Source organism: Kitasatospora sp. GAS204B (genome assembly GCF_029892155.1).
Classification (GTDB): domain Bacteria; phylum Actinomycetota; class Actinomycetes; order Streptomycetales; family Streptomycetaceae; genus Kitasatospora.
In genome coordinates this window covers 396456-506686 of sequence record NZ_JARZAG010000001.1, presented here as the reverse complement: position 1 = coordinate 506686, position 110231 = coordinate 396456, and the positions used below count along the sequence as shown (strand labels likewise).

The 110231-nt window shown below is 72.5% G+C and carries 110 protein-coding genes and 1 pseudogene (2 of these 111 cut by a window edge); 61 read left to right on the top strand and 50 right to left on the bottom strand.

The annotated features are described in order from the left end of the window. The 5 genes from trxA to P3T41_RS02380 form a co-directional block, all read left to right on the top strand. Positions 1 to 196 carry the 3' portion of a thioredoxin gene (trxA, locus tag P3T41_RS02400; protein WP_280687242.1) on the top strand. It extends 176 nt beyond the left edge of the window, so only the last 196 of its 372 coding nucleotides appear in the window; its start codon lies beyond the left edge, outside the window; it ends in the stop codon at positions 194 to 196. Positions 197 to 296: 100 nt separating this feature from the next. Then, positions 297 to 725: a hypothetical protein gene (locus P3T41_RS02395; protein ID WP_280687241.1), complete on the top strand. Its 429-nt coding sequence runs from the start codon at positions 297 to 299 to the stop codon at positions 723 to 725. A gap of 254 nt (positions 726 to 979) precedes the next feature. Continuing rightward, a complete protein-coding gene (locus tag P3T41_RS02390; RefSeq protein WP_280687240.1) occupies positions 980 to 1996 on the top strand; it encodes a 2-oxoglutarate and iron-dependent oxygenase domain-containing protein in 1017 nt (338 codons plus the stop codon). A gap of 116 nt (positions 1997 to 2112) precedes the next feature. Next, positions 2113 to 2829, top strand: coding sequence for a MerR family transcriptional regulator (locus P3T41_RS02385; RefSeq protein WP_280687324.1), 717 nt, complete (start codon positions 2113 to 2115; stop codon positions 2827 to 2829). Between the two features lie 9 nt (positions 2830 to 2838). Further along, a complete protein-coding gene (locus tag P3T41_RS02380; RefSeq protein ID WP_280687239.1) occupies positions 2839 to 3381 on the top strand; it encodes a DUF1707 domain-containing protein in 543 nt (180 codons plus the stop codon). A gap of 40 nt (positions 3382 to 3421) precedes the next feature. On the opposite strand, the gene P3T41_RS02375 is transcribed toward P3T41_RS02380, so the two are convergent. Further along, complete coding sequence (locus P3T41_RS02375; RefSeq protein ID WP_280687238.1) at positions 3422 to 3955, bottom strand: GNAT family N-acetyltransferase; 534 nt, start codon at positions 3953 to 3955, stop codon at positions 3422 to 3424. A gap of 128 nt (positions 3956 to 4083) precedes the next feature. Further along, on the bottom strand, positions 4084 to 4245 hold the full coding sequence (locus tag P3T41_RS02370; protein WP_280687237.1) for a hypothetical protein: 162 nt from the start codon (positions 4243 to 4245) through the stop codon (positions 4084 to 4086). A gap of 25 nt (positions 4246 to 4270) precedes the next feature. Between P3T41_RS02370 and P3T41_RS02365 the strand changes: the two genes are divergently transcribed. Next, positions 4271 to 4828, top strand: coding sequence for a DUF4232 domain-containing protein (locus tag P3T41_RS02365; RefSeq protein WP_280687236.1), 558 nt, complete (start codon positions 4271 to 4273; stop codon positions 4826 to 4828). A 23-nt stretch (positions 4829 to 4851) separates the two neighbouring features. Here the strand turns inward: P3T41_RS02365 and P3T41_RS02360 are convergent, their stop codons facing one another. The 3 genes from P3T41_RS02360 to P3T41_RS02350 all read right to left on the bottom strand — a co-directional run bounded on the left by P3T41_RS02360 (position 4852) and on the right by P3T41_RS02350 (position 6290). Further along, on the bottom strand, positions 4852 to 5190 hold the full coding sequence (locus P3T41_RS02360; RefSeq protein ID WP_280687235.1) for a hypothetical protein: 339 nt from the start codon (positions 5188 to 5190) through the stop codon (positions 4852 to 4854). After that, positions 5187 to 5804: a sigma-70 family RNA polymerase sigma factor gene (locus tag P3T41_RS02355; protein WP_280687234.1), complete on the bottom strand. Its 618-nt coding sequence runs from the start codon at positions 5802 to 5804 to the stop codon at positions 5187 to 5189. Before P3T41_RS02355 ends, P3T41_RS02360 begins: the two co-directional genes overlap by 4 nt. An 84-nt stretch (positions 5805 to 5888) precedes the next feature. Next, entirely contained in the window at positions 5889 to 6290 is a 402-nt protein-coding gene (locus tag P3T41_RS02350) for a hypothetical protein (RefSeq protein ID WP_280687233.1), read from the bottom strand. Positions 6291 to 6593: 303 nt separating this feature from the next. Between P3T41_RS02350 and P3T41_RS02345 the strand changes: the two genes are divergently transcribed. Then, positions 6594 to 7706, top strand: coding sequence for a hypothetical protein (locus tag P3T41_RS02345; protein WP_280687232.1), 1113 nt, complete (start codon positions 6594 to 6596; stop codon positions 7704 to 7706). Between the two features lie 89 nt (positions 7707 to 7795). Here P3T41_RS02345 and P3T41_RS02340 read toward each other — a convergent pair whose 3' ends face one another. Together P3T41_RS02340 and murJ are read right to left on the bottom strand one after the other, a co-directional pair. Then, on the bottom strand, positions 7796 to 8803 hold the full coding sequence (locus P3T41_RS02340) for an ADP-ribosylglycohydrolase family protein (RefSeq protein WP_280687231.1): 1008 nt from the start codon (positions 8801 to 8803) through the stop codon (positions 7796 to 7798). A 60-nt stretch (positions 8804 to 8863) separates the two neighbouring features. Next, on the bottom strand, positions 8864 to 10432 hold the full coding sequence (gene murJ / locus P3T41_RS02335) for a murein biosynthesis integral membrane protein MurJ (RefSeq protein ID WP_280687323.1): 1569 nt from the start codon (positions 10430 to 10432) through the stop codon (positions 8864 to 8866). Between the two features lie 229 nt (positions 10433 to 10661). On the opposite strand from murJ, the gene P3T41_RS02330 reads away from it, so the two are divergent. After that, positions 10662 to 10940 carry a hypothetical protein gene (locus tag P3T41_RS02330; RefSeq protein ID WP_280687230.1) on the top strand — a complete coding sequence of 93 codons (279 nt, stop codon included), beginning with the start codon at positions 10662 to 10664 and terminating at the stop codon, positions 10938 to 10940. 151 nt (positions 10941 to 11091) lie between these two features. Here P3T41_RS02330 and P3T41_RS02325 read toward each other — a convergent pair whose 3' ends face one another. Beyond that, the gene (locus P3T41_RS02325; RefSeq protein WP_280687229.1) at positions 11092 to 11649 is read right to left on the bottom strand and encodes a DinB family protein; all 558 of its coding nucleotides are present in this window, start codon (positions 11647 to 11649) and stop codon (positions 11092 to 11094) included. 186 nt (positions 11650 to 11835) lie between these two features. Here P3T41_RS02325 and P3T41_RS02320 point away from each other — a divergent pair, with 186 nt between their 5' ends. Beyond that, the gene (locus P3T41_RS02320) at positions 11836 to 12150 is read left to right on the top strand and encodes a hypothetical protein (protein ID WP_280687228.1); all 315 of its coding nucleotides are present in this window, start codon (positions 11836 to 11838) and stop codon (positions 12148 to 12150) included. Between the two features lie 173 nt (positions 12151 to 12323). On the opposite strand, the gene P3T41_RS02315 is transcribed toward P3T41_RS02320, so the two are convergent. Beyond that, a complete protein-coding gene (locus P3T41_RS02315) occupies positions 12324 to 12515 on the bottom strand; it encodes a hypothetical protein (RefSeq protein ID WP_280687227.1) in 192 nt (63 codons plus the stop codon). A gap of 11 nt (positions 12516 to 12526) precedes the next feature. Beyond that, complete coding sequence (locus P3T41_RS02310) at positions 12527 to 13378, bottom strand: helix-turn-helix transcriptional regulator (RefSeq protein WP_280687226.1); 852 nt, start codon at positions 13376 to 13378, stop codon at positions 12527 to 12529. A gap of 245 nt (positions 13379 to 13623) precedes the next feature. Here P3T41_RS02310 and P3T41_RS02305 point away from each other — a divergent pair, with 245 nt between their 5' ends. From P3T41_RS02305 to pip, 5 genes are all read left to right on the top strand, one after another. Further along, positions 13624 to 14064 (top strand): ATP-binding protein, encoded by a 441-nt coding sequence (locus P3T41_RS02305; protein ID WP_280687225.1) that lies wholly within the window; start codon positions 13624 to 13626, stop codon positions 14062 to 14064. Positions 14065 to 14310: 246 nt separating this feature from the next. Continuing rightward, positions 14311 to 14904: a TetR/AcrR family transcriptional regulator gene (locus P3T41_RS02300; RefSeq protein ID WP_280687224.1), complete on the top strand. Its 594-nt coding sequence runs from the start codon at positions 14311 to 14313 to the stop codon at positions 14902 to 14904. After that, entirely contained in the window at positions 14901 to 15737 is an 837-nt protein-coding gene (locus tag P3T41_RS02295) for an alpha/beta hydrolase (RefSeq protein WP_280687223.1), read from the top strand. Before P3T41_RS02300 ends, P3T41_RS02295 begins: the two co-directional genes overlap by 4 nt. 151 nt (positions 15738 to 15888) lie before the next feature. Beyond that, positions 15889 to 16209 carry a DUF6087 family protein gene (locus tag P3T41_RS02290; RefSeq protein ID WP_280687222.1) on the top strand — a complete coding sequence of 107 codons (321 nt, stop codon included), beginning with the start codon at positions 15889 to 15891 and terminating at the stop codon, positions 16207 to 16209. A 98-nt stretch (positions 16210 to 16307) separates the two neighbouring features. Then, positions 16308 to 17267, top strand: coding sequence for a prolyl aminopeptidase (gene pip, locus P3T41_RS02285; RefSeq protein ID WP_280687221.1), 960 nt, complete (start codon positions 16308 to 16310; stop codon positions 17265 to 17267). Positions 17268 to 17357: 90 nt separating this feature from the next. Here pip and P3T41_RS02280 read toward each other — a convergent pair whose 3' ends face one another. From P3T41_RS02280 to P3T41_RS02265, 4 genes are all read right to left on the bottom strand, one after another. Continuing rightward, positions 17358 to 17636: a hypothetical protein gene (locus P3T41_RS02280; RefSeq protein ID WP_280687220.1), complete on the bottom strand. Its 279-nt coding sequence runs from the start codon at positions 17634 to 17636 to the stop codon at positions 17358 to 17360. 321 nt (positions 17637 to 17957) lie between these two features. Further along, positions 17958 to 20126: a 3-hydroxyacyl-CoA dehydrogenase NAD-binding domain-containing protein gene (locus P3T41_RS02275; protein WP_280687219.1), complete on the bottom strand. Its 2169-nt coding sequence runs from the start codon at positions 20124 to 20126 to the stop codon at positions 17958 to 17960. A gap of 23 nt (positions 20127 to 20149) precedes the next feature. Then, positions 20150 to 21361, bottom strand: a complete 1212-nt coding sequence (locus P3T41_RS02270) for an acetyl-CoA C-acetyltransferase (protein WP_280687218.1) — start codon at positions 21359 to 21361, stop codon at positions 20150 to 20152. Continuing rightward, positions 21358 to 22548 (bottom strand): CaiB/BaiF CoA-transferase family protein, encoded by a 1191-nt coding sequence (locus P3T41_RS02265; RefSeq protein WP_280687217.1) that lies wholly within the window; start codon positions 22546 to 22548, stop codon positions 21358 to 21360. Before P3T41_RS02265 ends, P3T41_RS02270 begins: the two co-directional genes overlap by 4 nt. 180 nt (positions 22549 to 22728) lie before the next feature. On the opposite strand from P3T41_RS02265, the gene P3T41_RS02260 reads away from it, so the two are divergent. Then, complete coding sequence (locus P3T41_RS02260) at positions 22729 to 23382, top strand: Pr6Pr family membrane protein (RefSeq protein WP_280687216.1); 654 nt, start codon at positions 22729 to 22731, stop codon at positions 23380 to 23382. Positions 23383 to 23419: 37 nt separating this feature from the next. Here the strand turns inward: P3T41_RS02260 and P3T41_RS02255 are convergent, their stop codons facing one another. Next, positions 23420 to 23791, bottom strand: coding sequence for a toxin Doc (locus tag P3T41_RS02255; protein WP_280687215.1), 372 nt, complete (start codon positions 23789 to 23791; stop codon positions 23420 to 23422). Then, positions 23791 to 24018: a hypothetical protein gene (locus P3T41_RS02250; RefSeq protein ID WP_184934788.1), complete on the bottom strand. Its 228-nt coding sequence runs from the start codon at positions 24016 to 24018 to the stop codon at positions 23791 to 23793. Before P3T41_RS02250 ends, P3T41_RS02255 begins: the two co-directional genes overlap by 1 nt. A gap of 99 nt (positions 24019 to 24117) precedes the next feature. On the opposite strand from P3T41_RS02250, the gene P3T41_RS02245 reads away from it, so the two are divergent. Then, positions 24118 to 24651, top strand: coding sequence for a SigE family RNA polymerase sigma factor (locus P3T41_RS02245; RefSeq protein ID WP_280687214.1), 534 nt, complete (start codon positions 24118 to 24120; stop codon positions 24649 to 24651). Positions 24652 to 24709: 58 nt separating this feature from the next. Beyond that, positions 24710 to 25579 carry a hypothetical protein gene (locus tag P3T41_RS02240; RefSeq protein WP_280687213.1) on the top strand — a complete coding sequence of 290 codons (870 nt, stop codon included), beginning with the start codon at positions 24710 to 24712 and terminating at the stop codon, positions 25577 to 25579. 82 nt (positions 25580 to 25661) lie between these two features. Here the strand turns inward: P3T41_RS02240 and P3T41_RS02235 are convergent, their stop codons facing one another. Next, the gene (locus tag P3T41_RS02235; protein ID WP_280687212.1) at positions 25662 to 27272 is read right to left on the bottom strand and encodes an ABC-F family ATP-binding cassette domain-containing protein; all 1611 of its coding nucleotides are present in this window, start codon (positions 27270 to 27272) and stop codon (positions 25662 to 25664) included. Between the two features lie 279 nt (positions 27273 to 27551). On the opposite strand from P3T41_RS02235, the gene P3T41_RS02230 reads away from it, so the two are divergent. Then, positions 27552 to 29189 carry an ABC-F family ATP-binding cassette domain-containing protein gene (locus P3T41_RS02230; RefSeq protein WP_280687211.1) on the top strand — a complete coding sequence of 546 codons (1638 nt, stop codon included), beginning with the start codon at positions 27552 to 27554 and terminating at the stop codon, positions 29187 to 29189. A gap of 49 nt (positions 29190 to 29238) precedes the next feature. Here the strand turns inward: P3T41_RS02230 and P3T41_RS02225 are convergent, their stop codons facing one another. Both P3T41_RS02225 and P3T41_RS02220 read right to left on the bottom strand, forming a co-directional pair. Next, positions 29239 to 29607: a helix-turn-helix transcriptional regulator gene (locus P3T41_RS02225; protein WP_280687210.1), complete on the bottom strand. Its 369-nt coding sequence runs from the start codon at positions 29605 to 29607 to the stop codon at positions 29239 to 29241. Beyond that, on the bottom strand, positions 29604 to 29846 hold the full coding sequence (locus tag P3T41_RS02220) for a hypothetical protein (protein WP_280687209.1): 243 nt from the start codon (positions 29844 to 29846) through the stop codon (positions 29604 to 29606). Before P3T41_RS02220 ends, P3T41_RS02225 begins: the two co-directional genes overlap by 4 nt. A gap of 106 nt (positions 29847 to 29952) precedes the next feature. On the opposite strand from P3T41_RS02220, the gene P3T41_RS02215 reads away from it, so the two are divergent. Together P3T41_RS02215 and P3T41_RS02210 are read left to right on the top strand one after the other, a co-directional pair. After that, positions 29953 to 30606 carry a nitroreductase family protein gene (locus P3T41_RS02215; RefSeq protein ID WP_280687208.1) on the top strand — a complete coding sequence of 218 codons (654 nt, stop codon included), beginning with the start codon at positions 29953 to 29955 and terminating at the stop codon, positions 30604 to 30606. Between the two features lie 72 nt (positions 30607 to 30678). Continuing rightward, the gene (locus P3T41_RS02210; protein WP_280687207.1) at positions 30679 to 31278 is read left to right on the top strand and encodes a GNAT family N-acetyltransferase; all 600 of its coding nucleotides are present in this window, start codon (positions 30679 to 30681) and stop codon (positions 31276 to 31278) included. Positions 31279 to 31297: 19 nt separating this feature from the next. Here the strand turns inward: P3T41_RS02210 and P3T41_RS02205 are convergent, their stop codons facing one another. From P3T41_RS02205 to P3T41_RS02195, 3 genes are all read right to left on the bottom strand, one after another. Further along, complete coding sequence (locus P3T41_RS02205; RefSeq protein ID WP_280687206.1) at positions 31298 to 32932, bottom strand: isovaleryl-CoA dehydrogenase; 1635 nt, start codon at positions 32930 to 32932, stop codon at positions 31298 to 31300. A gap of 80 nt (positions 32933 to 33012) precedes the next feature. Beyond that, a complete protein-coding gene (locus tag P3T41_RS02200) occupies positions 33013 to 34227 on the bottom strand; it encodes a cytochrome P450 (RefSeq protein WP_280687205.1) in 1215 nt (404 codons plus the stop codon). A gap of 29 nt (positions 34228 to 34256) precedes the next feature. Continuing rightward, a complete protein-coding gene (locus tag P3T41_RS02195) occupies positions 34257 to 35306 on the bottom strand; it encodes a type III polyketide synthase (protein WP_280687204.1) in 1050 nt (349 codons plus the stop codon). Between the two features lie 97 nt (positions 35307 to 35403). On the opposite strand from P3T41_RS02195, the gene P3T41_RS02190 reads away from it, so the two are divergent. Then, positions 35404 to 35955, top strand: a complete 552-nt coding sequence (locus P3T41_RS02190; protein WP_280687203.1) for an NUDIX domain-containing protein — start codon at positions 35404 to 35406, stop codon at positions 35953 to 35955. A gap of 52 nt (positions 35956 to 36007) precedes the next feature. On the opposite strand, the gene P3T41_RS02185 is transcribed toward P3T41_RS02190, so the two are convergent. Beyond that, the gene (locus P3T41_RS02185) at positions 36008 to 38365 is read right to left on the bottom strand and encodes a Tex family protein (protein ID WP_348533620.1); all 2358 of its coding nucleotides are present in this window, start codon (positions 38363 to 38365) and stop codon (positions 36008 to 36010) included. 136 nt (positions 38366 to 38501) lie between these two features. Between P3T41_RS02185 and P3T41_RS02180 the strand changes: the two genes are divergently transcribed. Then, positions 38502 to 38888 (top strand): PPOX class F420-dependent oxidoreductase, encoded by a 387-nt coding sequence (locus tag P3T41_RS02180; RefSeq protein WP_280687200.1) that lies wholly within the window; start codon positions 38502 to 38504, stop codon positions 38886 to 38888. 161 nt (positions 38889 to 39049) lie between these two features. Here P3T41_RS02180 and P3T41_RS02175 read toward each other — a convergent pair whose 3' ends face one another. Next, entirely contained in the window at positions 39050 to 40741 is a 1692-nt protein-coding gene (locus P3T41_RS02175) for an AMP-binding protein (RefSeq protein WP_280687199.1), read from the bottom strand. A gap of 119 nt (positions 40742 to 40860) precedes the next feature. Here P3T41_RS02175 and P3T41_RS02170 point away from each other — a divergent pair, with 119 nt between their 5' ends. Then, positions 40861 to 41751 (top strand): hypothetical protein, encoded by an 891-nt coding sequence (locus tag P3T41_RS02170; RefSeq protein ID WP_280687198.1) that lies wholly within the window; start codon positions 40861 to 40863, stop codon positions 41749 to 41751. Positions 41752 to 41838: 87 nt separating this feature from the next. Then, positions 41839 to 42282: a hypothetical protein gene (locus P3T41_RS02165; RefSeq protein ID WP_280687197.1), complete on the top strand. Its 444-nt coding sequence runs from the start codon at positions 41839 to 41841 to the stop codon at positions 42280 to 42282. Here the strand turns inward: P3T41_RS02165 and P3T41_RS02160 are convergent. Next, on the bottom strand, positions 42252 to 43076 hold the full coding sequence (locus P3T41_RS02160) for an SGNH/GDSL hydrolase family protein (RefSeq protein ID WP_280687196.1): 825 nt from the start codon (positions 43074 to 43076) through the stop codon (positions 42252 to 42254). The genes P3T41_RS02165 and P3T41_RS02160 overlap by 31 nt on opposite strands. A 103-nt stretch (positions 43077 to 43179) precedes the next feature. Here P3T41_RS02160 and P3T41_RS02155 point away from each other — a divergent pair, with 103 nt between their 5' ends. The 3 genes from P3T41_RS02155 to P3T41_RS02145 are packed head-to-tail and all read left to right on the top strand — an operon-like array spanning position 43180 to position 45860. Beyond that, positions 43180 to 44136: an alpha/beta hydrolase gene (locus tag P3T41_RS02155; RefSeq protein WP_280687195.1), complete on the top strand. Its 957-nt coding sequence runs from the start codon at positions 43180 to 43182 to the stop codon at positions 44134 to 44136. A 16-nt stretch (positions 44137 to 44152) separates the two neighbouring features. After that, on the top strand, positions 44153 to 44968 hold the full coding sequence (locus P3T41_RS02150) for a WYL domain-containing protein (protein ID WP_280687194.1): 816 nt from the start codon (positions 44153 to 44155) through the stop codon (positions 44966 to 44968). A gap of 4 nt (positions 44969 to 44972) precedes the next feature. Beyond that, a complete protein-coding gene (locus tag P3T41_RS02145) occupies positions 44973 to 45860 on the top strand; it encodes a MerR family transcriptional regulator (RefSeq protein WP_280687193.1) in 888 nt (295 codons plus the stop codon). A gap of 131 nt (positions 45861 to 45991) precedes the next feature. Here the strand turns inward: P3T41_RS02145 and P3T41_RS02140 are convergent. Then, positions 45992 to 46342: pseudogene (locus P3T41_RS02140) on the bottom strand (helix-turn-helix domain-containing protein); the annotation flags it as partial. Positions 46343 to 46427: 85 nt separating this feature from the next. Here P3T41_RS02140 and P3T41_RS02135 point away from each other — a divergent pair. From P3T41_RS02135 to P3T41_RS02120, 4 genes are all read left to right on the top strand, one after another. Then, positions 46428 to 47639, top strand: coding sequence for a pyridoxal phosphate-dependent aminotransferase (locus tag P3T41_RS02135; protein ID WP_280687192.1), 1212 nt, complete (start codon positions 46428 to 46430; stop codon positions 47637 to 47639). Positions 47640 to 47799: 160 nt separating this feature from the next. Continuing rightward, a complete protein-coding gene (locus tag P3T41_RS02130; protein WP_280687191.1) occupies positions 47800 to 50046 on the top strand; it encodes a terpene synthase family protein in 2247 nt (748 codons plus the stop codon). A 68-nt stretch (positions 50047 to 50114) separates the two neighbouring features. Beyond that, positions 50115 to 50879, top strand: a complete 765-nt coding sequence (locus P3T41_RS02125) for a maleylpyruvate isomerase family mycothiol-dependent enzyme (protein WP_280687190.1) — start codon at positions 50115 to 50117, stop codon at positions 50877 to 50879. 5 nt (positions 50880 to 50884) lie between these two features. After that, positions 50885 to 51217 (top strand): YnfA family protein, encoded by a 333-nt coding sequence (locus tag P3T41_RS02120; RefSeq protein WP_280687189.1) that lies wholly within the window; start codon positions 50885 to 50887, stop codon positions 51215 to 51217. On the opposite strand, the gene P3T41_RS02115 is transcribed toward P3T41_RS02120, so the two are convergent. Beyond that, positions 51195 to 51785 carry a TetR/AcrR family transcriptional regulator gene (locus tag P3T41_RS02115; RefSeq protein ID WP_280687188.1) on the bottom strand — a complete coding sequence of 197 codons (591 nt, stop codon included), beginning with the start codon at positions 51783 to 51785 and terminating at the stop codon, positions 51195 to 51197. The two genes, P3T41_RS02120 and P3T41_RS02115, sit on opposite strands and share 23 nt — an antisense overlap. Before the next feature lie 73 nt (positions 51786 to 51858). On the opposite strand from P3T41_RS02115, the gene P3T41_RS02110 reads away from it, so the two are divergent. Next, complete coding sequence (locus P3T41_RS02110) at positions 51859 to 52335, top strand: peroxiredoxin (RefSeq protein ID WP_280687187.1); 477 nt, start codon at positions 51859 to 51861, stop codon at positions 52333 to 52335. Between the two features lie 9 nt (positions 52336 to 52344). Here P3T41_RS02110 and P3T41_RS02105 read toward each other — a convergent pair whose 3' ends face one another. Next, the gene (locus P3T41_RS02105; protein ID WP_280687186.1) at positions 52345 to 52983 is read right to left on the bottom strand and encodes an MBL fold metallo-hydrolase; all 639 of its coding nucleotides are present in this window, start codon (positions 52981 to 52983) and stop codon (positions 52345 to 52347) included. Between the two features lie 5 nt (positions 52984 to 52988). After that, complete coding sequence (locus P3T41_RS02100) at positions 52989 to 54077, bottom strand: S-(hydroxymethyl)mycothiol dehydrogenase (RefSeq protein WP_280687185.1); 1089 nt, start codon at positions 54075 to 54077, stop codon at positions 52989 to 52991. A gap of 515 nt (positions 54078 to 54592) precedes the next feature. On the opposite strand from P3T41_RS02100, the gene P3T41_RS02095 reads away from it, so the two are divergent. Next, positions 54593 to 55738 carry a multicopper oxidase domain-containing protein gene (locus tag P3T41_RS02095; RefSeq protein ID WP_280687184.1) on the top strand — a complete coding sequence of 382 codons (1146 nt, stop codon included), beginning with the start codon at positions 54593 to 54595 and terminating at the stop codon, positions 55736 to 55738. Positions 55739 to 55760: 22 nt separating this feature from the next. Here P3T41_RS02095 and P3T41_RS02090 read toward each other — a convergent pair whose 3' ends face one another. Beyond that, positions 55761 to 57416 carry an FAD-binding dehydrogenase gene (locus tag P3T41_RS02090; protein WP_280687183.1) on the bottom strand — a complete coding sequence of 552 codons (1656 nt, stop codon included), beginning with the start codon at positions 57414 to 57416 and terminating at the stop codon, positions 55761 to 55763. Positions 57417 to 57784: 368 nt separating this feature from the next. Here P3T41_RS02090 and P3T41_RS02085 point away from each other — a divergent pair, with 368 nt between their 5' ends. Then, entirely contained in the window at positions 57785 to 58711 is a 927-nt protein-coding gene (locus P3T41_RS02085; protein ID WP_280687182.1) for an SGNH/GDSL hydrolase family protein, read from the top strand. Positions 58712 to 58780: 69 nt separating this feature from the next. Here the strand turns inward: P3T41_RS02085 and P3T41_RS02080 are convergent, their stop codons facing one another. Then, the gene (locus tag P3T41_RS02080; RefSeq protein WP_280687181.1) at positions 58781 to 59908 is read right to left on the bottom strand and encodes a HoxN/HupN/NixA family nickel/cobalt transporter; all 1128 of its coding nucleotides are present in this window, start codon (positions 59906 to 59908) and stop codon (positions 58781 to 58783) included. 159 nt (positions 59909 to 60067) lie between these two features. On the opposite strand from P3T41_RS02080, the gene P3T41_RS02075 reads away from it, so the two are divergent. Then, on the top strand, positions 60068 to 62074 hold the full coding sequence (locus P3T41_RS02075; RefSeq protein WP_280687180.1) for a CocE/NonD family hydrolase: 2007 nt from the start codon (positions 60068 to 60070) through the stop codon (positions 62072 to 62074). Positions 62075 to 62081: 7 nt separating this feature from the next. Here the strand turns inward: P3T41_RS02075 and P3T41_RS02070 are convergent, their stop codons facing one another. After that, positions 62082 to 63056, bottom strand: coding sequence for a hypothetical protein (locus tag P3T41_RS02070; RefSeq protein ID WP_280687179.1), 975 nt, complete (start codon positions 63054 to 63056; stop codon positions 62082 to 62084). Between the two features lie 90 nt (positions 63057 to 63146). On the opposite strand from P3T41_RS02070, the gene P3T41_RS02065 reads away from it, so the two are divergent. Continuing rightward, positions 63147 to 64361: an alpha/beta hydrolase-fold protein gene (locus P3T41_RS02065; RefSeq protein WP_280687178.1), complete on the top strand. Its 1215-nt coding sequence runs from the start codon at positions 63147 to 63149 to the stop codon at positions 64359 to 64361. 116 nt (positions 64362 to 64477) lie between these two features. After that, a complete protein-coding gene (locus tag P3T41_RS02060; RefSeq protein ID WP_280687177.1) occupies positions 64478 to 66748 on the top strand; it encodes a glycosyltransferase family 39 protein in 2271 nt (756 codons plus the stop codon). A 78-nt stretch (positions 66749 to 66826) separates the two neighbouring features. Here the strand turns inward: P3T41_RS02060 and P3T41_RS02055 are convergent, their stop codons facing one another. From P3T41_RS02055 to moaA, 3 genes are all read right to left on the bottom strand, one after another. Next, complete coding sequence (locus P3T41_RS02055; protein WP_280687176.1) at positions 66827 to 68446, bottom strand: alpha/beta hydrolase; 1620 nt, start codon at positions 68444 to 68446, stop codon at positions 66827 to 66829. Between the two features lie 48 nt (positions 68447 to 68494). Further along, positions 68495 to 69265 carry a hypothetical protein gene (locus tag P3T41_RS02050; RefSeq protein ID WP_280687175.1) on the bottom strand — a complete coding sequence of 257 codons (771 nt, stop codon included), beginning with the start codon at positions 69263 to 69265 and terminating at the stop codon, positions 68495 to 68497. A 130-nt stretch (positions 69266 to 69395) separates the two neighbouring features. Then, complete coding sequence (moaA, locus tag P3T41_RS02045) at positions 69396 to 70409, bottom strand: GTP 3',8-cyclase MoaA (RefSeq protein ID WP_280687174.1); 1014 nt, start codon at positions 70407 to 70409, stop codon at positions 69396 to 69398. A gap of 130 nt (positions 70410 to 70539) precedes the next feature. Here moaA and P3T41_RS02040 point away from each other — a divergent pair, with 130 nt between their 5' ends. From P3T41_RS02040 to P3T41_RS02020, 5 genes are all read left to right on the top strand, one after another. After that, positions 70540 to 71151, top strand: a complete 612-nt coding sequence (locus P3T41_RS02040) for a nucleotidyltransferase family protein (RefSeq protein WP_280687173.1) — start codon at positions 70540 to 70542, stop codon at positions 71149 to 71151. Between the two features lie 138 nt (positions 71152 to 71289). Continuing rightward, positions 71290 to 72276: a hypothetical protein gene (locus tag P3T41_RS02035; RefSeq protein WP_280687172.1), complete on the top strand. Its 987-nt coding sequence runs from the start codon at positions 71290 to 71292 to the stop codon at positions 72274 to 72276. A 384-nt stretch (positions 72277 to 72660) separates the two neighbouring features. Beyond that, a complete protein-coding gene (locus P3T41_RS02030; protein ID WP_280687322.1) occupies positions 72661 to 73518 on the top strand; it encodes a hypothetical protein in 858 nt (285 codons plus the stop codon). Positions 73519 to 73734: 216 nt separating this feature from the next. Further along, positions 73735 to 74610, top strand: coding sequence for a (2Fe-2S)-binding protein (locus P3T41_RS02025; RefSeq protein ID WP_280687171.1), 876 nt, complete (start codon positions 73735 to 73737; stop codon positions 74608 to 74610). Between the two features lie 183 nt (positions 74611 to 74793). Further along, on the top strand, positions 74794 to 75804 hold the full coding sequence (locus P3T41_RS02020; RefSeq protein ID WP_280687170.1) for a DUF2637 domain-containing protein: 1011 nt from the start codon (positions 74794 to 74796) through the stop codon (positions 75802 to 75804). A 36-nt stretch (positions 75805 to 75840) separates the two neighbouring features. On the opposite strand, the gene P3T41_RS02015 is transcribed toward P3T41_RS02020, so the two are convergent. From P3T41_RS02015 to P3T41_RS02005, 3 genes are all read right to left on the bottom strand, one after another. Further along, positions 75841 to 78066 carry a SpoIIE family protein phosphatase gene (locus P3T41_RS02015; RefSeq protein WP_280687169.1) on the bottom strand — a complete coding sequence of 742 codons (2226 nt, stop codon included), beginning with the start codon at positions 78064 to 78066 and terminating at the stop codon, positions 75841 to 75843. A 234-nt stretch (positions 78067 to 78300) separates the two neighbouring features. Next, positions 78301 to 78753 carry an ATP-binding protein gene (locus P3T41_RS02010; RefSeq protein WP_280687168.1) on the bottom strand — a complete coding sequence of 151 codons (453 nt, stop codon included), beginning with the start codon at positions 78751 to 78753 and terminating at the stop codon, positions 78301 to 78303. Between the two features lie 164 nt (positions 78754 to 78917). After that, on the bottom strand, positions 78918 to 79664 hold the full coding sequence (locus P3T41_RS02005; protein ID WP_280687167.1) for a carbonic anhydrase: 747 nt from the start codon (positions 79662 to 79664) through the stop codon (positions 78918 to 78920). A 220-nt stretch (positions 79665 to 79884) separates the two neighbouring features. Between P3T41_RS02005 and ureA the strand changes: the two genes are divergently transcribed. From ureA to P3T41_RS01990, 3 genes are read left to right on the top strand one after another with little or no spacing between them, the layout of a single operon-like run. After that, positions 79885 to 80595: an urease subunit gamma gene (gene ureA, locus P3T41_RS02000; RefSeq protein ID WP_280687166.1), complete on the top strand. Its 711-nt coding sequence runs from the start codon at positions 79885 to 79887 to the stop codon at positions 80593 to 80595. Positions 80596 to 80600: 5 nt separating this feature from the next. Continuing rightward, entirely contained in the window at positions 80601 to 82292 is a 1692-nt protein-coding gene (locus P3T41_RS01995; RefSeq protein WP_280687321.1) for an urease subunit alpha, read from the top strand. Between the two features lie 35 nt (positions 82293 to 82327). Continuing rightward, on the top strand, positions 82328 to 83365 hold the full coding sequence (locus P3T41_RS01990; RefSeq protein ID WP_280687165.1) for an agmatine deiminase family protein: 1038 nt from the start codon (positions 82328 to 82330) through the stop codon (positions 83363 to 83365). Positions 83366 to 83595: 230 nt separating this feature from the next. Here the strand turns inward: P3T41_RS01990 and P3T41_RS01985 are convergent, their stop codons facing one another. The 5 genes from P3T41_RS01985 to P3T41_RS01965 all read right to left on the bottom strand — a co-directional run bounded on the left by P3T41_RS01985 (position 83596) and on the right by P3T41_RS01965 (position 87789). After that, entirely contained in the window at positions 83596 to 84330 is a 735-nt protein-coding gene (locus tag P3T41_RS01985; RefSeq protein ID WP_280687164.1) for a Type 1 glutamine amidotransferase-like domain-containing protein, read from the bottom strand. Positions 84331 to 84508: 178 nt separating this feature from the next. Further along, positions 84509 to 85336, bottom strand: coding sequence for an ABC transporter permease (locus tag P3T41_RS01980; protein WP_280687163.1), 828 nt, complete (start codon positions 85334 to 85336; stop codon positions 84509 to 84511). A gap of 2 nt (positions 85337 to 85338) precedes the next feature. After that, positions 85339 to 86292, bottom strand: coding sequence for an ATP-binding cassette domain-containing protein (locus tag P3T41_RS01975; RefSeq protein WP_280687162.1), 954 nt, complete (start codon positions 86290 to 86292; stop codon positions 85339 to 85341). Between the two features lie 5 nt (positions 86293 to 86297). Next, the gene (locus P3T41_RS01970) at positions 86298 to 87191 is read right to left on the bottom strand and encodes a DUF4097 family beta strand repeat-containing protein (RefSeq protein ID WP_280687161.1); all 894 of its coding nucleotides are present in this window, start codon (positions 87189 to 87191) and stop codon (positions 86298 to 86300) included. 64 nt (positions 87192 to 87255) lie between these two features. Further along, on the bottom strand, positions 87256 to 87789 hold the full coding sequence (locus tag P3T41_RS01965; protein WP_280687160.1) for a hypothetical protein: 534 nt from the start codon (positions 87787 to 87789) through the stop codon (positions 87256 to 87258). A 252-nt stretch (positions 87790 to 88041) separates the two neighbouring features. Between P3T41_RS01965 and P3T41_RS01960 the strand changes: the two genes are divergently transcribed. Next, positions 88042 to 88677: a dihydrofolate reductase family protein gene (locus tag P3T41_RS01960; protein ID WP_280687159.1), complete on the top strand. Its 636-nt coding sequence runs from the start codon at positions 88042 to 88044 to the stop codon at positions 88675 to 88677. Between the two features lie 16 nt (positions 88678 to 88693). On the opposite strand, the gene P3T41_RS01955 is transcribed toward P3T41_RS01960, so the two are convergent. Further along, on the bottom strand, positions 88694 to 89581 hold the full coding sequence (locus P3T41_RS01955; protein ID WP_280687158.1) for an MBL fold metallo-hydrolase: 888 nt from the start codon (positions 89579 to 89581) through the stop codon (positions 88694 to 88696). A gap of 147 nt (positions 89582 to 89728) precedes the next feature. After that, complete coding sequence (locus P3T41_RS01950; protein WP_280687157.1) at positions 89729 to 90478, bottom strand: N-acetylmuramoyl-L-alanine amidase; 750 nt, start codon at positions 90476 to 90478, stop codon at positions 89729 to 89731. A gap of 187 nt (positions 90479 to 90665) precedes the next feature. Between P3T41_RS01950 and P3T41_RS01945 the strand changes: the two genes are divergently transcribed. Beyond that, positions 90666 to 91277, top strand: a complete 612-nt coding sequence (locus tag P3T41_RS01945; RefSeq protein WP_280687156.1) for a TetR/AcrR family transcriptional regulator — start codon at positions 90666 to 90668, stop codon at positions 91275 to 91277. A 31-nt stretch (positions 91278 to 91308) separates the two neighbouring features. On the opposite strand, the gene P3T41_RS01940 is transcribed toward P3T41_RS01945, so the two are convergent. Continuing rightward, entirely contained in the window at positions 91309 to 92607 is a 1299-nt protein-coding gene (locus P3T41_RS01940; RefSeq protein ID WP_280687155.1) for a protein phosphatase 2C domain-containing protein, read from the bottom strand. 265 nt (positions 92608 to 92872) lie between these two features. Between P3T41_RS01940 and P3T41_RS01935 the strand changes: the two genes are divergently transcribed. From P3T41_RS01935 to P3T41_RS01920, 4 genes are all read left to right on the top strand, one after another. After that, a complete protein-coding gene (locus tag P3T41_RS01935; RefSeq protein WP_280687154.1) occupies positions 92873 to 93394 on the top strand; it encodes a hypothetical protein in 522 nt (173 codons plus the stop codon). A gap of 139 nt (positions 93395 to 93533) precedes the next feature. Continuing rightward, positions 93534 to 94211: a DUF3105 domain-containing protein gene (locus P3T41_RS01930; protein ID WP_280687153.1), complete on the top strand. Its 678-nt coding sequence runs from the start codon at positions 93534 to 93536 to the stop codon at positions 94209 to 94211. Then, entirely contained in the window at positions 94211 to 94939 is a 729-nt protein-coding gene (locus tag P3T41_RS01925) for a DUF305 domain-containing protein (RefSeq protein WP_280687152.1), read from the top strand. Before P3T41_RS01930 ends, P3T41_RS01925 begins: the two co-directional genes overlap by 1 nt. Positions 94940 to 95087: 148 nt before the next feature. Continuing rightward, positions 95088 to 95615 carry a MarR family transcriptional regulator gene (locus P3T41_RS01920; RefSeq protein WP_280687151.1) on the top strand — a complete coding sequence of 176 codons (528 nt, stop codon included), beginning with the start codon at positions 95088 to 95090 and terminating at the stop codon, positions 95613 to 95615. 30 nt (positions 95616 to 95645) lie between these two features. Here the strand turns inward: P3T41_RS01920 and P3T41_RS01915 are convergent, their stop codons facing one another. The 3 genes from P3T41_RS01915 to rsgA all read right to left on the bottom strand — a co-directional run bounded on the left by P3T41_RS01915 (position 95646) and on the right by rsgA (position 98976). Continuing rightward, a complete protein-coding gene (locus P3T41_RS01915) occupies positions 95646 to 97136 on the bottom strand; it encodes an AlkA N-terminal domain-containing protein (RefSeq protein ID WP_280687150.1) in 1491 nt (496 codons plus the stop codon). A gap of 33 nt (positions 97137 to 97169) precedes the next feature. After that, positions 97170 to 97763 carry a hypothetical protein gene (locus P3T41_RS01910; protein ID WP_280687149.1) on the bottom strand — a complete coding sequence of 198 codons (594 nt, stop codon included), beginning with the start codon at positions 97761 to 97763 and terminating at the stop codon, positions 97170 to 97172. Between the two features lie 91 nt (positions 97764 to 97854). Continuing rightward, the gene (gene rsgA, locus P3T41_RS01905; RefSeq protein ID WP_280687148.1) at positions 97855 to 98976 is read right to left on the bottom strand and encodes a ribosome small subunit-dependent GTPase A; all 1122 of its coding nucleotides are present in this window, start codon (positions 98974 to 98976) and stop codon (positions 97855 to 97857) included. Between the two features lie 330 nt (positions 98977 to 99306). Here rsgA and P3T41_RS01900 point away from each other — a divergent pair, with 330 nt between their 5' ends. Next, on the top strand, positions 99307 to 100608 hold the full coding sequence (locus tag P3T41_RS01900; protein WP_280687147.1) for a nucleotide disphospho-sugar-binding domain-containing protein: 1302 nt from the start codon (positions 99307 to 99309) through the stop codon (positions 100606 to 100608). Between the two features lie 30 nt (positions 100609 to 100638). On the opposite strand, the gene P3T41_RS01895 is transcribed toward P3T41_RS01900, so the two are convergent. Continuing rightward, a complete protein-coding gene (locus P3T41_RS01895) occupies positions 100639 to 102000 on the bottom strand; it encodes a YihY/virulence factor BrkB family protein (RefSeq protein ID WP_280687146.1) in 1362 nt (453 codons plus the stop codon). 263 nt (positions 102001 to 102263) lie between these two features. On the opposite strand from P3T41_RS01895, the gene P3T41_RS36890 reads away from it, so the two are divergent. The 9 genes from P3T41_RS36890 to P3T41_RS01855 all read left to right on the top strand — a co-directional run. Further along, complete coding sequence (locus P3T41_RS36890) at positions 102264 to 102347, top strand: putative leader peptide (protein ID WP_317621159.1); 84 nt, start codon at positions 102264 to 102266, stop codon at positions 102345 to 102347. 209 nt (positions 102348 to 102556) lie between these two features. After that, on the top strand, positions 102557 to 104281 hold the full coding sequence (locus tag P3T41_RS01890; RefSeq protein ID WP_280687145.1) for a nitrite/sulfite reductase: 1725 nt from the start codon (positions 102557 to 102559) through the stop codon (positions 104279 to 104281). Beyond that, entirely contained in the window at positions 104278 to 104457 is a 180-nt protein-coding gene (locus tag P3T41_RS01885) for a hypothetical protein (protein WP_280687144.1), read from the top strand. Before P3T41_RS01890 ends, P3T41_RS01885 begins: the two co-directional genes overlap by 4 nt. Further along, positions 104441 to 105139, top strand: coding sequence for a phosphoadenylyl-sulfate reductase (locus tag P3T41_RS01880; RefSeq protein WP_280687143.1), 699 nt, complete (start codon positions 104441 to 104443; stop codon positions 105137 to 105139). Before P3T41_RS01885 ends, P3T41_RS01880 begins: the two co-directional genes overlap by 17 nt. 62 nt (positions 105140 to 105201) lie before the next feature. Further along, positions 105202 to 105804, top strand: a complete 603-nt coding sequence (cysC, locus tag P3T41_RS01875; RefSeq protein ID WP_280687142.1) for an adenylyl-sulfate kinase — start codon at positions 105202 to 105204, stop codon at positions 105802 to 105804. Continuing rightward, on the top strand, positions 105801 to 106739 hold the full coding sequence (gene cysD, locus P3T41_RS01870) for a sulfate adenylyltransferase subunit CysD (protein WP_280687141.1): 939 nt from the start codon (positions 105801 to 105803) through the stop codon (positions 106737 to 106739). The genes cysC and cysD overlap by 4 nt, the downstream gene beginning before the upstream one ends. Position 106740: 1 nt before the next feature. Then, positions 106741 to 108069: a GTP-binding protein gene (locus tag P3T41_RS01865; protein WP_280687140.1), complete on the top strand. Its 1329-nt coding sequence runs from the start codon at positions 106741 to 106743 to the stop codon at positions 108067 to 108069. Between the two features lie 208 nt (positions 108070 to 108277). Further along, complete coding sequence (locus P3T41_RS01860; RefSeq protein WP_280687139.1) at positions 108278 to 109432, top strand: aliphatic sulfonate ABC transporter substrate-binding protein; 1155 nt, start codon at positions 108278 to 108280, stop codon at positions 109430 to 109432. Between the two features lie 147 nt (positions 109433 to 109579). Then, positions 109580 to 110231, top strand: the 5' portion of a protein-coding gene (locus tag P3T41_RS01855; protein ID WP_280687138.1) for an ABC transporter ATP-binding protein. Its footprint extends 155 nt past the window's final position; the window shows 652 of its 807 coding nt (coding positions 1-652); the start codon lies at positions 109580 to 109582; its stop codon lies off the right edge, out of view.

The window sequence follows — 110231 nt, the reverse complement described above, 5'->3', positions numbered from 1 at the left end:
GCAGCAGGAGCTCGCGGCAGCCTTCGACATCACCTCGATCCCGACCCTGGCGATCATCCGGGAGAACGTGATGATCTTCGCCCAGGCGGGCGCGCTGCCGCCGGCCGCGCTGGAGGACCTGATCCAGCAGGCGAAGCAGCTGGACATGGACGAGGTGCGGGCCAAGATCGCCGCGGAGCAGGCGCCGCAGGCCTGACCGGCCTGGTGCGCGGTGTCGGAAGTCGGTTCAGCCGACTTCCGACACTGGTGAGCGCGGCATCCCACGGAGCGTGACCAGGCGGTAACAGAATGTCCGCATGCCACGCATCCGCACCGCGCTCGCCGCGGTCTCCTCCCTCGCACTCGCCGGTCTGCTGGCCGCCCCCGCGCACGCGGTGCCGCAGCGGACCCGGGCCGAAGACCAGGTAAACGCCTTTTTCGGCCAATACCGGGACGCCGTCCTGGGCCAGACCCCCAACCAGGACCCGCTCGAGGTGCGCCAGGAGTTCCTCACCACGGAGCTCAACAACGAGCTGAGCCAGTGGGCGACCTCGCACCAGGCGGATCCGATCTTCCGCGCCCAGAACGGACCGAACGACTGGTCGGTGAAGGACGAGGGCAGCGGCGCCGGCCACACCACCGTGATCCTCACCGAGGACTGGGCGGGCGGAAAGACCACCGTTGTCTGGTACCAGGTACGACTGGCCGATCTGCGTATCGACGGGCTGCAGGACCCGCCCGCATAATCGCCTGTCATGCAGGTCACAATCCACCCACCCCCCTGAGCCCTCTACCCTGGTGGACGTGCTCATTCTCGTCAGGCGTCGCCACGTGGACCTGCTCCGCGTCACGAGCATGTCCTGTCGCGGCCACCGCTGACCCCTCACCCTCACCTTTCAGGACCCCGGCACCGGGGGCGCCGCGCCATCATCCGCAGCGTCCCCGGTCCACCCGGCCACCGCCGGGACCGGCCGGGCCGAACCCAGCGGATGTCACCCTCATGTCGCAGCAGCAGCACATATCCACCGGCCTTCCGGTGATCGACCTCTCGGCCGCCTCCGGCACCCCCGAGCAGCGGGCCGCGTTCCAGGACGAACTGAACCGGGCGGCCACCGAGGTGGGCTTCTTCCACCTGATCGGCCACGGCGTCACCGAGCGCGAGACCGCCGAACTGACCGAGGCGATGCACGCCTTCTTCGCCCTCCCCGAGGCTGAGCGGCTGGCGATCAGCAACCTCAACTCCCCGCACTTCCGCGGCTACACGCGGATCGGCGACGAGCGCACCGGCGGTCGCAGCGACTGGCGCGACCAGCTCGACATCGGCGCCGAACTGCCCCCGCACCGCCCCGCGGCCGACGAGCCGGACTACTGGTGGCTGGAGGGCCCCAACCAGTGGCCGGCGGGCCTGCCCGAGCTGCGCAGGGCCTCGCTGCACTGGATCGAGCGCCTGAGCGCCGTCGCCGACCGCCTGCTGCACGAGCTGCTGACCGCGATCGGCGCCAAGCCCGACTTCTACGACGACGCCTTCGCCGGCCACCCGCACCTGCGCCTCAAGCTGGTCCGCTACCCCGGCAGCGCCCCCGACGGCGGCGGCCAGGGGGTCGGCGCGCACAAGGACTACGGCTTCCTCACCCTGCTGCTGACCGACGGCGTGCCCGGGCTGCAGGTGGAGATGCCCGACGGCGACTTCCTGGACGTGCCGTCCATGCCGGGCTCCTTCGTGGTCAACCTCGGCGAGCTGCTGGAGGTCGCCACGGACGGCTACCTGAAGGCCACCAACCACCGCGTGGTCAGCCCGCCCGGCGGCCGCGAGCGCTACTCGGTGCCGTTCTTCTACAACCCGCGGCTGGACGCCCACATCGAGCCGCTGGAGTTCCCGCACGCCCACCACGCCCCCGGCGCGACGGAGGACCCGGCCAACCCGCTCTACGCCGAGTTCGGGCGCAACGAGCTGAAAGGCTACCTGCGCGCTCACCCCGAGGTCGCCAAGCGCCACCACGCGGAGCTGGCGGGCTGACTTCGGGCTGCCTTCGGGCCTTGGTGGATGGCCTTGGTGGGATGGCCTTGGTGGGATGGTCACACTGCTACTGTCACAGCAGGACTGTCCCACCAGGAGCCCCCACCGTGCTGCGTATGACCGTCGACGAACTCGCCGCCCGCGCTGGGGTGACCGTGCGGACCCTGCGCTTCTACGGCAGCCGGGGCCTGCTGCCGCCACCACAGCTGGGGCCGCGCCGGGTCGGCCTGTACGGGGCCGAGCACCTGGACCGCCTGGAGCTGATCGAGGAGTTGCAGCGCCTGGGCCTCACGCTCGCCGCGATCGAGCGCTACCTGGACCAGCTCCCGCCCGACATCAGCGCCCTCGACCTGGCCATCCACCGCGCCCTGATCGCCGTCTGGGCCCCGGAGACCGCCGAGCAGGCCAGCACCGGCCAACTCTCCCGCCGGGTCGGCCGCGACCTCTCGGAGGCCGACCTGGACCAGCTGGTCGCCATGGGCGCCCTCCAACGCACCGACCGCGCTGACGAGTTCCTGGTCGACCCGGGCCTGCTCCCGCTGGGCGCACGGGTGTTGGACCTGCCGATCCCGCTGGAGACCATCGTCGCCACCCGCGCCGTTGTCCGCCTGCACAGCCAGGCCACCGCCCGCGAACTGCACCGCCTCTTCCGCGAGACCGTCTGGAAGCCGTTCCGCGAGAGCGGCGCCGACGACGCCGAGGTCGACCGGATGCGCGAGCAGGCCGGACAGATCGAACCCCTGCTGACCCAGGCGCTGGTGACCGCCTTTCACCGCTCACTGGCGGAACAGCTCGCCGCCGGCGGCGGGGATTCGGCGGAGGTCACGGCGTAGAGTGGCGAGGTGACCTCGCTGCCGGAAGACCCACCGCCACGGATCACCGAGGACGATCGCGACACGGCCGTGCGGCGCCTGCAAGAGGCGTACGCCGAAGGGCACCTCTCGCACGAGGACATGGACGCACTGCTCCAGCGGGTCCTCACCGCCCGGACGCGTGGTGACCTCGTGCCGGCCCTGGCCTCGCTCCCGGCCGAGAAGCCGGGAGCCGCCTCCACGATCGGCGCGATGAGCGGAGCGATCCGACGGCGCGGCGTCTGGCGGGTCCCCCGGGTCCTCAGAGTCGAGTCCGCCTTCGGCAGAGTGCACCTCGACCTGTCCCGGGCGGTCATCGAACACCCGGTGGTCGACATCGAGTTGCAGCTCGGCACCGGCCGGGCGAAGATCACGGTTCCGCGCGACGCGGTCGTCGACCTCGAGGATCTGCGCGGCGTGTGGAAGGCCCCGGACTACCGCGCCCCGCGAGGCGCTCACGGCGGCGGACCGACGGTCCGGATCACGGGAACCCTGCAGTTCGGCCGGGTGAAGATCCGCCACGCACGACGCTGAGGCAGCACCGGGCCGCACCGGGCTTCAGCGGTGCTCCGTCTCAGCCGTGCTCCGTCTCGAGGATCGCGAACACCTCGGAGTCCCGCCAGCCGTCCCGGATCAGCGCGGTGTGCCGATGCCGCCCCTCATGGCTCATCCCGAGCTTGCGCAGCACCCGGGCCGACGCGAGGTTGCGCGGGTCGCAGGTGGCGTAGATCCGGTGCAGCCCCAACTCCCCGAACCCGCGCGTGAGCAGCTCCCACCCGATCGCCGTGCCCACACCCCGTCCCCAGGCGCGCGGGGCCACGACGTAGCTGATCTCGCCCTGCCGCTGGGACCGGCTGCGGATGTGCAACTCCCCCATGCCGACGACCTCGTCCGCCAGGCAGGCGACGTAGCTGAACCGCCGCTGATCGTCCTGCGCCCAGCCTGCGGCAGCGACTTCCACGAACGCGCGGGTCTGCTCCTCGGTGTTCGGCCCCCAGGCCTGGTAGCGGCACGCCTCTTCGAGCCCGGCCCAGGAGTGCACGGCCGGCCAGTCGTCGAGCGTGATCTTGCGCAGGGTCACCACGGGTCGGTCCACAGGTCGGTCCATGAAACGATCCTGCCAGCCGTACCGGTCGTGTTCCAGGACGGTAACAGCTGAAACCGTCGGCGATCGCCCTGGCGTAAGGACAACGTAAGGCGTCAACTGGCTTGGACCCTGGGGGAACTGATGCGAATTCAACGGCTCGCGGTGACGCTGGCGGCCGGGGTGGCGCTCACGGCGTGCGGCGCCACGTCCTCGGGTACGGCAGCCGGTGCGCCAGCCACCACGGCCGCTGCGCCCTCGAGGACGGCCAGCGCGCCGGCCACCAGTGCACCGGCCACCAACCTGCCGGTCACTGACGCACCGGTGACCAGCGCGCCCGTGACCAACGCGCCCGTGACCTCGGGCGCAACTCCCGCCTCGGCCGGCACCGCCTGTCACTCGAGCGACCTCCTGCTCCAGGTCATCATGGGCCCGCAGGACGCCCCTTCGCCCAGCGGCGGCAAGGGCGACTTCTACATCCAGCTCATCAACACCTCCACCCACACCTGCACGCTGTACGGCTACCCAGGCGTGGAACTGCTCGATCAGAGCACCGGCCGGCCACTCGGCATGAAGGACGTGCGCAACGCAGCCTCGAGCGGCAGCGGCAAGCCCGTCCAGCAGACCCTCGCCCCCCGCAGCTCGAACAGCCCGCAGACCGCGAGCGCCGCCTACGTCCAGTTCGACACCAAGGCGCCGGGCGCCAGCGCGGGCTACCCGCGCGCGGTCAAGGTCCAGGTCATCCCGCCGAACGAGACCCAGCCGCTGGTCGCCGACATCGACAACCTGTACGCCAAGTCCCCGGCCGACGACGCGATCATGGTCAGCTCCACGACCCTCAGCGTCGGCCCGATGGGCGGCGACGGGGTACCGATGCCCTGTCCCGCCTGCCAATGACCTGCTGGCGGTCACACCCCCGGCTACGGCGTGCTGAGCACGCCAGGACTCACGACGGACGGGCCGACCGGGCTCGCGGGTGCGGACGGCGATGGTCCGCTGATGCCCGGGGTGCCGGCAGGCAGCAACGGCGCCGGGTCCGGCGGGTTGCCGGGCAGCAGCAGGCACCCGGCCGCCACGGCGGCAGCCGCCCCGAGCACGGCGAAGGCGACCCCGCGCACCCGGCGCACTCCCCAACTGCGGCCCTGCGGCGGCGCGTCGTGGCGCAGGTCGCGGTGCGTGACGAGCGCGGCGCGGGCGGCCAGCGCGGCGCGCAACCGGTCCTCGGTCGCGGACCGGCGGTCCTCGGCAGTCGGCTTCATCGCTCCTCCCCCAGCTTCTTCTCCAGGATGTCCAGCGCGCGGCTCGCGGTGGACTTCACCGTGCCGCGCGACAGCCCGAGTGTCTGGGCGATCTGCGCCTCGGTCAGCTCCGACCAGTAGCGCAGTACCAGCACCTCACGCTGACGGTCCGTCAGCTCTGCGAGCGCGACGAGAACTTCACGGTGCTCCTCGGCAAGCAGCAGCCCCTCGTCGACAGGCGGCCCGTAACCCTGGTGCGGCGGGGTGTAGGCACGGGCGGTGCGGCGCCTGCGCAGCACGGAGCGGGCCGCGTTGACGACGGCCGTGTGCAGGTAGGCCCCGGGATCCTGGAGGCCGTCCAGCGAGGTGCCGTAGGTGCGGCAGAGCGCGGCGAAGGCGTCGTGAACGACGTCCTCGGCGGTGTGCCGATCATCCACCAGGAAGATCGCGAGCCGCAGCATGTCGAGTCGCCGTGCCCAGTACAGCTCGGTCAGCGTGGGCGGCGGCTCGTCGTCGTAGGACGACGTACCGACGGCCCGCAGCTGACGTCCCCGGACCTGCGGGTCCCCGGCTTCGGTCATCCGGGAGAGCAACCGGGACCACCAGGGCGACGCTGCGGGAATGGCGTACTGCATGGGCCTCGATCCGTTGCGGGTGGAGCGGGAGGGGCGGGCCGACCTGCGCAGCGGCCGGCCCGCCCCTTGGTACTGGTACTGCTGCTACTTCTGGACGCCGCTGCCCGGCTGGATCACCCGCGGCGCGCCCTCGGCCGAGGCGGCCGCCGGGGCAGCCGCCGGAGCGGTCACGACGCCGGACTTGCCCGCGCTGGCCGGAGTGCCCGCACTGACGACCTTCGAAGCATCGGCCGACGTGCCCGGGCTCACGACCTTCGAACCGCCGCCCGGCGTCGAGACACCGGGCGTCGAGACGCCAGGCGTCGACGCGACCTGCGGGGTCGCGTCCCCGGTGGTGGTGACCGTCGGCGTGGCGTCGGTCACCTTCACGCCGGAGTCGGCGACGGCCTGCGCAGCGAAGCCGCCGCCCAGCAGCAGCGCGATACCGGTGACGGTACCCACGACGCGGGCGCGGGGACGGTAGTTCCGCTTGGCGTGCAAGGACATGTGACTCTCCCGAGGAAGTGACGGAAACAAGGTCTGGAACATCAGCTGAAGGGCGCCTTCAACCCACCAGACGCGCGACACCGGCCGAGGTTGCGAGCACGGCGAAGAAATCTCATCCCGCTCGGGAAGGTGACCGGCGGACGAACAGTGGGCCCGTGCCGGCTCGCGCCGGCCCGGATCGGTCCAGGTCGGAGGTTCGCGAGCGGACGGCCCCCGCCCAGGCCCCCTTCCACCTCGACCGGGCAGCGTCTAGCGTGCCCTGCGGCAGCGCGTCGTGCGGTGCCATGGGGAGGGAAGCTACACATGAAGTCTCCTGCACGGACTTTCCGTTGGGGCACCGCGGCGTTCGCTGTCGCGGCGCTGCTCGGCCCGGCCGCCGGCGTGGCCACCGCGGCCACGCCCGTCACATCGACCCCGCCGGTCTCCGGCAACGAGGCCACCATCGCGGTGGGCACCGAGGACGTCACGCCGGTGGTCAGCCCGGACGGCAGCAAGGCCTACGTCGTGGCGACCGACGCGAACAACAACGTCGTGGTGAAGGTGGTCGACACCCAGGCCGACACAGTGACCGGGCAGCTCGTCCTGGGCGCCGACCAGTGGCGACCGTACCTGGCACTCAGCGCGGACGGCTCGCTGCTCTACGTGCTGAACGGGCAGGCCCTCAGCGTGGTCGACACCGCCTCGCTGACCGCACTCGCCTCACTCACCCTGCCCGACCAACCCCGCCCGACCGGCTGGACCCCGGGCGTGACCGAGGGGCTGACGCTCAGCCCGGACGGGTCCACCCTCTACCTGGCCCAGGACGGGCCGGAGACCTACCGTCAGTACGGGCAGGGCCGGGTGCTGGAGTTCGCCACCGCGCAGCGGGCGTTCACCACGCAGGTCCAGGTGCCGGCCAGCGAACTGGGCGAGGTGGCGGTCCGACCAGGCAGCCACGACGTGTACGTCGGCAGCATCGCCGGCGTGCTGCACCTGAGCACGGCCGGCGCCGCACCGAGCCTGGTCGGCACCGTCCCGGGCACCGCCACCGCCTACGACTACGCGCTGGCGTTCACCCCGGACGGCAGCCGCCTGTTCGCGGTGAACGGCACCGGCAGCGGCGCCGGCGCACTGATCAACCCCGCCACCGACACCGTCACCACGAACCTCCGGCTGCTGAGTGGCACCGGCGAGCTGGACTACCCGCAGGTCAGCGCGGACGGCAGCCGGCTCTACGTGGTCGAGAACGACTACACCAACGGCCCCTCGGTGCTCGCCTTCAACGCCACCACGGGCGCGGCCCTCCCGGACGAGACGGTGAGCGGGCTGAACGAGGACTCGGTCAGCGGCCTCGCCGTCGGCCCCGACGACGGCACCCTGTACGTGGGCGGCACCGTGAACGGGAACACCGGCAATCTGCAGATCGTCAACTACTGACCCGGTAGCCGGGCGCAGCTCGCGGGGCTCTGGACTCAGAGCCCCGCGCAGCGGTGGTGCTGGCCACCCGGGCCGAGCGCAGCGGCCCCCTAACGATCCCAGGCCGCGCCGAGGGCCAGCAGACGCTCGCGGTACTCGATGACCGCCACCCACTCCGACGGCCAGGCCGCCGCCCCGTGGCACGCACCGGCGAAGGCTCCCGCCAGCGCGGCGATCGAGTCGGAGTCACCTGAGGAGTAGGCGCCACGGCGCACCGCGGTCACCGGATCGTCGGGATGCTGGAGGAAGCAGAAAAGGGCGGTGGCGAAGGCCTCTTCGGCGATCCAGCCGGCGCCGGTGGCCAGGCAGGGGTCGGCCTCCGGATCGGCGGCGGGCAGTGCGGCCGCCACCCGGTCCAGGACGGCCAGACACTCCGCCCAGCCCCGGGCGATGAAGGAGACCCGGTCCGGGTCCTGGGCGTGCTCGGCCAGGTCGCCCAACCAGTCGGCCCGGTAGACCTCCCGGCTCTCCTGCGCGTAGGCGCGCAGCAGCGGCAGCAGGTCGGTCGGCGCAGTGCCCTGGGCCAACAGGTGAACGGTGTGCGCGGTCAGGTCACTGGCAGCGAGCGCGGTGGGGTGGCCGTGGGTGAGGCCGGACTGCAACTGGGCCGCACCGGAGCGCTGTTCGGCGCTCAGACCCGGGATCAGGCCGAGCGGCGCGACCCGCATGTTCGCCCCACAGCCCTTGGAACCGACCTCACTGGCCGCCTGCCAGACGCCACCCCGGTCCAGCGCCTCACAGGCCCGCAGGCAGGTGCCGCCCGGGGCCCGGTTGTTCTCGGGCGAGTGGTACCAGGCCAGGAAGTGCTCGCGGACCGGCGGTTCCATCCGCTCGGCGGTGAGTGGGCCGCCGGACAGCGCCACCTGCAGCCCCTCGCCGAGCGCGAGCGTCATCTGGGTGTCGTCGGTGACATAGGCGGTACCCGAGGAGATCGGCAGCGGGAGCGTGCGCCACGACCCGAACTTCGCCTCGATCTGCGCGAGGGTGTTGAACTCGGTGGGAAAGCCCATCGCATCCCCGATCGCCAGCCCCAGCAGGGCCCCCGTCGCGCGCTTCATCTCATGCCCACCCGTTGGTTGTTCCGGTTCACCGATCCTAGGCCGACCCTGCTGAGCTGCTCACCGCAGGCCCGGCAGTATCCGCAGTTCGCCGATCCTGAGCACCCTGGCGAGCGCCAGGAACAGCACCAGCATCACCCCACCGCCTGCCACCAGTTCGAGCACCGGCCCCCAGAGCGCCACCGAACCCGCATGCGCCGCCGCCCAGCCGGCCGCGCCGGCCGCCCCGGCGGCGACCGTCAACTTCCCGTAGGTGCGGGTCAGCCGCTTGCCGTCCAGCCGGCCCGCGAGTCGGCGGCGCAGCCAGACCGCGGTGACCAGCACGCCGATCGCGTACGAGACGCTGTACGCGGCGGCCATGCCCGTGACCGCCCACGTTTCGGGGAGCAGCAGGTGGCAGGCGATGGCCAGCGCGATGTTGAAGGCCGAGATCCAGAGCGCCACCCAGAACGGCGTGCGGGTGTCCTCGAACGCGTAGAAGCCGCGCAGCAGCAACGACTGGGCGGAGCACGGGATCAACCCGAGCGCCAGCGCCTGCAGCATGTGCCCCATCGGCCGGGCGTCGGTCGAACCGTGCGAGAACAGCATCGCCGCGAGCTGGGGGCCGAAGGCGAGGAAGAAGAAGGCCGCGGGGACGATCACCACGCCGGTGGCCCGCAGCCCGCGCGAGAGGTCCGCGCGCACGTCGTCCAGGCGCCGCTCGGCCGCCGCGCGGCTCAACCGGGGCAGCAGCGCCGTGATCAGGGAGACGGTGACGATCGACTGGGGCAGGATCCAGATCGTCTGCGCGTAGGAGTAGGCGGTGTTCCCCACGCCGGCCTGAGGGAGTTGCAGGTCGGCCGCGTTGGCGTAGCGCGTCACCACGGTGATCGCGACCTGGTTCGCCAGCATCACCAGCAACGTCCACCGCGCGGCGCTCACGCTCTTGCGCAGCCCCGCACCGCGCCAGTCGAAGCGCAGCCGCCAGCGGAAGCCGGCCGCGCGCAGGTACGGCACCAGCGCTAGCGCCTGCACCACGATCCCCGCCGTGGTGCCGATACCGAGCAGCCGCACCTGAGCGGGCGTCACCTCCGTGACCGTGAGCGGGGAGGCCACCAACCAGAGGTACAGGCCGAACAGGCTGATCAAGATCACGTTGTTCAGCACCGGGGTCCACATCATCGCGCCGAACCTGCCCCGCGCGTTGAGCGCCTGTCCCAGCACGGCGTACAGGCCGTAGAAGAAGATCTGCGGCAGCAGAAACCGTGCGAGGACCACGGTCAGCTCGAAGGCCCCGTGGTCGTGCGGCGAGTCCGGCATGTAGAGGCTGACGATCTGGCGTGCCGCCAGCACCGCCAGCACCGTCCCCACGCCCAGCACGCAGAGCACCAGCGTGATCAGCCGCTGCTCATGCGCGCGTCCACCGTCCGCGTGCTCCGCCCGGGCCCGCACCAGTTGGGGCACCAGCACCGAGTTGAGCGCGCCGCCCACCAGCAGCACGGAGATGCTGGTCGGCACGGTGTTCGCCGTGTTGTAAGTACTGGCCACCAGCCCCGAACTGAGCGCCGCTCCCTGCAGCACCAGCCGCACCAGCCCGGTCACCCGCGACGCCACCGTGCCGAGCGCCATCACCGCCGACGACCGCACCAGGCTGCCGGGGTGTGGTCGCGGTCGCCTCGCCGCGTGGCGGCCCCGGCGGCGGCGCTGCTGTTGCCTGTTGACCGGCGTCTCGTCCGAAACCTGCGTCTCCTCGGCTATTCGCACAACGGAGTTGACGAAGATCAGCGTGGTGGCGGTTTCACAGTTCAGAGCCTGCGCTGAGGTAGCGCGGGCCGAGAAGTGGCACGCTCGAGAGAAGCGACACTCAGGGGAGGGCTCCATGGACGGTCACAGCGGAGGCGACTTCGGCGGTCACCACGGCGGCGGCTTCGGCGGCCATCACCACGGTGGCAACTTCGGCGGCCACCACCATCACCACCACCACGGCAAGAGCGGCCAGGACGCCGGCGCCGCCTACCTGTGGCTCGGTCAGACATACGGTCGGGGCATCGGCCGGCTGGACGGCCTCGACAGGCGGAGCCGCGCGAGCTCGCGGAAGTGGCTGCTGCTGGTGGCCGCGCTGGCCGCGGTCGCCCTGGCGATCCCACTGATGCACTGACCCACCGCAGCCCGGGTGGCCACCAGCACTCGCGGGCGGCTACTGGGCGGGCGGCGCTCGGTGTCACTGGGCCTGCCCGATCCGCGAACGTGCCGACGGCCAAACAGCGAGGTACCCGGGCCGGTGGGGCGGCTGTTGACCCCGGCCGCCCTCACTGGCCCACCCTGCCGTCGATGCACTCGCGCAACAGGTCGGCGTGCCCGCAGTGACGGGCATACTCGTCGATCCTGTGCACCATCAGCTCCCGAACCGCGATCCCGTCCTTCCCCACACGCTCGTTCAGGTCCGGGTGCTCGGCCAGCGCGGCGTCGGTCGCGGCCTGCTCGCGCTGAAGATCACAGAACGCGGTGTCAACCTCGGCCTGTACGGCGACAGTTCCGGCAAAGTCCGCGTTACGCTCGCCGTACAGCTTCGGCAGCGGGTCGCCATCGCTGATCCAGTTGCGCCAGTCCCGTTCCACCTCGGCGAGGTGCCGCACCAGGCCGAGCAGCGACATCGTCGACGGCGGAACCGACCGTCGGGCCAGTTGCTCCGCATACAGGCCCTCGCACTTCATCCGCAGGGTCATGCGGTAGTTCGTCAGGAAGTCATGCAGCGTCGCAAGCTCGCCGTCCGGACTGTTCTCGCTGTGTCGCGGGTCGTCGTCCGGATCAGCCCACATGTCGGGGTAGACGACTGCCTGGCTCCATCGCGCGGGTTGGTCACTCATGTGGTGCATGTTCGTCTGCAACGGCCCGAGCTCGCCACCGAGTTCTCGCTTCGAGGTGACGCCATGACCGCCCCCGTCGGGCGGTCTCAATGACAAGGAAGAAGGTTCACCGGATTGGCGTCGGCAGGCCACGTGCCGGTTGGATGTCGCGAGACGTTTCAACTCGAAGGAGCGAGGACCCGCCACATGACCTCTGACGACCTGTTCGGCGAGATCGCCACCGACCTCGCCCCACGCGGTGCCACCGCTGGAGCAATGTTCGGCAAACGTGCCCTCAAGGTCCACGGCAAAGCCTTCGCCTGCCTCAAGGGCGACCTGCTGGCCTTCCGGCTCGGCGCGGGCACCCACGCCCACACCGAGGCCCTTGCCCTGCCCGGAACCGAACTCTTCGACCCCTCCGGCAAGCACCGGCCGTTCAAGGACTGGGTCGCCATCCCCGTCACCCACGCCCATGCCTGGCCCCATTACGCCGAAACCGCACTCGACAGCCTCGACGGCTGAACCGCCGTCGTCCACATTCGGATGTCGCGAGGTTCCAACCCGAAGGAGCGAGGGCAGTGGCGGAGCCGGTCCGGGTCCGCAGCCGCGGGGTGGGCTGAACGCAGAACGCGCCCCCGTCCGGCCATGCCTTGACACGGGGGCGCGTTCGCGTGGAGCGGACGGGTCGTAGGGCGTTAGAGGAGGTGGTCGGCCTTGCCCGCCTTGATGTCGAGAATGAGGGTGCGCAGGGCGTCTATGGAGTCGGTGAGGGGATGATCCTCCTGACCGGCGACGGCGATGTAGGCATTGCCGGCGGCGTCGGTGCCCAGGCGGAAGCAATTTCCGGAGTCCTGGCAGAAGGGAGCTTCCCAGGTAATTTCAGACATAGCGACCTCTCCTATAGCTCGCGTGCGATGGCGTGGATCAGGTCACGGGTCTGCTCCGGCGACAGGGCAACTCGCTGCATCTGGTCCAGCTGAAGTGAAAACTTGCGGAGTTGAGCTTCGACATGAAGAAACTCGGCAACGGTCGTCCGGTCAAGTTGCACCACATCCAGGCTCGGTACATCACCCTCGGCATAGAGGATGGACTGGCCTGACCCCGGAAAAGCTCCGGCCGAGAACGGGATGACCTGGACAGTGACGTTGTCGCGGTCCGCCATCTCCAGGGTGGAGTGCAGCTGTTCGCGCAGCGTCTCCCGGCCACCGACCTCGATACGCAGCGCGGCTTCGTGAATTATGGCCACATATGGAGGTGCGTCAGGCCTATCGAGCGCCCGCCGCCGCTGGAGCCGATGAGCGAGCCGAGCATCGAACTCATCAGCCGGCAACGCCGGGATCGCTGCGGCGAACAACGCGCGAGCGAAGGCCTCGGTCTGGAACGGGCCAGGGATGTGGGTCATGGTGCTCATTCGGAGCCGCTTGGCGAACCATTCCAGCTCAGAGATGTCCAAGAACGTCGGCGGGAGAATCCCCCGAAAGTCCTCCCACCATCCCCTGGTTCGTTCAGCAGCCATCCGCATCAGCGCCTCGACCAACGCCGAATCCGCACAGTCGTAGTTGCAGGCCAACCGACGCACCCGCTCGGGGCTGATGCCGTGACGTCCAGCCTCAGTGCTCGTGATCACGGTGCGGTTCGTAGCAAGAACGGCAGCCGCCTGCTCTGTGGTCAGGCCTGAGGCTTCGCGGAGCTTGCGAAGCTCAGCACCAAGGCGTTGCTGACGGGCTGTTGGGTTGCTCCTCGGCGGCATCTGCTCCCTCTCCGTACGTGCGGCCCAGTGTGCCTCGCTTCAGGATCCTTGGTCCATTTCCCATGAGCAGGTGGCACATGTGCTCCCGATGCCCTACTTTGAGTAGCGCAGCAGATGCATACGGCAACGCCGGAAGTGCACCGCGCGAGCACGCCCACCTGCCCTGGACCAGGTGTGCCCGCGCCCAGGGAGGCAAGCCACCGGCCCCGCCGCGTCAACCACCCCACTCCCTCACGGAGTCAGCCATGCCTGCAGTCCCGCTCCCCTCCCCCACCCTCACCGTCCCCGCCGTCCCGACCCACTGGCGCTTCCCCGCCCGCCTCGCCTCGGTGCCCCGCGCCCGGCAGGTGGTCCGGGATACGCTGCCGCGTCACTGTCCGGCCCAACTCTCCTACGAGCTGCGCCTGCTGACCTCCGAGCTGGTCACCAACGCGATCCTGCACGGCACCGACCCTGAGGAGGACGAGGTGATCGAACTGGTCCTCTGGACCGCCGACGGCCACTACTGGCTCGCCGTCTCCGACCCCGGCCCCGGCCACCCGACCCGCGGCACGCCCGGCCCCCGCGCCTGCGGCGGCCGGGGCCTGCTCCTCGTGGACGCGCTCTGCGACGCCTGGGCCGTCCTGCCCCGTCCGACGCGCGGCAAGTCCGTCGTCGCCGGGATCCGCCTGGACAAGGCGGCCTGACGGCACATCAGCCCACCAGGGGACTGCCCTGCCGAGCAGCGGGGCGCGGCCTTCGTCCGGTGCGGCCGGGGTTGTAGACGCGCCTGACAGTCGACCGGCCAGGCGGGCAGCCGCACGCACAGGCGCTGGTGGCCAGTTCTGATTCCCCGTCATCCGCAACAGCGGTACCCGCGTGAACGCACTCCTGCTTGGCATTCCTAGGACTCCTAGGTATAACCTAGGGGCCCTAGGATCTTGGGAGGGTGCATGGTGCGGGCCGGACTGACGGCGGAGCGGGTGACGATCGCGGGCGCCGAGCTGGCGGACGAGGTCGGGCTCGACCAGGTGACCATGTCGCAGGTTGCGCGGCGGCTCGGCGTGAAGGACGCGAGCCTCTACACGCACGTCCGCAGCCTGGAGGATCTGCGCGGACGGATCGCGCTCCTTGCGGCGGACGAGAAGACCATCCGTATCGCGGAGGCGACCGCCGGGCGGGCGGGCAGGGACGCGCTGGTCGCGTTTGCCAACGCCTGGCGGGAGTACGCCCACCGGCATCCGGGCCGCTACATGGCGACGCAGACCCCGATCCAGATCGACCCCGAGCTGGCCGCAAAAGCGCCCGGACCCCGGCGCGCGGTCGAGCTGACCTACGGAATGCTGCGCGGCTACGGACTGACCGAGCCCGACCTGACCGACGCGGTCCGGCTACTGCGCAGCACGTTCCACGGGTTCGTCGCCCTGGAGGCCGCGGGCGGGTTCGCGCACAAGCGCTCGCCGCAGCACTCCTGGGTCCGCGCCCTCGACGCCCTGCACACCCTCCTGGAGCACTGGCCCCCGTCTCGAGAAGGAGACTCCTCATGACCGACCCGACCATCGGCCACCTGCGCGTGAACGGTGCGACCCTGCACTACGAAGTGCGCGGCCACGGCCCGCTCCTGCTGCTGATCCCCGGAGGAACGGGCGGCGCGGCCTCCTTCGACGCCATCGCCCACGACCTGGCCGCCGAATACACCGTCGCGACCTACGACCCGCGCGGCATGTCCCGAAGCACGCTGGACGACCCCGAGGCCGAGCAGCAAGTGGCCGAGCACGCCGACGACGCGTTCCGGATACTGGAACTGCTGTCGCCAGGTGAACCCGCCCGGGTGTTCGGCTCCAGCTCGGGCGCGATCACCGCCCTGCACCTGCTCACCACCCGTCCCCAACGCCTCGAACGCGTCGTGGCGCACGAGCCGCCGATCGTGGAGGTCCTGCCGGACGCCTCCGAACACCGAGCGCTCATCGCACGCGTGCAGGCAACGTTCCGCGCACAGGGGCTCATGCCGGCGATGGCCGTGTTCGCCGCAGGTCTGAAGAAGGACGGCGACACCACCGAGCCGAAGGCCGAAATCAAGCTTCCGCCGCAAGCAGCGGCGCGGGCCGAACAGACGATGGCCAACCTGCCGTACTTCGTCGGGCGCATCGTGCCCAGCTTCATGTCCTACGCCCCGGACATCCACCAGCTGCAGGCACTGTCGGACCGGCTCATGCTCGCCTGCGGCCAGGACTCACGCGGCGAGCTGCCCTACCGTCCCGCCGCTTTCCTGGCCGAGCGCCTCGGCACGGAACTCCAGCACTTCCCCGGCGGGCACACCGGCCTGACCACACACCCCGCCGAGTTCGGCGAACTCCTTCGGAGGGCCTTCCGCGCCTAGACCCGAATCCGACTCGCCCTGATCAACACCACCGAAGTGGCCATCCCAAGCCGGGCCCCGGACGGTTCGGGCTGACGGTAACCTCCGACGGTATCCATCGGGCATGGCTGGACGCCCCGGCCAACGCCTGGACGATCTGAGGGAGGACGTCGTGGACGAGTCCGAGGAGCCGCTGGAGCTGTGGGCGGCACGGCGTGATGCCCTTCGCCGCAAGGTCGGTGAACGGCGTGTCAGCCATGCCGACGGCGTCCTGCGCGCCTCCCACGTCGACCCCGCCGCGCCCCGGGTCGTCGAGGAGTGGGACGGGGTCCAGTGGGTGGTGGTCGGTGCGACGGATGGCTACGCGGCGGCTCAGCGTGCCTTTCACGGGATCACCGGTGACGGCGTGATGCGGGGGATGATGCCGCGCCCGGAGAGTACGGGCCTGCGCAATCCGACGGTGGCCGGCCGGGGACGCCACCGAAAGCCGTAACGCACCACGACCGTTGCTGCTTCAGTGAGATGACGGTCAATCAGCTCTTGTGAAAATCACCGCGCTCCATCACCGATCGCAGCCTAGGATCGATGGTTATGGTCGATCTCTACGCTCCCACCAGTCCGTACGACAGTGGATTCCTCGACACCGGAGACGGCAACCGCGTCTACTACGAGCAACTCGGCAACCCCGAAGGCAAGCCCGCCCTGTTCGTCCACGGCGGCCCGGGGGCGGGCGCGCCGCAGCGGCCGACCAGGGCCTGGGATCCCGAGTGCTATCGCGTCATCCGCTTCGACCAGCGCAACTGCGGTCGCAGCACCCCGCACGCCAGCGACCCGGCGGCGGACATGAGTCTGAACACCACGCAGCACCTGATCGACGACATGGAGCGGCTGCGCGAACTCCTCGGCATCGAGCGGTGGTTGCTGGACGGCGTGTCCTGGGGTGGGACGCTCGTCCTGGCCTACGCGCAGCAGCACCCCGAGCGGGTCAGCGAGATCGTCATTCAGGCGGCGATGTTCGCCGACCGTTCCGGGGTCGACTGGCTCTACCGGGGCGCCGGGCGGTTCCGTCCCGAGGCGTGGGACCGGTTCCGCGACGGCGTCCCCGAGGACGAGCGGGACGGCGACCTGCTCGCGGCCTACGCGCGGCTGATGGAGGACCCCGACCCGGCCGTCCGGGAGAAGGCCGCCGCCACCTGGCTCGCCTGGGAGGACGCGGTCATCGCGGACGAACCCAACGGCGTGCCCGGCCTGTACGGCAATCGCGAGGTCGACGCGCGGATCGCATTCGTGCGGATCTGCGCCCACTTCCTCAGCAACGACGCCTGGCTGGAGGACGGCCAACTGCTGCGCGACGCCCCCAAGCTGGCCGGGATCCCGGGGGTGGTGGTCCACGGCCGCCATGACATGAGCTGCCCGGTACAGGCGCCGTGGGAGCTGGCCAAGGCGTGGCCGGACGCGCAACTGCACATCATCGAGGACTCCGGGCACGCCGGAAGCGAAGCGATGCACCAGGCGAGCCGGACGGCCATCGAGGAGTTCAAGAACCGGTGATCCCCAGGGCACGTGCCGGAGCTCGCAGCTGCCCTGCCCGGCGCGTAGGGCCGGCCGACCCGCACTGCGGTGATCGCTGGAATTCGGCGGTCAGCCGGGGATGAGGCCGTCGTCGCTGAGCATGTCGCGGACCTCGTCGAGAGCGGCGTCGGGTGAGGGCAGGATCAGCTCGGAGGGCTCCAGGGCGTCGTCGGGAAGGGGGGTGCCCAGGCGGCGGACTGCGTCGAGGAGGGCGCCCAGGGACCTCCTGAAGCCTTCTTCGTCGCCGGACTCCATCTCTTCCAGCAGCTCGTCGTCGAGCTTGTTCAGCTCGGTGAAGTGGGCGTCGGCCAGCTTGACCTGGCCCTCGCCCATGATGCGAACGATCACGGTGCTCTCCCGTCCCTGCGTCGTGCTGCGGCCTCGGCGGCCGCAGTGCTGTCCCTCATCCCATCGCTTTTCCGGGGGCGGTGCTGGCGTGTACGCGCGGGGCGAATGCTCACCACCCAGATGGGCGAAGCCAGGGCGTGACCTGCATGGTGCCGGGTGCTGAGAGTGGTTGATGACCCACCCTGCCCCGCCGCCGCGTCGTGCAGCGGCCGACCCGCGCGGGCTCGATCGTCGATGCGACGGCCTGAGCCTGTTGAACAACCGGCCGGGGTGGCGGCCCCCGCTCTCCCGGGCCGCCACCCCTCCCCCGCCCCCGCCCGCTCAGTCCCTGAACGCCCCGCCCTCCGCCGCCACCCGTTCCAGCAGCGCCGGCGGCGTGAACCGCTCCCCGTACGTCGCCGCCAACTCCCGGGCCCGCGCGGCGAACCCGGCGGCCCCGCCCTGGTACCCGTTGATGTACTGCAGCACCCCGCCCGTCCACGCCGGGAACCCGATCCCCAGGATCGACCCGACGTTCGCGTCGGCGACCGAGGTCAGCACGCCCTCCTCCAGGCAGCGCACCGAGTCCAGTGCCTCCGCGAAGAGCATCCGCTCCTTCATGTCCTCGAACGGGACGTCAGCGTCCGCCCGCCCGAAGTGCTCGCGCAGCCCCGGCCAGAGAGCGCCGCGCCTGCCGTCCGCGTCGTAGTCGTAGAAGCCGGCGCCGCCGCTGCGTCCGGGGCGGTCGAACTCCTCGACCATGCGGTCGAAGACGACCTCGGCCGGGTGCGGCCGCAGGGGCTCGCCGGCCTCCTCGGCGGCTCGGACGGCCTCTGCGCGGATCTTGCGGGGCAGCGTCAGGGTCAGCTCGTCCAGCAGCGACAGCACCTTGGCCGGGTATCCGGCCTGGGCCGCCGCCTGCTCGATCGACGCCGGCTCGATGCCCTCGCCGACCATCGCGACGCCCTCGTTGATGAACTGCCCGATCACCCGTGAGGTGAAGAAGCCGCGCGAGTCGTTCACCACGATCGGGGTCTTGCCCAGGCGCCGCACCAGGTCGAAGGCACGGGCGACGGCCTCGTCCCCGGTGCGCTCGCCCTTGATGATCTCGACCAGCGGCATCTTGTCGACGGGCGAGAAGAAGTGCAGGCCGATGAAGTCGGCGTCCCGCTCGACTCCCTCCGCCAGCAGGCTGATCGGCAGCGTCGAGGTGTTGGAGCAGAGCAGCGCGTCGGCGTCCACCACGGACTGGATCTCCTGGAAGACCTTCTGCTTCAGCTCGACGTTCTCGAACACGGCCTCGATCACCGCGTCGCAGCCTGCCAGGTCGCCGGCCTCCCCGGTCGGGGTGATCCGGGCCAGCAACTCCTCGCGCTGCGCCTCGGTGCTGCGCCCGCGCGCCACCGCCTTGTCCAGCAGTGCGGCCGAGTAGGCCTTGCCGCGCTCCGCCGCCTCGACGCTCACGTCCTTCAGCAGCACCTCGAGACCGGCCCGGGCGCAGGAGTAGGCGATGCCCGCGCCCATCATCCCGGCGCCCAGCACGGCGACCTTCCGCACCTGCCGCTCGGCGACGCCGTCCGGCCGCGAGGCACCGGAGTTGACCGCCTGCATGTTGAAGAAGAGCGCCTGGATCATGTTCTTCGCGGTCTGCCCGCAGACCAGCTCGGTGAAGTACCGCGCCTCGATGACGAAGGCGTTGTCCACGTCCACCTGGCTGCTCTCGACCGCCGCCGCCAGGATGTTGCGCGGGGCCGGGTAGGGGGCGCCGTTCAGCTGCTTGCGCAGGTTGGCGGGGTAGGCGGGCAGTTGGGCGGCCAGCGCCGGGGTGGCCGGGGTGCCGCCGGGGATCTTGTAGCCCTTGACGTCCCACGGCTGCGCCGCCGTCTCGTGGGCGGCGATGAACTCCCGTGCCTTGGCCAGCAGTTCCTCCCGCGAGGCGGCGAGCTCGTGCACCAGGCCGGCCTCCACCGCGGCGGCGGGCCGGTACTGACGGCCCGTCAGCAGCCACTTCAGCAGCGCGTCGGCCAGCCCGAGCAGCCGCACGGTGCGCACCACGCCGCCGCCACCGGGCAGCAGGCCCAGCGTCACCTCGGGGAAGCCGAGCTTGCTGCCGGGGGCGGTGAGCGCGATCCGGTGGTGGCAGGCCAGCGCCAGTTCCAGGCCACCGCCCAGCGCGCTGCCGTTGATCGCGGCGACCACGGGCTTGCCGAGGGTCTCCAGGGTGCGCAGCGCGCGCTTGAGCCGCAACGAGCCCTCGAAGAACGCCTCGGCGCCGTCGGGGCCGACCGCCGAGAGCATGCGCAGGTCGCCGCCCGCGAAGAAGGTCTTCTTGGCGGAGGTGATGATCACGCCACGCAGACCCTCGAACGCCGCCAGCCGGGCCACCACGGCCTCGAAGTCGGCGGTGAACGCGGTGTTCATGGTGTTGACGGACTGGTTGGGGTCGTCCAGGACGAGGGTGACGATGCCCTCCTGGTCCTGCTCCCAGCGGATGACGGTGAACTCGGTCATGAGAGTGGTCTCCTGAAGGGGGATCAGATGCGCTCGACGATGGTGGCGATGCCCATACCGCCGCCCACGCAGAGGGTGGCCAGGCCGTAGCGCAGCTCGCGCCGCTCCAACTCGTCGATCAGGGTGCCGAGGATCATCGCGCCGGTGGCGCCCAGCGGGTGGCCGAGCGCGATGGCGCCGCCGTTGACGTTCACCTGCTCGTGCGAGAAGCCGAGTTCGCGCATGAAGCGCAGCGCGACCGCGGAGAAGGCCTCGTTGATCTCGACCAGGTCGATGTCGGCGGCAGTCAGCCCGGCCTTGGCGAGCGCCTTGCGGGTGGCGGGGGCCGGGCCGGTGAGCATGATGGTGGGCTCGGAGCCGGAGACCGCGGCGGAGACGATCCGGGCGCGGGGACGCAGCCCGTAGCGCTCGCCGATCGCGGGCGAGCCGATCGCCACCAGCGAGGCGCCGTCCACGATGCCGGAGGAGTTGCCGGCGGTGTGCACGTGGTCGATCCGCTCCACCCAGTGGTACTTCTGCAGCGCGACGGCGTCGAATCCGCCGGCCTCGCCGACGGCCGCGAAGGCGGGCTTCAGGCCGGCCAGCGTCTCCACCGTGGTGCCCGGGCGCAGGTACTCGTCGCGCTCCAGCACGAGCAGGCCGTTGCGGTCGCGCACCGGGACCACCGAGCGGTCGAAGAGGCCGTCGGCCTGTGCCTTGGCGGCGCGGGCCTGCGACTCGGCGGCGAAGGCGTCGACGTCGGCGCGGGTGAAGCCCTCGATGGTGGCGATCAGGTCGGCGCCGATGCCCTGCGGGACGAAGGAGACGTCGAAGTTGGTCATCGGGTCCATCGCCCAGGCGCCGCCGTCGGAGCCCATCGGCACCCGGGACATCGACTCCACGCCGCCCGCCAGCACCAGGTCCTCCCAGCCCGAACGGACCTTGGCGGCGGCCAGGTTGACCGACTCCAGGCCGGAGGCGCAGAAGCGGTTCTCCTGGACGCCGGCCACGGTGTCCGGCAGGCCGGCCGCGACGGCGGCGATCCGGGCGATGTCGGAGCCCTGGTCGCCGAGCGGGCTGACCACGCCGAGCACGATGTCGTCGATCGCGGCCGGGTCCAACTCGGGCAGCCGGGCGCGCATTTCACGGATCAGTCCGACCACCAGGTCGACCGGCTTGGTGGCGTGCAGCGAACCGTTCCTGCCACGGCCGCGCGGGGTGCGGATCGCCTCGTAGACGTACGCTTCGGTACTCACGGTTGCTGCCTCTCGGGGGAGTTGGTCGAATCAGCAGAGTCGGTCGGGTCAGCAGACTTGATCGGGTCAGCAGAGTCGGTCGGGTGGGCAAGCTCGGGCAGGTCCCAGTCGCGGGCCACTTCGGCGGTGTCGGCGCCGGGGCGGGCCGGCGGGCGGCGCAGCGCGGTGGGGGTGGCGGAGAACCGCGGGGCGGGGGCCGGCTGGGTCACGCCGTCCTGGGTCGGGTAGGTGCCGCGGGCCGTCAGGTGCGGATGGGCGGCAGCCTGGCGGAGCGTCAGCACTCGAGTGACGCAGGCGTCGGTGCCCGTGAAGACGGCGTCCCACTCGGCGCTGCCGCGGCTCGCGAAGCGGGTGGCGATCAGCGCGCGCAACTCGGGCCAGCGGGCGGTCTCGTACTGGCCGGGGGCGTCGGGGCCGAGGTCGAGCAGCCGGGCGAACTCGGCGTAGAACTGCGGCTCCAGCGCGCCGACCGCGAACTGGCCGCCGTCGCCGGCCTGGTAGACGGCGTAGCAAGGGGCGCTGCCGTCCAGGAAGTTGACGCCGCGGCGGTCCTGCCAGCGCCCCTCGGCGAGCAGGCCCCAGAAGAGGGTGGCCAGATGGGCGCTGCCGTCCACGATCGCGGCGTCCACCACCTGGCCCTGGCCGGTAGCGCGGGCGTGCTGGAGGCCGGCGAGCAGGCCGACCACCAGGTAGAGCGAGCCGCCCGCGTAGTCGCCGAGCAGGTTGGCCGGCACGGTCGGCGGCCCGTCGGCCGGACCGATCATCGAGAGCACTCCGCTGAGCGCGATGTAGTCGATGTCGTGCCCGGCGGCGGCGGCCAGCGGTCCGTCCTGTCCCCAGCCGGTCATCCGGCCGTAGACCAGAGCGGGGTTGCGGGCCAGGCAGGCCTCGGGGCCGACGCCGAGCCGCTCGGCCACCCCGGGGCGGTAGCCCTCGATCAGCAGGTCGGCGCGCTCGACCAGGTCGAGCAGGCGGTCGGGTCCGCCCGGCGCCTTGAGGTCGAGCAGGACCGAGCGCTTGTTGCGGTTGGTCAGGTCCAGCACGGGGTCGCCGGCCAGCGGCGATGCGCTCGGACGGTCCACCCGCACCACGTCCGCGCCCAGGTCGCCGAGCAGCATCGCGGCGAACGGCCCGGGGCCGATCCCGGCCAGTTCGACCACCCGCACCCCGGCCAACGGCCCAGTCACCCGGTCGCCTCCTCGCGAGCGTGACAGTAGAGCTGTAACACTCGGGATGGTATGCCGGTGACCGGCGAGTAACAAGAGCGGCTCCCGCGCGACTCCCATCGGCGGCTACCCGTGGGTAGAGTACGGCGATCAGCCCGCACGACGGACCCGTGCCCGACAGAACAGACCGGTGAGCGCCCCGTGAACATCTGGACCCGACCCGCGCTCTGGTGGCGCCTGGCCATCGTCCTCTCCAGCGGGCTGGGCCTGGCACTCGGCACCAGCTCGCTCGTCTACTTCACGGTGGAGAGCAACACGCTGGTCTTCGGCTACTTCGCCGGCGCGGTCTACTGGATGGTCAAGCGCGGCACGGTGGACGCCCCCGCACCCCGGCTGCGCGGCGCTGCCGCCCTCTACATCCTGATCACCGGCCTGGTCGCGCACATCCTGCTGAACCACGGCGCCAACCCGCTGCCCGGGCTGGTCTCCGGGCCGGACCGGCTGACCAACTGGTCGCTGTTCCTGCTGCACTACGCCACGCCGGTGCTGGTGCTGCTCGACTGGCTCTGCGCGCGCCCGCGCAACGCCTCGCGCTGGCAGGACATCCCGCTCTGGCTCTCCTTCCCGCTCGGCTACGCGGCGGTGACCATGGCCCGGGCGGCGCTCTTCCCGAGCTTCCCGAACAAGTACCCGTACTTCTTCTTCGACCCGAGCACCCACGGCTACGGCTACGTCTGGCTGCAGATCGCCCAGCTGACGGTGGAGTTCATCGTGCTGGCGACGGCCGTGGTCGGGCTCGACCGGCTCGGCACGGCGGTGCGCGGGCGACTGCGGCCCGCCGTGGTGCCGGCCTGACCGCAACATCCCTGACCCCAACATCCGAGGTCAGGGGTCAGATCCGCCACTCCCGGATCCGGTCGGCCGCCACGAAGATGTCCGCCTTCGCGTCGGCCACGTCCCGGGCCAGCTCCACCAGGGCGCCGTACGGCGGGTCGATGCCCTCCTTGGCCGCGTGCATGTACGCCGCGGTCGCCATGCAGGCGTAGAGGTTGTTGCGCACCGGCAGCGGGCGCAGCAGCACGATGGTGTGCATCAACGCGGCCGCGCACCAGGCCGGGTCGGCGTCGTGGCCGAGTTGGGCGGTGTTCACCCGGTGCCGGGCCACGGCGGCCTGCAGCGCGGAGTAGTCGCGCACGCTCAGGTCCTCGGGCGACGCCTGCTCCTGGACGTCGAGGAGCCAGCGGATGTCGACGTGCAGGATCATCACGCCGCACTGCGCCGAGCGGCGGGCGTGTCCTCCGGGAAGGCGGCGTCGAACTCTTCCAGGTGCGCGTTCCAGAACGCCACCGCGTGGTTGACGAAGGTTCGGCGCTGCTGCTCGCGCACGCTCAGGTCGTGTACGTACGCCTTGACGGTCTTTCCGTCGGCCGCCGCTGCCTCGCGAATCGCGGCCAATTCCGCCTCGGTGTACTCGATGTTGAGAGCCGGCATGCGCTTCAGGGTACCGGAGCGGTACCGGACCGGACAGGGGTCTGGGGATTTCCTGGGAACGGCTGCAACATCCCGGTCGACCCACTGCGTTAGGCAGGCATGGACCACTCACCGACGACCGAACCGGCGCTCCCAGGCCCGCTCGACTTCCTGGACTTCGCCGCGGCCCGAGGCGGGCAGCTCTACAGAACGGCCTACCTGCTGACCGGCGGTGACTCCCATCTGGCGGAGGACCTGGTGCAGGAGGCGCTCAGCCGGATGTACTCGCGCTGGAAGCGGCTGTCCCGGTTGGAGAATCCGGCCGGATACGCGCAGACCGTCCTGGTCAACACCTTCGTGAGCCTGCGTCGCCGGCGCAGCAGCGGCGAGCGGGTCACCGCCGAGTTCGCCGAGGTCGCCGTCACCGACCGGGACCCGACCCTGCGCCTGACCCTGCTGGACGCGCTGCGCGAACTCTCCGCGCCGGACCGCGCGGTGCTCGTGCTGCGCTTCTGGGAGGACCGCAGCGTCGAGGAGACCGCCGCGGCGCTGCGCCTGACCTCCACCGCCGTGCGCTCGCGCAGCCACCGCGCCCTGGGCCGGATGCGCGCGCTGCTGGGCGACGACTTCGCCGAGCGGGCCGACGCGCCCTGACTCCCGCACCTCTCCGTGTCTTCGTGTCTTCGCATCTTCGTGAAAGTGATGCCCCGCCATGTCATTCGATGACGAAACCCCGTTCGAGGACGCCTTCGGCCTCGCCCTGCGCGAGGCCGTCGACGCGGCCCCCGCCCCGCCGATCGAGTTGTTGGCGACCGGCGCCGCACAGCGCGGCCGGCACCGCAAGCGCCGGCGTGCCGTGGTGGCGAGCACCGCAACCGTGGCGATGCTCGCAGGCCTTGGTGTGCTGACCCTGCAGGGGCGCCCGTCCACCGAGGTGTCGACCCCGAGCGCGGCCGACCGTCCCGCCCCGGCGGTCACCGCGCCGCCGAGCGGTGCGCCGACGGCCACCACGCCACCGACCGCCACGACGCCGGTCACCGCCGCTCAACTGCTGGCGCTGTTCGAAGCGAAGCTGCCCGGCGATCTGCGGTTCAGCGACCCGATGACGCAGGACGACAACCCGCACGGGTTGTCGATGCGCTATGCCGCCATCACCGGGACGGACGGTCGAGGAGCCGGCAGCTTCGAGATCACCGTCCAGCGCGCACTACCGTGGCCGAACCCGACCGCGCCCCCGATCGGCAACTGCTCACCGGCCGGCCCCGACTGCACCGGCAGCGCAGAGCCCGGCGGCGCACATCTGCTGGTCCATCACCCCTCTCGCGCTGCCGGCGGCGAGCAGGACTGGAGCGCCACGCTCGACCGACCCGACGGGATCAGGGTGATCGTGAACGTGAGCAACATCCCGGGCCCGGGCACCGGCCGGACCGTGCCCTACACCAACACGCTGTTGCTGAGTTCTGAGCAGCTGTCCGCCCTCGCGCTCGATCCGCTCTGGTCGTCGCTGGCGGCCGCCCTGCCCACGCCTTCGATCGCCTCGCGGCCCCCCGTGACCTCTCCGTCCGGCCCGCAGCGGGCTTGACGCCCGACCGGCCCGACCGCCCGCGGTGCCCTCCCGCACCGGGGACGGGAGGGCACCGCGGACGCCTCGCACCACGCCCGCCTCACATCGGATCCACCCGCCGCAACCCGCCCTCGTCCAGCCGCAGCCACCGGGTCAGCCCGAGCCCGCGCAGGAACGGCAGGTCGTGGCTGACCACCACCAGCGCGCCCTGGTAGGACTCCAGCGCGTCGGTGAGCTGGCGCATGCTCGCCAGGTCGAGGTTGTTGCTCGGCTCGTCGAGCAGCAGCAGTTGCGGCGGCGGGTCGGCGAGCAGCAGCGCGGCCAGCGTGGCGCGGAACCGCTCGCCGCCGGAGAGGGTGCCGGCCCGCTGGTCGGCCCGGCCGCCACGGAACAGGAACCGGGCCAGCCTGGCCCGGATCTGGTTGTCCGAGACGGCCGGCGCCAACGCCTTGACGTTCTGCGCCACGCTCAGCGAGTCGTCCAGCAGGTCGAGCCGCTGCGGCAGGTACCTGATCGGCACCGGACAGGTGATCTCGCCCTCCAGCGGCGGCAGTTCGCCGGCGATGGTACGCAGCAGGGTGGACTTGCCGGCGCCGTTGGCCCCGACCAGGGCGATCCGCTCGGGGCCGCGCAGGTCCAGCTTGACCTGGTGGCCGTAGGCGAGCCGGACGTTCTCCATGGTCAGCACGGTGCGGCCGGCCGGGACCTCGGTGCGCGGCAGGTCGATCCGGATCTCGGCGTCGTCGCGCACCGCGTCCTCGGCGGCGTTGAGCCGCTCGGTGGCCTCGGCCAGCCGCTCGGTGTGCAGGCCGCGCACCCGCCCTGCGGTGACCTCGGCCTGTCGCTTGAGCGCACCGGCGATGATCTTCGGGTCGTTCCTGGTGATCGAGCGCTTCTTGCCGTAACTGGCGCTGCGGGCCAGGCGGACGTTGGCCTCCACCAGGTCCCGCTTCTGCCGGTGGACGTCGGCCTCGGCGACCCGGACCAGCCGCTCGGCGGCCTCCTGCTCGGCCGCCAGGGTCCGCTCGTACTCGTCGAAGTTGCCGCCGTACCAGGTGACTTCGCCGTCCCGCAGGTCGGCGATCTGGTCCACCCGGCGGAGCAGCTCGCGGTCGTGGCTGACCAGGACCAGCACGCCGGTCCAGCTCGCCACCGCCTCGTAGAGGCGCTCGCGGGCCGCGCGGTCCAGGTTGTTGGTCGGCTCGTCCAGCAGCAGCACGTCGGGGCGCTCGATCAGCAGCGCCGCCAGCCGCAGCAACACGGCCTCGCCGCCGGACAGTTCGCCGGTGGTGCGGTCCAGCTCGAGCCGGCCCAGGCCCAGCTTGTCCAGCGTGGCGCGGGCCCGCTCCTCGACGTCCCAGTCATCGCCGAGCACGGTGAAGTGCCGCTCGTCGACGTCCCCGGACTCGATCGCGTGCAGCGCCGCGCGGCGCTCGCGGATGCCCAGCGCCTCGTCCACCCGCAGCGCGGTGTCCAGCGCGAGGTCCTGCGGCAGGTAGCCGATCTCGCCACCGATCCGCACGGTGCCGCCGGACGGCGTGAGTTCGCCCGCCAGCAGTCGCAGCAGGGTGGACTTGCCGGCCCCGTTGAGGCCGATCAGACCGGTCCGGCCGGGGCCGACGGCGAGGTGGAAGCGCTCCAGGACGGGCTTGCCGTCCGGCCACTCGAAGCTGAGGTCGGTGCAGAGGATCGCGGTGGTCGTCGATGCCATGGGGGCCTCCTGCGGGTTGCTCGTGGGATGAAAGGGGCAACACGGAGACACCGCGGGAGGGCGACGGGGGAACGGATCACGGAAGGCGACTCCGGACCGAGGCCGAGCACGCTCGTCGACCGCGCGAGTACGCAGCGCGGGAGCGGTGTCTCATGACCTCAGTAGAGCAACGGCCTTCTCCTGTTCCGGTGAACCAACGGACCCAACGCTACGACGGCGGGGCAGCCCCGGCAAAGGATTTATCTGCGCGATTCGCGGCCGTTTAGGATCGGGCACATCATGAGTGCCACTCTCGTAACCAAGGACCTCGCCGCCGGCCACGGCGACCGCACCCTCTTCGCCGGGCTCGACCTGGTCGTCGCCCCCGGCGAGGTGACCGGCCTGGTCGGCGCCAACGGGGCCGGCAAGTCGACGCTGCTGCGGCTGCTGGCCGGCCTGGACCGTCCCGAGAGCGGCTCGATCACGCTCAGCCCGCGCTCCGCCAACATCGGCCACCTGCCGCAGGAGCCCGAGCGCCGCGCGGGCGAGTCGGTGCGCGCCTTCCTGGCCAGGCGCACCGGCGTCGCCGCCGCGCAGGCCGCGCTGGACGAGGCCACCGAGGGCCTGGTCGAGGGCCGGGCCGGCGCCGACGACGCCTACGCCGAGGCGCTGGACCGCTGGCTGGACCTGGGCGGCGCCGACCTGGAGGAGCGCGCCGAGCAGGTCGCCGACTCGCTGGGCCTGGCCGTCGGCCTGGACCAGGAGATGACCTCGCTCTCCGGCGGCCAGGCGGCCCGCGCGGGCCTGGCCTCGCTGCTGCTCTCCCGCTACGACGTCTTCCTGCTCGACGAGCCCACCAACGACCTGGACCTGGCGGGCCTGGCCCGGCTGGAGGAGTTCGTCACCGGCCTGCGCGCGGGCACCGTGCTGATCAGCCACGACCGCGAGTTCCTGGCCCGCACGGTGACCCGGGTGCTGGAGCTCGACCTGGCCCAGCAGCAGGTCAACCTCTACGGCGGCGGCTACGACTCCTACCTGGAGGAGCGGGCCCGGGCCCGCCGCCACGCCCGCGAGGAGTACGAGGAGTACGCGGACACCAAGGCCGGCCTGGAGGCCCGGGCCCGGATGCAGAAGGGCTGGGCGGACAAGGGCGTGCGCAACGCACTCAAGAAGAGCCCGGACAGCGACAAGCTCCGCAAGACCGCCTCGACCTCCTCCTCGGAGAAGCAGGCCGCCAAGGCCAAGCAGACCCAGCGGATGATCGAACGCCTGGACGTGGTCGAGGAGCCGCGCAAGGAGTGGGAGCTGCAGATGGAGATCGCCGTCGCCCCGCGCTCCGGCTCGGTGGTCGCGACGCTCCGTCAGGCCACCCTGAAGCGCGGTGAGTTCGGCTTCGGCCCAGTGGACCTGCAGGTCGACTGGGCGGACCGGGTGGCGATCACCGGCGCGAACGGCGCGGGCAAGTCCACCCTGCTGGCCGCCCTGTTGGGCCGGCTCGAACTCGACTCCGGTCAGGCCGCCCTGGGTTCGGGCGTGGTGGTCGGCGAGGTGGACCAGGCCCGCGGCCTCTTCTTCGGCACCGAGACCCTGCTGGCGGCCTTCGAGGCAGCCGTCCCCGAGCTCTCCCCCGCCGACGTGCGCACCCTGCTGGCCAAGTTCGGCCTCAAGGCCGTCCACGTCCTGCGCCCCGCCGACACCCTCTCCCCCGGCGAACGCACCCGCGCGGCGCTGGCCCTGCTCCAGGCCCGCGGCGTCAACCTGCTGGTCCTGGACGAGCCGACCAACCACCTGGACCTGCCCGCGATCGAACAGCTGGAGGCGGCGCTCGCCTCCTACACCGGCACCCTGCTGTTGGTCACGCACGACCGGCGGATGCTGGAGACGGTCTCGGTCAACCGGCGCCTTGCGGTGGCGGACGGGCGGGTCACGGAGCTGTAGGAGCTCGTTGAAGCCTCGTCAGGTTCCGCCTGCGCCGGCTGTCCGAAGGTCAAGCCACCGCCGGGTGCCCGCCCGGGGGTGCTTGGCCGGGCTCATGGCCGTCGTGCGGGGTGAAGACGAAAGCTGAGGTATCGCCGTCCAGGTCGATGGTCAGCGACGCGTCCAGGGCCTTGGCAAGGCGGGTGAGCAGCGGCAAGGTCGGCACCGCGTCACCGCCCTCGATGTTGGAGATCTGCGGCTGGGTCATGCCCGCGCGCCGCGCCAGTTCGGTCTGCGACAGGCCGAGCTCGGTACGACGGTCGTAGACGGCCTGGCCAAGTGCGAAGGCATACCCGGCTTCCAGGTAGGCCGGGGACTCCTCGACCGACTCTCCCAGGAGCTTCCTGGTCTGGCGGGTCTTCCACTGCGAGTGGTTCACGGACTCTCCTCCTTGATCCGGTCGTACCTGTGCTCCGCGAGACCATGGTCCGCCTCACACACCTTCACCTTCTGGGCCCACTGAGCGCGCTCGACCTCGGCCGCCTCGCGCTGCCTGGTCTTGCGAAACACAGTCAGTAGGTCGGCCGCCCGCTCAACCTTGTCGTACTGGGTGTCGGACAGGAGTTCCAGCCACCGCCGGACTTCCGGCTCGATCTCGATCTGCCAGGGGCCGCTCACGAGGACAACTATACAGAAATCTATATACGCCAGCAGTCCAGCCGAGCCTGCGCCGCGACATCACACGTTGGTTTAGACCACCCGCCGGCTTCCCATACATCGAGGTATGACGACCTACCCCACCGTCCCCCTGCACCCGATGCACGTACCGGCCCACGAAGCCGAGGCCCGCGCCCGGGACTTCCACGAGCTGATGGCCCGGCGCCGGACCGTCCGCGACTACGACCGCCGGCCGATCCCGGACGGCGTGCTCGACTTGGCGATCCGTACCGCCGCCACCGCGCCGAGCGGGGCGCACGTGCAGCCGTGGCGGTTCGTGGTGATCACCGATCCGGAGCGCAAGCGGCGGTTGCGGGCAGCCGCCGAGGCGGAGGAGCGCGAGTTCTACGGGCACCGGGCGTCGGCGGAGTGGTTGGCGGCGCTGGCGCCGATCGGGACCGACTGGCGCAAGCCGTTCCTGGAGGACGCGCCGGCCGTGATCGTGGTCTTCGAGGTGCACAAGGGGCCCGACTCGCCGCGGCCGTACTACACCAAGGAGTCGGTGGGGATCGCGGTCGGCCTGCTGCTCGCCTCATTGCACCAGGCGGGGCTGGCCACGCTGACGCACACGCCGAGCCCGATGAAGTTCCTCAACGAGATCTGCGAGCGCCCGGCCGAGGAGCGCGCCGCCTACGTGATTCCGGTCGGCTACCCGGCTGCCGGGGCCGCGGTGCCGGATCTGCGGCGCAAGGAGCTGGACGAGGTGCTGATCCGGCTCTGAGGCATGGCGGCACCACCGGGGGCGGGAGAAATCCCTGGTCGGCGACGCCGGCCGGCTGCCATCATGCCTAGCATGACCCACGCCACCGATGTCCCTGCCAGCACCGCACCGCCCGCCCCCAACCGGCCACCGGAGTGGCTCGACCTGCCCAACGGGTTCGCGCTGCGCCGCCGGACGGTGGCGGACGCGCCGGAGATCAACGACGCGGTCATCCGCAACCTCGAGCACCTGCGGCCGTGGATGCCCTGGGCGAGCGCCGCGCCGAGCCTGGCGCACAGCACCGAGATGACCCGGGTCGGCTCCGAACTCTGGGAGCAGGGCTCGGACTTCCTCTACGTGCTGGTGGCCGCCGAGCGGCCGGAGCGGATCGTGGGCATGTTCGGCCTGCACCGGCGGATCGGCCCCGACGGCATCGAGATCGGCTACTGGATCGACCAGGAGCACACCGGCCGCTCGCTGGCCACCAACGGCTCGGCGGCGCTGACCGGGGCCGCGCTGAACCTCGCCGACGTCGAGCGGGTGGAGATCCACTGCGACGAGGCGAACGCGGCCAGCGCCGCCGTGCCGCGCAAGCTCGGCTACCGGCTGGACCGGATCGTCGAGGTGCCGGGCGAGGCGCCGGCCGAGACCGGCCGCAAGCTGATCTGGATCCAGCAGCGGCCGGCCGGCTGAAGCCGCCGCCCTACAAGGGCTACGCCGGCACCATCCGGGCCCGGGCGATCACCGCCTCGGTGTCCACCCCGGCCGGCAGGGTGCCGAAGGCGTTGCCGTGGTCGCCGCCGAGCCGGGAGGCGCAGAAGGCGTCCGCCACCGCCGGGTCTCCGTGGCGCACCAGCAGCGCGCCCTGGAGGGTGAGGGCCATCGTCTCGACCAGGCGGCGGGTGCGGTACTCGATCTCGTCCAGATCGCCGAGTTCCTTGCGCAGCCCGGCGACCGCCGCATCCAGCCGGCGGTCGGCACCGGCCACCGCGTCGAGCTCGGCGAAGTAGGCCTCCAGGGACTGCGGGCTGCGGGCCATCGCGCGCAGCGCGTCCAGCGCCGCGACGTTGCCCGAGCCTTCCCAGATCGAGACCAGCGGCGCCTCCCGGTAGAGCCGGGGCATCCCGGACTCCTCGACGTAGCCGTTGCCGCCCAGGCACTCCAGCGCCTCGGCCGCGTGCGCCGGACCGCGCTTGCAGACCCAGTACTTGGTGACCGCGAGCGCCAGCCGCTTGAACAGCGCCTCGCCCTCCTCGCCGGCCGCCGCCCGGTCGGTGGCCTCGGCCAGCCGCAGCGCGACCGTGGTGGCCGCCTCCGACTCGATCGCCAGGTCGGCCAGCACGTTGCGCATCAGCGGCTGGTGGATCAGCTCGGTGCCGAACGCCTTCCGGTGGGTGGCGTGCTGGACGGCGCGCTGCACGCCCAGGCGCATCCCGGCGGCCGCGCCGAGCGTGCAGTCGAGCCGGGTCATGTTGACCATCTCGATGATGGTCCGCACCCCGCGGCCCTCCTCGCCGACCAGCCAGCCGACCGCCTCCTCGTACTCCAGCTCGGCGGAGGCGTTGGAGCGGTTGCCCAGCTTCTCCTTGAGCCGCTGGATCCGCAGCGCGTTGCGGGTGCCGTCCGGCAGCACCCGGGGCAGCAGGAAGCAGCTGAGGCCACCCGGCGCCTGAGCCAGCGTCAGGAAGACGTCCGACATCGGCGCGGAGGTGAACCACTTGTGGCCGGTCAGGTGGTAGGTGCCGTCCCCGGCCGGCAGCGCCACCGTGGTGTTGGCCCGGACGTCCGAGCCGCCCTGCTTCTCGGTCATCGACATGCCGGCGATCAGGCCGCGCTTGCCGAGCGGCTCCCGCAGCCCGAAGTCGTAGACGGTGGAGGCGAGCAGCGGTTCGAACCGCTCGGCAAGCTCCGGGGTGGCGCGCAGCGCGGGCACGGCGGCGTAGGTCATCGAGATCGGGCAGCCGTGCCCGGCCTCCACCTGGCTCCACAGGTAGAACTTGGCGGCCCGCGCGGTGTGCGCGCCCGGGCGCGGATCGCGCCAGGGGGCGGCGTGCAGGCCGTGCTCGACCGCCACGTTCATCAACTGGTGCCAGGCCGGGTGGAACTCGACCTCGTCGATCCGGTGCCCGAACCGGTCGTGGGTGCGCAGCACCGGCTCGTTCTCGTTCGCCAACCGCCCCCACTCGGCGGCCTGCTCAGTGCCAGCCAGCACGCCCAGCTCGCGCAGCTCGGCCTCGGCCCAGCCGGCGCCGGCCCGGTGCAGGGCGGCGAGCAGGGCCGGGTCCTCGGCGAGGTTGTGGCCGTAGGGCGGCGGGACCTGGTTGGTGACCTCGTGGGTGTGCGGCACGGCCTGCTCCCTACTCGCGAGTAAGTTGGACACCTACAGAGTAGGGGTTCGGTCCCGCCGCGTCTGCGGTCCGAGGACGGTCACCAGGCGACCGGCAGCTCCAGCGGGAAACGCCAGATCGAGCCGGTGTTCCAGCGCACCCGCTCGGCCGGCACCGCCAGCCGCAGTTCCGCGAAGTGCGCCAGCAGCGAGCCGATCGCGACCTGGAGTTCCAGCACGGCCAGCGGGGCACCGAGGCAGTGGTGGGCACCCCAGCCGAAGGTCATGTGCGGCTGCGCCGGGCGCCGCAGGTCCAGTTCGTCGGGCCGGTCGAACTTCGCCGGGTCCCGATTGGCCGTCAGGTACGACACGTGCACGAACTCGCCCGCCCGGATCGCCACTCCGCCCAGCGTCAGGTCCTCGGTCACCACCCGGGGGATGCCGACGCCCTTGCGGAACGGGATCAGCCGCAGCAGCTCGTCCAGGGCCCGCGGCAGCAGCTCGGGCCGGGCGCGCAGCTCGGCGAGCAGGGCGGGGCGGGTGAGCAGCGTGTAGGCGATGTTCCCGATCTGGTAGGTGGTGGTGTCCTGGCCGGTGACGAGCAGGATCATGGCGGTCACCGCCAGCTCCTGGTCGGTCAGCGCCTCGCCCCCGTCGCGGGCGGTCGTCAGGGTGCTGATCAGGTCGTCGCCGGGCTGCCGGCGCCGCTCGGCCGTCAGCGCGGCGAAGTAGCCGCGCAGCGCGCTCTTGGCCTGCACGGCCCGCTCCCGCCCGGCCGCCCCCGTGTCCATCATCGCCCAGGCCTGGGCGCGCAGTTCCGGGCGGTCCGGCTCGGGGATGTCGAGCAGCTCGCAGATCGTGGTCAGCGGCAGCGGCAGGGCCAGCCCCGCCATCAGGTCGGCCGGCGCGCGCTGCTCGGCCATCGCGTCCAGCAGTTCGTCCACGGCGCGCTGGGTCCGGGCCCGCATCCGCTCGACCTGACGCGGTGTGAAGCCCTTGGCGATCAGGCCGCGCAGCCGGGTGCTGGCCGGCGGGTCCAGCACGTTGATCGCCTCGGGCTGCACGATCGGCTCGGGCGTCAGCCGCGGGTAGTCCAAGTCGGCGACCGCGCGGCTGAAGCGCGGGTCGGTGGTGACGGTGCGGACCTGCTCGTAGCCGGTGACCAGCCAGGCGTCGGCGCCGTAGGGCAGCCGGATCCGGGTGACGGGTCCGGCCGCCAGCAAGCTCGCGAGCGAGGGGTCGAAGTCGAGCGCCTCGGCGAAGTCGAAGGGGCAGAGCCGTACTTCGTCACCAACGGCGGCAGGGGCGTCGGGCACGGGACCTCCGGTGCAGGGGACGGGGGTGGTCACGCGTCGGTCCAGCTGCCCAGCGACATCTCCGCGGTGATGCCGGGCCCGAACCCCGCCAGGATGCCCCGGTGGTCGCCCACCGAGCTGCCCTCCGCGAAGAGCCGGCCGAGCGCGTCGAGGACCACGGCGCTGGCGATGTTGCCGTACTCGGTCAGCGTCGCGCGGCTGTGCCGGAACGCCTCGTCGGGCACCTCCAGGAACCGGCCGAGGTCGTCCAGGATCCGCGGGCCGCCGGCGTGCACGAGGTAGAAGTCGAGGTCGGAGACCTTCCACTGGTGCCGCTCGGCCAGCTCCGCGAGGGCCGGCGCGAGCGGCTCCATGGTGGCCGGGACCCGGCGGTCCAGCTGGAAGTGGAAACCCGTGGGGCGCACCGCGTAGGAGATCCAGTCCTCGGTGTCGGGGATCAGGTGCGAGCCGTTGCGCTCGAGGCGGATGCCGGTGCCGCCCTCGCCGCGCAGCACCACCGCCGCCACCGCGTCCCCGAAGAGGCCGTTGGAGAGCAACTGGCCCACCCCGAGGTCGGTCGGCTGGTAGCAGAGCGAGCAGAACTCGCAGGCCACCACCAAGGCGTTGGCGCCCGGGTAGGCGGTGCAGAAGTCGTGCGCGCGGTTGACGGCCGCGACGCCGGCCGCACAGCCGAGCTGCGCGATCGGCAACTGCCTGGTCTGCGGGCCGAATCCCATCGTGTTGATCAGCCAGGCGGTCAGCGAGGGCATGCTGAACCCGGTGCAGGAGACGAAGACGATCAGGTCGATCCGGTCCGCCGTCAACCCCGCGTTGTCCAGGGCCTGTTGGACCACCCGCGGCACCCGCCGCTTCGCCTCCTGGGTGAACAGCTCGTTGCGCCGGTCGAACCCGGGGTGCTCCAGCACCCGTTCGATCGGCTGGATCAGGTGGCGCTTGCGGACCCCGGTGCGGCTGATCAGCCGGAGCGCCAGCTCCAGGTCCGGGTGGCCGTGGTGCAACCGACGGGCGAGCGCCAGCGTGTCGTCCATCGTGATGACGTGTTCCGGGACCTCGGTCACCGGCCTGCAGAGCACTGCCACGAAGTCGGTTCTCCCGCGCCTGTCGCCTCGAGCTGATGTGTCGTCAGTACCTTGACACAGGCGCGACCGACCTCCGGGCGCCGACTACGATCACCCGATGACCGAAACCACCGATCTCGTGACCCCGCCCGAGGACCGATTTCCCGCGCTGTTCGCGCCGCAGCGCTGGGAGTGGGGCGGTATCGACGCCCAGTTCGCGCTCGATCTGCCGCCGGACGAGCTGATCACCAACATTCACCTGATCGGGTTCATCGGCGAGTCGGTCGTGCTCTGCCGGGACGTGCGGGGCCACTGGTTCCTGCCGGGCGGCACCCGGGAGGCGGGCGAGACGATCGGCGACTGCCTGGTCCGCGAGGTGCGCGAGGAGGCGGGGGCGCAGGTGCTCGGCGAGCCGCGCTGGCTGGGCGCGCACCTGGCGGTGACGGACCGTCCCACGCCCTACAAGCCCTGGCAGCCGCACCCGCGCAAGGCCTGGCTCTGGGGCTGGGCCGAGGTGCTGCTGGACGGCGAGCCGACCAATCCGGCGGACGGCGAGCAGGTGGTGGAGGTGCGCGCGATGCCGGTGGCCGAGGCGGGCGGGCTGCTCTCGCGCGGACGTGAGCGGTGGTGGGCCGAGCTGGTCGAACTGGCGGCGGCGCGGCGCGGCTGACGGGGCGTGGGGGGCGCGTCCCACGCCCGCCCCACGCCCCGTCAGCCCGTGCTCACTTGCCGAGCCCCGCCCGGCGCAGCGCGTCGGCCATCGCGCTGTTGACCACCGGCGCGGGCTTGGCACCCCCGCCGCCGCCCGCGCCACCGCGCCGGTCCTGGCGCGGCGGCCGGGGCCCGCGCTCGCGCTGGCCGCCACCCTCACGGTGGCCGCCTTCACGCTGGCCACCCTCACGCGGGCCGGCGGCGGGCCGGGGAGCGGCCTCGTCGTCGAGCCGCAGGGTCAGCCCGATCCGCTTGCGCTGGACGTCGACCGAGACGACCTTGCAGGTCACCACGTCACCGGGCTTGACCACCTCGCGCGGGTCCTTGACGAACTTCGCCGACAGCGCCGAGACATGGACCAGGCCGTCCTGGTGCACGCCCACGTCGACGAAGGCCCCGAAGGCGGCGACGTTGGTCACCACGCCCTCCAGGACCATCCCCACCTCCAGGTCGCCGAGCTTGTCGACGCCCTCCTTGAAGGTCGCGGTCTTGAACGCCGGGCGCGGGTCGCGGCCCGGCTTGTCCAGCTCGCCCAGGATGTCGGTGACGGTCGGGATGCCGAAGGTCTCGTCGGCGAACTCGGACGGCCGCAGCGCGCGCAGCGCCGCCCCGTTGCCGACCAGCTCGCGCATCGTCCCGCCGGTCTTCGCCAGGATCTTCCGCACCACCGGATAGGCCTCGGGGTGGACCGCCGAGGCGTCCAACGGGTCGTCGCCGTCCGGGATCCGCAGGAAGCCCGCGCACTGCTCGAACGCCTTCGGGCCCAGCCGCGCCACGTCCTTGAGCGCCTTGCGGGTGCGGAACGGGCCGTTGTCGTCGCGGTGCGCCACGATGTTGTCGGCCAGCGTCGCGGTCACCCCGGAGACCCGGGTGAGCAGCGGGGCGGAGGCGGTGTTGACGTCCACCCCGACCGCGTTCACGCAGTCCTCGACCACCGCGTCCAGCGAGCGGGAGAGCTTCAACTCGCTGAGGTCGTGCTGATACTGGCCGACCCCGATCGACTTCGGGTCGATCTTGACCAGCTCGGCCAGCGGGTCCTGCAGCCGCCGGGCGATCGAGACCGCGCCGCGGATCGACACGTTGAGCTCGGGCAACTCCTGCGAGGCGAAGGCGGACGCGGAGTAGACCGAGGCCCCGGCCTCGGAGACCATCGCCTTGGTCAGCGTCAGCTCGGGGTGCCGCTTGATCAGGTCCTCGGCCAGCTTGTCGGTCTCCCGCGAGGCGGTGCCGTTGCCGATCGCGATCAGGTCGACGTGGTGCGCCTTGGCCAGCGCCGCCAGGGTGGCCAGCGCCGCGTCCCACTTGTTGGCGGGCTGGTGCGGGTAGATCGTGTCGTGCGCGACCACCTTGCCGGTGGCGTCCACCACGGCGACCTTGACGCCGGTGCGGAAACCCGGGTCCAGGCCCATGGTGGCCCGGGTGCCGGCGGGGGCCGCGAGCAGCAGGTCGCGCAGGTTGGCGGCGAAGACCTTGACCGCCTCGTCCTCGGCCTCCTGGCGCAGCCGGCCGCGCAGGTCCAGGCCCAGGCGGACCAGGATCCGGGTGCGCCAGGCCCAACGGACCGTGTCACCGAGCCACTTGTCGGCCGGGCGGCCGTGGTCGGCCACCCCGAAGCGGGCCGCGATCCGCTGCTCGTAGTCGCTGGCGCCCGGCAGGTCGCCCTCCGCCTCGCCGTCGAACGGCGACAGGTCGAGGTCGAGCACCTCCTCCTTCTCGCCGCGCAGCATGGCCAGGATCCGGTGCGAGGGCAGCTTGGTGAAGGGCTCGGCGAAGTCGAAGTAGTCGGCGAACTTGGCGCCCTCCTGCTCCCTGCCGTCGCGGACCTTGGCGACCAGCCGGCCGCGCCCCCACATCCGCTCGCGCAGCGTGCCGATCAGGTCGGCGTCCTCGGCGAACCGCTCCACCAGGATCGCCCGGGCGCCCTCCAACGCGGCCGGCGCGTCGGCGACCTGCTCGTTCACGAACCCGGCGGCGAGCGCGGCCGGGTCCCGCGCGGGGTCGGCGAGCAGCTGCTCGGCCAGCGGCTCCAGGCCCGCCTCGCGGGCGATCTGCGCCTTGGTGCGGCGCTTGGGCTTGAACGGGAGGTAGATGTCCTCCAGTCGGGCCTTGGAGTCGGCGGCCAGGATCTGCGCGCGCAGCGCGTCGTCCAGCTTGCCCTGCGCCCCGATCGACTCCAGCACCGCGGACCGGCGCTCCTCCAGCTCGCGCAGGTAGCGCAACCGCTCCTCCAGCGTGCGCAGCTGCGTGTCGTCCAGCTCGCCGGTGACCTCCTTGCGGTACCGGGCGATGAACGGCACGGTCGCCCCGCCGTCCAGCAGCTCGACGGCCGCCTTCACCTGCCCTTCCCGGACCCCGAGTTCCTCGGCGATCCGCCGCCCGACGGCCCGATCGGCTGCGGCTGCTGCCTGTGCTGACTGCTCGGCTGGCGTGGTCACGAAGCCGGTCACCTTCTCATGAGTTGCGTTGCGCGTACGCCCCGCATTCTGTCAGCTGTACAGTCCGGCCATGGATGACGCGCTGCTGGAGCAGCTGGGCCGGGGCAAGTACCTGCTGGTGACCTCGTACAAGAAGGACGGCACGGCGGTGCCCACCCCCGTCTGGGTGGTGCGCGACGGGGACGCGCTGGGGGTGTGGACGCCCGCCGACTCCTGGAAGGTCAAGCGGATCCGCCGCAACCCGAAGGTCCTGGTCGGCCCGTGCGACGTGCGCGGCCGGGCGACGGGCGAGTCGGTGCCCGCCACCGCCGAACTGCTGGACGCCGCCGGGACCGCCCGCTACCGCCCCCTGCTGGGCCGCAAGTACGGACTGATCGGCCGGCTCACGATGCTGGGCAGCCGGCTGCGCCGAGGGCTTGAGGGGACGGTCGGGATCCGGATCACGCTCAACCCCTAGGGCCTGTACGGCGGATCTTTTCGGATGAGCCCACGGCGTTGGGCGCCCGGCTGGGCGTGCCGGCGGATCGTCCTCGTACTGGGTCGTACTTGGATGATTCGCCGGTGGGTCCAGGCGGGATGTCCGGCGTCGCGCGCCCGGCACGATCCGTAAGAGAGGCCCTAAGCCCTGAGCTCCGGGAACTGGTCGTCGCGCCACTCCTGCCCGCCGCCGAGCCCGTCGGCCTCGCGGGTGCGCAGCTCGACCCGGCGGATCTTGCCGGAGATGGTCTTCGGCAGCTCGAAGAACTCCAGCCGCCGCACCCGCAGGTAGGGCGCCAGGTGCTCGCGGGCGTGCCGCAGGATCGCCAGCGCGGTCTCCCGGTCCGGGGCCCAGCCGGGGGCCAGCGCCACGTAGGCCTTGGGCACGGCGAGCCGGGTCGGGTCGGGCGCCGGGACCACCGCGGCCTCCGCCACCGCCGGGTGCTCGATCAGCACGCTCTCCAGCTCGAACGGCGAGATCTTGTAGTCCGAGGCCTTGAAGACGTCGTCGGTGCGGCCGATGTAGGTGATGTACCCGTCGGCGTCCCGGCTCGCCACGTCCCCGGTGTGGTAGTAACCGCCCGCCATCACCTGACTGTTGCGCTCCGGGTCGGCCAGGTAACCGGTCATCAGGTTGACCGGGCGCCGGGTCAGGTCCAGGCAGATCTCGCCCTCCTCGGCCGGCTCGCCGCTGACCGGATCGACCAGCACCACCGGCACCCCGGGCAGCGGGCGGCCCATCGAGCCGGGCTTGACCGGCGCGCCGGGCGTGTTGCCGACCAGCAGTGTGGTCTCGGTCTGCCCGAAGCCGTCCCGGATGGTCAGCCCCCAGTGCCGCTCGATCTGCGCGATCACCTCGGGGTTGAGCGGCTCGCCGGCCGCGATCAGCTCGCGCAGCGCGCCGGGGCCGCTGGACAGGTCGGCCTGGATCAGCATCCGCCACACGGTCGGCGGAGCGCAGAAGGTGGTGACCCGCGCCCGCTGCAGCTGCTCGAGCAGCCGGGCGGCGTCGAACCGGGTGTAGTTGTGGACGAAGATCGTCGCCTCCGCGATCCACGGCGCGAAGAAGCAGCTCCAGGCATGCTTGGCCCAGCCGGGCGAGCTGATGTTGAGGTGGACGTCGCCCGGGCGCAGGCCGGCCCAGTACATCGTGGTCAGGTGGCCGACCGGGTAGGAGACCTGGGTGTGCTCGACCATCTTGGGGCGGCTGGTGGTGCCGGAGGTGAAGTAGACCAGCAGCGGGTCGGTGGGCGCGGTGGTGGCGGTGAACGGGGCCGGGTCGGCGAGCTCGTACGCGTCCTCGAAGGGCGTCCAGCCCTCGACCGGGCCGCCGACCACGATCCGGCCGAAACCGGTCCCGCTCCCGCTCCCGCCCCCGGTGAACTTCGCCGTGTCGCCCACGTTCGCCACCACGTGCCTGGCTCCGCCGCGCTCGATCCGGTCGGCCAGGTCGGCGGGGCCGAGCGCGGTGGTGGTCGGCATGATCACCGCACCGAGCTTCAGCACCGCGAGCATCGCCTCCCACAACTCGACCTGGTTGCCGAGCATCAGCAGCACCCGGTCCCCCGCCGCCACGCCGAGCCCGGCCAGGTGGTGGGCCACCTGGTCGGAGCGGCGGGCCAGTTCGGCGAAGGTGTACTTCGCCTCCCGGCCGTCCTCCTCGACGATCCACAGCGCGGTGCGGTCGTTGCCCCGGGCGATCACGTCGAACCAGTCGACCGCCCAGTTGAAGCGGCCCTCGATGACGGGCCAGGCGAAGTCACCTGCACCGTCCTGACGGAGCAGCAGGTCACGCGCGGCGCGGTAGCTCTCGGTGGCGGTCGGGCTGGTCACGGCGGCTCCTCGGTAGCGGGCTGCGGCCGATCATAGGGCTCCGTCAGGTTCCCGTCTTGGCGTGTATACGTCGAGTTCGTGGACTTTCGGGGACCTCGCCACGCCCCCACCATCTGGGCATGAGACTCAGCCCGAAGCACGGCCTCCTTCGTGGACTCACCGCCGGCGGTGCGGTCCTCGCCCTCGCCCTCCTCCCCGCGGTCAGCGCCTCGGCGCACCCGGGCGCACCCGCCCCGCAGGCGCGGCACGGCGCCTACGCGGCCACCGCGGCCCACCACTCCGCGCCGACCAGGCGGCCGCCCGCCAGCCAGGTGCAGTACAACGGCGGCGCGGTGCAGCACAACCCCGTGGTCTACCTGGACTTCTGGGGCAGCCAGTGGGACAGCGACACCAACGGCGTGCAGCAGTACATGGCCAACCTCTTCCAGGGGCTGGGCACCAGCCAGGACCACTGGTCGACCATCACCTCCCAGTACCCGGACTCCAGCGGCTCCGGACCGACCTTCACCGGCCCGGTCTACGGCGGCAGTTGGGTCGACGACAGCAGCCCGGCGCCGGGCTCCTCGCAGCAGCAGGACATCGCCGACGAGGCCGACAACGCCGCCTCCCACTTCGGGGTGGCCGGCAACCCCGACGCCCAGATCGTGGTGATGAGCCCCAGCGGCACCTCCCCCGACGGCTGGCCCGGCTCCGGCTTCTGCGCCTGGCACGATTACACGGGCAGCGTCTCGTACACCAACATGCCCTACCAGCTGGACGCCCCCGCCGGCAGCCGCTGCCCGAACAACCTGCTCGGCAACAAGCTCTCCGCCTTCAGCATCGTCGAAGGCCACGAGTACGCCGAGTCGATGTCCGACCCGCAGCCCGCGGGCGGCTGGCTGACCGCCTCCGGCGAGGAGATCGGCGATCTGTGCGAGAGCAACTTCCAGAACGTGACGCTGCCCACCGGCACCTTCGCGATGCAGCCGCTGTGGAGCAACCGGGCCGGCGCCTGCGTGATCAGCGGCTGACGCGGCATCAGGAGGTGGCACAAGCACGAGGACGACACGCTCGGCGAGGTCCGCGTCGGCGCGGTGCTGCTGTCGGATCCTTGAGCCATGACACCCAACCCGGCTCTGGCCGATCTGCGCTTCCTCGTCGGTGACTGGGACATGGCGCTGTCCGGCGCGGAGTTCCTGCCCGACTCGGAGAGCACCATGCACGGATCGGTCGTCTTCGAGTGGATCGAGGACGGCGCCGCTCTGGTGATCCGCCAGGGCGGCGCGGCCACCTGGATCATCGGCCGGGACGACTCCGGCCAGGACTACCAGGTGCTGTACGCCGACAACCGCGGCGTGTCCCGGGTGTACGGGATGAGCCTCACCGACTCCGTCTGGCGCCTGTGGCGCCGGACGCCGGAGTTCTCCCAGCGCTACCACGGCGAGATCAGTGCCGACCGGGCAGTGATCACCGGGCGGTGGGAGAAGTCGGTGGACGGCGGCACCACCTGGGACCACGACTTCGACCTGCGCTACAGCCGGACCTCCCCGTCCAGGTCCTGAGCGCGGAAGGGCAGCAGCTCGGGGCGCTTGGGCGGGCGGCCGTCCCCCGAGGAGCGGCCGGTCAGCCGCCGGCCCAGCCAGGGCAGCACGTGGATCCGCAGCCAGCGCAGGTCGCCACGGAGCTTCGCCCAGCCGCCCGGCGGCGCGGCGGGCGGCAGCGGCGCCCGCCAGTCGAAGGCCGCCGGACGCCCGAGCGCCTGGCACACCGCCTCGGCGACCCGCCGATGGCCCTCCGGCGACAGGTGCAGCCGGTCCTCGGCCCAGAGCCGGCGGTCGTCGAAGCAGGCGGCCGAGAAGAGGTCGACGACGGCGACCCGCGGGTGGGCGCCGAGTTCCTCGACGAAGGCCTTCAGCTGCCGGATGGCCGGCAACAGCCGGGCGCCGCCCGCCATCCGCCGGGTCGGGTCGGTGCTGGTGAAGAGCACCACGGTGGCGCCGGTGGCCAGCAGCCGCTCGACCGCCTCGCCCAGCCGCGCCTGCACCACGGCGATGTCGCAGCCCGGGCGGAGCACGTCGTTCAGCCCGCCGGCCAGTGTGACCAACTGGGCGCCCGACGCCACGGCCTGCGCCAACTGCTCATCGACGATCTGCCCGATCAACTTGCCGCGCACCGCGAGGTTGGCATACCGGAAGTCGGCCCCGTCGACTTCCGAGGCGAGCGCGGCGGCGAGGCGGTCGGCCCAGCCCCGGTAGTGCCCGTCCGGGCCCAGGTCGTCACACATGCCCTCGGTGAAGGAGTCACCGAGGGCGAGGTAGCTGCTGAAGGGCGCGGGCGCGGTGGTGGTCTGGTCCATGGCGCACCCGATGTTACTCGCGGGTCGGGCGGTGGCGCCTGTGACGCGGATCACCGAAAAAGGGTGACAGGATGTTGTCGCGAAGGGCTGCGAGGGTCGGGGCATGACGATCACCGGAGTGAACACCCTGACGCTCATCGACGAGGACTGTCTCGCCGAGACCCTGGCCTTCAACAAGGAGTTCGAGACCGCCGCCGCGAACCGCCCGGCACGCACCGCCGCCCCGGACGCGGCCACGCTGGCCGCCGTCCGGCGCAACCGGCTCGGCGGCGACACACCGCCGCTGCGGCTGCCGCAGGGCCGCGACCGCATCGTCGCGGGTGGGGTGACGGTGCGGACCTTCGTGCCGGACCGGGTCGATGGCGTCCACCTTCACATCCACGGCGGCGGCTGGGCGTTCGGCTCCGCCGACGGCCAGGACGAGCGGCTCTGGCAGCTCGCCGAGCAGGCGCACCTCGCGGTGGTCAGCGTCGAATACCGCCTCGCGCCCGAACACCCGTTCCCCGCAGGCCCCGACGACTGCGAGGCCGCGGCAATGTGGCTGGTGGCCAACGCGCGTGCCGAGTTCGGCACCGACCGCCTGCTGATCGGCGGCGAGTCGGCCGGTGCCCACCTGAGCGTGCTGACCCTGCTGCGGCTGCGCGACCGGCACGGCGTCACCGGCGCGTTCCGGGCGGCTCACCTGACCTTCGGTCCGTTCGACCTCTCGATGACCCCGAGCCAGCGACTCTTCGGTTCACGACGGCTGTTGAGCAACACCGACACCATGCGGGCCAGCCGTGCACTGTTCGTCCCGGAGATGACCGAGGAGCAGCGCCGCGACCCCGAGGTCTCCCCGCTCTTCGCGGACCTGACCGGCCTGCCGCCCGCCCGGATGGTCGTCGGCACCGAGGACCCGCTGCTGGACGACTCGCTCTTCATGGCCGCCCGCTGGCAGTTGGCGGGTGCACCGGCGCAACTCGACGTCGTCGCCGGCGCGATGCACGGCTTCACCCTGTTCCCGCTGACCATCACCGAGCGCGAACTGCGCCGCCAGCGGGACTTCCTGGCCGCCGCGTGACGGTAGCGTCGACGCCATGAACCGCACTGCCCGCCTCTACGGCCTGGTGGAGGAGTTGCGCGCGGCAGCGCCGCGACCGCGCACGGTCGCGGCGCTCGCCGCCCGCTTCGAGGTGAGTGAGCGCACGCTCCAGCGCGACCTGCAGACCCTGATGGAGACCGGCGTCCCGGTGCGGACCATCACCGGACGGGGCGGCGGCTGGTCGATCGACCCGGACCTGACCCTGCCCCCGATCCGGTTCACTCCTGACGAGGCCTCAGCCCTGACCGCCGCCCTCGCCGCGGCCGACGCCCGCGCCCCGTACGCCGCCGCGGCCCGCACGGCCGCGCAGAAGATCGCGGCCGCCCTGACCGGCCCCGCCTCGGCAGCGGCCCGCGACCTCGCGGCCCGGATCGTCACCCTGCCCATCCGCACCGACGCCGCCGTCCGCACCGCCGTCGAACACTCCCTGACCTCGCGGACGGTGCTGCGCCTGCGCTACCTCGACGCGGCCGGACACGAATCCGACCGCGAGGTCGAACCCGCCGGCCTGCTCACCACCGACGGCCACTGGTACCTCATCGCCTGGTGCCGCACCCGACAGGCCGGCCGCGGCTTCCGCCTGGACCGGATCACCACCGCCACCCCCACCGACGCCCCGGCCCGCCCCCACGACCTGGCCACCCTCCTGCGCGGCTCCGCCGCCGCGGGCGCGATCCGGCCGGACACGCTGAGCGCACTCACGGCGCCCGCTCGGGCAACAGGTATCCCGCCTGGCCGCGCTGTGCGCGGGGCGGACGGTGGGCAGCACGGTGGCACGACGGAGGTCAGAAGTCACAAGTTCGTACGATGAAGGTATGACGATGGATCAGCCACAGGTCTTCAGCATCGGCATGCTCGCCGAAGCCGCCGGCGTCAGCGTCAAGACGGTGCGGTACTACTCCGACCAGGGGCTGCTCCCGGACACCGTCGAGCGCAGCGCGGGCGGCCACCGCCGGTACGGCACCGACGCGCTGGAGGTGCTGCGCACGCTGCGCGGGATGCGGGCGCTCGGGCTGCCGCTGCCGCTGGCGGGGGCGGTGGTGCGCACGGAACTGACGCTCGATCAGGCGCTCGCCGAGCAGCGCGAGGAGGTGGCGCGCGAGCTGACCCGGCTGCGCTGGCGCGCGGCGGCACTGGCGGCCGCCGAGACCTCCGAGCACCTGCTGCTGCTCGGCGACGCGCTCCAGGAGGGGCCGGCCCGTGACAGCTTCGCCACCTTCTGGCGCCGGGTGCTGCCGCTGCGGATCCCCGCCTCGCTGCGCACCGCGATCGTCGACGCCGCGCTGCCCGAACTGCCCGCCGACCCGACCCCGCGCCAGGCGCTCGCCTACGCCGAGCTGCGGGCGCTGACCGTCGACCGGGCCCGCGCCGCCGAGGCGCGCTACCTCGAACGCTCCGGCTGCGACGCCACCATGGTCTACCAGGGCGTCGGCGAGGCCTACACGCTCGCCGCCGCCGAGATCGCCCGGGGCGCCACCCCGGCGGTCGGTGAGGCGGTGGACGCCTTCGTCTCCGTCTTCGCCCGCGCGGAACGGAAAGTCGACAACACCGACTTCCGACGGGAGTTGGCCGCACGCCGCTCGGGCCCGGAGGTCATGGTGCGCTACTGGTCCCTGTCGAGCCTGCTCGACCCGCGCCCCAACATGGGCGCGGCGCACGAGTGGATCACGGCCGGCCTCTGCGGCTGGGCCGCTCAGCTGTAGCCGGTGCAGCCGGTACTCGGGGCCGTCCGAGCTTCCCTCTCGAACGGCCCCGAGCATCCTTCGGCGCCTCAGGGCGCCAGTTCGAGGGGCGCCGGCTGGAGGGGTGCCGGCTCGAGGGGCGCACCCGTCACCCAGTGCCCGCGCACCGCGTCGGTCGGCCGCTGCGGGCCGAGCGCCGGCAGCCCCCAGGCGCCCAGCGCGTCGATGACGGCACGCAGGTCGGTGCCGCGCTCGGTCAGCTGGTACACCGTCGCGTTGGCCGGCCGTTCCAGCTTGCGGCGCTCGACCAGCTCCTCCGCCTCCAGCTGCTTGAGCCGGGTGGCCAGGATGTCCGTGCTGACGCCGGGCAGGTCGGCGTGCAGGTCCGTGTACCGGCGCGGCCCGCCGAGCAGCTCACGGACGATCAGGAGGCTCCAGCGCTCCCCGACCGCGTCCAGGGCGCGGGCGACGGCGCAGTACTGGTCGTAGCTTCGGCGTGACATGCCATCAGCATAGCCAAAAGGTTGGACTTTCCAAGTGCCTACTTGGTAGAACAAAGCAACCAGATGGTGAAGCCGGGAGGCAGCAGTGGAGTTTCGGCAGTCCAGCAAGCTCGCGGGCGTGTGTTACGAGATCCGCGGCCCCGTGGTCGACCAGGCCAACGCCCTGGAGGAGGCCGGGCACAGCGTGCTGCGGCTGAACACGGGCAATCCGGCACCGTTCGGCTTCGAGGCACCCGAGGAGATCCTCCAGGACATCATCCGCAACCTGCCGAACGCGCACGGCTACAGCGACTCGCGCGGGATCCTGCCGGCCCGCCGCGCGGTGGTGCAGTACTACCAGCAGCGCGGGGTGACCGGGGTGGACGTCAACGACGTCTTCCTCGGCAACGGCGCCTCCGAGCTGATCCAGATGGCCGTGCAGGCCCTGGTGGACGACGGCGACGAGGTACTCGTGCCGGCCCCCGACTTCCCGCTCTGGACGGCCGTGGTGCGGCTGGCCGGCGGCAAGGCGGTGCACTACCTCTGCGACGAGGAGGCCGACTGGTACCCGGACCTCGACGACATCGCCGCCAAGATCACCTCGCGGACCAAGGCGATCGTGGTGATCAACCCCAACAACCCGACCGGCGCGGTCTATCCGAAGGAACTGCTCACCGGGATCCTCGACCTGGCCCGCCGGCACGGCTTGATGGTCCTCGCCGACGAGATCTACGACAAGATCCTCTACGACGGCGTCGAGCACCACTGCCTGGCCGCGCTCGCCGACGACGTCCTCACCCTCACCTTCAACGGGCTCTCCAAGGCCTACCGGGTGGCCGGCTTCCGCAGCGGCTGGCTGGTGGTCTCCGGGCCCAAGCAGCACGCCAGGGACTACCTGGAGGGGCTGACCATGCTGGCCGGCATGCGGCTGTGCCCCAACGTGCCGGCCCAGTACGCGGTGCAGGCCGCGCTCGGCGGCCACCAGTCGATCGCCGACCTGACCCTGCCGAACGGGCGGCTCACCGAGCAGCGCGACGTCACCTGGCGGGCCCTCAACGAGCTGCCGGGGGTGAGCTGCGTCAAGCCCAAGGGCGCGCTGTACGCCTTCGCCAAGCTGGACCCGGCGGTGCACAGGATCAAGGACGACGAACGCTTCGTGCTCGACCTGCTGCTCCGCGAGAAGATCCACATCGTCCAGGGCACCGGCTTCAACTGGCCCCGCCCGGACCACTTCCGCTTCGTCACGCTACCCCGGGCCGACGACCTGGAAACGGCGATCAGCCGGATCGGCCGCTTCCTCACCACCTACCGCCAGTAACGTTTCTGCGCCACCGAACTGCCGGTTCTTCACCCGAAAGACCAAGGTACGAACCGGAACCCGCGCCTGCCCCGCACTGCCGTACGCGTCTTACGGGCCGTCGATCCGCCACTGACACTGGGGAAGATCGACAGCCCGACGTTCCCGGTGGGGGGATCCCATGGCACAGCCCTTCGAACTACCCGACTTCTACTTGCCGCATCCGGCCACCCTCAACCCGCACCTGGAGCCCGCCCGCGAGCACACCCGCAGCTGGGCGCGCGAGATGGGCATGCTGGAGGGCAGCGGCATCTGGGAGCTCCAGGACCTGGAGGACCACGACTACGCGCTGCTCTGCGCCTACACCCACCCCGACTGCGACAGCGCCACGCTCGACCTGGTCACCGACTGGTACGTCTGGGTCTTCTTCTTCGACGACCACTTCCTGGAGATCTTCAAGCGCACCCTGGACCGCAGTGGCGGCCAGGCTTACCTGGACCGGCTGCCGCTCTTCATGCCCATGGACCTTACGGACGGCTTCCCCGAGCCGACCAATCCGGTCGAGGCGGGCCTGGCCGACCTGTGGGCGCGCACCGTGCCGCACATGTCGCCGGACTGGCGGGCCCGGTTCCGGGAGAGCACCGAGCACCTGCTGAACGAGTCGATCTGGGAGCTCTCCAACATCGACAAGGGTCGGGTGGCCAACCCGGTCGAGTACATCGAGATGCGCCGCAAGGTCGGCGGCGCGCCCTGGTCGGCCGGCCTGGTCGAGTTCGCGGCCAAGGCCGAGATCCCGGCCCGGGTGGCCGGCAGCCGGCCGCTGCGCGTGCTGCGCGACACCTTCTCGGACGGCGTGCACCTGCGCAACGACCTCTTCTCGTACCAGCGCGAGGTGGGCGAGGAGGGCGAACTGAGCAACGGCGTGCTGGTCCTGGAGACCTTCCTCGACTACAGCACCCAGCAGGCCGCCGACGCGGTCAACGAGCTGCTGACCAGCCGGCTGCACCAGTTCGAGAACACCTTCTTCACCGAACTGCCGCCGCTCTTCGCCGAACACGGCCTGGCTCCCGACGAGATCGCCCGGGTGCTCGCCTACGCCAAGGGCCTTCAGGACTGGCAGTCCGGCGGCCACGAGTGGCACATGCGCAGCAGCCGCTACATGAACGACCATGCCAACCAGCGCGGTTCGGCCTTCTCGCTGGTGCCGGTGGGCCTGGGCACCTCGGCCGCCGAGATCGGCCGGTTCCTCGACCCGGCGGCGCTGCGCAGCTTCACCCACGTGCCCTACCAGGACGTGCCGCCGTTCCAGGTCCCCGAGATGTACCTGCCGTTCGAACCCGGGCTGAGCCCGCACCTGGCGGCCGCGCGGCGCAACTCCACCGCCTGGGCACGGGAGATGGGCTACCTGGACGTGCTCCCGGGCGTGGTCGACTCCGGGGTCTGGGACGACCGCAAGATCGTCGCCGTCGACCTGGCGCTCTGCTCGGCCGGCCTGGACCCGGACGCCACCCCGGAGGAGCTGGACCTCTCCGCCGAGTGGCTGGTCTGGGGCACCTACGGGGACGACTGGTTCCCGCTCGGCTACGGCCACCCCGCCGACGTGCAGGGCGCCCGGGCCTGCGTCGACCGCCTCGCGCAGTTCCTGACCAGCTCCCCCGCCGAGCCGATGCCCACGCCGGTCACCGCCCTGGAGCGCGGCCTGGCCGACCTCTGGCCGCGCACCGCCGACCCGATGCCGCCGACTGCCCGCGAGGCCTTCCGCAAGGCGGTCGGCGACATGCTGGACAGCTGGGTCTGGGAGATCGCCAACGTCGCCGAGCACCGCATCCCCGACCCGGTCGACTACATCGAGATGCGCCGCCACACCTTCGGCTCCGACCTGACCATGAGCCTGGCCCGGTTCGCCAACCAGCGCACGCTGCCCGACGCGGTGTTCCGCTCGGGCACCATCGAGGCCGTGGAGCACGCGGCCGCCGACTACGCCTGCCTGATCAACGACCTCTTCTCCTACCGCAAGGAGATCCAGTACGAGGGTGAGATCCACAATGCCGTCCTGGTGGTGCAGAACTTCCTCAACTGCGATCTGCCGCACGCCCTGCGCGTGGTCTCCGACCTGCAGACCTCCCGGATGCGGCAGTTCGAGCACCTGACCGCCCACGAGCTGCCCCAGCTCTGCGAGGACCACCGGCTCGACGCCGCCCAGCGCGCCGAACTCGAGGACTACGTCCAGGACCTGCGCAACTGGATGAGCGGGATCTACGTCTGGCACCGGGACGTGGGCCGCTACCGGGACTCCGAGCAGGAGTACCAGCCCGCCGCGCACCACCAGCGGCTGGCCGCGGCGGCGGCCGGCCCGGTCACCGCCTTCCGGGTGCCCGCCCCCAGCGGCCTCGGCACCTCGGCCGCCCGGGTCGCGGCACTCGGCTGACCCGCGCCCCGCCACCGCCGGGTGCTCCGCAGAACCGACCGGAGCACCCGGCTGGGTAGGCTCCCTCCATGAGCTCCCTCGACCACCGCGCGCTCGTCGCCGAGCAGACCGCCAGGTTCGTGACCCTCACCAAGGGCGCCGACCTGACCACCCCCGTCCCCAGCTGCCCGGGCTGGACCCTGCTCGACCTGATCCGGCACACCGGCAGCGTGCAGCGCTGGTTCTCGGTGCTGCTGCGCCAGCAGATCCAGCAGCGGCCGACCAGCCGCGACGTCGAACTCGCGCTGCCCGCCGAGGAGGACGGCTACCGCGACTGGCTGGCCGCGAGTGCCACCGTGGCCGCCGAGGCGTTCGCGACCGTCGAGTCCGACGCCCCGATGTGGGCCTGGGGCGCCGACCAGCACGCCCGCTTCTGGGCCCGCCGGATGCTCTGCGAGACCCTGGTGCACCGGGTCGACGCCGAACTCGCGCTGGGCCTGCGGCCGGAGATCGACCCGGCGCTGGCCGCGGACGCCGTCGCGGAGTTCCTGGTCAACCTGCCGTTCGCGGTCGGCTTCGCCCCCAAGACGGCCCAGCTGCGCGGCACCGGCGAGACGATCCGCTTCACCCGCACCGACGGCGAGGGCGACTGGACGGTCCGGCTGGACCCGGAGAGCTTCGGCCTGACCCCGAACGACGCGGACGGCGACACCCCGGCGGACGCCACCGTCCAGGGCAGCGCCGCCGACCTGCTGCTCCTGCTCTACGGCCGCCTCGACCGGACGGCCCCCGGCCTCGAGGTCCACGGCGACCAGGAGCTGCTGGCCCGCTGGTTCGCGAACTCGGAGTTCTGACCCTCGTGACCACGCTCCGCTCCGCCGCCCTGTTCGCGCTGGCCGCCGTCGCCGAGATCGGCGGCTGCTGGCTGATCTGGCAGAGCATGCGGGAGTCCCGGCCCTGGTGGCTGGCCGGGATCGGGGTGGTGGCGCTGGGCGGGTACGGCTTCGTCGCCGCACTGCAGCCGGACAGCCACTTCGGGCGGGTACTGGCCGCGTACGGCGGGGTGTTCGTGGCCGGCTCGCTGCTCTGGGGCGTGCTGGTGGACGGCTTCCGGCCGACCCGCTACGACCTGCTCGGCGCGGTGATCTGCCTGGTCGGCGTGGGCGTGATCATGGCCGGGCCGCGCCGCTGACCGCACCGGCCGGGCCCAGACCCACCAGCTCCGCCACCGCGTCCGCCAGCTGGGCGACGACCGCTGCCGGGTCACCGAGTGCGGCGCCCACCATGGCGCCGTCGCGCAGCAGCACCAGCAGGTCGGCCCGGCGCTCCGGTTCCGGCACCCCGACGGCGGCGAGCAACTCCCCGAGCAGCGCACGCAGCCAGGCCCGGTGCTCGGCTATCGCCCGGGTGACGGGGTGCCCGGCATCGGGGTACTCGGCGGCGGCGTTGATGAACGGGCAGCCGCGGAAGCCGGGGCCGCACATCTCCTGCCCGAGCCGGGTGACCAGCATGGTGAGCGCCTGAACCGGCGTCAGGGCGGCGAGCGCGGCCCCGGCCTCGCTGCGGATCCGGGCGTCCCACTCCTGGATGTAGGCGCGGACCAGCTCCTCCTTGCCGGGGAAGTGCCGGTAGAAGGTGGCCCGGGTGACGCCGGCCTCGGTGACGATCCGGTCCACGCCGACCGCGCGGATCCCCTCGGCGTAGAACAGCCGGGTGGCGGTGTCGAGGACCCGCTGGCGGGCGGCGGAAGGTGTACTCACGCCACTGACCGTACTACGATCGCCACGGGAGAACGAACGTTCTGTCCACCTTCGCGAGCGCAAAGGAACCCCCATGGCCAAGTCCCCCGAGATCGGCGCCCCCGCACCCGACTTCACCCTCCCCGGGCTGCTCCTCACGGACGACGCCGCCGAGCGCCGCGACTACCGCCTCGCCGAGGCCGCGGGCGGCCCGCTCGTCCTCGCCTTCTACCCGGGCGACAACACCGCCGTCTGCACCAAGCAGCTCTGCTCGTACACCTCGGACCTGGACCGCTTCAAGGACCTCGGCGCCACGGTCTGGGGCATCAGCCCGCAGGACCTGGACAGCCACGAGTCCTTCGCCCGCCGCCACGACCTGCGCTTCCCGCTGCTCGCCGACACGGACCGTACCGTCGCCAAGGCCTTCGGGATCGCCGTCCCCGGGCTCGGGCTGCGCCGCTCGGTCTTCATCCTCGACGGCGACGGTACGGTCCGCTGGCGCCACATCGCGCTGGCCGGCCTCACGTTCCAGAACAGCGACACGCTGGCCGAGCAGCTGGCCGCGCTCTGAGCGACGACCTCAGTGCCCCCGGGCGATCCACTCCTCCAGGTGCGGGGCCTCGTCGCCGATCGTGGTGGTCGGGCCGTGGCCGGTGTGGACCACCGTCTCCGGCGGCAGCGTCAGCAGCCGCTCCCGGATCGACCTGATGATGGTCGGGAAGTCGGAGAACGAGCGCCCGGTCGCCCCGGGGCCGCCCTGGAAGAGCGTGTCGCCGGTGAACACCGCGTCCAGCGCGGGCGCGTAGACGCTCACGCCGCCGGGGCTGTGCCCGGGGGTGTGCCGGATGTGCAGGTAGAGGCCGCCGACCGTGATCCGCTGACCGTCCGTCAGCTCCTCGTCCGGGTGGTCGCCGGGGTGGGCCTGCTTCCACAGCGGCAGGTCGTCCGGGTGCAGCAGGATCGGCGCGCCGGTGATCTCCGCCAGCTCCGGCGCGGCGTTCACGTGGTCGTTGTGCGCGTGGGTGCAGATGATCGCCAGCACCCGCCGGTCGCCGACCTTCTCGGCGATCGCGGCGGCGTCGTGCGCGGGGTCGATCACCACGGCGTCCCGGTCGTTGGCGATGATCCAGACGTTGTTCTCCACCTCCCAGCTGCCGCCGTCCAGTTCGAAGGTGCCGGCGGTGACGAGGTGCTCGATCTCGGGTTCGGGGGGCGGCATGTGCATCAGAACACCACCACCGAGCGCAGCACGTCGCCGCCCTGCATCCGGGCGAAGGCCTGCTCGACCTCGTCCAGCGCGATCGTCTCGGTGACGAAGGCGTCCAGGTCCAGCCGGCCCTGGAGATAGAGGTCGATCAGCATCGGGAAGTCCCGCGACGGCAGGCAGTCCCCGTACCAGGAGGACTTCAGCGCGCCGCCCCGGCCGAAGACGTCGAGCAGCGGCAGCTCCAGCGTCATCTCCGGCGTCGGCACGCCGACCAGCACCACGGTGCCGGCCAGGTCCCGGGCGTAGAACGCCTGCTTGTAGGTCTCGGGGCGGCCGACCGCCTCGATCACCACGTCCGCGCCGTGACCGTCGGTCAGCGCGCGCACCGCCTCGACCACGTCGACGCCGCCCGAGGCGTCCACCACGTGGGTGGCACCCAGGCCGCTGGCCCGGTCCAGCTTGCGCCGGTCCAGGTCGACCGCGATGATCTTCGCCGCGCCGGCCAGCCGGGCACCCAGCACCGCCGCGTTGCCGACCCCGCCGCAGCCGATCACCGCGACGCTGTCGCCGCGGCTCACCCCGCCGGTGTTGATCGCCGCGCCCAGGCCCGCCATCACCCCGCAGCCCAGCAGTCCGGCCGCGGCGGGCGAGGCCGCCGGGTCGACCTTGGTGCACTGCCCGGCGGCGACCAGCGTCTTCTCGGCGAAGGCGCCGATGCCCAGCGCGGGCGACAGCTCGGTGCCGTCCAGCAGCGTCATCTTCTGCTTCGCGTTGTGGGTGGCGAAGCAGTACTGCGGCCGGCCGCGCCGGCAGGCCCGGCACTGGCCGCAGACGGCGCGCCAGTTGAGGATGACGAAGTCGCCGGGCGCCACCTCGGTCACCCCGGCGCCCACGCTCTCCACCACGCCGGCGGCCTCGTGCCCGAGCAGGAACGGGAACTCGTCGTTGATCCCGCCCTCCCGGTAGTGCAGGTCGGTGTGGCAGACCCCGCAGGCCTGCACCTTGACCACCGCCTCCCCAGGTCCGGGATCGGGTACGACGATCGTCGCCACCTCGACCGCTTCGCCCTTACCTCGGGCGATGACGCCCCTGACCTGCTGTGACATCCGGTCTACCCTTTCGCAGCGCAGCCGAGGAGCCGAACGACCCCTCGGGAGAGCATTCTCTCCCGAGGGGCCACCCGCGACGCCCATCCGTCAGTCGGCGCCGAGCCGCGTGGGGCCTGCCGGCCCCGGGTTCTCCTGCTTCATGGACGGCCGCCCGCCCGAAGTGCTCCGTCAGGGCCTTACACCGTCTCCACAGGCTGCCACCGAGCCGGGGGCTATCCACCGAGGTATCCGATGACCGGGACTTTGCCATCCTCGGCTGTCCGGCGCCGGGACCAGCGGTGAACGGATGCCGTCGAACCGGTTTCTTTCACTGGTCTTCCGTACCGGAAACCCTTCCTGACGATCCGTCAGATCACTGAGAGGGAACTCAGAGCATCTCCCGCAAATCTTCACATGACGCTGACCTGCGGCGCACCTGACGTATACCGCTCAACCCCGATAGAACGCTTGACCGGGTCCCTTCACTCCTCTTGACTCCCCATCACCACTGCTCACCGAAGAAAGGCACCCTCATGCCCACAGACTCCGAGCGCCCAGGCTCCGAGCTTCCCGACGCGAGCCGCCGCGGCGCGATCCGCACCCTGCTGGCCGGCAGCGCCGTGGCGGCGATGGCCGGCTCCGCCGCGCTGGGCGCCTCGGCCGCCGCCCAGGCCGCCCCGAGCACCCCCGGCGCCGACCCGTTCGCCCTGGAGCAGCTGCCGCCGGGGCAGGTCCGCGAGTACTGGATCCAGGCCGAGTCCTTCGAGCACAACGCCGTCCCCAACGGCTACGACGGCATGATGGGCACGCACTTCACCGCCGCCCAGACCACCTTCTGGGCGCTCGGCTACCGCGCCTACACCGCCAACTGGGGCGCCCCGCTGCCGGCCGACACCAGCCCGCACGGGATCGGCGAGAACAGCGGCCTGCCGGGCCCGGTGCTGCGCGCGCAGGTCGGCGACACCCTGGTGGTGCACTTCCGCAACAACGACGAGCACTACAAGTGGCCGCACAGCATGCACCCGCACGGCGTGCGTTACGACCGCGACAGCGACGGCGGCTGGCTGGCCGACGTGCCGGACCTGCCGGGCACCGCCGTGGCGTTCGGCGCCAGCTACACCTACACCTGGCAGGCGCTGCCCAGTTCGGTGGGCACCTGGCCGTACCACGACCACTCGGTGCCGCAGACCATCCCGGCCGCCGGCGCCGCGGCCGCGCCGCACCAGGGCATGGCGATGGGCGGGGCCGGGGTGATGGAGATCGGCGCGGAACTGGGCCTGCTCGGCATCATCGCGATAACGGACAAGCACACCCCGCCGGTGGACCGGGAGTTCATCCTCTGCATGCACGACGTGTACCAGGCCGACGTGCCGTCGATCTCCCAGGACATCGACATGTTCAACGCCGGCGCCTACCTGGACAACACCCCGACCTTCACCGCCAAGCGCGGCGAGCGGGTGCGCTGGCGGATCGTGGCGCTCGGCAAGGAGTTCCACGTCTTCCACCTGCACGGCCACCGCTGGCTGCGCAACGGCGGCTACGTGGACTCCGAGCTGATCGGCCCCGCGACCAGCCTGACGGTGGAGTACACCGAGGACAACCCGGGCGACTGGATCTACCACTGCCACGTGACCGACCACATGATGGGCGGCATGGTCGGGCGCTACCGGGTCTCCTGACGCCCGCTGACGCCCGCTCAGATCAGGCGGTGGCCGCCGCCACCGCCCGACCGGCCGTTCGCCCGCTGAACAGGCAGCCGCCGAGGAAGGTCCCCTCCAGCGAGCGGTAGCCGTGCACCCCGCCACCGCCGAACCCGGCCACCTCGCCGGCCGCGTAGACGCCGTCCAGCACCGAGCCGTCGGCCCGCAGTACCCGGGCGGACAGGTCGGTCTCCAGCCCGCCGAGCGACTTGCGGGTGAGCACGTGCAGCCGCACCGCGATCAGCGGACCCGCCTTCGGGTCCAGCAGGCGGTGCGGAGTTGCGGTGCGGACCAGCTTGTCGCCCAGGTAGCGGCGGGCGCCGTGGATCGCGGTCACCTGGAGGTCCTTGCTGAAGGGGTTGGCGATCTCGCGGTCGCGCGCCTCGATCTCCCGGCGCAGCGCGGCCTCGTCGATGAGGTCCTCGCCCGTCCTGCCGTTCATCTGGCGCACCAGGTCGTCGAGCCGGTCGGCGACCACGAAGTCCGACCCGTACCGCTTGAACGCCTCCACCGGGCCTGGCGCGCCCGGCAGCGCGCGCCCGAGCACCTGGCGCAGGCTGCGGCCCGTCAGGTCCGGGTTCTGCTCGGAGCCGGAGAGCGCGAACTCCTTCTCGATGATCTTCTGGGTGAGCACGAACCAGGTGTGCTCGTACCCGGTGCCCATGATGTGCTCCAGGGTGCCCAGCGTGTCGAAGCCGGGGAAGAGCGGGACGGGCAGCCGGTTGCCGCGGGCGTCAAGCCAGAGCGAGGAGGGCCCGGGCAGGATCCGGATGCCGTGCTTGGCCCAGATCGGGTTCCAGTTCTCGATGCCCTCGGTGTAGTGCCACATCCGGTCGCCGTTGATCAGGTGGCCGCCGGCCGCGCCCGCCACCTGCTGCATCAGGCCGTCGACATGCGCGGGCACCCCGCTGAGCAGGCGCGCGGGCGGGGTGCCGAGCCGGGCCGGCCAGGCCTTGCGGACCAGTTCGTGGTTGCCGCCGATACCGCCGGAGGCGATGATCACCGCCTGTGCGCGCAGCTCGAAGGCCCCGGCCACCTCGCGCGAGCTGGCCACCCCGCGCTCCACCGTGCTGGGCACCAGCAGCTCGCCGCGCACCGTGTCGGTCACGCCCGCGGTCGCGGCCAGCTCGGTGACCCGGTGCCGGAACAGCGTGCGGACCAGGCCCTTGGCGACCCCTGCCCGCACCCGGCGGGCGAACGGCTCGACCAGCCCTGGCCCGGTGCCCCAGGTGATGTGGAAGCGGGGCACCGAGTTGCCGGGCCCGCTGGCCAGCAGTCCGCCGCGCTCGGCCCAGCCGACCACCGGGAAGAACCGCACCCCCTGCGCGTGCAGCCAGGGCCGCTTCTCGCCGGCGGCGAAGTCCAGGTAGGCCTTGGCCCATTGGCGCGGCCAGTGGTCCTCGGGCCGGTCGAAGCCGGCCGTGCCGAGCCAGTCCTGCCAGGCGAGTTCATAGGAGTCGCGGATCCGCATCCGCCGCTGCTCGGGCGAGTCCACCAGGAAGAGGCCGCCGAAGGACCAGTGCGCCTGCCCGCCGAGCGAGCCGGCCGGCTCCTGGTCGAGCAGGATCACCGTGCGGCCCGCGTCGGCGAGTTCGGCGGTCGCGGCCAGGCCCGCCAGGCCGGCTCCGATCACGATGACGTCGGCGTCCAGTGCCATCTGCGGGCTCCTCCAGACTCGGGGTTCAGCGCGGACGGACCTGGGGTCCGTCTGCGGGACCCCCGATCCTGCGGCCTGCGTGCCGGTGCGTCAACCACGGGCCGCAGCGCCGCGGTTCCGGCGTCCGGGGCGGTGTCCGTGGCGGTGTCCGTGGCGGTCTCTCCGGTGGCGGTGGTGGAATTCCGGCATTTCGAATTTCGCTCCACGATGACGCGAAATTAACCCGGGAAATGGCCTCGGTGAATTCGGTGGCGCATTCGGTAGACGCCTACGAAACCTGGCGGTAACTTACCTGGCAGTAGCAACCGCGGCAGTGCGCACACCCCCACCCCCACCCACCCTCAGTTTCTCTCCCCCAGGAGGAACCCGTGCTCAGCCCTGCCCGAAAACTCTTCGGCGGCCTGGCCCTGGCGGCCACCCTGATCGGACTGTCCGCGAACTCCGCCGGCGCCGACACCAGTGCCTACAACTCCTATGTCGCACTCGGCGATTCGTACGCGGCCGGGGCCGGCGTGCCCGGCCAGTCGGCCGGTCTCTGCCTGCGTTCTGACCACAACTACGGTCACCTGGTGGCCGCCGCCCTGGGCACCGGCTCGTACACCGACGTGACCTGCTCGGCCGCCAAGATCAAGGACATCACCGGCAGCCAGTACGACGCCTTCATCAAGGTCAACGACCCGCAGTTGAACGCCCTCTCGCCCGGCACCGAGCTGGTGACCCTCGGCATCGGCGGCAACGACCTGGGCACCTCGGACCTGGGCATCGCCGACGTGATCGCCACCTGCATCGGCGGCGCGGTGGTCAACCCGGCCGGCACCCCGTGCAAGGACGTCTACGAGCACGGCCACTGGGCCTGGGACTGGAGCTCGGCGAGCTTCACCTGGCAGTACGGCGAGGACACCCTGGTCGACCGGATCAACGGCGCCGCGCCGCAGCTGGCGAGCGTGCTGCAGCAGATCCACGCCAAGGCCCCCGGTGCCAAGGTGCTGCTGGTCGGCTACCCGTCGGTGCTGCCGGCCGACGCCTCGACCTGCGCGGGCCGCCAGCCGGTCACCGTCGGCGACGTGGCCTACCTGCACGGCATCCTGGACCAGGTGAACACCATGCTGGCCGACACGGCCGCCGCCAACGGCGCCACCTACGTGGACACCGCGACCCCGACCACGGGGCACGACGTCTGCTCCGACGACCGGTGGGTCGAGGGTGCGCTGCCCGGCTCGCCCGCCGTCCCGTTCCACCCGAACGCGACCGGCGAGCAGGCGATGGCGAACGCGGTTCTGGCCGCGCTTCGCTGACGTAGCGTCAGATCGCCGAGCAGCGGTGGGGGTGGACCGGATTCCGGTCCACCCCCACCATCCAGCAGGTCACTCCCCCTCCGGCACCGCCCGGCCGGCCAGCGGCGCCGACCACTTCTCCTCCACCCGGCCGAACTTCCAGAAGGCCAGTGCGCCGGCCCAGGTGACCACGAAGAGCCCGACGATCGCGAAGCCCACGTTGTTCAGGTCAAGCGAGGCGATCCAACCGACCGGGCCGCCGGTGATGTCGTACTGGTCGGCCAGCAGCCCGACCAGCTCGATCACCCCGATCACCAGCGCGACCAGCACCGACAGGCCGGTCACCGTCAGGTTGTAGTAGATCTTGCGGACCGGCTTGGAGAAGGCCCACTCGTAGGCGAAGTTCATGAACGAGCCGTCGATGGTGTCCAGCAGGCTCATCCCGGCCGCGAAGAGCACCGGCAGCACCAGCAGCGCGTACCAGGGCAGCGAGAAGGCCGCCGCGCCGCCGGCCAGCACCAGCAGCGAGACCTCGGTGGCGGTGTCGAAGCCCAGGCCGAAGAGCATCCCGACCGGGTACATGTGCCAGGACTTGGTGACGGCCCTGGTCACCCGGCCCAGGATCCGGTTCAGGAAGCCGCGCTTGTCCAGCTGCTGCTCCAGCTCGGCCTCGTCGAAGTGGCCGCCGCGCATCTTCCGGAAGACCTTCAGGATCCCGTTGAACGCGCCCAGGTTGACCAGGCCGATCAGCAGCAGGAAGACACCCGAGACGCTGGTGCCGATCAGGTTGGTGGTGCGGTGCAGCTGGGAGCCGTCGGTCTCGACTGAGGAGGCCAGCGAGCGGACGCCGAAGGCCAGCAGCGCGCAGAGGCCGAAGACGATCGAGGAGTGGCCGAGCGAGAACCAGAAGCCGACCGAGAGCGGCCGCTTGCCCTGGCCCATCAGCTTGCGGGTGGTGTTGTCGATGGCGGCGATGTGGTCGGCGTCGAAGGCGTGCCGCATGCCCAGCGTGTAGGCGGTCAGGCCGAGCCCGGCGCCGAAGGCCTGGTTGCCGATCGCGTAGTGCTTGGGGGCGATCACCGCCAGCAGCGTGAACCAGCCGACCACGTGCAGCGCCAGCACGAAGGCGCCCATGCCGGCCAGCCGGACCCACTCCTCGCGGGTCAGGCGGGCGGTCCAGCGGGGCCGGGCGACGGTGGGAACCGGTGCGCTGCTCATCGGGCGGCGACCTCTTTCGGGGATGCGGAGCGGCAGAACTCGAACATCCTTCCCCTTCAGCGGCTGCAGTTGCAAGTGATGTGCAACTAGGCTCGGCATGCGGACACGATTTCCCGGCGGTTAGGCACTTTTGTCCGGTTTCTCCTCTATGGTCGGTGCATGCGACACCCCGTCAGCTACCCGTACCGCGTCACCCGCGAGGACCTGCGGATCCCGGTGGCCGAGGGCGTCGAACTGCACGCCCGGATCTGGCGCCCCGTCACCGAGCAGCCGGTACCGGCCCTGCTCGAGTACCTGCCCTCCCGGCTCGGCGACGCCACCGCCGAGCGCGACGCCGAGCGCCACCCCTGGTACGCCGGCCACGGCTACGCGAGCGTGCGGGTCGACCTGCGCGGCCACGGCAACTCCGACGGGCTGCCGGGCGAGGAGTACGGCGCCCAGGAGCTGGCCGACGGCCTGGCGGTGCTCGACTGGCTGGCCGGCCAACCCTGGTGCACCGGACGGCTCGGCCTGATCGGGATCGGCTGGGGCGCCGGCACCGCGCTGCGGCTGGCCGCGCTGGCCCCCGAGCCGCTGCGGGCGGTGGTCACCGTCGGCGCCAGCGACGACCACTACGACAACGACACGCACTACTTCGGCGGTTCGCTGCTCGGCCCGGCGGGCCACGCCAGGTCCGCCGCACTGCTCGCCTTCGCCGCCCGCCCGCCGGACCCCAAGTACGTCGGCGAGCAGTGGCGGCCCCGCTGGCTGGAGCGACTGGCCGCGGTCGAGCCCTACCTCTTCCCCTGGCTGGCCCACCAGAGCCGGGACGACTACTGGCGCCGGGCCGGCATCATCGACCGGTACGGCTCGATCAAGGCCGCCGTGCTGGCGGTGGGCGGCTGGGCGGATCCGTCCCGGGACACCGTGCTGCGGCTGGTCGAGCACCTGGACGCGCCGGTGCGCGGGCTGATCGGGCCCTGGGCGCGGCAGTACCCCGACCGCGCGCGGCAGCCGGGCCCCGCGATCGGCTTCCTCCAGGAGACGCTGCGCTGGTGGGACCAGTGGCTGAAGGAGACCGACACCGGGATCCTGGCCGAACCCGCGCTGCGCTGCTGGCTGGGCGAACCGGGCGGCGCCGGCCGCTGGGTCGGCGACGACCAGTGGCCCTCCGACGACGTCCGGGAGATCCACTACGGCCTGGCCGACACGCTGCGCACCGCCGGCACCCCCGAGGGCGAGCGCTTCGTGCCGGTCCGCTCCCCGCAGCACACCGGCGTCGACGCCGGGCAGTACGTCGCGCTGGGCAGCGCCGCCGACCTGCCGCCCGACCAGCGCGAGGAGGACGGCCGCTCGGTCTGCTTCGACAGCGCCCCGCTCGCCGAACGGCTCGAACTGCTCGGCCGCCCGGCCGTCCGGCTGCGGCTGCGCTGCGCCGCACCGCGCGGGCAGGTGATCGCCCGGCTCTGCGCGGTGGCGCCGGACGGTGCGTCGACCCTGATCACCCGGGGCGCGCTCAACCTCGCGGCCCGGCACGGGCGGGAGGTGGCGGTGCCGTGGGAGCCCGGCGCGGTGGCGGAGGTCGAGTTCGAGCTGCTCTCGGCCGGCTTCGCCGTCCCGCCCGGCCATCGGCTGCGCCTGGCACTCTCCTCCGCCTACTGGCCCTGGCTCTGGCCGCAGCCCGAGGACGCGGGGTTCGACGTGGACCCCGGCCCCAGCGTGCTGACCCTGCCGGTGCGCCACCTGGCCGCCGACGTGGGCCGGGCCCCGATCACCTTCGCCGAGCCCGAGCAGGCCACGCCACTGGCCGTGCGGCACGGGACGCCGACCGAACCGCACCCGGAGCGCCTGGTCGTGCGGGACCTGGCGGCGGGCGAGTGGCGCCTGGAGCTGAACCCGCGCACCGGCGGCTCGCTGAGCCACCCCGACGGCCTGGCCTGCACCGAGCAGGCGACGGTGAGCTGCCGGATCCGTTCGACCGACCCGGTCAGCGCCGCCACCCACGCCGAGTGGACGATCCGGCTGGAGCGGCCCGAGCACGGCTGGGACGTCACCGTGCTGACCCGCTCGGAACTCGCCTGCGACGCCGAGACGTTCACCGCGCGCAGCCGGCTCACCGCCTGGGAGGGCGGCGCGGTGGTCTTCGAACGGGACTGGGAGCGACGGATCCCGCGCACGGCGGGGTGACCTGCCGTTACGGCACGGGGTAGGTGTCCGGCGGGACCGCGTTGGTCTGCGCGTTGCCGCCGACGCTGGCCGTCAGGGTGAGCGTGTAGGTCTGGTAGGTGCTGTTGGTGGTGGTGTAGTCGGCGGAGTCCTGGAACTTGGTGAACGCGCAGTCCTCGGTGAACTTCTTGCTCGCGTCGTCCCAGTCGGTGCCGCCGGTGAAGTAGATGTCGTAGGTGCCGTCCTCGATGCCGGTCACCTTCGTGCTCTGGCCCTTGCCCACGTAGAAGGAGTAGGCCGACTGGCCGGCCTTGGTCAGGGTCAGCACGGCGTCCGTCGAACCGGCGGTGTTGTCCACCGTCAGCTCGCCACTGCCGTCGTCGTGCCCCTCGCGGACCCAGGTGCCGTTCTTCAGCGCGCGCTGCTGCGGCTGCGGCAGTTGCGGGGCGGTGAAGGTGCTGGTGTATCCGGCGGTCGACAGCGCCTGCAGCGCGGTGGTCACGTCCTTGAGGCCCTGCGACTGGCCGGTCTCGGCGAGCGCGGAGGAGGTGGCGCAGACCTTGCTGCTGCCGATGTCGCTCTGCACGGTGCCCAGGTCGGTGGCCAGGGTGTCGAGCGCCACATAGAGCTGGCGGTGGGTGTCGGCGACCTCGGCCGGCGCGTCCGTGCCCTGCAGCCCCTGCGCTCCGTCGCTCGCCGCCTGCTGCGCGCCGGCCAGCGCGGTGCCCAGCTCGGTCACGCTGCCGGCCGAGGTGAGCTGGCCGAGCGCGGTGCTGAGCGGCGCTATGTAGGACTCCAGCGTCTGCCCGTACGGGACGGTGGTGGGGCTCGGGCTGCTGGTCGGCAGCGGTCCCATCGAACCGTCCGGCACCGGGCCGGGGTTCGGGCCCGGATAGCGGGCCGAGCTGCAGGCGGTGGCCAGCAGCAGCGCACCGGCGAGCACCGCCGTGCGGCGCAGCGGATGGCGACCGGCACTGCCGGTGATGCGAGGTGAGACGTGCAAGGTGAAGCCCCCCATAGGCTCGCGTGCGCGTGCGCGATCAGCGTCCCAAAACCCGGCCGACCGGGTCAATGGCCCGCGCACGCTTCGTGAATGACCGTGCACGACGAGTATCGGCCCGGCGGAGGGGGTGACCTGCGCCGTCTCTGGCGCGTCATCTACGATCATGCGGTGCTCGCCCTGACCGGACTTCCCCTGCAGCTCATCACCGGCCTGCTCGCCGTGGCGGCCTTCGTCGCCACCATGTGGCTCTGGCCCAAGCTCGGCGGCAAGGGCGTCAAGCCCGTACTCGGCCGGCTCGGCGCCTTCTTCGGCACCCAGGTGCTGGTGCTGGTGGCGATGGCCCTGGTGGCCAACTCCTACTTCGGCTTCTACACCAGCTGGACCGACCTGCTCGGCACCGCCGGCGGCCCCGGCAAGGTGGTGGACCACCAGCCGAGCAACTCCTTGCAGGTCACCGGCGAGCAGAAGTTCTACTCCTCGCAGGGCTCGGCCGAGGACCGCTCCGGGGTGATCCAGCAGGTCTCGGTGACCGGCGCCGCCTCCGGGCTGAGCAACGACGGCTACGTCTACCTGCCGCCGCAGTACTTCCAGCCGGCCTACGCGAACCAGAAGTTCCCGATGGCGCTGGTGCTCTCCGGCTACCCGGGCACGGCCGAGAAGCTGATCTCGCTGATGCAGTACCCGGCCAGCACCCTCAAGGCGATCAACGCCAAGCAGCTGCCGCCGATGGTGCTGGTGATGATGCGCCCCTCGCCGATCGCCAGCCGGGACACCGAGTGCATGGACGTCCCGCACGGCCCGCAGGTGGAGACCTACTTCACCGAGGACCTGCCCAAGGCGCTGGCCGCCGGCTACCGGATCGCCCCGCAGGCCTCCGCGCACGCCGTGATGGGCGACTCCACCGGCGGCTACTGCGCGCTGAAGTTCGCGCTGCGCAAGCCCGACGCCTACCACGCCGCGATCGCGCTCTCCGCCGACTACAGCGTCTCCAACGACCCGACCACCGGTGACCTGTTCGGCGGCAGCGCCCAGCTCAAGCAGGAGAACGACCTGCTGTGGCGGCTGCGCAACACCCCGGCGCAGCCGGTCTCGCTGCTGCTGGCCACCAGTCCCAACGAGGACAACTACCAGGCCACCCAGGAGATGGTGAACTCCTTCAAGGCCCCCACCAAGCTCTCCACCATCACCCTGAACAGCGGCGGCCACAACTTCCACACCTGGGGCCGGGAGATCCCGCCGGCCCTGGAGTGGCTGGGCAAGCAGCTGTCGGTGCCCGGCCTGACCGGCGCGCAGGGCGCCACCTGACGGTCCGTCACCTTCGTCGCCCGCGTCACCTGCGCCACCTCGTCACCGCCGAAGCACATAGCCGGCTCACAGGCTCACCCCAAGGCCCTGCCAGGCCCGCCGTGGACCGTGGCGCCATGACCACGACCAGTTCCGCCCCCCAGAGCAGCGTGCCGTGGCCCGAGGCCGCGCACTACCCGCCGCCGCAGCCGCCCGGGCAGGCCGCCGACCGCCCGGACCACCCGGCCGGTCCCGAGCCGCTGTTCCCGCCCGCCGCGCCGCCCACCCCCGGCCCGAAGGGGCCGCGGAGCTGGTCGGGACGGCTGCGCACGCTGCCCGCCCGGACCTGGCGCGGACGGGCGGACGACCCCGCCTGGGTGCGACCGGCACTGCTCGGGCTGCTGCTGGCCACCGCCGCCCTGTACGGGTGGAACCTGACCGCCTCCGGCTGGGCGAACTCCTTCTACTCGGCCGCGGTCCAGGCCGGCACGCAGAGCTGGCAGGCCTTCTTCTACGGCTCCTCGGACGCCGCCAACTTCATCACGGTCGACAAACCGCCGATGTCGCTCTGGCCGATGGAGCTCACCGCCCGGCTCTTCGGCCTGAGTTCGTTCACCGTACTCGCACCCGAGGTGCTGATGGGCGTGGCCACGGTCGGCGTGCTCTACGCGACCGTCCGCCGCCGCTTCTCGCCGCTCGCCGGGCTGCTCGCGGGCGCGGCACTGGCGCTCACCCCGGTGGCGGCGCTGATGTTCCGCTTCAACAACCCCGACGCACTGCTCGTGCTGCTGCTGACGCTGGCCGCCTACGCCTTCGTCCGGGCCACCGAGAGCGCGAGCACCCGCTGGCTGCTGCTGGCCGGGGTGATGTTCGGCTTCGGCTTCCTGACCAAGACGCTGCAGGCCTTCCTGATCCTGCCCGCCTTCGCGCTGGTCTACCTGGTGGTCGCGCCCACCGGGCTGTGGCGACGGCTTCGCCAACTGCTGGCCGCCGGGCTCGCCCTGGTGCTGGCCGGCGGCTGGTGGGTGGCCGTGGTGCAGCTGGTGCCGGCGGCGGACCGGCCGTACGTCGGCGGGTCGCAGGACGACAGCTTCCTGTCGCTGACCTTCGGCTACAACGGCTTCGGCCGGCTGACCGGGAACGAGACCGGCAGCGTGGGCGGGGGCGCGGCTGCTCCCGGCGGGGGCGGGGGCGCCGGCGGAGGCGGTGGGCCGCACTGGGGCAGCACCGGGCTGACCCGGCTGTTCGGCAGCGACCTGGGCGGTCAGATCGGCTGGCTGCTGCCGGCCGCGCTGGTGCTGCTGCTCCTCGGTCTCTGGGCCACCCGCCGCGCCCCGCGCACCGATGCGGCCCGCACCGCGTTCCTGGTCTGGGGCGGCTGGCTGCTGAGCACCGGTCTGACGTTCAGTTACATGTCCGGCATCTTCCACCAGTACTACACGGTCGCCCTCGCCCCGGCCGTGGCAGCACTGGTCGGCATGGGGGTGGACGGTCTCTGGCGGGCCCGCCGGCGGCTGCCGTACGCGGCGCTGCTCGCCGTGCTGGTCGGCGGCACGGCGCTCTGGGCGTACCTGCTGCTCGGGCGCAGCGCCGGTTTCGTGCCGTGGCTGCGCTGGGTGGTGCTGCTCGGCGGTCTGGGGGCGGCGCTCGTGCTGCTGGCAGCCGGGCGGCTGGCGGGCCGGGCGGCGGCTCGGTGGTCGGCGGTGGGGGGCGTGCTCGCGCTGGCGGCGGGGCTCGGCGGACCGGCGGCGTACGCCGTCGACACGGTGGCGAGCGCGCACACCGGCTCGATCCCGACGGCGGGGCCGCAGGTGGCGGGCGGCGGCTTCCCGGGCGGCGGCCGGCCCGGCGGCGGCGCCCCCGGCGGGACGCGCGGCGCCTTCCCGCGCGGTGGGTTCCCCGGCGGCGCCGGCGGCGCGTTCCCGGGCGGGGGTGCGCCGGGCGGCGGTGCCCCGGGCGGCTCGACCACCGGCGGCTTCCCCGGCGGCGGCCGACCGGCCGGTGCGGGCGGCGGCACCCGCGGTGGCGGCGGTATGGGCGGCCTGATCGACGGCGCCCAGGTCAGCCCCGCGCTGGCCACCCTGCTCAAGGCCGACGCCGCGAACTACACCTGGCCCGCCGCCACGGTCGGCTCGCAGAACGCGGCGAGCTACCAACTCGCCACCCGGGAGCCGGTGATGGCACTCGGCGGCTTCAACGGCAGCGACCCCTCGCTGAGCCTGGCCGCCTTCCAGCAGGACGTGCGGCAAGGCCGGATCCACTACTTCATCGGCGGTGGCGGCTTCGGCGCCCAGCAGGGCGGCTCCGACGACAGCTCGCAGATCACCGCCTGGGTCAGCGCGCACTACACCGCGAAGACGGTGGGCAGCGCGACGGTCTACGACCTGACGGCGCCGACCACCTCCTGACCCGGGAGAGGGGGCCGATTCACCCGGCGGTGCGTCGGCCCCCTCCCGTCCCGCGGCTGCCGGGCCACCGACCTCCCGTCAGCCGGTGATGTCCGTCGAGCAGTGCGTCCCGGCCGCCGGCATGGTGCCGTTGAGCAGGAAGCCGTTCACCGCGCTCTGGATGCAGCTGCTCTTGTCGTAACCGGTGTGCCCGTCACCGTCCCGGGTCAGCAGGGTGGCGTTCGCCAGGCCGCTCGCCAGGTGCTGGGCCCAGGCGTACGGGGTGGCGTCGTCGCCGGTGGAGCCGACCACCAGGATCGGGGCGCTGCCGGTGGCCTTGATCACCTGCGGCGGCGCGCCGTGGGCCGGGAAGGCGCCGCAGTCGTTGCCGACCCGCAGGTCGTCGATGGTGACCCGGCGGTTCAGGTAGGACGCCTTGGCCTGCAACTGCTGCAGGGCCTGCTGGAGTTGGTCGTCGGTGGGGCTCGGGGTGCCGTCGTCGGCGCAGTTGATCGCCGTGTTGGCGTCGGCCTCGTTGGTGTAGCGGCCGTTCGGGTCGCGGCCGTTGTAGTTGTCGGCCAGCACCAGCATGAAGTCGGGCGAGTGCTGGTTCATCGCCTGGGACAGGGCGCTCCGCAGGTAGCCCCAGTCCTTGGCGGAGCCGTAGAGCATGTCGAGCGCGCCGGTCCAGCCCTCGGCGGAGGTGAGCACGCGGCCGTTCTTGGCCGAGGTCAGCGGGTGGTTCTGCAGGCCGTCCAGGAAGTCGGCGGCCTTCTTGGCGGCGGTGCCGGGGTCCGAGCCGAGCGGGCAGCCGCTCTGCGTCACGCAGTCGGCGGCGAAGTGCTCGAAGACGCCCTCGAAGCCGATCTGCTGCTGGACGTCGGCGGTGAGCGCGTCCAGGCTCGGGTCCATCGCGCCGTCCAGCACCAGACGGCCGGTGCGGCCGGGGAACTCGTCCGCGTAGACGGTGCCGAGGTAGGTGCCGTAGGAGAAGCCCAGGTAGTTCAGCTTCTGATCGCCCATCACCCCGCGCAGCACGTCCAGGTCGCGCGCCGCGTTCACGGTGCCGACGAACGGCAGCAGCTTGCCGGACTTGGCGGCGCAGCCGCTCTCGAAGTCCTTCATGGTGGTCGCGGTCGCGTGGTCCTGGGCGTTGAGCTTGTCGCGGTCCGCGTCGTCCAGGCAGTGCACGGCGGTGCTCCGGCCGACCCCGCGCGGGTCGAATCCGATCAGGTCGTACCGGTCGCCCAGGGTCTTGAACCGGCTGTCCGCCGTGTTCGCGAGGTAGTCGAGGCCCGAGCCGCCAGGGCCGCCCGGGTTGAAGAAGAGCGAGCCGAGCTTCTGGCCCTGCTGCGCGGCGGGCTTGCGGATCAGCGCGATGTCGATGGTGTCCGCGCCCGGGTGGGCGTAGTCCAGCGGGACGTGCGCGGTGCCGCACTGGAAGGCGGACAAGTCGGTGCCCCGGGTGTCCGGATCCGCCGAGCAGCTCCCCCAGCCGACCTGCTGTCCGTAGAACGGCTTGAGCGCCGGGTCGTCGGCGCCGGCCGGCGTGGCGGAAGGGGACGGCGCGGGCGGGGTGCTGGTCGAGGCCCGCACCGCCGACGGGGCCGGGCTCTTGGCGACGGGGGATCCCCCGGAACCGCCGCAGCCGGCGACCACGGTGACCCCCAGCACTGCGGGCAGGATGCGGCGCGACGCACGCGCCAGAGTGAGCTTCACCGCAGAGAGATATCACCTTCTCTTCGTATAAGCACACCCATTGCATCGCTATCCCGCATCCGGCTCCGGCAGCGCCGCCCGCACCTCCGCCAACTCCGGCCCCGGGCCGTGCTGCTGGAGGTACCGCAGCCCGTGGCGCAGGTAGGCGCGCGGGTTGGTGCTCAGCAGCCGGGCCCAGGAGGGCTTGCGCTCCCCGCGCAGCCAGGCGTAGCAGGCCAAGGCGTAGCCGAACTGCCGCTCGGAGAGGTAGCCGAGCCGTTGCCAGGACTGCTGCCGGTGGTTGCGGCTGGTGGTGAAGGCGGAGTTGGCGGCGAAGACGCCCAGCCCGAAGTAGACCGTGAACAGGTCGGTCAGCGGCTCGTGGTCCTCGCGCGTCCGGCTGATCCGGCCCTCGCCCAGCAGCCGGACGTGGCCCAACTCGTGGGCGATGGTCGCGATCAGGGCCGTCGGGCGGGCCGCCATCCGCTGGTCGATGCCGATCACCGCCAGCCCGTCGCGTCGCCGGTAGTGACCCGCCGCGTAGCGCGAGCGGCTGGTCAGGCCGAGTTCGGCGACCATCGCGTCCAGGCCGGAGTCCGGCTCGATCTCGACGGTGATCACCTCGGGGTGGACCCCGACGACGGTGCGGATCGTGCCCACCAGACGGCGGATCTCGTCGGGCGTGCCCGCGTACGGCCCGGGGAACTGCTCGGCGGTCGGCAGCACCGGCTCGCGCAGCAGCGGACCCGGGCCGAACTCATCGGCCAGCCAGGCCGTCGACCGCTCGATCCAGACCCGGGCATCGGCCCCCACCGGGCAGGCCGCCAAGCGCGTCCACATCCCTGCTCCCCCGTCCGTCGACCCTGACGGTACGGTACAGCGGCGCCCGCGTTGACCAACCGTCAGTGCCTCCGGACCACCCCCGCCAGCCGCTGCCGGCCCGCTGCCGACCGCCATCAGCCGTCAGCCATCAGCCGCCGATCGCCGACATCGGCCGCTCCGGCTGGACGAAGGCCGCGGAGTTGATCTCGTGCCCCGGACCCTTGCGCGCGATCGTGTTGCGCCAGGCCCGCTCGATCTCGGCGTCCGCCGCGCCGCCGCGCAGCAGCGCGCGCAGGTCGGACTCCTCGGTCGCGAAGAGGCAGTTGCGCAGCTGGCCGTCGGCGGTCAGCCGGACCCGGTCGCAGGTGCCGCAGAACGGCCGGGTGACCGAGGCGATCACGCCGAGCACGGTGTCCGTCCCGGCGATCCGGAACTCCTCGGCCGGCGGGGTGCCGCGCCCGGCGCCGAGCGGCGCGCGCTCCACCGGGATCAGCCGGTAGCGGGTGCCCAGCACGGCCAGCAGCTCGTCGGCGGTGATCATCGCCGAGCGGTCCCAGGCGCCCTGGGCGTCCAGCGGCATCGACTCGATGAACCGCATCCGGTAGCCGTGATCGGCGGCGAACGCGACCAGGTCGAGGATCTCGTCGTCGTTGACCCCGCGCACCGGCACCGCGTTGATCTTGACCGGGGCCAGCCCGGCCTCCTGTGCGGCGGCCAGGCCCGCGAAGACGTCCTCGATCCGGTCGCGCCGGGTGATCTCCTGGTACCGGTCGCGGCGCAGCGTGTCCAGGCTGACGTTGACCCGGCGCAGCCCGGCGGCCTTGAGGTCGCCGGCCATCCTGGCCAGCCCGATCCCGTTGGTGGTCAGCGACAGTTCCACGTCCAGCTCGGTCAGCCGCCCCACCAGGCCGGGCAGGCCGCGCCGCAGCAGCGGCTCGCCCCCGGTCAGCCGCACCGAGGCGATCCCCAGCCGCCGCACCGCGATCCGCGCCAGCCGGATGATCTCCTCGTCCGTGAGCACCTCGGCCTTCGGGAGCCAGTTGAGGCCCTCGGCCGGCATGCAGTAGGTGCAGCGCAGGTTGCAGCGGTCGGTCAGGGAGATCCGCAGATCGGTGTGGACCCGGCCGAAGCGGTCGACCAGCGGGGAGGGTGCGGTGTGCATGACTGCCAGTAGAAAACGACACGCGGCAAAGATCCAGCGGCGCATCGACCGGCGTCCGTACAAGGTCAGCGGCGCACCCTTGTGCAATCACACAGCGCGCGGGCGGCCCGCCGACCGCCATGCTGGTGGCATGGCCGAGCTTCCCCCGCCCACCTCGCCCGTTCCCGCCCTGGTGCTCGCCGCCGGCGGCGGCCGGCGGCTGGGCGGCCGGCCGAAGGCGCTGCTGCCCTTCCAGGGCCGCCCGCTGGTCGAGCACGCCGTCGAGGTGGTGCGCGAGGGCGGCTGTGATCCGGTGCTCGTGGTGCTCGGCGCGGCTCGTGACCAGGTGCTCGCCACGGCCGAGCTGGCCGGCTGCACGGTGCTCGCCAACCCCGACTGGGCCGAGGGCATGGGCGGCTCGCTGCGCACCGGCCTGGCCGCGCTGCCGGCCGGCTGCTCGGGCGTGCTGGTCTCGCTGGTCGACACCCCGGGCGTCACCCCCGCCGCCGTTGCCCGGCTGCTCGCCGCCCACCGCGCCGGCGCCACGCTGGCCGCCGCCGGCTACCAGGGCCGCCGCGGCCACCCCGTGCTGATCGGTGCCGAGCACCTCGCCGAGGCCGCCGAGACCGCCCGCGGCGACGCCGGCGCCCGCGCGCTGCTGACGAACCATCAGGCCGAACTGCGCCTCGTCGAGTGCGGCGACATCGCCGTCCCCGACGACCTGGACACCCCGGCCGATCTGGCCCGCTGGTCGGCGGGTTGACGCCCGCGGGGGCTCCGCGTGCCGAGGGATTCACCCTGAAAAATCCCTGATCATTCCGACATTCGGCACCATCGAACGGCCCGATCGGGGACGATGGAGGGCGACCCGCCCCTCTCACCCGAACGGACGGTGCGCGCCTTGTCCGGACATCCGCTGCCCGACGACTTCACCGGCAACGACTCCTGGGACGGCGGTGGACCGCGTCCGGGGGACCAGCTCCCCGAGGCCGCGACCGCACCGGCCGGCGCGCGGGCGATCCGCTGTCCGGCCTGCCGGCGCGAGCATGTCTACGAGCCGCCCACGCTGCCCTGCCCGTGCGGGGCCGCGCTCAAGGTGCCGCTGCTGCGCGGCGGGGTGCCGGTACAGGTGCGGTTCCGCTCCTGGGAGGACTCCTGGCTGAGCCTGCGCTGCCCGAGCTGCGGGCGCAACGACCAGTGGCCGCAGCCGGAGTTCACCTGTAACTGCGGTGCCACGGTGCGGCTGCCGGTCGACCGGCAGCCGCGCGCGGGGGCCACCGGGCCGCAGGGGTCGCGCCCGCTCGGGGTGCGCCCCGGCGCGGCCGGGGCGCAGCACGGCGACGGTTCGCTGCTCGCGGAGCGCCAGGGCTACTCCGGCACACCGCGGCACACCACCGGGGTGCCGAGTGCGCCGGCCGCCCCGCCCGCCGGGGTGCCGAGCGCGCCCACCGCCCCGCCGATCCAGCCCGCCGTGCCGCAGGGCGGCCGCTGGCAGAACCGGCCGCCGTTCCGCCCGCAGCCGATCCGCACCGGGCAGGACGCCGTGCTGGCCGCCGCCCGGTACCTGGAGTGGCTCGGCTTCGGCGAGTTGGAGCTGACCGAGGGCCAGGAGCGCGAGGCCGTGACGCTGCTCGGCCGGCGCCTGGTGGCCCAGGTGGACAGCTGGCCGGAGCAGGCCGACATGCGCTCGGTCGAGTGCCTGTGGCTGCAGACCCTGCACGCCGAGGAGATGGCCGCCGCGATGTTCACCACCGCCGGGTACTCGCACCAGGCGACGGTGCGCGGCGAGCAGTTGCTGGTGGCGCTCTTCGCGCTGGACGAGGGAGGCGTGCCGCAGCCGGTGAACGGCGCGGCCGAGGCGCTGCTGGAGACCGGCTGGACCTCCTGACCGTCCGTCACCACCAGCCCCACGCGGCCACCCGAGACCGCTCGAGATCGCTCGAAACCGCTCGAGAACCGGGAGAGAACGGGGAGAGAACCGAAAGACGTCGCGCTCGTGATCTGGTGCACAAGCTCACCCGAGTGTTGAATTGCGGTGCTCCACAGCCTGGTCGTCGGTCTCCGCCGCCGATCCGTCGCCGTCGGAGCCACCGCATGACCGTGGGGCACCGCACACAAGGAGGTGGCGTTGTCGGAGCACGGAACGGCCCCGCTGAGCGGGGGGGCGCGCGGCCGGCCGGCGGATGCCGACCGACATCGACACGGCACGCAGGGGGGCACCGGGGCGCAACCGCCCGGCGGGCCGCCCGGGGTGCCGCCGCACGGCGGGGGGCTGCATCCGGGGGCCGACGGCCCGCTCGACGAGATCACCAGTGGCACGGTGTGGCGGCTGCGCTCGCGCGCCTGCTGGCAGGAGGCCGCCGAACTGCTCACCCTGAGCGCCGAACGGGACGCCCGAACCGCCCTGGTCCGGGCCGAGCTGCTGATCGAGCAGTGCCTCTTCACCGCCGACCACTGGGACCAGGCCGAGGCCGCGCTGCGGCTCGCCGAGGCCGGGGTGACCAGCACCGAGCAGCGCGCGGCGGCCGCCTGCGCCCGCGGTTTCCTGGCCTACCTGGGCAGCGTGCTCGGGCCGCGCGACCGGCTGGACGAGGCGCAGGCCGCGCTCGGGCGGACCTCCGCGCTGCTGCCGCCGAGCGCACCGGGGCGGCCGCTGCTGGACTTCCGGCGCGGGCTGGTCGCGGAGAACCTGCTGCGCGACCAGACCGCCGCCTGGATCGCCTACCGCCGGGCCCACGAAGGGGCGTTGGCGCACGGCGACACCCTGCTGGCGTCCGCCACCTGGCGGCACCTGGCCGCGCTCGCGCTGGCCGGCGGCGACCGCACCCGGGCCCGCGAGGGCTTCGCCGCCTCGCTCCGGCTGCGCGAGGAGCTGGGCTTCATGGTGGGCGTGGCGCCGGCCCTGGCCGCGCTGGCCGAGGTCTCGGAGCCGGGCGAGGCGCAGCGGCTGCGCGCCGAGGCCGGGCGGCTGGTGCAGGCGCTGGGCGGCGTGCCGGTCTGGCTGGTGGGCCGGCTGGGCGAGGACGGCGGCACCGGCAGCCCCGGCGGCCCACCGGGCGCCCCGCGCGGGGCGCCGCCGAGCGCCCGCCCGGGGGTGCCCCGGATCCGCGGGGCGGCGGGGGCGGCCTGACGGCGACTTGAGCGGGGCGGCCTGAGCGCGGACGGCCTGGGCGCAGACGGCCTGAGCGCGGGCCGCCGGTCCCCCGGACGGACGCGGCGGGCGGGATCTCCGACGGCCCGTCAGCTAAGGTGAGGCTTACCTGAGGGGGTGGGGTGTGCACCCCGCCCCTCCCGGGGATCAGCCACGCCCGGGGCCGCACCCCGCCCGATCCGATGGGGCCTCGCCTTGACCGAGTGCGCCTCCCCGTACCCGCCCCCGGCGCCCCCCTTCGCCGGCGCGTACACCGCGTTCGCCCAGGTCTTCCCGGAGCTCCGGATCCAGCACCGCCGCGCCGCCCACCCGCACGAGGGCTGGGTGCGCACCCCCCGGCTGCTCGCCGATCCGGCCCTGCGGGCCCGGCTGATCGCCACCGAGGCCCGGCACGGCCTGGCCCGCTACGGCACCGCGCCCCGGCCCGACGTCGCCGCCGGCTTCTGGCTGCACCGCTACACCTGGCCGCTCTGCCTGCTCTTCACGCTGCCCTGGCTGCTGGAGCGCCGGGTCCCGCTGCCGACCGTCGCGCAGCTGGCCAGCCGGCGCGCCGCGAGCGGCGGCGGGCCCGCCGAGCTGGCGCTGCTGGCGGCCCCGGAGCCGATCGCCTTCGCCTGCCTGCCCGGCGACCCGGCTGCCCGGCTGCCGGGGGCCCGCCCCGTCGCGGACGAGCCGGCCCTGCGGACCGCGCTGCGCGCCGCGCTGGCCGAGCAGTTGGCCCCGCTCCTCGCCGCCTTCCGTGGCGAGCTGCGGCGCGGTCCGCGCACCCTCTGGGGGCTGGCCACCGACGAAGTGGTCGAGGGCCTCTGGTACGCCGCCGGGCTGCTCGGCCAGGAGGCCCGCGCGCTGGCCGAGTTGGCGGCACTGCTGCCCGAGGGTGCGGACAGCGCCCCGTTCGTCGGGGCCGCCGCGTTCCGGACCACCGCGTTCCGAACCGCCGCGTTCCGAACCGCCGGGGCGAGCCGCCCGGCGGGCCCACCGACCCCGGTCCGCACCCGGGTGAGCTGCTGCCTCTACTACACGGTGCGCCCCGCGGACCCGTGCGTCGGCTGCCCGCGCTCCTGCGGCTGAGCGGACCCCGCCAAGCCTGCGGTCATATCATCATCCTGACGGAACGTCAGCTCTCGCTCTCTCCAGCGTATTTACCCCCAAACCGCCCACGCGGCCGAGCACCATCCGCCATGATGAACCTCCCTCGGGTGGCCCCGTGCCGTCCCGTTTCGCATGCCGAGAGAGCGAGGTTGGTCCAGCACCATGAAACTGTCGGACATACCACTGGGCTGGGCCGTGGCCGCCGTCGCCATCCTGCTGCCGGGCGCCCTCCTGGTGGCCTTCCTGCGCAGCAGGGGAGCGGCCACCGCGCGCGGCGCCGACTCCTGGGAGCGCACCGAGGAACGGCGCCGCCGCAAGGAGTCGCTCTACGGAGGCGCCTCCTACACCCTGCTCTTCTGCTGCGCGGCCGTCGCGGCTGCGCTCTCCTTCCACGGTCTGGTCGGCTTCGGCACCCAGAACCTGGGCCTGTCCGGCGGCTGGGAGTACCTGGTCCCGTTCGGTCTCGACGGCGCCGCGATGTTCTGCTCGGTGCTCGCCGTCCGCGAGGCCAGCCACGGTGACGCTGCGCTCGGCTCGCGCCTGCTGGTCTGGCTCTTCGCCGGCGCCTCCGCCTGGTTCAACTGGGTGCACGCGCCCCGCGGTCTCGGACACGCGGGAGCGCCGCAGTTCTTCGCCGGGATGTCGCTGTCGGCCGCCGTGCTCTTCGACCGGGCGCTCAAGCAGACCAGGGTGGCGGCGCTGCGCGAGCAGGGGCTGGTGCCCCGGCCGCTGCCGCAGATCCGGATCGTGCGCTGGCTGCGCGCCCCGCTGGAGACCTACGCGGCCTGGTCGTTGATGCTGCTCGAAGGCGTCCGCAGCCTGGACGAGGCCGTCGAGGAGGTCCGCGACACCAGGCGCGAGGCCGTGGTCAACCGCGAGCGCCAGCGGCTGGCCAGCCGCCGCGAACGAGCCGAGATCCGCGCGCTCAACCGGGCCCCCGGCGGCTGGGGCCGGGTCCGCACCGGCGCCGCCGCCCGGCAGTTGGAGCCCGCCAGCAGCGCGGAGCCCGCGATAGCACCGCTCCCCGCCCCGGAGACCGCCACCGCGCCCGGCCTGCCGGCCCGCCCCGGTCGGCGGACCATCGACCTCAGCACGGAGGATGACACCATGACGCTGCCCCGGCTCGACTCGCTGGAGCAGAAGCTCAAGGACCTGGAGCAGCAGTTCGGTTAGCACCGACGGCCTGCGGCAGCGGCGGTGGCGGTCGGCTCAGGCCGCTTCCGCCACCGGCGGCGCCGACAGCTCGAACCACATCCGCTTGCCGGACCCGCGCGGCTCCACGCCCCAGGCGTCCGCGAGCGCCTCGACCAGCATCAGGCCGCGCCCGGAGGAGGCCTGCTCCCCCGGGGTGCGCCGCTTGGGCCACAGGTCGGACTCGTCCTCGACCTCGATCCGCAGCCGCGGCTCGCGGCCGTCCTCGCGGTAGAGGCGGGCGGTGAACATCGCGTCCCGGTCGGTGTGCCGGATCGCGTTGGTGACCAGCTCGGAGGCGAGCAGTTCGGCGGTGTCGATCAACTCGGGCACGCCCCAGCGGCGCAGCGCGTCCCGCAGCTCGCCACGCAGCTCGGCGACCCGGGCCAGGTCGGCCTGCCCGATCCGGCGGCGCAACTGCTGGGCGGCCAGCCCGCCTTCGGGGCCGTCCCAGCGCAGCAGCAGCAGCGCTATGTCGTCCTCGCGCTCGGCGGGGTCGGCGGCCCGGGCGGCGATCCGGTCGGCGAGTTCCTCGATCGGGTCGCTCGCACCGTCGCCGGCCGAGCCCAGCTCACCGGCCACCGACTCGCAGAGCCGGGCCATCCCGGTGTCCAGGTCGAGGCCGCGCGATTCGACCAGGCCGTCCGTGCAGAGCACCACGGTCTCGCCCGGGTCCAGGCTGAACCGGGTCACCTGGTACTCCTGGTCGGCCCCGATGCCCAGCGGCAGGCCGCCGACCACGCTCTGCACGGTGCTGGTGCCGTCGGCGCGTCTCACCACCGGGTCCAGGTGCCCGGCCCGGACCGCGTAGACCACGCCGTAGTCGACGTTGACCTCGGCATAGGTGCAGGTGGCGAAGTGGTCGGTGTCCAGGTCGGCCAGGAAGCGCGAGGCCCGGGCCATCACGGCGGCCGGCGGGTGCCCCTCGGCCGCGTAGGCGCGCAGCGCGATCCGCAGCTGCCCCATGATCCCGGCCGCGTGCACGTCGTGGCCCTGCACGTCGCCGATCACCAGGCCGACGTGCCCGCCGGGCAGCGGCACCACGTCGTACCAGTCGCCGCCGATCTGCAGCCCGGAGCCGGCCGGCAGGTAGCGCACCGCGGTGGTCACCCCGGGCACGGCCGGCACGTTGCGCGGCAGCATCACCCGCTGCAGGCCCGCCGCCAGCTCGTGCTCGGCGTCGTGCAGCCGGGCCCGGGCCAGCGACTGCGCGACCAGGCCGCCCAGGGTGGAGAGCAGGGTGCGCTCGTCTGCGTCCAGCTCGCGCGAGTCGTCGAAGCTGACCAGGCACAGGCCGATCGTCCGGCCGCTGGCCACCAGCGGCAGGTAGGCCCAGGCGCTGCGCCCGGTGCCGATCACCTTCGGCCAGGCCTGCGGGAACCGCTCGCGGTACTCGTCCTGGCTGGCGAGGAAGAGCGGCAGCCGGCTGCGGATCGCCTCCGCGGCGGGCTGGAACGGCTCCAGCGGCATCCGGTCGAAGGGGACCATGTGCTCGGAGCGGTAGCCGCTGGCACCCAGGATCCGCAGCCGCCCGGCCTCCATCGCGGCCAGCACCAGACCGTCCGGCGGCAGTCCGGGCAGCGGCAGCTCGGTGAAGACCCGGGCCACGTCGCGCACCGTGACGGCCTCCGAGAGCGCCCGGGCTGCCTCCTTGATGAACCGCGACCGGTCCTCGCGCAGGGCGGCCTGCCGCCCGGCGTCCTCCCGCTTGTGCAGCTCGGCGGTGGCGTCCCAGAGGAAGCCGACCATCCGCGAGGGGCGGCCGAAGGCGTCGGCCAGCACCCGGCCGCGGAACCGCACGGCGTGCAGTTCGCCGCCGGGGAAGACGGTGCGGTAGTAGGCGCCGCACTGGCCGAGCTCGGCCACCGCGCGCTCGACTCTGCGGCGCACCACCGGCGCGTCCTCGGGGTGCAGCAGCGCCAGGAAGTCCTCGGAGCTGAGCTCCGGGGCGCAGCCGCGCACGCCCATGAAGCCGCAGGCGCGCTGGTCGGCCTCGATCAGGTCGCGGCGGATGTCCCAGTCGAAGGAGCCGATGCCGTTGGCGGCCATCGCCGGCTCCAGCCACTCCGGCGTCGAGTCGCCGCCTCGCCCCGGCAGGCTCTGCACCGTGGTGGGCAGCGCCACGGGCGGGGCGCCCAGGCCGCCCATCGGGCTGCTGCCGCGGGTGCCGGCGCGCCGACCGCCCTGGGCCTGCGGGCCGAGCGGAAGGCGTGCGGGCCCCTGCGGCTCGGGCTCAGTCGCCATGGTTCTCCTGCCCCTGCCGGGTCCGTCGAGTCGGGTGTGGCCCGGGGGCGGCACCACGAGAGTGGGGCGCCCGGTCCGGACACACATTCTCACTATCCTGTCGAATGTTCGACCACGCGGCAATAACGCCCGGTCGGCCCGCGCGTAACGTGTCCGGAACGTTCGCGTCACACGCGCGGCAGCTCCGTCCCCGGCTCCCTACGCAGCTTCAGGTGCGGCCTCGGGTACGGCGCGTCACGACCGGTCCGCCACCACTTCGAACCAGGTGGTCTTGCCCTCGGAGCGCAGCCGCACGCCCCAGGCGTCCGCCAGCGCCGCGACCAGCGCCAGGCCCCGCCCGTCGGTCTCCGTCTCGGTCGCCCGGCGCGGCCTGGGCAGCCGGGCGTCACCGTCCCGCACCTCGACCCGCAGCCGCAGGTCGGCGCCGAGCACCGCGTCCAGCACGGCGCCGGTCGAGGTGTGCCGCAGGGCGTTGGCGACCAGCTCGGTGGCGAGCAGCTCGGCGGTGTCGGCCAGCTCGGGGGCGCCCCAGTCGGCCAGCGCCCCGCGCAGGGCGGCGCGCAGCGCAGCGATCGCCGCGAGGTCCGCGGGTGCGAAGGCCGCGTGCAACCGGCGGTCGGGCGCGCGCTCCTCGGCGGCGCCCGCCTCGGCGCCCGTCTCGATCTCGAACTGCTGCTGACTTTCCATCAGATCTGCCCCCCAGCTGCGCTCTGATCCATCGTGAGTCCGGCTCGCCCCCGGTCGCAACGGTGCGTGAGACGTCAACTGAGGTGCACGGGGGGCTCACGGCGCGCAGTCTGCTGACACGCTGTCAACATCCGCCGTCCGGCGCGCTGCGGGGCGCGGCGCGATCAGGGCAGCTCTCGGGCCGCGAAGTCGACCGCACCGCTCTCCAGCGCGTAGTACCCGCCGCGCACCGCCAGCCGCCCGGCGGCCACCGCCGGGGCGAGCAGCTCGTCGGCGCGCAGCCGGGCCACGGTCTGCCGGGTCTGCTCGCGCACCACCGCCTCGACCAGCTCGGCGCCGCCGGTTCCTACTGCACCGCCGGCTCCTGCCGGCGCGCCGGATCCGCCGGTCGCGCCCGCCGCCAGCACCGCCTGGTACGGCGCGCGCAGGCAGCGCGCCACCTCCGCGAGGTGCCCCGGCAGCGGCGCGCCGTCGTGCAGCGCGCGGACGGCGGCGGTGACCGCGCCGCAGCCCTGGTGGCCGAGCACCAGCAGCAGCGGGGTGGCCAGCTCGACCGGGCCGTACTCCAGGCTGCCGGCGATCAGCGGGTCGAGGGTGTGCGCGGCGGTGCGGACCACCAGCAGGTCGCCCAGCCCCTGGTCGAAGACCAGCTCGGGCGGGACCCGGGAGTCGACGCAGGTGAAGACCACCGCGAACGGCGCCTGGCCGCCCGCCAGCTGCTGCCGACGGTCCGGCGAGGCATCCGGCCGGCTGACCGCTCCGCGCACCCAGCGGTCGTTGCCCGCCCGCAGCCGCGCCAGGGCTTGCGCGGCGTCCGCCGCCCTGTCCCCCGCTCGCGCGCCGGCCGGTGACGCCGCGGCCGCCGGCAGCACGCCGAGCGCGCCCGCCGCCAGCATCGTCCGCCGTCGCACCCTCGCCACCTCCGGTCGGCCGGCCCCCGCACCCGCGTACGGCTCTGCCTCCGCTAAACGAGCGACACCCCCGCCGGTCACCCGCGCAGAACACCGCAACCCGGGCAAGGCTGGACACGGCGACCCGATCCAGGTTCAATGGCCAGCAGAAATTAGAACGCCGTTCTAACCGACGGACGCATCCCTCCCCTTCCCCCCGGTAACCCGCGAGCGAGGCATCGTGCGACTCACCCCTACCGAACGGGACCGGCTGCTGCTCTTCACAGCCGCCGAACTGGCCCGCGCCCGCCGCGCCCGCGGCTGCCGGCTCAACGTGCCCGAGGCCACCGCGCTGATCGCCGACACCGTCTGCGAGGCGGCTCGTGACGGCAAACGGCTCGCCGAGGCGATCGAGGCCGGCCGCACCGTGCTGAGCGCCGACGACGTGCTGCCCGGCGTGCCCGACATCGTCACCGTCATCCAGGTCGAAGCCGTCTTCGACGACGGCACCCGCCTCGCCGTCGTCAACGACCCCTTCCAGGGCGCCGGTTCACTCGGCGAGGACGGCCCCGGCGCCGCGCTGCCCGGTCCCGGCACCGGCTACGACCCGGTCGAGGAGACCGTCGTCCTCACCGTCCACAACACCTCGCCGGTGCCGATCAGCGTCACCTCGCACTTCCACTTCTTCGAGGTCAACCCGCGCCTGGCCTTCGACCGCGCCGCCGCCTACGGGACCCGCCTCGCCGTCCCGGCCGGCTCCTCGGTGCGTTTCGACCCCGGCGCCGTCGTCGAGGTCGGCCTGGCACCCATCGGCGGCGAGCGGGTGGCGATCGGCTTCGCCGGCCTGGTCGACGGACCGCTGGACGCGCCCGGCGCGCGCGAGGCGGCGCTGGAGAAGGCCCGCGCCACCGGCTACCTGATCAACTTCGACGACTCGGAGGTGGATTCGTGACTGCGATCTCCCCCCACGACTACATCTCGGTGCACGGCCCCCGGGCGGGGGACCGGATCCGGCTCGGCGACTCCGGACTGATCGTCCGTGTCGAGTCCGACTCCCAGGCGCCCGGCGACGAGTTCCTGGCCGGGTTCGGCAAGACCGCCCGCGACGGCCTGCACCTCAAGGCCGCCACCGTTCGCTCCACCTGCGACGTCGTGATCAGCAACGTCCTGGTGATCGACGCCGTCCAGGGGATCGTCAAGACCTCCATCGGCCTGGTCGGCGGCCGCATCGCGGCGATCGGCCGGGCCGGCAACCCCGACACCATGGACGGCGTGGAGGTGGTGGTCGGCACCGGCACCACCATCGTCTCCGGCGAAGGCCTGATCGCCACCGCCGGCTCCATCGACACCCACGTGCACCTGCTCTCCCCCCGGATCATGGAGGCCTCGCTGGCCTCCGGCGTCACCACGATCATCGGCCAGGAGTTCGGCCCCGTCTGGGGCGTGGGCGTCAACTCCCCCTGGGCGCTGCGGCACGCGTTCAACGCCTTCGACGCCTGGCCGGTCAACATCGGCTTCCTCGGCCGGGGTTCGTCCTCCGACCCGGGCCCGCTGGTGGAGGCCCTCGCGGAGGGCGGCGCCAGCGGCTTCAAGGTCCACGAGGACATGGGCGCCCACACCCGCGCCCTCGACACCGCGCTGCGCGTCGCCGAGGAACACGACGTCCAGGTCGCCCTGCACACCGACGGCCTCAACGAGTGCCTCTCGGTCGAGGACACCCTGGCCGTCCTCGAAGGCCGCACCATCCACGCCTTCCACATCGAAGGCTGCGGCGGCGGACACGTCCCCAACGTGCTGAAGATGGCCGGCGTCGCCAACGTGATCGGCTCCTCGACCAACCCGACCCTGCCGTTCGGCCGGGACGCGCTGGCCGAGGCCGCCGGCATGATCGTCTCCGCCCACGACCTCAAGCTCGACCTGCCCGGCGACGCCGCCATGGCCCGCGACCGCATCCGGGCCGGCACCATGGGCGCCGAAGGCATCCTGCACGACCTCGGCCTGATCGGCATCACCTCCTCCGACGCCCAGGGCATGGGCCGCGCCGGCGAGACGGTGCGCCGCACCTTCGCGATGGCCGGCAAGATGAAGGCCGAACGCGGGCCGCTGGACGGCTCGTTCGGCACCCGCGACGGCGGCGACGACAACGAACGCGTGCTGCGCTACATCGCCAAGCTCACCATCAACCCCGCCATCGCCCACGGCCTCGCCCACGAGGTCGGCTCCATCGAAACCGGCAAGCTCGCCGACATCGTCCTGTGGCGCCCCGACCACTTCGGCGCCAAGCCGCAGCTCGTCCTCAAGGCCGGATTCCCCGCCTACGGTGTCGTCGGCGACCCCAACGCCACCACCGACCGCTGCGAACCCCTGGTCCTCGGCCCGCAGTTCGGCGCCCACGGCGCCACCGCGGCCGACCTGTCGGTCGCCTTCGTCGCTCAGGCCGCCGTCGACAACGGCGACCAACTGCCCACCCGCAGGCGGCGTGTGGGCGTGCGCGGCACCCGCGGCATCGGCCCTCGCGACATGATCCGCAACGCCCGCACCGGCCGGGTCGGCGTGGACGCCGGCACCGGACTGGTCTCGCTGGACGACGAACCCCTGCGCTCCGAACCCTCCGACAGCGTCGCGCTCAGCCGCCTCTACTTCCTGTAAGCATCGCCCTCTCACCCCTCTTAGGACTTACCGCCATGACCACCCCCGCTTCGCTCGGCTACTCGATGCCCGCCGAATGGCACCCGCACGAGCGCACCTGGATGGCTTTCCCCACCGACAACCAGACCTTCGACACCCCCGCGCACCTGCACGCCGCCCGGCTCGCCTGGGCGAAGGTCGCCAACACCATCGTCCGCTACGAGCCGGTGACGCTGGTCGTCAACCTCGGCGAGACAGCGGCCGCCCGCGAGTACGTCGCCGGCGAGGTCGAGATCGTCGAACGCCCGCTGGACGACGCCTGGATGCGCGACATCGGCCCCACCTTCCTGACGGACGGCCGGGGTTCGCTCGCCGCCGCCGACTGGATCTTCAACGGCTGGGGCGCCCAGTCCTGGGCCAGCTGGGAGCACGACCAGCACATCGCCGAGCACGTCAGCGAGTTGGCCGGCGTCCAGCGCTTCGCCTCCCGCCTGATCAACGAGGGCGGCGGCATCCACGTGGACGGCGAGGGCACCGTCCTGGTCACCGAGACCGTCCAACTCGGCGAGGGCCGCAACGCCGACTGGACCAAGGAGCAGGTCGAGGCCGAACTGCACGCCCACCTCGGCACCACCAAGGCGATCTGGCTGCCGCGCGGACTCACCCGCGACTACGACGAGTTCGGCACCCGCGGCCACATCGACATCGTCGCCTCCTTCGCCCGCCCCGGCGTCGTCCTCGCCCATGTCCAGCGCGACCCCGCCCACCCCGACCACGCCGTCTGCCAGGAACTCGTCGCCCTCCTGCGCGCCTCCACCGACGCCAAGGGCCGCCGCCTGGAGGTCATCGAGGTCCCGGCCCCCACCGTCCTGCACGACGAGGACGGCGAACCGGTCGACTACTCCTACATCAACCACTACGTCGCCAACGGCGCCGTCATCCTCTGCGCCTTCGACGACCCGCGCGACCAGGAAGCCGCCGACATCCTGGCCGAGGCCTTCCCGGGCCGCAAGGTCGAACTGGTCGATGCCCGCGAGATCTTCGCGAACGGGGGCGGGATCCACTGCATCACGCAGCAGCAGCCGAAGGTGTGACGGTCCGTCAGAAGGGAGCGGCGGGCACGCGCTGACCGGGCGGCACGCGGCGGCGGCGATCGCAGCGAGCTGATCATCTTCCGGGAGCAACGCGCCCCCTGTCCGGCCCGAGGGTCGGACAGGGGGCGCGTCCAGAGGACATGGTCGTCACACAGGCAGCCTCAGCGCCGTCGCCTACCGGCACGCGCACCTGTCAGGTGTTGGTGGACCAGAGCGGTCCGCCGTTGGCATCAGGGCTGGAACAGTTTCCACTGCCCCTCGGAGACGACCTGGACGGCGCCGTCGACCACCTTGATGGCGGTCTCGTCGTCGATCGCATACGTCGGCGCGGGAATCCGTGCCGCCCACCTCTCCGCGTTGGCCAAGGAGGCGTCGGGGTGGTTCGGGTGCTCCAGGTGCGGGATCACCGCGAAGTCGACGAGTCCTGCTCCCTGTCCCGTGACCAGGATTCTGTCGACGTCACCCTGAGGCGTGGCGAAGACGATGTCCTCCGACCTCAACGGTCCGTCGTTCCCGCGGGGCGGTTCGCGGTAGGTCTCGACAAAGGTGGAGGCAACGGCCATGCTCCCGGCGCTCACCCCCACGTAGACCGCCTCGGAGCGCAGCGTCGGCAGTAGGCCGGTCAAACCGGAGCGCCGCATCCAGTTGGCGAGAAACAGGGGGTCACCACCCCACACCAGCAGTGCGTCGGCGGCCTGGACCGTTGGCACCCAAGCAGCCTCCTCGATGCTCGAGAGCGCCGTCAGCTCCAGGATCCCCAACGATTTCCAACCCAATCCGCACAACGGCGATGGGCCCTCACCGGAGATCGCCCGCCACGCCATGCCGGGCCCGCCGGGGAAGGGGTAGATGGCGGTGGGGATGAACAGGGCGTTGGACTCGGCGATCGGTTTGCCCAGCAGGTCGACCAGCGCGTCGTGGATGCTGCTGTTCTTGATCCCGGACGACGTGAGGAGTGCTCTCATGTACCTACCTCCCTGAGTTGCCTGCTGCGGAGCACTCGCTGCGCCCCGAACCTCGCTGGACCTGCGCTTGGGCCGGAAACAGACCGATCCGGGCGGTGCGATGCACCACCCGGACATCGGTCCGATCACGACAACGAGGCACTCCGGCACCATAGAACGCGGGTACGACACAACCCGCTCAGAGCGGCTTCGGCTCCCGCTCGTACAACCGCCGTGACCAGGCGTACGACAGCACCGCGACCCCGACGCACCAGGCGATCGTGATGACCAGGTTGTCGCCGATCTTCGTTCCGGTCAGCAGTCCGCGCAGCGTCTCGTTCACCGGGGTGAACGGCTCGTACTCGGCGAACCAGCGCATCGCCGTCGGCAGGGAGTTGGTCGGAACGAACCCGCTGCCGAGGAACGGCAGGAGGATGAGGAACATCGGCGAGTTGCTCGCGGTCTCCACGCTCTTGGCCGACAGCCCCAGGCCGACGCAGAGCCACGTCACGGCGAAGGTCAGCAGCAGGACCACGCCGAGGGCGGCGAGCCACTCGGCCGCGTTGGCGTGCGGCCGGAAGCCGACGGCTATCGCGGCCAAGGTGACGACCACGACGCCGATCAGCGTCTGGATGGTCGCGCCCACGACATGACCGGTCAGCACCGACGACCGGGCGACGGCCATGGTCCGGAAGCGGGCGATGACGCCCTCGGTCATGTCCTGCGCGACGGCGATCGCCGTGCCCTGCGCCGCGGCGGTCACGGCCATCAGGATGATCGCCGGGGCCACGTAGTCGGCGTACGCGGCGCGGCCGCCGTGCAGGCCGGCCGGCATACCGCTGCCGAGCCCCGACCCGAGCGTCCCGCCGAAGACGTAGACGAACAGGAGGAGGAAGACCAACGGCATCAGGATGATCATCATGGTCAGCGACGGGTAGCGCTGCATGTGCCGCAGGTTGCGGCGCAGCATGATCCGCGCGTGGACGAGGGCGTGAGATCGGGTGTCGTCCATCGTCGTGGTGCTCATCGTCAGGCTCCCTTCTTGCCGGTGAGGGCGAAGAAGACGTCGTCGAGATCGGGGGTGTGCACGGTGAGCGCCTCGACCTCGACCGAGGCGTCGTCGAGCTGCCGCAGCAGCGCCCGCAGGGTGCTGACGCGGCCGTCGCCGGCGAGCTGGAGCGTGAGCGCGTCGTCGTCGCGGCCGGTCGGGGCGAGCACCGTCGCGGCGGCGTCGAGTTCGGCGCGGTCGGCGAAGGCCAGCTCGATGTGCCCGCCGGGGATGCGCGCCTTGAGCTCGGCGGGCGTCCCCTCGGCGACGATCCGGCCGCCGTCCAACACCGCGACGCGGTGCGCGAGTTGGTCGGCCTCGTCAAGGTACTGGGTGGTGAGCAGGATGGTCGTCCCAGCCGCGACCAGCCCGCGGATGATGTCCCACATCGTGCGCCGGCTGCGCGGGTCCAGGCCCGTGGTCGGCTCGTCGAGGAAGATCACCTTCGGGTTGCCGACCAGGGTCATCGCCAGGTCGAGCTTGCGCTTCATGCCGCCGGAGTAGGTCGACGCCGGCTTGTCCCCGGCCTCCGTCAGCTCGAACCGCTCCAGCAGTTCGCCGGCCCGGCGGCGTCCGACGGCCTTCGGCAGCAGGTGCAGATCGGCCATCAGCATCAGGTTCTCGCGGCCGGTGAGGTAACCGTCGACGGCGGAGAACTGGCCGGTGACGCCGATCGCGCGCCGGACCGCCTGCGGGTTCGAGGCGGGGTCCTGGCCGGCGATGCGGATCTCGCCGGAATCGGGACGGAGGTAGGTGGTCAGGAGGTGGACGGCGGTGGTCTTGCCGGCCCCGTTCGGGCCGAGCAGGGCCAGGATCGTGCCCTGCGGGACCGTCAGGTCGATACCGTCGAGCACGGTCTTCTCGCCGAAGGACTTGCGCAGGCCGCGGGCCGAGATCGCGGCGACGGCGGTGGTCGAACGGGTCGTGGTGGTCACGGTGTTCACACCTCCTCGTCCAGGCGCAGCGCACGGCGGATGGTGATGTCGCCGACTTTGGTGCCGGCGTGGACCTCGACCCTGTCGACCGGCTCGCCGGCCTGGGGGGCGTCGGCGGCGGCGAGCTCGTTGTAGAGCCGGCCAACCCCGGCGTTCAGCTCCAGCCAGGCGGCGCTGCCCTCGCGGACGCCGATCTCGACGCCGCCGTTCTTGGACGTGGCGGACACCTTGCCGCGCACGACCTCCCCGATCCGCACCGCGCCGTTGGAGCTGACGGCGGTGATGTCGGACAGCGCGCGGTCGACGGACACCGAACCGTTGGCGGCCTTGATGTTCGCGGGTCCGGCGACGACGCCGACCCGCACCTTCCCGTTGCCGGCGGCGATGTCGGCGGTGCCGTCCACGGTGCCGATGCGGATGTCGCTGGAACCGCTGTGCACGTCGGCGGGGCCGCTGACACTCTCGACGGTGATCTCGCCGAGGCCGCTGCGCAGGTTCAGCGGCCCGGTCTCGGCCAGCCGGATGGTGCCGAGGTCGGTCTTGAGCTGGACGGTGCCGAGCGCGCCGTCGGACTGGTAGTCGCCGAGCCCGGCCGTGCCGTGAACGTCGGAGCCGGTGGGCAGCTGGATGACGATGTCGACCGACTCGGGGCGCTTGCTGCTGACGCCGACGAACCGGTTGAGGCGCTTCCTGGAGACGATGTTCAGCGTCCGGGTGGCGTCGTCGTACTCGACGCGGGTGCCCTCGGCGGCCTTGATGTCGGCGGCCTTGTCCGGGTCGCTGGGGCGGACGTCGACGATCGTGTCGGTGCGGTCGGAGACGGCGAGGCGGACGTCGGCGACGTAGAGGTCGAGGGCGACCGCGATCGGGGATGGGGTGTTGAAGCTCGAGAGCGACATCTCGGGTTTCCTTACTCACAATGGCTTCGGTCAGTGGGTGCCGTGCTGTCGTGACGTTCGGGGATCAGCGGGCCCAGCCGCTGTAGCTCTGGCCGACGCCCCAGTCAGACTTCTGTGCGGGGGCGGGCTGCGTGGCCCGCCGACCCTCGTTGGCCAGCCCGCTGGCGGCGGCCCGGACGAGCCAGGCATTGACGGAGAGCCCGCCGGCGGCGGCGGCGTCCTCGATCAGAGCCTTGAGGTTGGCGGGCAGCCGCAGGTTGATCCGGACCATGGCGGCGTCCTCGCCCTCGGCGACGGGCAGCCGCACCTCGACGGGGCCGGCCACGGCGTCGGCGGCGGCCGGAGCGGCGAGCACGGGCGGCGGCGTCACGACGAACGCGGCCGTCCCGCCGCGCAGCCGGACATCGACGAGGCCGGGCGCGAGTTCGGCGGAGATCTCCTCGGCGGCGGCGGAGAGCGCCCCCAGCAGGGTGAGCCGCACCGCGGCGTCGAGCGCGGGGAGGAGCCGGTCGGCGAGTGCGCGGGCGTCCTCGCCGCCGACCTCGGCCGCGGTCGTCAGCTCGCGGCGGAGGTTTTCGACGTACTGGGTGAGTTCCATGACTCCAATATGGCACCACTGTGGCGCCACTTCAAGTCCTTCTGGCCCACTTTGGCATACCAGCAGGTCAGTGATGGTGCCATGGGTGCGCGAAGCTGGCGCCGTGCGATGCCGCGTGGTGCCGTGCGGTGCCGCGGTCCGCGGTGGTGATCCGACATCCGATCGGCCCCCGACCGGCCGGTCGCGCGATCGGCGATGGGTTCTCGCGTCAATCTGGGTTACGGGTGGATTCCGGATCCGAAAGGCAGCGCCATGAGCAGACTGATCGTCACCGTGTTCGTCACCCTGGACGGCGTCATGCAGGCCCCCGGCGGCCGGAGCGAGGACGTCTCCGGCGGCTTCGAGCAGGGCGGCTGGCAGGCTCCGTACGTCGACGAGGACTTCATGGGCCTCATGACGACGGTCTTCGAGCAGACCGCCGACCACCTGCTGCTCGGCCGGAAGACCTACGAGATCTTCGCCGGCTACTGGCCCCGCGTCACCGACGAGAACAACCCGATCGCGGTGCGGCTCAACGCCATGCCCAAGTACGTCACCTCGCGCACCCTGGACAGCGTCGAGTGGCACAACTCCCGTCTGCTGAAGGGCGAGGCCGCGGAGTCCGTCGCACAGCTCAAGGAGCGGCTCGACGGCGTGATCATGACGCAGGGCAGCAGCGACCTCATCCACACCCTGCAGCGGCACGACCTGGTCGACGAGTACCGGCTGCTCATCAATCCCGTGATCCTCGGCGCCGGCAAGCGGCTGTTCACGGACGGCGCCGCACCGGCCGCCTGGACGCTCACGGAGTCCCGCGCCACCGGCGCGGGCGTGCAGTACTGCGTCTACGAGCGGGCCGGGAAGCCCACGTACGGATCGCTGGACGACGCGGCCGGGCCGCGGAACTGACGCGGCCGGCCGCCCACTACCACCGCAGTGCGCCGAAGTTGATCGGCTGCTGCCTGAACCCCGCACTGCGCTCGGTCAGTTGGCGCATCCGCTGGGCCATCTCGTCGGCCGGGAGGTGCTTGCGGTCGCCGTGGCCGGGGAGCAGCCACTCGAAGCGCAGCTGATCCGCCGTGCGGGCCAGGGAGGCGGCCAACTCCTCGATGGAGTACCAGGTGACGCTCTCGGCCACCTCGATGTCCGCCAGGCCGCGTGACCAGTAGAAGCTGTCGCCGCTGAAGCAGTACCGCTCGTCCGCGACGTACAGCACGCTGCCCAGGGTGTGCCCGGGGAGCGGGTGGGCGATCACGGACTCGGCGATCTCGACGGGGTCGGTGCCGCGCAGGATGCGGTCGGCGTCGGGGGCCGCGTCGAGGTCGCCCTCGTGGATCCACAGGCGGGCGCCGAACTGGTCGGCGTAGCGGCGGCCGTGGGCGGCATGGTCCCGGTGGGTGAGCAGGACGTCGGTGATCGGCCCCAGGGCCTGGTAGCGCTCGGCCAGGGTGGCGCTCCAGCGGGGCGTGTCGATCATCATCTGGGTGCCCGAAGGGCGGCGCAGCAGGTAGGAGTTGGCGCCGGCCAGGTGGGTGGAGTTGTGGCCGCAGAGCCGGACGTCGTCGGTGAGCGCGAGCGGGAACGGGTCCAGCTCCGGATCCAGGCCGTGCGCGGAGTGCCGGATCGAGCGGGTGGGGCAGGCGTGTGCGGCCGCGTGCAACTGGCCGAGTTCGTCGGCGTTCCGCGGTTCGCGGAGCACCTCCGAGCGGCCGTCGACCTCGCCGATCAGCCCGGGGGCGAGCTGCCGGGCGACATCACAGTTGGTGCAGCGGTCGTCGACGTACCAACCGCCCTCGGCTGCCTGCTCGTTCATGGTCTGGCTCCCTCCCGTGGCGCGCCCGAACAACCGGCCGCGCCTTCCTCTCAGTGGTAACTCGGCGAGTACGCGGAAAGGAAGAGCGCCAGCCCTTGTCCTTCACCCGGACAGCCGCTCTCACGGGGACGTCAGGACACGGGGACGTCAGGACCAGGCGGCCGCCCAGGTGGCGGGGCCGACCACGCCGTCCGCGGTGAGGCCCTTCTCCTGCTGGAACTGGCGGCAGACGGCGGCGCTCTGCTCGCCGTAAACGCCGTCCACGCCGATCGACCAGCCCCGATCGCTCATCCGCTGCTGCCAGACGCGCACGTTCTCGTCCTGCAGCACCGGATCCTGGACGCTCAAGTACTCGCCCGGCCAGGCCGGCGCGCCGGCGGCGCCACCGGGCCGGGGCGCGCCCGCCTGCACCCAGGCGTAGAGCGGGTCGCCCGGGCAGTCGGTGGGATAGCCGTCCCGGTGCCCCTTGATCTCGGGACCGGCGCCGCCGTCCTGCCGCAGCCACTCGATGGCGTCGAGCAGGCCGCCGAGCATCGCGTCGGTCGGCTGGGTGAGGCCGGAGTCGCCGAGCAGGGCGCAGACCGCGTAGTGGGCGAGGTTGAGGGGCTGGTTGCCGTTGGCGCCGTTCTCGTGGTGCAGGCCGCGGCCTTCGAAGACGTAGCCGTGCGGACAGGCCAAGGCCGTGTAGGCGATGTCGATCCAGCCCTGGGTGGCATTGGACATGTGCGCCGCCTGGATGTCCCGCACCCGCCCCGCGCACCACTCGTGATGGTCGGGCAGGTCGGCGGGGACCGGCTCGCCCTCGTAGTGGACCTTCACCCCCTGGGTGCTCGCCACGTAGGTCCAGTCCTGCTTGGGAGGTTGGGCGCCCCATTCGGCGCGGGTGACGAACTGCACGGCCGGCCCTCCTTGCTGTGCGAAGTGCTGCCAAAGTAGCGGGCGGCGGTGATCGTTCGTCGGCGTCCGGCCGGACATCCTCCGATCGGGTGAGAGGGATTCCGGCGAGCCGAGCCCGCGGCCCGGCTGACCTCGCCCCTTAGGCTGGGGGACGCTTTCCACCCCCACCCCGCAAGGAGCCCGCAGCATGGCAGAGCCTCGTCCCCGGCGGCCGGCGCGGCCTCGTGAGGAGGTGCTGGCGGTGGCGATGGGGGCGATCGCGGAGCACGGGCTGGCGAAGCTGACCATGGCGGGGCTCGGGAAGCAGTTGGGGATGAGCGCGGGGCATCTCCTCTACTACTTCGGGAGCAAGGACCAGCTGCTGCTGGAGACGCTGCGGTGGAGCGAGGAGCAGCTGGGCGAGCGGCGGCGCGCGACGCTGCGGCAGGCGGGGCTCAGTGCCTGGGAGCGGTTCGAGGCGTACGCGGAGCTGTACCTGGCGGACGGGCCGGGGGATCCGCGCTGGATCCTGTGGGTCGAGGTGTGGGGGCGCTCGCCGTCCAGTGCGGAGATCCGGCAGGGGCAGTTGGAGATCGAGGCGCCCTGGCAGGCGGACCTGACGGCGCTGATCGAGGACGGGGTGGCCCGTGGCGAGTTCCGGGCCGGGCCGGCCGACGAGCGGGCGGCGCAGCTGCGGGCGGTGCTGGACGGGTACTCGGTGCCGCTGGCGATCGGGTTGCCGGGGGTGGCACGGGACCGGTCGGTGGCCCAGGTCCGGGCGGTGGCGGCCGCTGTGCTGGGTACCGACGCGGCTGCGTGACGCCGCACCACTGGGCCCGGTACGCGATCCGTCACTCGGTCCAGAGCGCGGCCGCCGTCCGGTCCTCGGCGTAGCCCTTGGCTCGGACCTGGACCTGGCGCAGGAAGTCGACCGTGCCGGGCGGGTGCGGGTGGGACCAGTGGCTGGCCAGGAAGTGCCCGATCGCGGGCTCCTCGGCGATCGGCTCGGCCAGGCCCGGGGAGCAGAGCAGCAGGATGTCGCCGGGGGTGGCCGGGATCAGCCGGAACCGGAACGGGCGCGGCTCGGGGAGGGTGACCGGGCCGTCGGGGTGGTGCAGCAGCCGGGCGGCGTACGCGTCGATCCAGTGCCCCGCCCGGAGCAGGTAGAGGCCGCCGGGGCCGACACCGAAGGCCGCGCGGTGACCGGCCTCGGGGTCGAGCGAGACCAGCAGGCAGTGCAGCGACCCGGCGTCCGGGGCGAGCGTGCGCAGGCCGGCGGCGGCACCGGCGGTCAGGCGCTGGAGTCCGTAGCGGAGCCGGTCCCGGGCCCCCTCGCGCAGGTCGGCGGCGAGCTCGGCGCGGCTGCGACCGATCGCCTCGGCGAGGTGCGCGGCCGCCTGGCGGACGGTTTCGGACGGCGGCGGTACGGGCTGCGCAACGGCGGCGTCGGAGTCGGTGCGCGGGTCGACCGGGCGGCGGGCGCGGCTGCCGAGGACGGCGAGCAGCAGGCCGTCCGGGGCCTCGCCGAAGCGGGTGACCAGCAGCGCGTCGGTGCGCGGGTCGCCGCGGTAGCGGGCGGAGTCGCCGCGCACGGAGGCGGCGCGCAGGGTGAGCCCCGGGTACTGGGCGCCGTCGAGGGCGGTGTCGGGGACGACCGCGGCGACCCGCTCGAGGTCGGCGGCGGGGAGCAGGGTGGGCTCGGGTCCGTAGGTGGGCGGGCGGGAGCCGACGTGCGGGGTGGGGACGGGCGTGGCGGGAGGGGGAACGAGGGCCGGAGCAGCGGCTGGGGCAGGTGTCGGCTCGGGACGGGCTGGCTTGGTGAGGTCGAGCTTCGACGGTGCCGGCTCGGCGACCGGCTCAGGCTCGGGCGCCGGCACCGGCACCGGCTCAGGCACCGGCTCAGGCGCCGACTCGACCGCACCCGCCGGCTCGCCGACCGCCTGCCGCTGACGGCCGATCAGCCCGACCGCCGAGGCGATCGAGTCGAACCACTCGTCCACGCTCCCCTCGCCGCCCTCGGCGCGCGGCGTGTCGGGCAGCCGACCGGCCGGTCCCTCGTACACGTGGGCCCACCAACCGTCGTCCGGTGCACCGTCCTTGGGCGTCCCGTCGTCCGGGCGGCGCTGCGCGGGGGCGCCCTGGTCGGTCATCTGTCGGCTCCTCGTCTCGGCTGGCATGCGTACCGTCACCTGCGGGCGCGGGCCACCTCGTCATTCTGCCCACGGTGCCGGTCGCTGTCCGGTGATTCGCCTCGAAGGCGCCGATCAGGCGAGGAGCCGCTGAATTAATCCGAAAGTAGCGACCGATCGGGGGGACCGCTTAAGCCGTCCGGCTGATTAATATGTGCGCATGACCGCGCCAGGACCTGTCCGACCGAAGCCGGGGAGCGCCGCATTCGCGGGCCACCCGGGCGGCGTGGCGTTGGTCCTCCCGCTGATCGGTCTCCTGGTCGCCCTGCTGGTCACGCTGCCCTGCGCGGGCTCGGCCCGGGCCGCGACCCCATCGGCGAACGGCCCGGCGAGCGGGCCCGCGAACAGACCGGCGAGCAGACCGACGGTCGGCCCGGCACTCGACGCAGCCCCCGGCACGCCGGCCCCGACCGACGCCACTCCTGGCACCCGCACCGCCCGCGCCGTCCACACCGCGCACGCCGCGCACACGCGCGCCACCTCCCCGCAGGCCACCACCGCGCAGTTCCCCGCCCCGCTGACCCTGTGCACCGTCGACGGCCCGGGCCCCAGGCCCGGTGACGGCTGTTCCAGCCATCCGTTCAGCGGCCAGGAAGCGCAACTGCCCAATGCGCCGCCGCAACCCGGCCCGGCCGGCCTGCCGTTGCCGACCACATTCCGCCCGACGGCGGCGAGCGGCTTCACGAGCGCGGGCCTGCCGACGGCGCCCGCTCCCGATCTCCACCTGCTCCAGGTCAATCGGACCTGAGCGGAACCACGCCGAGCCGGCACCGGGCACCCGCCGCGAACCTCGCGGCGTGCGCCGGACGTCCGGTCGGCGGTCTCCCTCCCCTGCTACACCTCATTCCGCCGTGCCCAGCGCACCGGCGGGGACAAGGAAGATTTCCGTGGGTTCCGCCTCCAAGCAGACCGGCAAGCAGACCAACAAGGTGAGCGGCAAGCAGAACGCGGCCGACCGCCGCGAGCGGATCGCCAAGTTGCGGGCCGAGGAGCAACGGCGCGAGAAGCGCATGAAGCTGATCGCCATCTCGGTGGCGGCCGTGCTGATCGTCGGTACCGGTGTGACCGCGACCTTGATCGTGAAGAACGCCAACGACAAGCACAACAAGCAGGTGGCCGCGGCGAAGGCGCCGATCCCCGGGGTGAAGACCTGGAGCAACCTGACCCGCAACCACGTGCAGACCCCGGTCAACTACCCGATGACGCCGCCGGTCGGCGGTGACCACAACCCGGTCTGGCAGACCTGCATGGGCAACGTCTACACCACGCCGCTGCAGAACGAGCACGCCGTCCACTCGCTGGAGCACGGCGCGGTCTGGGTGACCTACAACACCAAGGCCAGCGCCGCCGACGTCAAGACGCTGTCGGACAAGGTCAAGGTGACCCCCTACTCGATGATGAGCCCGTACCCGACCGAGTCGGGCACCATCACGCTCAGCGCCTGGGGCACCCAGCTGGTGGTGGACAGCGCCTCGGACCCGCGGGTCAACGAGTTCTTCACCAAGTACGTCCAGGGCCCGCAGACCCAGGAGCCGGGCGCGTCCTGCAGCGACGGGCAGATGTGATGACGGACTCGCGGACACCCGAAGAGGACGAGGGCACCGGCGAGACGGACGAGCTGGCCGCACTCGGCACATCCCCCACCGGCAAGCGCCGCCGCACCCTCTGGTGGCCGGCCGCGCTGGCAGCCGTGGTGGCGCTCTGCCTGGGCGTGCCGGCCCTGGTGGCGGGCGGGTCCTCGGCGTCGGGTTCGGCGGTGGCCGCACCGGCCTCCGACTCGCCGGAGGCGGGGTTCGCGCGGGACATGGCGACGCACCATCAGCAGGCGATCGACATGTCGTTCATCATCCGGGACCGGACGTCCAACGCCGAGGTGCGCGGGCTGGCCTTCGACATCATCAACACCCAGGCCAACCAGCGCGGCATGCTGATGGGCTGGCTCAACCAGTGGGGGCTCAGCCAGAGTTCCGCGGCCGCGCCGATGGCCTGGATGAAGATGGCGCCCTACCAGGCGCACGACGGCTCGCTGATGCCCGGCATGGCGACCAACGCCCAACTCGCCCAGCTGCAGCAGCTCAGCGGCACGCCGGCGGAGATCTTCTACCTGCAGCTGATGGTCCAGCACCACACCGGCGGCGCCGCGATGGCGCAGGGCTACGTGGACCTGGCGAAGAACGCGGTGGAGAAGGCACTGGCGCAGTCGATGGTGACCGCCCAGACCTCGGAGATCCAGCTGATGACCAGCATGCTCGCCGAGCGCGGTGCGAAGCCGCTGCCGACGCCGGGAAGCTGACCGCCCACCGGCAGAACACCACAAGGACACCGCAGCACACCTCGACACACGGCAGCGCGCCCGCCGGCCCGGCAGACCCCGGATCGGCGGGCGCGCTGCCGTGTCCGCCTCGGCAACCACCCAGGACCGACCGGATACGCTGTCCCCCATGCCCGCCCCGTCCAGCCCTGCGCCCTCCAGCGACCTGCCCAACGCCGCCGGGCCCGACGAGGCGCCGGCCATCGAGCGCGCCCAGCGGTTGACCGACGTGGTGACCCGGCTGCGGCGGGCGTTGCGCAGCAGCATCCGGACCGACTACCCGTGGGAGTCGCTGCCGATGGCGCAGGTCGAGCTGCTCCAGACGCTGGCGGCCGCGCCGCTGCGGGTCGGCGAGTTGGCGGCTCGGCAGCGGTTGGCGCCGAACACCGTCAGCGGGCTGGTCGGCAAGTTGCTGGACGCGGGGTTCGTGGACCGCCAGGCCGACCCCGGCGACCGCCGCACCGCCCGGATCGCGCTGACCGAGGCCGGCCACCAGCAGTTGGAGGACTGGCAGCGCGCCCACGAGCGCCGGATCGCCGGTGCGTTGGCCACCCTCTCCCCGGCCGACCACGACGCGGTGATGGCGGCGCTGCCGGGCCTGGACCGGCTGGCCCAGGCCCTGGCCGGCGCGACCGCGACGGCACCGGACGAGGACTGAGACCGGCGCGGCCTGAGCCGCGTAAGCCTGCTACTCCCCCGTCAGCGCCCACAGTTGGTGCACCGCGTAGGAGCGCCACGGTGCCCACTCCGCCGCCACCAGCGCCGCGGCCTTCGGGTCGCCGGACAGGCCCAGGCGCTGCAGGCCGTGGCGCACGCCGACATCGCCGGGCAGGAAGACGTCCGGGTCGCCGAGCGCCCGCATCCGCAGGTAGCCGACGGTCCAGGGGCCGATGCCGCGCAGCGCGAGGAGCTGTGCCGCGGCCTGTTCGCGGTCGACGCCGGGGTCCAGCCGGACGCTGCCGTCCGCGAGCGCGGCGCACAGGCCGCGCAGCGCGTTCTGCCGGGAGACCGGCATCGCGAGGTCGGCCGGGTCGGCGGTGGCCAGTGCCTCGGCGGTCGGGAAGAGCACGGTGAGCCCACCGCTCGGCTCGCCGAGCACCGTGCCGTACCGGGCGGCGAGGCGGCCGGCCAGGGTGCGGGCGGCGGCCACGGTGATCTGCTGGCCGAGCACGGCCCGCACCGCCAGCTCGTGCGGGTCGACGTGCCCGGGCGAGCGCAGTCCGGGGCGGCGGGCGACGAGCGGGCCGAGCGCGGCGTGCCGGCCGAGCTGCTCGGCCACCGCCTGTGGGTCGGCGTCCAGGTCGAAGAGCGCGCGCAGCCGGTGCACGGCGGTGGTCAGGTCGCGCAGGTCGGTCAGCTGGAGCCGGCAGTCCAGCCAGCCGCGGTCGGCTCGCTCGCCGGGTGCGAGGGTGTCCACCTCGGCGATGGCCCGCCCGTGCGGCAGCGCGAGCGTCCGGCGGTAGCTGCGCACACCGCGCCGTCCCGGCACGACCTCCTCGACGCCGGGGACGGCGCGCAGCGCGAGGAAGTCCATCAGGTGCTCGGTGTCGATCGCGCCGCGGTAGGCCAGCCGCAGGCTCAGGCTGCCGGGGCCGGCACCGCCCGGCCGCCCGGCCCGCCCGCGCACCTCCGCCCGCAGGCCGCTCGGGGTGCGGTCGTACACCTCGCGCACGGTGTCGTTGAACTGCCGCACGGACGCTAAGCCGGCCGCGAAAGCCACCTCCGTGACCGGCAGTTCGGTGGTCTGCAGGAGCACCCGGGCGGCCTGCGCGCGCTGGGCGCGGGCCAGCGCGATCGGTCCGGCACCGAGTTCGGCGGTCAGCTGCCGCTGCAACTGCCGTGCGCTGTAGCCGAGCCGGGTGGCCAGCCCGGCGACGCCCTCGCGGTCCACCACGCCGTCCCCGATCAGCCGCATCGCGCGGCCGACCAGGTCGGCGCGGTGGTTCCACTCCGGCGAGCCCGGCACCGAGTCCGGCCGGCAGCGCCGGCAGGCCCGGAAGCCGGCGCCCTGGGCGGCGGCGGCCGTGGGGTAGAAGGTGCAGTTGGCCCGCTTGGGCGTGACCGCCGGGCAGCTCGGCCGGCAGTAGATCCCGGTGCTGGTCACCGCCGTGAAGAACACCCCGTCGAACCGGGCGTCGCGGCTGTCCACGGCTCGGTAGCGCGTCTCGTCATCGATCACGCTGTCCAGTCTGCGCCCCGCCCGGGCCCAGACCTAGCGGAAATCGGACATGGCCGTGTGAGGCGCGGCTGCCCCCGGCGCGGCCGGACCGGGAGCGGCCGGACCGGGGCAGGACTCTGCGAGGGCGGTGTACGCCTCCCATGCCTGGTCGCACTCGAACGTGCGCACGGTGGCGCCCAGCCCGGGCGCCAGGATCTGGTACTGCTCGGCGTTGTGCGAGAGCTTGCCCCACTCCTCCAGGACGTGGGCGCGGGCGAGCACCTGGCCGCACCCGGTGCAGCCGATCCACGGGACCAGCAGGTACTCCGCCCTGGCGATCGGCTCGCGGTCGACGCGCTCGATCAGCTGCACGCCGCCCTGAACGCCGGTCTCTGCGCCGGCCTCGAGCACCTCGCGCAGCAGTGGCCCGAGCGGCTCGGGCCACTCGCCCAAGCTCTCCGCCTCCACCGCGATCTCGACCCGGGTCACCGCACCGATCGCGATCCGCCGCTCGGTCAGGACGCTGATCAGCGTCCTGAGTCCGGCCTCGTACTCGGCGATGACCCAGCAGTCGTAGACCTCCTCGGCCTCGGCGGGCGGCAGGAGATCGGCGAACCTGCGCCAGACGGCTTCCTCGTCGTTGGTCATCCGAGAAACCTAGGGCACCCCGCTGACAGCTCCGGGCCGGGTCCGCGCCAGCGCACGGCCCCGGCGCACGACCCCGGCCCGGAGCGCCCGCTCACGGTCGCACGCGGTCCCGGGATCCCTTGCTGCGGAGCTTCCAGAGGCGCGCGCGCTGCGCCGCCAGGCGGGCGTCCGTCCGCGAGGCGATCCACGCGTTCTCGCGCTGGAGCTTGAGGTAGCTCTCCATCCGCCGCTGCGGGAGGGTGCCGTCGGCGAGGGCGGCCCGGACGGCGCAGCCGGGCTCGGTGGTGTGGGAGCAGTCCTGGAAGCGGCAGCGCTCGCCGAGTTCCTCGATCTCCGCGAACGCGTGGGCCAGGCCCTCGCCACCGTAGAGGCCGACGCCGCGCAGCCCCGGCGTGTCGATCAGCACGCCGCCGCCGGGCAACGCGAACAGCTCGCGCGTGGTGGTGGTGTGCCGGCCCTTCTGGTCGGCGTCGCGGGTGCGCTGAACGGTCATCACCTCAGCACCCGTCAGCGCGTTGGTGAGTGTGGACTTTCCGGCGCCGGACTGACCGATCAGCGCCGTCGTGGTGGTCCCCAGAGCGGCGCGCAGCTCGTCCAGCCCGGCCCCGGTCCCGGCACTGACCACCAGGACGGTGACGCCGGGCGCGGCCCGCTCGACGTCCTCCCGGATGAACTCGGCGTCCGACGCCAGGTCGGCCTTGGTGAGGGCGACCAGCGGCTGGGCACCGCTCTCCCAGGCGAGCGCGACGAAGCGCTCGACCCGACCCAGGTCGGGGTCGACCGCGAGCGAGACGGCGATCAGCACGGTGTCCACGTTGGCAGCCAGCACCTGGCCCTCGGAGGCCTTGCCGGCGCTCTTGCGGACGATCGCGGTGGTGCGCGGCAGCAACGCACCGACGGCCGGCAGCGGTTGGGCGGCCAGGTCGAGCGCCACCCAGTCCCCGGTGCACGGGTTCTCGACGGTCTCGGCGCCGGCGATCGGGCGGGTGTCGGCGCGAATCGTGCGGACCTCGCCGGTGTCGGGGTCGGCCACCAGCACGTCGGCCCGGCCGCGGTCGACCCGGGCGAGCCGGCCGGGGGTGAGTCCCGCTTCGGCGAGCGGGGCGAAGAGCCGGTCGAGCTCAGCGGTCCAGCCGTAGCGGGACAGGCCGGCGGGAGCAGCGGGAGCGGCAGGGGGAACAGCATTGGGAACAGCGGAAGTTGCGTCGAACAACGCGGTGAAGCCCTTCGGGAGGAATGCGGGGCGATCCCGATCCCGGGGGCTGAACGATCGTCAGCCGGTCACCGGGCGGGAGCGGAGGGTCCGAGTGCTGCCCAGGGCAGCCGTGGCGGCAATGTCGGTCATCGGGCCCACCTCCTGCTTCGCTTCGTCGAGCCGGTCACCTGCGCGGGCAGCCTAGGGCAGTCCGCCCCGCCCCGCAGCCGAATTAACCGCAATCGCCGCAGGTCCGGTGTTTATAGATCGTTTAGCGTGGCCTCCTAGCTTCGTGCCGGCCCGCCCGCAGCCCGGAGCGGGTCGATACGCACCTTGGGGGGGTCCCGCATGTCCCGGATCATCACAGCCGCCATGCCCGCGCACGGGCACACCGTTCCGCTGCTCGCCATCACCGCCGACCTGGTACGGCGCGGGCACGAGGTCGTCTTCCTCGGTGGGGCACGGTTCGCGAAGTCCGCCGAGGCCACCGGGGCACGGTTCGTCGCACTGCCACCCGAGGCGGACTTCGACGACCGGCGGATCGACGACTACTTCCCAGGGCGGGCCGAACTGCCGCCGGGGCCCCAGCGGCTGGCCTTCGACGCCCAGCACATCTTCATCGATCCGGTGCCCGCGCAGTACCGGGCGCTGCGCGCGCTGCTCGAGACCTTCCCGGCCACGGCGGTGCTCCACGACTCCTTCTTCCACGGAGCGCTGGCCCTCGCGCTGGCCCACCCGCGCGACGAGCGGCCGGCCGTGATCGGCATCGGGGTCGCACCGCCGATGCTGCAGAGCGCGGACACCGCGCCGTTCGGGCTCGCGCTGGCACCCCTGGCCGGGCCGCAGGGGCTGGCCCGCAACCGGGAACTGAACGCCCAGGCGGCGCAGCGCGGCGAACCGCTGCGCCGGTACGCGGCCGAGGTCTTCGCCACCGTCGGGGCCGCGCTGCCGCCGGGTCCCCGGCTGGACGCCGCGGTCACCGTGCCCGACCACTACCTGCAACTGACCGTGCCCGGCTTCGAGTACCCGCGCAGTGACGCGCCGGCCTCGCTCCGGTTCATCGGCGCGCTGTCGCCGCAGCGCGGTGAGGAGGCGGAACTCCCCGACTGGTGGGAGGAACTGGCGGACGCCCGGTCCGTGGTGGTGGTCACCCAAGGGACGCTGGCCAACGACGATCTGACCGCCCTGGTGGCCCCCGCGGTGCGGGCCCTGGCCGACCGCCCCGACCTGTTCGTGGTCGCCGCCACCAGCCGCCCCGACGGCCCCGAGCTGCTCGCCGCGGAGCTCGGCGGCCTGCCGAGCAATGTCCGGGCCACCGGGTACGTCCCGTTCGACCGCCTGCTGCCGCACGCCGACGTACTGGTCAGCAACGGCGGTTACGGCGGGGTGCACACCGCGCTGGCGTTCGGGGTGCCGCTGGTGGTCGCCGGCGACAGCGAGGACAAGCCGGAGGTGGCGGCCCGGGTGGCCTGGCGCGGGGTCGGGGTCGACCTGCGGACCGGCCGGCCGACGCAGGTGGAACTGCGGGAGGCCGTCGAGCGGGTGCTGGGCCACCCGGACTACCGTGCCAACACCCGGGAGCTGGCCGCCGAACTCGCCGCGCACCGACCGCTGGAGGCGATCGCCGAGCTGGTCGGTTCGCTCGGCTGAGGCGGGCGGTCCCAGGTCCCGTCCCCGACCTCAGCCGCCGTCCCACGGCGGCCGCGGCGGGTGGGTCGGCAGCGCCGAGTCCACCGGCCCCAGCTCGCCGGGGAACCGTCCGTCCGACGCCCACGGCTGGGCGGGGTGCTCGGCCGGGTGTCCGGCGGGGTCCTGCGCCTCGACCGGGCGGTGCGGCGGCCGGGGCGCGGGGCGGTCGCTGTCCGGGGTCGGCGGCGGTGTGCGCCGCCAGCGCTTGCGCGTCCCGCCCAGGCGCCCGCGCACGTCGCCGGGCGCCAGGAAGTCGGCCCACCGCTCGGGGTACTCGGCGGGCGCCTCGTCCCCCTCGTCCGCGTCCGTGTCCTCGTCCTCGATGCCTTCGGCCAGCCCCAGTTCGCGCGCTCGCAGTGCCCGTTCGGCGGCCCGCCGGGCGGTGACCTCGCGGACCAGGGCGGCGGCCACCTGCTCGCTGGCCCGCTCGTTCTCGGCGCGCGCGTCGGCGGTCTCCACGCTGGGCCACCGGCGGTCTATCGCGGCGTTCATCGCGGCGCCGATCAGCACCGCGAGCGCCACCACGAAGATCCACAGCAGCACGGCGACCGGTGCGGCCAGCGAGCCGTAGACGGTCTTGCCCTCGACCGAGTGGACCAGGTAGAGCCGCAGCAGCACGCTGCAGACCACCAGCATGCCGAGCGCGACCAGCGCGCCGGGGATGTCCTCGCGCCACGGCGTGCTGGCCGGGACGGACAGGTGGTAGAGCGTGGTCAGGAAGACGATCAGCAGCAGGATCGCGACCGGCCAGTAGAGCGCGTTGACCACGCCGCCGATGCTGGGCACCGCCGAGACCACCAGGCCGGGGCCGGCGATCAGCAGCGGCAGCACCAGCGAGCCGATCACCAGCGCGCCCAGGTACAGGGCCAGCGACAGCGAGCGGGTCTTCACGATCCCGCGCTTGCCGTCGAGCCCGTACATCACGGTGATGGTGTCGATGAAGATGTACAGCGCCCGGGAGCCGGACCAGAGCGAGAGCACGAAGCCGATCGAGATCAGGTCGGGGCGCGGCATGTTGAAGACGCTGGCCAGCAGCGGCTTCACGGTGTCGTCGATCGAGGAGGGCGAGAGCACCGTGCCGGCCGCCGACAGGATGTCCTGCTGGAGCTTCTGGATGCTGCCGGCGCCGAGCAGGTCGTCCAGGTAGCCGAGGGTGCCGGCCAGGCAGAGCAGCAGCGGCGGGATCGAGAGCAGGGTGAAGAAGGCGGCCTCGGCGGCCAGCCCGGTGACCCGGTACTCGACGCAGGTGTTGGTGGTGTCCTTGATCAGCGCGAAGGCGGTGCCGCGCCAGTTGGAGCGCCGGGCCGCCCGCCGAGCACCCTTGCCCCGCCGCCGGGAAGGTCGCTCCGCCACCGCTCTGCTGCTTTCACCTGGTACCTGCACAGGCATACGGTATCGGGCGGGCCCGACGCGCCTGCGCGATCGGCTCCGCGATCACCTCCGCGATCACCTCCGCGATCACCTCTGCGACCGGCTCTGTGACCTGCTCTGCGATCAGCTCGCCGCGTGCCGCCCCGGACTGCGCACTGTCGCGCTCATCTCGCGATACGAAACAAAGAAGTCCGCATTCTGGACGATAGTGGACCGCGCCTCGCTCGGCGTGCGAATCTCTTGCCATGTCTAGCGCCGGAACCACCCTGGTTGGTCGACTCCACGTCGATCTCCTTCGCGTGTCCAGCGCCATCTGTCCGGTGATCTGAGCCCCACACCCAAGGCGCCAGCACCGCACCCGGCGCCACCCCGCCGCCCATCTCCGCAGCAGCGGACGCGCGAGCACCCCAGGGCCACGGTCACCGTCTCCCCCTCCACCGAAGATCCGCAGGTCGGAATGGGCAGGCAGGCGGACAGGTCACGGCCCGGGAGCAGCGCAGCTTTCCCGCATCAGAGCCACCTGCCCGAAGGACGTCTTATGGCCACCACTCCCGACCCGGTCGAGCCGCAGCCCGCGAGCGCCGCGGCGCCCCGTGCCGCCGCCGCCCGCAAGGCGACCCGCCACCGCGGCGAGGGCCAGTGGGGCATGGGGCACTTCACCCCGCTCAACGCCAACGAGCAGTTCAAGAAGGACGACGACGGTCTCAACGTGCGGACACGCATTGAGACGATCTACGCGCACCGGGGCTTCGACTCGATCGACCCGGCCGACCTGCGCGGCCGGATGCGCTGGTGGGGTCTGTACACCCAGCGCAAGGAGGGGATCGACGGCGGCAAGACCGCGATCCTGGAGCCGCACGAGCTGGACGCCGAGTTCTTCATGCTGCGGGTGCGGATCGACGGCGGCCGGCTGACGGTGGCCCAGCTGAAGGCGATCTCCGAGGTCTCCCAGCAGTACGCGCGCGGCACCGCCGACCTGACCGACCGCCAGAACATCCAGTACCACTGGATCCGGATCGAGGACATGCCCGCGATCTGGCAGAAGCTGGAGGCGGTGGGCCTGTCCACCACCGAGGCCTGCGGCGACACCCCGCGCGTCATCCTCGGCTCGCCGGTGGCCGGCATCGCCGAGGACGAGATCATCGACGGCACCCCCGCCATCGAGGAGATCCAGCGCCGCTTCATCGGCAACCCCGACTTCTCCAACCTGCCGCGCAAGTTCAAGTCGGCCGTCTCCGGCTCGCCGCTGCTGGACGTGGCGCACGAGATCAACGACATCGCCTTCGTCGGCGTGAACCACCCCGAGCACGGCCCCGGCTTCGACCTGTGGGTCGGCGGCGGCCTGTCCACCAACCCCAAGCTGGGCGTGCGGCTGGGCGCCTGGGTGCCGCTGCACGAGGTCGCCGACGTCTACGGCGGCGTGATCGGCATCTTCCGCGACTACGGCTACCGCCGGCTGCGCAACCGCGCCCGGTTGAAGTTCCTGGTCGCCGACTGGGGCGTGGCCAAGTTCCGCCAGGTGCTGGAGGACGAGTACCTCAAGTACCAGCTGGTCGACGGCCCGGCGCCCGAGCAGCCGACCGGCGTCTGGCGCGACCACGTGGGCGTGCACCGGCAGCAGGACGGCAACTTCTACGTCGGCTTCGCGCCGCGGGTCGGCCGGGTGGACGGCGCGCTGCTCGGCAAGGTCGCCGAACTGGCCGCCGAGCACGGCTCGGACCGGCTGCGCACCACCGCCGAGCAGAAGATGCTGGTCCTCGACGTGCCCGAGGAGCAGGTCGCCTCGCTGGTGGCCGGCCTGGAGGCGCTGGACCTGCGGGTCACCCCGTCGCCGTTCCGGCGCGGCACCATGGCCTGCACCGGCATCGAGTACTGCAAGCTCGCCATCGTCGAGACCAAGGAGCGCGGGCGCACCCTGATCGACGAGTTGGAGCAGCGGCTGCCCGACTTCGCCGAGCCGCTGACCATCAACATCAACGGCTGCCCCAACGCCTGCGCCCGGATCCAGGTGGCGGACATCGGTCTCAAGGGCCAGCTGGTCAGCGACGAGCACGGCAACCAGGTGGAGGGCTACCAGGTCCACCTGGGCGGCGCGCTCGGCCTGGAGGCCGGGTTCGGCCGCAAGGTGCGCGGTCTGAAGGTCACCAAGGACGGCCTGCCGGACTACGTCGAGCGGGTGCTGACCCGGTTCCAGGCCGACCGCCAGGAGGGCGAGCGGTTCGCCCAGTGGACGGCCCGGGCCAGCGAGGAGCAGCTGTCGTGAGTGAGCGCGCCGCGCCCTTCTACTGCCCGTACTGCGGTGACGAGGACCTGCGTCCGTCCGAGGAGGGCGGCCACGGCGCCTGGGAGTGCGCTTCCTGCCGCCGGGCCTTCCAGGTGAAGTTCCTTGGCCTGCTGTCAGCTACGAACGGGGGAACGGCAGATGAGCACCGCCACTGACCTGGAGGCGCTGGCCACCGCGGCCGCTCGCGACCTGGAGGAGGCCTCGGCGCAGGAGATCCTGCGCTGGGCCGCCGACGCCTTCGGCAGGAAGCTCTGCGTCACCTCCTCGATGGAGGACGCGGTGGTCGCCCACCTGGCGTCCACCGCGTTGCCCGGGATCGACGTGATCTTCCTGGACACCGGCTACCACTTCCCGGAGACCATCGGCACCCGGGACGCGGTCGCCGCGACCCTGCCGATCAACGTGATCACGCTGACCCCGCGTCAGACGGTGGCCGAGCAGGACGCCGAGTACGGGCCGAACCTGCACGACCGCGACCCGGACCTGTGCTGCTCGCTGCGCAAGGTCGAGCCGCTGCAGCGCGGGCTGATGGGCTACGACGCGTGGGCCACCGGACTGCGCCGCGACGAGTCGCCGAGCCGGGCGAACACCCCGGTGGTGGCCTGGGACGCCAAGCGCCGCAAGGTGAAGATCGCGCCGATCGCCCGCTGGACCCAGGACGACGTGGACGCCTACGTCCAGGCCAACGGGGTGCTGCTCAACCCGCTGCTCTGGGAGGGCTACACCTCGGTCGGCTGCTCACCGCTCTCCTGCACCCGCAAGCCGGGCGAGGGCGAGGACGCCCGGGCCGGGCGCTGGGCGGGCTCGGGCAAGACCGAATGCGGCATCCACCTCTGACACCGCTGACCGGGCCGACTCCTTTTTTTGACCCCTCGTTACTTAATTTTGGAGCGAAACACATGACCACAGTCGACACCTTGGCCGCCGCCGGGGAAGCCGCGGAGGCGGCCCCCGCGGCCGCCCCCTGCGAGCGCGGCGCCACGGTGTGGCTGACCGGGCTGCCCAGCGCCGGCAAGACCACGCTGGCCTTCGCGCTGGCCGAGCGGCTGCGCGCCGAGGGCCACAAGGTCGAGGTGCTGGACGGCGACGAGATCCGCGAGTTCCTCTCCAAGGGCCTCGGCTTCTCCCGCGAGGACCGCCACACCAACGTCACCAGGATCGGCTTCGTCGCCGAGAAGCTGGCCGCCAACGGCGTCAAGGTGCTCGCCCCGGTGATCGCCCCCTACGCCGACTCGCGCGCCGCGGTGCGCGAGCGGCACGCCGCCCGGGGCACCGAGTTCCTGGAGATCCACGTCGCCACCCCCGTCGAGCTCTGCTCCGAGCGGGACGTCAAGGGGCTCTACGCCAAGCAGGCCGCCGGTGAGATCTCCGGTCTGACCGGTGTCGACGACCCGTACGAGGCGCCGACCGCACCGGAGTTGCGTCTTCAGACCGAGGGTCGGACGGTTGCCGAGTCCGCCGCCGAGCTGCACACTTTCCTGACCGAGAGGGGCCTGGCATGACGACCGCCACCGCGAGCCTGATCGAGCACAGCGACAGCCCGTACGCGCTCTCCCACCTGGACGCGCTCGAAGCCGAGTCGGTGCACATCTTCCGTGAGGTGGCGGGTGAGTTCGAGCGGCCGGTGATCCTCTTCTCCGGCGGCAAGGACTCGATCGTCATGCTGCACCTGGCGCTCAAGGCCTTCGCGCCGGCGCCGATCCCGTTCTCGCTGCTGCACGTGGACACCGGCCACAACTTCCCCGAGGTGATCGCCTACCGCGACCGCGTGGTGGCCGAGCACTCCTTGCGCCTGCACGTGGCGAACGTGCAGGACTTCATCGACGACGGCCGGCTGCGCGAGCGCCCCGACGGCACCCGCAACCCGCTGCAGACCGTCCCCCTCCTCGACGCCATCGAGAGCGGCAAGTTCGACGCGGTCTTCGGCGGCGGGCGCCGCGACGAGGAGAAGGCCCGCGCCAAGGAGCGGGTCTTCTCGCTGCGCGACGAGTTCGGCGCCTGGGACCCGCGGCGCCAGCGCCCCGAGCTGTGGTCGCTCTACAACGGCCGGCACGCGGTGGGCGAGCACGTGCGGGTCTTCCCGCTCTCCAACTGGACCGAGCTGGACGTCTGGCAGTACATCGAGCGCGAGTCCATCGAGCTCCCGGAGATCTACTACGCCCACGAGCGCGACGTCTTCGCCCGTGACGGCATGTGGCTGACCGCCGGCGAGTGGGGCGGCCCCAAGGAGGGCGAGACCGTCCAGCGCCGCCTGATCCGCTACCGCACGGTCGGCGACATGTCCTGCACCGGCGCCGTCGACTCCGACGCCGCCACCATCGAGCAGGTGATCACCGAGATCGCCGCCAGCCGCCTGACCGAGCGGGGGGCGACCCGGGCGGACGACAAGATGTCCGAGGCCGCCATGGAAGACCGCAAGCGCGAGGGGTACTTCTAACATGACCACCACTACCGAAGTGACCGCCGCCACCTCGCTGCTGCGCTTCGCCACCGCCGGCTCCGTCGACGACGGCAAGTCGACCCTGGTCGGGCGCCTGCTGCACGACTCCAAGTCGGTCCTCACCGACCAGTTGGAGGCCGTCGAGCACGCCTCCCGCAAGCGCGGCCAGGACACCCCCGACCTGGCGCTGCTCACCGACGGCCTGCGCGCCGAGCGCGAGCAGGGCATCACCATCGACGTCGCCTACCGCTACTTCGCCACCGCCCGGCGCCGGTTCATCCTCGCCGACACCCCCGGCCACGTGCAGTACACCCGCAACATGGTCACCGGCGCCTCCACCGCCGAACTCGCCGTCGTGCTGGTCGACGCCCGCAACGGCGTGGTCGAGCAGACCCGCCGGCACGCCGCGGTCGCCGCCCTGCTGCGCGTGCCGCACGTCGTCCTGGCCGTCAACAAGATGGACCTGGTCGACTACGCCGAGCCCGTCTTCGCACGGATCGCCGCCGAGTTCACCGCCTACGCGGCCTCGCTCGGCGTGGCCGACATCGTCGCGGTGCCGATCTCCGCACTGGCCGGCGACAACGTCGTCGAGCCCTCCGCGAACATGGACTGGTACGGCGGCCCGACCCTGCTGGAGCACCTGGAGACCGTGCAGGTCACCACCGACCCCAGCGAGGAGCCCGCCCGCTTCCCCGTCCAGTACGTGATCCGCCCCCAGTCCGCCGAGCACCCCGACTACCGCGGCTACGCGGGCCAGTTGGCCTCCGGCGTGCTGCGCACCGGCGACACGGTCACCGTGCTGCCCGCCGGGCGCACCACCACCATCGCGGGCATCGACGCGCTCGGCACCGAGACCGACATCGCCTGGGCACCCCAGTCGATCACCGTCCGCCTCACCGAGGACATCGACATCTCGCGCGGCGACCTGATCGCCACCGGCCCGACTCCCGCGCCCACCAAGGACGTCGAGGCCACCGTGTGCCACCTGCACGAGCGCCCGCTGCGCGTCGGCGACAAGGTCCTGCTCAAGCACACCACCCGCACCGTGCGCGCGCTGGTCAAGGACATCACCTACCGGATCGACATCGACACGCTCCAGCAGCGCGCCGACGCCACCGAGTTGAACGTCAACGAGATCGGCCACGTGCTGCTGCGCACCGCCGAACCGCTCGCCCTCGACGACTACCGCGACAACCGCCACACCGGGTCCTTCCTGCTGATCGACCCGGCCGACGGCACCACCCTCACCGCCGGTATGGCCGGCGAGTCCTTCGGCGGCGCCCCGGCGGCACCGGCGGCTCAAGGCGAAGCGGAGGACTGGGCCTGATGACCGGCGAGGCGTTCTCCGGCATGGACAAGGAAGGCGGCCGGATCGGCAGCGGCCTGCGCGGCAGCGGCCAGGGCGGCATCGGCCGATGTGGGTACGGGCGGAGCGTCTGACGCTCCGTCACCGGCGCACCGCCTTCCAGTGACACGAGGCACGCCGGGCCCAACGCGCCACCCCTCCTTGACCGTTCCAGCAGAGGACTCCTCCGATGGCTCCCACCCAGGCAAGCACCCATAGCCGTCCCCGCCCGAACGCCACGCGCGCCAGACGCCTCGCCTTCACCGCCGCCGCCGGTCTGACCGCCGTCGCCCTGCTCAGCGCCTGCGGCGGCTACGGCTCGAAGGCCGCCAAGACCGACGCGGCTCCGGTGGCGGCCACCCCGGGCGCCCCGAAGCTGTCGGCCGACACCGTGAAGATCGGCTACTTCGCCAACCTGACCCACGGCACCGCGCTGGTCGGCCTTCAGGACGGACTGTTCCAGAAGGAGTTGGGCGCCACCCAGCTCAAGACCCAGGTCTTCAACGCGGGCCCGGCCGAGATCGAGGCGCTGAACTCCGGTTCGATCGACATCGGTTGGATCGGCCCCTCCCCCGCGATCAACGGCTACGCCCAGGCCAAGGGCCAGTCGCTGAAGATCATCGGCGGCTCGGCCTCCGGCGGCGTCGAGCTGGTGGTCAACCCGAGCAAGATCCCGACCCTGGACGACCTCAAGGGCAAGAAGATCGCCAGCCCGCAGCTCGGCAACACCCAGGACGTCGCGCTGCTCAACTACCTGGCGGGCAAGGGCTACAAGGAGGACCCGCAGACCGGCGCCGGCGACGTCAGCGTGGTGCGCACCGACAACAAGGTCACGCCGGACGCCTACGCCGCCGGCTCGATCGACGGCGCCTGGGTGCCCGAGCCGACCGCCTCCCAGCTGGTCGCCAAGGGCGCGAAGGTGCTGCTGGACGAGAAGTCGATCTGGCCGAACGGGCAGTTCGTGAGCACCAACATCATCGTCTCGCAGTCCTTCCTCAAGGCGCACCCGGACGTGGTGCAGGCCGTGCTGCGCGGCTCGGTGAACACCAACGCCTTCATCAAGGCCAACCCGGCCCAGGCCGAGCAGGACGCCAACGCCGCGATCAAGGCGGCCGGCGGCAGCGCGCTGCCCGCGAGCATCCTCGACTCGGCCTGGAAGAGCATCGACTTCACCAACGACCCGCTGGCGAGCACCCTGCAGTCCGAGGCCGACCACGCGGTCACCGCGGGCCTGCTGAAGAAGCCGGACCTCAAGGGAATCTACGACCTCGACCCGCTGAACCAGGTGCTCAAGGCGGCCGGCCAGCCCGCCGTCACCGACGCGGGCCTGGGCAGCGGTTCCTGACCCTGCGTCAGCTTCAACCACCGCCACTGACTCCGAAGTTCGCCCCCGCCCCGTCCTCGTCGATGCCCAATCACCGGACCGGGCGGGGGTGGACCTCGGCCCCCAAGCTTTCTCCGCTCGTCCCACTCACGCCAGGAGGTGCCCGCGATGAGCACGGCACTGACCACCCCGAACGACGCTCCAGCCGTCGCGGACCGGGCCGACGCTTCGCCCGCCGTCCGGATCGCCGGCGTGCACAAGTCCTTCGGCCGCCCCGGCACCGCCGTGCCGGTGCTGGACGACATCACCCTCGACGTCGCCCCGGGCGAGTTCCTCTGCCTGCTCGGCGCCTCCGGCTGCGGCAAGTCCACCCTGCTCAACCTGGTCGCCGGCCTGGACCAGCCGACCGCCGGCAGCATCGAGGTGCCCGGCGGCCGCCCGGCCCTGATGTTCCAGGAGCACGCGCTCTTCCCCTGGCTGACCGCCGGCAAGAACATCGAACTCGCGCTGCGCCTCAACGGCGTGCCGCGCGCCGAACGCAAGCCCGAGGCCGAGCGCCTGCTGGAGCTGGTCCGGCTCGGCGGCTCCTACGGCAAGCGGGTGCACGAGCTCTCCGGCGGCATGCGCCAGCGCGTCGCGATGGCCCGCGCGCTGGCCCAGGGCAGCAGCGTGCTGCTGATGGACGAGCCGTTCGCCGCGCTGGACGCGATCACCCGCGACGTGCTGCACGAGGAGATCACCCGGATCTGGCAGGAGCGGCGGCTCACCGTCCTGTTCGTCACCCACAACGTGCGCGAGGCGGTGCGGCTCGCCCAGCGGG

Excerpts from the sequence above, each read along its gene's own strand:
- P3T41_RS02395 (WP_280687241.1), top strand. The coding sequence starts at position 297 with ATGCCACGCATCCGCACCGCGCTCGCCGCGGTCTCCTCCCTCGCACTC.
- P3T41_RS02390 (WP_280687240.1), top strand. The coding sequence starts at position 980 with ATGTCGCAGCAGCAGCACATATCCACCGGCCTTCCGGTGATCGACCTC.
- P3T41_RS02385 (WP_280687324.1), top strand. The coding sequence starts at position 2,113 with ATGACCGTCGACGAACTCGCCGCCCGCGCTGGGGTGACCGTGCGGACC.
- P3T41_RS02375 (WP_280687238.1), bottom strand. The coding sequence starts at position 3,955 with ATGGACCGACCTGTGGACCGACCCGTGGTGACCCTGCGCAAGATCACG.
- P3T41_RS02360 (WP_280687235.1), bottom strand. The coding sequence starts at position 5,190 with ATGAAGCCGACTGCCGAGGACCGCCGGTCCGCGACCGAGGACCGGTTG.
- P3T41_RS02355 (WP_280687234.1), bottom strand. The coding sequence starts at position 5,804 with ATGCAGTACGCCATTCCCGCAGCGTCGCCCTGGTGGTCCCGGTTGCTC.
- P3T41_RS02350 (WP_280687233.1), bottom strand. The coding sequence starts at position 6,290 with ATGTCCTTGCACGCCAAGCGGAACTACCGTCCCCGCGCCCGCGTCGTG.
- P3T41_RS02345 (WP_280687232.1), top strand. The coding sequence starts at position 6,594 with ATGAAGTCTCCTGCACGGACTTTCCGTTGGGGCACCGCGGCGTTCGCT.
- P3T41_RS02340 (WP_280687231.1), bottom strand. The coding sequence starts at position 8,803 with ATGAAGCGCGCGACGGGGGCCCTGCTGGGGCTGGCGATCGGGGATGCG.
- P3T41_RS02330 (WP_280687230.1), top strand. The coding sequence starts at position 10,662 with ATGGACGGTCACAGCGGAGGCGACTTCGGCGGTCACCACGGCGGCGGC.
- P3T41_RS02325 (WP_280687229.1), bottom strand. The coding sequence starts at position 11,649 with ATGAGTGACCAACCCGCGCGATGGAGCCAGGCAGTCGTCTACCCCGAC.
- P3T41_RS02320 (WP_280687228.1), top strand. The coding sequence starts at position 11,836 with ATGACCTCTGACGACCTGTTCGGCGAGATCGCCACCGACCTCGCCCCA.
- P3T41_RS02315 (WP_280687227.1), bottom strand. The coding sequence starts at position 12,515 with ATGTCTGAAATTACCTGGGAAGCTCCCTTCTGCCAGGACTCCGGAAAT.
- P3T41_RS02310 (WP_280687226.1), bottom strand. The coding sequence starts at position 13,378 with ATGCCGCCGAGGAGCAACCCAACAGCCCGTCAGCAACGCCTTGGTGCT.
- P3T41_RS02305 (WP_280687225.1), top strand. The coding sequence starts at position 13,624 with ATGCCTGCAGTCCCGCTCCCCTCCCCCACCCTCACCGTCCCCGCCGTC.
- P3T41_RS02300 (WP_280687224.1), top strand. The coding sequence starts at position 14,311 with ATGGTGCGGGCCGGACTGACGGCGGAGCGGGTGACGATCGCGGGCGCC.
- P3T41_RS02295 (WP_280687223.1), top strand. The coding sequence starts at position 14,901 with ATGACCGACCCGACCATCGGCCACCTGCGCGTGAACGGTGCGACCCTG.
- pip (WP_280687221.1), top strand. The coding sequence starts at position 16,308 with ATGGTCGATCTCTACGCTCCCACCAGTCCGTACGACAGTGGATTCCTC.
- P3T41_RS02275 (WP_280687219.1), bottom strand. The coding sequence starts at position 20,126 with ATGACCGAGTTCACCGTCATCCGCTGGGAGCAGGACCAGGAGGGCATC.
- P3T41_RS02255 (WP_280687215.1), bottom strand. The coding sequence starts at position 23,791 with ATGATCCTGCACGTCGACATCCGCTGGCTCCTCGACGTCCAGGAGCAG.
- P3T41_RS02250 (WP_184934788.1), bottom strand. The coding sequence starts at position 24,018 with ATGCCGGCTCTCAACATCGAGTACACCGAGGCGGAATTGGCCGCGATT.
- P3T41_RS02245 (WP_280687214.1), top strand. The coding sequence starts at position 24,118 with ATGGACCACTCACCGACGACCGAACCGGCGCTCCCAGGCCCGCTCGAC.
- P3T41_RS02240 (WP_280687213.1), top strand. The coding sequence starts at position 24,710 with ATGTCATTCGATGACGAAACCCCGTTCGAGGACGCCTTCGGCCTCGCC.
- P3T41_RS02235 (WP_280687212.1), bottom strand. The coding sequence starts at position 27,272 with ATGGCATCGACGACCACCGCGATCCTCTGCACCGACCTCAGCTTCGAG.
- P3T41_RS02230 (WP_280687211.1), top strand. The coding sequence starts at position 27,552 with ATGAGTGCCACTCTCGTAACCAAGGACCTCGCCGCCGGCCACGGCGAC.
- P3T41_RS02215 (WP_280687208.1), top strand. The coding sequence starts at position 29,953 with ATGACGACCTACCCCACCGTCCCCCTGCACCCGATGCACGTACCGGCC.
- P3T41_RS02210 (WP_280687207.1), top strand. The coding sequence starts at position 30,679 with ATGACCCACGCCACCGATGTCCCTGCCAGCACCGCACCGCCCGCCCCC.
- P3T41_RS02190 (WP_280687203.1), top strand. The coding sequence starts at position 35,404 with ATGACCGAAACCACCGATCTCGTGACCCCGCCCGAGGACCGATTTCCC.
- P3T41_RS02180 (WP_280687200.1), top strand. The coding sequence starts at position 38,502 with ATGGATGACGCGCTGCTGGAGCAGCTGGGCCGGGGCAAGTACCTGCTG.
- P3T41_RS02170 (WP_280687198.1), top strand. The coding sequence starts at position 40,861 with ATGAGACTCAGCCCGAAGCACGGCCTCCTTCGTGGACTCACCGCCGGC.
- P3T41_RS02165 (WP_280687197.1), top strand. The coding sequence starts at position 41,839 with ATGACACCCAACCCGGCTCTGGCCGATCTGCGCTTCCTCGTCGGTGAC.
- P3T41_RS02160 (WP_280687196.1), bottom strand. The coding sequence starts at position 43,076 with ATGGACCAGACCACCACCGCGCCCGCGCCCTTCAGCAGCTACCTCGCC.
- P3T41_RS02155 (WP_280687195.1), top strand. The coding sequence starts at position 43,180 with ATGACGATCACCGGAGTGAACACCCTGACGCTCATCGACGAGGACTGT.
- P3T41_RS02150 (WP_280687194.1), top strand. The coding sequence starts at position 44,153 with ATGAACCGCACTGCCCGCCTCTACGGCCTGGTGGAGGAGTTGCGCGCG.
- P3T41_RS02145 (WP_280687193.1), top strand. The coding sequence starts at position 44,973 with ATGACGATGGATCAGCCACAGGTCTTCAGCATCGGCATGCTCGCCGAA.
- P3T41_RS02130 (WP_280687191.1), top strand. The coding sequence starts at position 47,800 with ATGGCACAGCCCTTCGAACTACCCGACTTCTACTTGCCGCATCCGGCC.
- P3T41_RS02125 (WP_280687190.1), top strand. The coding sequence starts at position 50,115 with ATGAGCTCCCTCGACCACCGCGCGCTCGTCGCCGAGCAGACCGCCAGG.
- P3T41_RS02110 (WP_280687187.1), top strand. The coding sequence starts at position 51,859 with ATGGCCAAGTCCCCCGAGATCGGCGCCCCCGCACCCGACTTCACCCTC.
- P3T41_RS02105 (WP_280687186.1), bottom strand. The coding sequence starts at position 52,983 with ATGCCGCCCCCCGAACCCGAGATCGAGCACCTCGTCACCGCCGGCACC.
- P3T41_RS02100 (WP_280687185.1), bottom strand. The coding sequence starts at position 54,077 with ATGTCACAGCAGGTCAGGGGCGTCATCGCCCGAGGTAAGGGCGAAGCG.
- P3T41_RS02095 (WP_280687184.1), top strand. The coding sequence starts at position 54,593 with ATGCCCACAGACTCCGAGCGCCCAGGCTCCGAGCTTCCCGACGCGAGC.
- P3T41_RS02090 (WP_280687183.1), bottom strand. The coding sequence starts at position 57,416 with ATGGCACTGGACGCCGACGTCATCGTGATCGGAGCCGGCCTGGCGGGC.
- P3T41_RS02080 (WP_280687181.1), bottom strand. The coding sequence starts at position 59,908 with ATGAGCAGCGCACCGGTTCCCACCGTCGCCCGGCCCCGCTGGACCGCC.
- P3T41_RS02075 (WP_280687180.1), top strand. The coding sequence starts at position 60,068 with ATGCGACACCCCGTCAGCTACCCGTACCGCGTCACCCGCGAGGACCTG.
- P3T41_RS02065 (WP_280687178.1), top strand. The coding sequence starts at position 63,147 with ATGACCGTGCACGACGAGTATCGGCCCGGCGGAGGGGGTGACCTGCGC.
- P3T41_RS02060 (WP_280687177.1), top strand. The coding sequence starts at position 64,478 with ATGACCACGACCAGTTCCGCCCCCCAGAGCAGCGTGCCGTGGCCCGAG.
- P3T41_RS02050 (WP_280687175.1), bottom strand. The coding sequence starts at position 69,265 with ATGTGGACGCGCTTGGCGGCCTGCCCGGTGGGGGCCGATGCCCGGGTC.
- moaA (WP_280687174.1), bottom strand. The coding sequence starts at position 70,409 with ATGCACACCGCACCCTCCCCGCTGGTCGACCGCTTCGGCCGGGTCCAC.
- P3T41_RS02040 (WP_280687173.1), top strand. The coding sequence starts at position 70,540 with ATGGCCGAGCTTCCCCCGCCCACCTCGCCCGTTCCCGCCCTGGTGCTC.
- P3T41_RS02020 (WP_280687170.1), top strand. The coding sequence starts at position 74,794 with ATGAAACTGTCGGACATACCACTGGGCTGGGCCGTGGCCGCCGTCGCC.
- P3T41_RS02015 (WP_280687169.1), bottom strand. The coding sequence starts at position 78,066 with ATGGCGACTGAGCCCGAGCCGCAGGGGCCCGCACGCCTTCCGCTCGGC.
- P3T41_RS02010 (WP_280687168.1), bottom strand. The coding sequence starts at position 78,753 with ATGGAAAGTCAGCAGCAGTTCGAGATCGAGACGGGCGCCGAGGCGGGC.
- P3T41_RS01990 (WP_280687165.1), top strand. The coding sequence starts at position 82,328 with ATGACCACCCCCGCTTCGCTCGGCTACTCGATGCCCGCCGAATGGCAC.
- P3T41_RS01985 (WP_280687164.1), bottom strand. The coding sequence starts at position 84,330 with ATGAGAGCACTCCTCACGTCGTCCGGGATCAAGAACAGCAGCATCCAC.
- P3T41_RS01980 (WP_280687163.1), bottom strand. The coding sequence starts at position 85,336 with ATGAGCACCACGACGATGGACGACACCCGATCTCACGCCCTCGTCCAC.
- P3T41_RS01970 (WP_280687161.1), bottom strand. The coding sequence starts at position 87,191 with ATGTCGCTCTCGAGCTTCAACACCCCATCCCCGATCGCGGTCGCCCTC.
- P3T41_RS01965 (WP_280687160.1), bottom strand. The coding sequence starts at position 87,789 with ATGGAACTCACCCAGTACGTCGAAAACCTCCGCCGCGAGCTGACGACC.
- P3T41_RS01960 (WP_280687159.1), top strand. The coding sequence starts at position 88,042 with ATGAGCAGACTGATCGTCACCGTGTTCGTCACCCTGGACGGCGTCATG.
- P3T41_RS01955 (WP_280687158.1), bottom strand. The coding sequence starts at position 89,581 with ATGAACGAGCAGGCAGCCGAGGGCGGTTGGTACGTCGACGACCGCTGC.
- P3T41_RS01945 (WP_280687156.1), top strand. The coding sequence starts at position 90,666 with ATGGCAGAGCCTCGTCCCCGGCGGCCGGCGCGGCCTCGTGAGGAGGTG.
- P3T41_RS01940 (WP_280687155.1), bottom strand. The coding sequence starts at position 92,607 with ATGACCGACCAGGGCGCCCCCGCGCAGCGCCGCCCGGACGACGGGACG.
- P3T41_RS01925 (WP_280687152.1), top strand. The coding sequence starts at position 94,211 with ATGACGGACTCGCGGACACCCGAAGAGGACGAGGGCACCGGCGAGACG.
- P3T41_RS01920 (WP_280687151.1), top strand. The coding sequence starts at position 95,088 with ATGCCCGCCCCGTCCAGCCCTGCGCCCTCCAGCGACCTGCCCAACGCC.
- P3T41_RS01910 (WP_280687149.1), bottom strand. The coding sequence starts at position 97,763 with ATGACCAACGACGAGGAAGCCGTCTGGCGCAGGTTCGCCGATCTCCTG.
- P3T41_RS01900 (WP_280687147.1), top strand. The coding sequence starts at position 99,307 with ATGTCCCGGATCATCACAGCCGCCATGCCCGCGCACGGGCACACCGTT.
- P3T41_RS36890 (WP_317621159.1), top strand. The coding sequence starts at position 102,264 with ATGTCTAGCGCCGGAACCACCCTGGTTGGTCGACTCCACGTCGATCTC.
- P3T41_RS01890 (WP_280687145.1), top strand. The coding sequence starts at position 102,557 with ATGGCCACCACTCCCGACCCGGTCGAGCCGCAGCCCGCGAGCGCCGCG.
- P3T41_RS01880 (WP_280687143.1), top strand. The coding sequence starts at position 104,441 with ATGAGCACCGCCACTGACCTGGAGGCGCTGGCCACCGCGGCCGCTCGC.
- cysC (WP_280687142.1), top strand. The coding sequence starts at position 105,202 with ATGACCACAGTCGACACCTTGGCCGCCGCCGGGGAAGCCGCGGAGGCG.
- cysD (WP_280687141.1), top strand. The coding sequence starts at position 105,801 with ATGACGACCGCCACCGCGAGCCTGATCGAGCACAGCGACAGCCCGTAC.
- P3T41_RS01865 (WP_280687140.1), top strand. The coding sequence starts at position 106,741 with ATGACCACCACTACCGAAGTGACCGCCGCCACCTCGCTGCTGCGCTTC.
- P3T41_RS01860 (WP_280687139.1), top strand. The coding sequence starts at position 108,278 with ATGGCTCCCACCCAGGCAAGCACCCATAGCCGTCCCCGCCCGAACGCC.